General features: G+C 33.9%; 90 protein-coding genes and 1 other RNA gene (2 of these 91 running past the window's edge). 53 read left to right on the forward strand and 38 right to left on the reverse strand.

Translation table 11 applies throughout. From position 1 onward, the window contains the following. The 14 genes from OLM51_RS08480 to OLM51_RS08545 form a co-directional block, all read right to left on the reverse strand. Window positions 1-331: the 5' portion of an anthranilate synthase component II gene (locus OLM51_RS08480; protein ID WP_264553883.1), read on the reverse strand. Its footprint begins 236 nt before the window's first position; the window shows 331 of its 567 coding nt (coding positions 1-331); its start codon is at window positions 329-331; its stop codon lies beyond the left edge, outside the window. Between the two features lie 90 nt (window positions 332-421). Further along, the gene (locus tag OLM51_RS08485) at window positions 422-865 is read right to left on the reverse strand and encodes a hypothetical protein (protein ID WP_264553884.1); all 444 of its coding nucleotides are present in this window, start codon (window positions 863-865) and stop codon (window positions 422-424) included. Between the two features lie 142 nt (window positions 866-1,007). Beyond that, a complete protein-coding gene (locus OLM51_RS08490) occupies window positions 1,008-2,408 on the reverse strand; it encodes an anthranilate synthase component I family protein (protein ID WP_264553885.1) in 1,401 nt (466 codons plus the stop codon). A 297-nt stretch (window positions 2,409-2,705) separates the two neighbouring features. Next, on the reverse strand, window positions 2,706-3,980 hold the full coding sequence (locus tag OLM51_RS08495; protein WP_264553886.1) for a hypothetical protein: 1,275 nt from the start codon (window positions 3,978-3,980) through the stop codon (window positions 2,706-2,708). A gap of 201 nt (window positions 3,981-4,181) precedes the next feature. Continuing rightward, complete coding sequence (locus OLM51_RS08500; protein WP_264553887.1) at window positions 4,182-4,748, reverse strand: YceI family protein; 567 nt, start codon at window positions 4,746-4,748, stop codon at window positions 4,182-4,184. Window positions 4,749-4,780: 32 nt separating this feature from the next. Beyond that, on the reverse strand, window positions 4,781-5,413 hold the full coding sequence (locus tag OLM51_RS08505; RefSeq protein WP_264553888.1) for an NAD(P)H-dependent oxidoreductase: 633 nt from the start codon (window positions 5,411-5,413) through the stop codon (window positions 4,781-4,783). A 4-nt stretch (window positions 5,414-5,417) separates the two neighbouring features. Next, a complete protein-coding gene (locus tag OLM51_RS08510; RefSeq protein ID WP_264553889.1) occupies window positions 5,418-5,879 on the reverse strand; it encodes a MarR family winged helix-turn-helix transcriptional regulator in 462 nt (153 codons plus the stop codon). 308 nt (window positions 5,880-6,187) lie between these two features. After that, window positions 6,188-6,919, reverse strand: coding sequence for an MIP/aquaporin family protein (locus tag OLM51_RS08515; RefSeq protein ID WP_264553890.1), 732 nt, complete (start codon window positions 6,917-6,919; stop codon window positions 6,188-6,190). Between the two features lie 17 nt (window positions 6,920-6,936). Continuing rightward, on the reverse strand, window positions 6,937-8,433 hold the full coding sequence (gene glpK, locus OLM51_RS08520) for a glycerol kinase GlpK (protein ID WP_264553891.1): 1,497 nt from the start codon (window positions 8,431-8,433) through the stop codon (window positions 6,937-6,939). A gap of 29 nt (window positions 8,434-8,462) precedes the next feature. Then, entirely contained in the window at window positions 8,463-10,040 is a 1,578-nt protein-coding gene (locus OLM51_RS08525; protein WP_264553892.1) for a glycerol-3-phosphate dehydrogenase/oxidase, read from the reverse strand. A gap of 203 nt (window positions 10,041-10,243) precedes the next feature. Further along, the gene (locus tag OLM51_RS08530; protein ID WP_264553893.1) at window positions 10,244-10,765 is read right to left on the reverse strand and encodes a GNAT family N-acetyltransferase; all 522 of its coding nucleotides are present in this window, start codon (window positions 10,763-10,765) and stop codon (window positions 10,244-10,246) included. Between the two features lie 17 nt (window positions 10,766-10,782). Then, a complete protein-coding gene (locus OLM51_RS08535; RefSeq protein WP_264553894.1) occupies window positions 10,783-11,262 on the reverse strand; it encodes a YeeE/YedE family protein in 480 nt (159 codons plus the stop codon). A 10-nt stretch (window positions 11,263-11,272) separates the two neighbouring features. Continuing rightward, on the reverse strand, window positions 11,273-11,836 hold the full coding sequence (locus OLM51_RS08540; protein WP_264553895.1) for a YeeE/YedE family protein: 564 nt from the start codon (window positions 11,834-11,836) through the stop codon (window positions 11,273-11,275). Between the two features lie 100 nt (window positions 11,837-11,936). After that, window positions 11,937-13,352 (reverse strand): MBL fold metallo-hydrolase, encoded by a 1,416-nt coding sequence (locus OLM51_RS08545; protein ID WP_264553896.1) that lies wholly within the window; start codon window positions 13,350-13,352, stop codon window positions 11,937-11,939. A gap of 196 nt (window positions 13,353-13,548) precedes the next feature. Between OLM51_RS08545 and OLM51_RS08550 the strand changes: the two genes are divergently transcribed. From OLM51_RS08550 to OLM51_RS08565, 4 genes are all read left to right on the forward strand, one after another. After that, entirely contained in the window at window positions 13,549-14,139 is a 591-nt protein-coding gene (locus OLM51_RS08550; RefSeq protein ID WP_264553897.1) for an HD domain-containing protein, read from the forward strand. Between the two features lie 346 nt (window positions 14,140-14,485). Continuing rightward, window positions 14,486-15,832 carry a cytochrome ubiquinol oxidase subunit I gene (locus OLM51_RS08555; RefSeq protein WP_264553898.1) on the forward strand — a complete coding sequence of 449 codons (1,347 nt, stop codon included), beginning with the start codon at window positions 14,486-14,488 and terminating at the stop codon, window positions 15,830-15,832. Between the two features lie 2 nt (window positions 15,833-15,834). Beyond that, window positions 15,835-16,911 (forward strand): cytochrome d ubiquinol oxidase subunit II, encoded by a 1,077-nt coding sequence (cydB, locus tag OLM51_RS08560; RefSeq protein ID WP_264553899.1) that lies wholly within the window; start codon window positions 15,835-15,837, stop codon window positions 16,909-16,911. Between the two features lie 287 nt (window positions 16,912-17,198). Then, window positions 17,199-17,654: a GNAT family N-acetyltransferase gene (locus tag OLM51_RS08565; protein WP_264553900.1), complete on the forward strand. Its 456-nt coding sequence runs from the start codon at window positions 17,199-17,201 to the stop codon at window positions 17,652-17,654. Window positions 17,655-17,790: 136 nt separating this feature from the next. On the opposite strand, the gene OLM51_RS08570 is transcribed toward OLM51_RS08565, so the two are convergent. Next, window positions 17,791-18,576 (reverse strand): sulfite exporter TauE/SafE family protein, encoded by a 786-nt coding sequence (locus tag OLM51_RS08570; protein ID WP_264553901.1) that lies wholly within the window; start codon window positions 18,574-18,576, stop codon window positions 17,791-17,793. Between the two features lie 288 nt (window positions 18,577-18,864). Beyond that, window positions 18,865-19,491, reverse strand: a complete 627-nt coding sequence (locus OLM51_RS08575; RefSeq protein ID WP_264553902.1) for a Crp/Fnr family transcriptional regulator — start codon at window positions 19,489-19,491, stop codon at window positions 18,865-18,867. Between the two features lie 510 nt (window positions 19,492-20,001). Between OLM51_RS08575 and OLM51_RS08580 the strand changes: the two genes are divergently transcribed. The 5 genes from OLM51_RS08580 (at window position 20,002) to OLM51_RS08600 (ending at window position 26,192) form a co-directional block, all read left to right on the forward strand. Then, window positions 20,002-20,313: a rhodanese-like domain-containing protein gene (locus OLM51_RS08580; RefSeq protein WP_264553903.1), complete on the forward strand. Its 312-nt coding sequence runs from the start codon at window positions 20,002-20,004 to the stop codon at window positions 20,311-20,313. A 74-nt stretch (window positions 20,314-20,387) separates the two neighbouring features. After that, window positions 20,388-21,968: an NADP-dependent glyceraldehyde-3-phosphate dehydrogenase gene (locus tag OLM51_RS08585; RefSeq protein WP_264553904.1), complete on the forward strand. Its 1,581-nt coding sequence runs from the start codon at window positions 20,388-20,390 to the stop codon at window positions 21,966-21,968. Between the two features lie 193 nt (window positions 21,969-22,161). Continuing rightward, the gene (locus tag OLM51_RS08590) at window positions 22,162-24,033 is read left to right on the forward strand and encodes a M1 family metallopeptidase (RefSeq protein WP_264553905.1); all 1,872 of its coding nucleotides are present in this window, start codon (window positions 22,162-22,164) and stop codon (window positions 24,031-24,033) included. A gap of 86 nt (window positions 24,034-24,119) precedes the next feature. Continuing rightward, a complete protein-coding gene (locus tag OLM51_RS08595) occupies window positions 24,120-25,385 on the forward strand; it encodes an alpha/beta hydrolase-fold protein (protein WP_264553906.1) in 1,266 nt (421 codons plus the stop codon). 189 nt (window positions 25,386-25,574) lie between these two features. Beyond that, window positions 25,575-26,192, forward strand: coding sequence for a tetratricopeptide repeat protein (locus OLM51_RS08600; RefSeq protein ID WP_264553907.1), 618 nt, complete (start codon window positions 25,575-25,577; stop codon window positions 26,190-26,192). A gap of 52 nt (window positions 26,193-26,244) precedes the next feature. Here OLM51_RS08600 and OLM51_RS08605 read toward each other — a convergent pair whose 3' ends face one another. Continuing rightward, window positions 26,245-26,808, reverse strand: a complete 564-nt coding sequence (locus OLM51_RS08605; protein ID WP_264553908.1) for a porin family protein — start codon at window positions 26,806-26,808, stop codon at window positions 26,245-26,247. 178 nt (window positions 26,809-26,986) lie between these two features. Here OLM51_RS08605 and OLM51_RS08610 point away from each other — a divergent pair, with 178 nt between their 5' ends. The 6 genes from OLM51_RS08610 to OLM51_RS08635 all read left to right on the forward strand — a co-directional run bounded on the left by OLM51_RS08610 (window position 26,987) and on the right by OLM51_RS08635 (window position 35,638). Next, window positions 26,987-27,391: a GNAT family N-acetyltransferase gene (locus tag OLM51_RS08610; protein ID WP_264553909.1), complete on the forward strand. Its 405-nt coding sequence runs from the start codon at window positions 26,987-26,989 to the stop codon at window positions 27,389-27,391. A gap of 181 nt (window positions 27,392-27,572) precedes the next feature. Next, window positions 27,573-28,586: a hypothetical protein gene (locus OLM51_RS08615; protein ID WP_264553910.1), complete on the forward strand. Its 1,014-nt coding sequence runs from the start codon at window positions 27,573-27,575 to the stop codon at window positions 28,584-28,586. Window positions 28,587-29,286: 700 nt separating this feature from the next. Then, entirely contained in the window at window positions 29,287-29,670 is a 384-nt protein-coding gene (locus OLM51_RS08620) for a hypothetical protein (RefSeq protein WP_264553911.1), read from the forward strand. A 177-nt stretch (window positions 29,671-29,847) separates the two neighbouring features. Then, window positions 29,848-30,930, forward strand: a complete 1,083-nt coding sequence (locus OLM51_RS08625; protein ID WP_264553912.1) for an efflux RND transporter periplasmic adaptor subunit — start codon at window positions 29,848-29,850, stop codon at window positions 30,928-30,930. A 108-nt stretch (window positions 30,931-31,038) separates the two neighbouring features. Beyond that, window positions 31,039-34,206 carry an efflux RND transporter permease subunit gene (locus OLM51_RS08630; RefSeq protein ID WP_264553913.1) on the forward strand — a complete coding sequence of 1,056 codons (3,168 nt, stop codon included), beginning with the start codon at window positions 31,039-31,041 and terminating at the stop codon, window positions 34,204-34,206. Beyond that, the gene (locus OLM51_RS08635) at window positions 34,199-35,638 is read left to right on the forward strand and encodes a TolC family protein (protein ID WP_264553914.1); all 1,440 of its coding nucleotides are present in this window, start codon (window positions 34,199-34,201) and stop codon (window positions 35,636-35,638) included. The genes OLM51_RS08630 and OLM51_RS08635 overlap by 8 nt, the downstream gene beginning before the upstream one ends. A gap of 67 nt (window positions 35,639-35,705) precedes the next feature. Here the strand turns inward: OLM51_RS08635 and OLM51_RS08640 are convergent, their stop codons facing one another. Next, the gene (locus OLM51_RS08640; RefSeq protein ID WP_264553915.1) at window positions 35,706-36,455 is read right to left on the reverse strand and encodes a DeoR/GlpR family DNA-binding transcription regulator; all 750 of its coding nucleotides are present in this window, start codon (window positions 36,453-36,455) and stop codon (window positions 35,706-35,708) included. Window positions 36,456-36,540: 85 nt separating this feature from the next. Here OLM51_RS08640 and OLM51_RS08645 point away from each other — a divergent pair, with 85 nt between their 5' ends. Then, window positions 36,541-37,074 (forward strand): 5' nucleotidase, NT5C type, encoded by a 534-nt coding sequence (locus tag OLM51_RS08645; protein WP_264553916.1) that lies wholly within the window; start codon window positions 36,541-36,543, stop codon window positions 37,072-37,074. Window positions 37,075-37,154: 80 nt separating this feature from the next. Here OLM51_RS08645 and OLM51_RS08650 read toward each other — a convergent pair whose 3' ends face one another. Further along, complete coding sequence (locus OLM51_RS08650) at window positions 37,155-38,876, reverse strand: tetratricopeptide repeat-containing sensor histidine kinase (RefSeq protein WP_264553917.1); 1,722 nt, start codon at window positions 38,874-38,876, stop codon at window positions 37,155-37,157. 804 nt (window positions 38,877-39,680) lie between these two features. Between OLM51_RS08650 and OLM51_RS08655 the strand changes: the two genes are divergently transcribed. Further along, entirely contained in the window at window positions 39,681-40,304 is a 624-nt protein-coding gene (locus tag OLM51_RS08655; RefSeq protein WP_264553918.1) for a hypothetical protein, read from the forward strand. A 365-nt stretch (window positions 40,305-40,669) separates the two neighbouring features. Then, window positions 40,670-41,035 carry a hypothetical protein gene (locus tag OLM51_RS08660; RefSeq protein ID WP_264553919.1) on the forward strand — a complete coding sequence of 122 codons (366 nt, stop codon included), beginning with the start codon at window positions 40,670-40,672 and terminating at the stop codon, window positions 41,033-41,035. 132 nt (window positions 41,036-41,167) lie between these two features. On the opposite strand, the gene OLM51_RS08665 is transcribed toward OLM51_RS08660, so the two are convergent. The 6 genes from OLM51_RS08665 to OLM51_RS08690 form a co-directional block, all read right to left on the reverse strand. After that, the gene (locus OLM51_RS08665) at window positions 41,168-42,520 is read right to left on the reverse strand and encodes a GH1 family beta-glucosidase (protein WP_264553920.1); all 1,353 of its coding nucleotides are present in this window, start codon (window positions 42,518-42,520) and stop codon (window positions 41,168-41,170) included. A 428-nt stretch (window positions 42,521-42,948) separates the two neighbouring features. Further along, complete coding sequence (locus OLM51_RS08670) at window positions 42,949-43,359, reverse strand: hypothetical protein (RefSeq protein ID WP_264553921.1); 411 nt, start codon at window positions 43,357-43,359, stop codon at window positions 42,949-42,951. Between the two features lie 88 nt (window positions 43,360-43,447). Continuing rightward, complete coding sequence (locus OLM51_RS08675; protein WP_264554281.1) at window positions 43,448-44,503, reverse strand: type I restriction endonuclease; 1,056 nt, start codon at window positions 44,501-44,503, stop codon at window positions 43,448-43,450. 140 nt (window positions 44,504-44,643) lie between these two features. After that, a complete protein-coding gene (locus OLM51_RS08680) occupies window positions 44,644-45,312 on the reverse strand; it encodes a response regulator (protein ID WP_264553922.1) in 669 nt (222 codons plus the stop codon). A 6-nt stretch (window positions 45,313-45,318) separates the two neighbouring features. Next, complete coding sequence (locus tag OLM51_RS08685; RefSeq protein ID WP_264553923.1) at window positions 45,319-47,013, reverse strand: ATP-binding protein; 1,695 nt, start codon at window positions 47,011-47,013, stop codon at window positions 45,319-45,321. A 62-nt stretch (window positions 47,014-47,075) separates the two neighbouring features. Continuing rightward, a complete protein-coding gene (locus OLM51_RS08690) occupies window positions 47,076-47,267 on the reverse strand; it encodes a hypothetical protein (protein WP_264553924.1) in 192 nt (63 codons plus the stop codon). Window positions 47,268-47,614: 347 nt separating this feature from the next. On the opposite strand from OLM51_RS08690, the gene OLM51_RS08695 reads away from it, so the two are divergent. Beyond that, a complete protein-coding gene (locus OLM51_RS08695) occupies window positions 47,615-48,610 on the forward strand; it encodes a hypothetical protein (RefSeq protein WP_264553925.1) in 996 nt (331 codons plus the stop codon). Window positions 48,611-48,667: 57 nt separating this feature from the next. Here the strand turns inward: OLM51_RS08695 and OLM51_RS08700 are convergent, their stop codons facing one another. Then, window positions 48,668-50,284, reverse strand: a complete 1,617-nt coding sequence (locus OLM51_RS08700) for a L,D-transpeptidase family protein (RefSeq protein WP_264553926.1) — start codon at window positions 50,282-50,284, stop codon at window positions 48,668-48,670. 443 nt (window positions 50,285-50,727) lie between these two features. Here OLM51_RS08700 and OLM51_RS08705 point away from each other — a divergent pair, with 443 nt between their 5' ends. The 5 genes from OLM51_RS08705 to OLM51_RS08725 are packed head-to-tail and all read left to right on the forward strand — an operon-like array spanning window position 50,728 to window position 56,566. Continuing rightward, complete coding sequence (locus OLM51_RS08705; RefSeq protein WP_264553927.1) at window positions 50,728-52,068, forward strand: TolC family protein; 1,341 nt, start codon at window positions 50,728-50,730, stop codon at window positions 52,066-52,068. 11 nt (window positions 52,069-52,079) lie between these two features. Next, window positions 52,080-53,141 carry an HlyD family secretion protein gene (locus tag OLM51_RS08710; protein WP_264553928.1) on the forward strand — a complete coding sequence of 354 codons (1,062 nt, stop codon included), beginning with the start codon at window positions 52,080-52,082 and terminating at the stop codon, window positions 53,139-53,141. Window positions 53,142-53,143: 2 nt separating this feature from the next. Beyond that, window positions 53,144-54,712: an MFS transporter gene (locus OLM51_RS08715; RefSeq protein WP_264553929.1), complete on the forward strand. Its 1,569-nt coding sequence runs from the start codon at window positions 53,144-53,146 to the stop codon at window positions 54,710-54,712. A 55-nt stretch (window positions 54,713-54,767) separates the two neighbouring features. Then, entirely contained in the window at window positions 54,768-55,466 is a 699-nt protein-coding gene (locus OLM51_RS08720) for a potassium channel family protein (protein WP_264553930.1), read from the forward strand. Between the two features lie 44 nt (window positions 55,467-55,510). After that, a complete protein-coding gene (locus tag OLM51_RS08725) occupies window positions 55,511-56,566 on the forward strand; it encodes an AI-2E family transporter (RefSeq protein WP_264553931.1) in 1,056 nt (351 codons plus the stop codon). 60 nt (window positions 56,567-56,626) lie between these two features. On the opposite strand, the gene OLM51_RS08730 is transcribed toward OLM51_RS08725, so the two are convergent. Next, window positions 56,627-59,869: a PAS domain S-box protein gene (locus OLM51_RS08730; RefSeq protein WP_264553932.1), complete on the reverse strand. Its 3,243-nt coding sequence runs from the start codon at window positions 59,867-59,869 to the stop codon at window positions 56,627-56,629. Between the two features lie 13 nt (window positions 59,870-59,882). Continuing rightward, a complete protein-coding gene (locus OLM51_RS08735) occupies window positions 59,883-60,326 on the reverse strand; it encodes a response regulator (protein WP_264553933.1) in 444 nt (147 codons plus the stop codon). Window positions 60,327-60,710: 384 nt separating this feature from the next. On the opposite strand from OLM51_RS08735, the gene OLM51_RS08740 reads away from it, so the two are divergent. Continuing rightward, a complete protein-coding gene (locus OLM51_RS08740; RefSeq protein ID WP_264553934.1) occupies window positions 60,711-61,190 on the forward strand; it encodes a YybH family protein in 480 nt (159 codons plus the stop codon). 73 nt (window positions 61,191-61,263) lie between these two features. Here OLM51_RS08740 and OLM51_RS08745 read toward each other — a convergent pair whose 3' ends face one another. After that, a complete protein-coding gene (locus OLM51_RS08745; protein ID WP_264553935.1) occupies window positions 61,264-62,376 on the reverse strand; it encodes a hypothetical protein in 1,113 nt (370 codons plus the stop codon). Between the two features lie 360 nt (window positions 62,377-62,736). Here OLM51_RS08745 and OLM51_RS08750 point away from each other — a divergent pair, with 360 nt between their 5' ends. The 4 genes from OLM51_RS08750 (at window position 62,737) to OLM51_RS08765 (ending at window position 65,745) form a co-directional block, all read left to right on the forward strand. Further along, the gene (locus OLM51_RS08750; RefSeq protein ID WP_264553936.1) at window positions 62,737-63,336 is read left to right on the forward strand and encodes a murein L,D-transpeptidase catalytic domain family protein; all 600 of its coding nucleotides are present in this window, start codon (window positions 62,737-62,739) and stop codon (window positions 63,334-63,336) included. Between the two features lie 311 nt (window positions 63,337-63,647). After that, a complete protein-coding gene (locus OLM51_RS08755) occupies window positions 63,648-64,244 on the forward strand; it encodes a TetR/AcrR family transcriptional regulator (RefSeq protein WP_264553937.1) in 597 nt (198 codons plus the stop codon). A gap of 6 nt (window positions 64,245-64,250) precedes the next feature. Next, on the forward strand, window positions 64,251-64,478 hold the full coding sequence (locus OLM51_RS08760) for a hypothetical protein (protein ID WP_264553938.1): 228 nt from the start codon (window positions 64,251-64,253) through the stop codon (window positions 64,476-64,478). A 19-nt stretch (window positions 64,479-64,497) separates the two neighbouring features. Further along, window positions 64,498-65,745: an MFS transporter gene (locus tag OLM51_RS08765; protein WP_264553939.1), complete on the forward strand. Its 1,248-nt coding sequence runs from the start codon at window positions 64,498-64,500 to the stop codon at window positions 65,743-65,745. Between the two features lie 140 nt (window positions 65,746-65,885). Here OLM51_RS08765 and OLM51_RS08770 read toward each other — a convergent pair whose 3' ends face one another. After that, window positions 65,886-66,713: an NmrA family transcriptional regulator gene (locus tag OLM51_RS08770; RefSeq protein WP_264553940.1), complete on the reverse strand. Its 828-nt coding sequence runs from the start codon at window positions 66,711-66,713 to the stop codon at window positions 65,886-65,888. A gap of 72 nt (window positions 66,714-66,785) precedes the next feature. Further along, a complete protein-coding gene (locus OLM51_RS08775; protein ID WP_264553941.1) occupies window positions 66,786-67,664 on the reverse strand; it encodes a helix-turn-helix domain-containing protein in 879 nt (292 codons plus the stop codon). Window positions 67,665-68,213: 549 nt separating this feature from the next. On the opposite strand from OLM51_RS08775, the gene OLM51_RS08780 reads away from it, so the two are divergent. The 13 genes from OLM51_RS08780 to OLM51_RS08840 all read left to right on the forward strand — a co-directional run bounded on the left by OLM51_RS08780 (window position 68,214) and on the right by OLM51_RS08840 (window position 89,359). Continuing rightward, a complete protein-coding gene (locus tag OLM51_RS08780; protein WP_264553942.1) occupies window positions 68,214-69,188 on the forward strand; it encodes a ribonucleotide-diphosphate reductase subunit beta in 975 nt (324 codons plus the stop codon). Between the two features lie 12 nt (window positions 69,189-69,200). Next, window positions 69,201-70,898, forward strand: coding sequence for a ribonucleoside-diphosphate reductase subunit alpha (locus tag OLM51_RS08785; RefSeq protein ID WP_264553943.1), 1,698 nt, complete (start codon window positions 69,201-69,203; stop codon window positions 70,896-70,898). Window positions 70,899-71,347: 449 nt separating this feature from the next. Continuing rightward, window positions 71,348-71,929, forward strand: coding sequence for an RNA polymerase sigma factor (locus OLM51_RS08790; RefSeq protein ID WP_264553944.1), 582 nt, complete (start codon window positions 71,348-71,350; stop codon window positions 71,927-71,929). Between the two features lie 172 nt (window positions 71,930-72,101). Beyond that, complete coding sequence (locus OLM51_RS08795; RefSeq protein ID WP_264553945.1) at window positions 72,102-73,253, forward strand: FecR domain-containing protein; 1,152 nt, start codon at window positions 72,102-72,104, stop codon at window positions 73,251-73,253. 112 nt (window positions 73,254-73,365) lie between these two features. Beyond that, a complete protein-coding gene (locus OLM51_RS08800) occupies window positions 73,366-76,746 on the forward strand; it encodes a SusC/RagA family TonB-linked outer membrane protein (RefSeq protein WP_264553946.1) in 3,381 nt (1,126 codons plus the stop codon). Between the two features lie 10 nt (window positions 76,747-76,756). Beyond that, window positions 76,757-78,202, forward strand: coding sequence for a RagB/SusD family nutrient uptake outer membrane protein (locus OLM51_RS08805; RefSeq protein WP_264553947.1), 1,446 nt, complete (start codon window positions 76,757-76,759; stop codon window positions 78,200-78,202). A gap of 15 nt (window positions 78,203-78,217) precedes the next feature. Further along, window positions 78,218-78,991 carry a DUF4843 domain-containing protein gene (locus tag OLM51_RS08810; protein WP_264553948.1) on the forward strand — a complete coding sequence of 258 codons (774 nt, stop codon included), beginning with the start codon at window positions 78,218-78,220 and terminating at the stop codon, window positions 78,989-78,991. 34 nt (window positions 78,992-79,025) lie between these two features. Beyond that, on the forward strand, window positions 79,026-80,516 hold the full coding sequence (locus OLM51_RS08815; RefSeq protein WP_264553949.1) for a PKD-like family lipoprotein: 1,491 nt from the start codon (window positions 79,026-79,028) through the stop codon (window positions 80,514-80,516). A gap of 72 nt (window positions 80,517-80,588) precedes the next feature. Next, window positions 80,589-81,461, forward strand: coding sequence for a thioredoxin family protein (locus OLM51_RS08820; protein WP_264553950.1), 873 nt, complete (start codon window positions 80,589-80,591; stop codon window positions 81,459-81,461). A gap of 6 nt (window positions 81,462-81,467) precedes the next feature. Beyond that, window positions 81,468-82,940 (forward strand): retropepsin-like aspartic protease, encoded by a 1,473-nt coding sequence (locus OLM51_RS08825; RefSeq protein ID WP_264553951.1) that lies wholly within the window; start codon window positions 81,468-81,470, stop codon window positions 82,938-82,940. 25 nt (window positions 82,941-82,965) lie between these two features. Continuing rightward, complete coding sequence (locus OLM51_RS08830; RefSeq protein WP_264553952.1) at window positions 82,966-84,348, forward strand: TlpA family protein disulfide reductase; 1,383 nt, start codon at window positions 82,966-82,968, stop codon at window positions 84,346-84,348. A gap of 10 nt (window positions 84,349-84,358) precedes the next feature. Further along, window positions 84,359-87,169: a M16 family metallopeptidase gene (locus OLM51_RS08835; protein ID WP_264553953.1), complete on the forward strand. Its 2,811-nt coding sequence runs from the start codon at window positions 84,359-84,361 to the stop codon at window positions 87,167-87,169. Window positions 87,170-87,313: 144 nt separating this feature from the next. Then, the gene (locus OLM51_RS08840; protein ID WP_264553954.1) at window positions 87,314-89,359 is read left to right on the forward strand and encodes a protein-disulfide reductase DsbD family protein; all 2,046 of its coding nucleotides are present in this window, start codon (window positions 87,314-87,316) and stop codon (window positions 89,357-89,359) included. 206 nt (window positions 89,360-89,565) lie between these two features. Here the strand turns inward: OLM51_RS08840 and OLM51_RS08845 are convergent, their stop codons facing one another. After that, window positions 89,566-91,119: a PLP-dependent aminotransferase family protein gene (locus tag OLM51_RS08845; protein WP_264553955.1), complete on the reverse strand. Its 1,554-nt coding sequence runs from the start codon at window positions 91,117-91,119 to the stop codon at window positions 89,566-89,568. Window positions 91,120-91,134: 15 nt separating this feature from the next. On the opposite strand from OLM51_RS08845, the gene OLM51_RS08850 reads away from it, so the two are divergent. The 5 genes from OLM51_RS08850 (at window position 91,135) to OLM51_RS08870 (ending at window position 97,750) form a co-directional block, all read left to right on the forward strand. Beyond that, the gene (locus tag OLM51_RS08850) at window positions 91,135-93,000 is read left to right on the forward strand and encodes a TonB-dependent receptor plug domain-containing protein (protein WP_264553956.1); all 1,866 of its coding nucleotides are present in this window, start codon (window positions 91,135-91,137) and stop codon (window positions 92,998-93,000) included. Window positions 93,001-93,365: 365 nt separating this feature from the next. Further along, complete coding sequence (gene nagA, locus OLM51_RS08855) at window positions 93,366-94,484, forward strand: N-acetylglucosamine-6-phosphate deacetylase (protein ID WP_264553957.1); 1,119 nt, start codon at window positions 93,366-93,368, stop codon at window positions 94,482-94,484. Between the two features lie 366 nt (window positions 94,485-94,850). Continuing rightward, window positions 94,851-96,074, forward strand: coding sequence for a hypothetical protein (locus OLM51_RS08860; RefSeq protein WP_264553958.1), 1,224 nt, complete (start codon window positions 94,851-94,853; stop codon window positions 96,072-96,074). After that, window positions 96,065-97,099 carry a hypothetical protein gene (locus OLM51_RS08865; RefSeq protein WP_264553959.1) on the forward strand — a complete coding sequence of 345 codons (1,035 nt, stop codon included), beginning with the start codon at window positions 96,065-96,067 and terminating at the stop codon, window positions 97,097-97,099. Before OLM51_RS08860 ends, OLM51_RS08865 begins: the two co-directional genes overlap by 10 nt. Before the next feature lie 204 nt (window positions 97,100-97,303). Continuing rightward, window positions 97,304-97,750, forward strand: a complete 447-nt coding sequence (locus OLM51_RS08870; RefSeq protein WP_264553960.1) for a YybH family protein — start codon at window positions 97,304-97,306, stop codon at window positions 97,748-97,750. Between the two features lie 2 nt (window positions 97,751-97,752). On the opposite strand, the gene OLM51_RS08875 is transcribed toward OLM51_RS08870, so the two are convergent. Continuing rightward, window positions 97,753-98,571 (reverse strand): helix-turn-helix transcriptional regulator, encoded by an 819-nt coding sequence (locus OLM51_RS08875; RefSeq protein ID WP_319799981.1) that lies wholly within the window; start codon window positions 98,569-98,571, stop codon window positions 97,753-97,755. A 298-nt stretch (window positions 98,572-98,869) separates the two neighbouring features. Next, window positions 98,870-99,130, reverse strand: coding sequence for a hypothetical protein (locus OLM51_RS08880; RefSeq protein WP_264553962.1), 261 nt, complete (start codon window positions 99,128-99,130; stop codon window positions 98,870-98,872). Window positions 99,131-99,892: 762 nt separating this feature from the next. Here OLM51_RS08880 and OLM51_RS08885 point away from each other — a divergent pair. From OLM51_RS08885 to OLM51_RS08900, 4 genes are all read left to right on the forward strand, one after another. Continuing rightward, entirely contained in the window at window positions 99,893-103,930 is a 4,038-nt protein-coding gene (locus tag OLM51_RS08885) for a beta strand repeat-containing protein (RefSeq protein WP_264553963.1), read from the forward strand. 90 nt (window positions 103,931-104,020) lie between these two features. Beyond that, window positions 104,021-106,417, forward strand: coding sequence for a hypothetical protein (locus OLM51_RS08890; RefSeq protein WP_264553964.1), 2,397 nt, complete (start codon window positions 104,021-104,023; stop codon window positions 106,415-106,417). A gap of 102 nt (window positions 106,418-106,519) precedes the next feature. Further along, window positions 106,520-107,770 (forward strand): gliding motility-associated C-terminal domain-containing protein, encoded by a 1,251-nt coding sequence (locus OLM51_RS08895; protein WP_264553965.1) that lies wholly within the window; start codon window positions 106,520-106,522, stop codon window positions 107,768-107,770. A 351-nt stretch (window positions 107,771-108,121) separates the two neighbouring features. Next, on the forward strand, window positions 108,122-108,604 hold the full coding sequence (locus tag OLM51_RS08900) for a GNAT family N-acetyltransferase (RefSeq protein ID WP_264553966.1): 483 nt from the start codon (window positions 108,122-108,124) through the stop codon (window positions 108,602-108,604). A gap of 228 nt (window positions 108,605-108,832) precedes the next feature. Here the strand turns inward: OLM51_RS08900 and ssrA are convergent. Together ssrA and OLM51_RS08910 are read right to left on the reverse strand one after the other, a co-directional pair. Further along, window positions 108,833-109,230, reverse strand: a transfer-messenger RNA (tmRNA) gene (ssrA, locus tag OLM51_RS08905). A gap of 244 nt (window positions 109,231-109,474) precedes the next feature. Next, window positions 109,475-110,677, reverse strand: a complete 1,203-nt coding sequence (locus OLM51_RS08910) for a serine hydrolase domain-containing protein (RefSeq protein WP_264553967.1) — start codon at window positions 110,675-110,677, stop codon at window positions 109,475-109,477. A gap of 239 nt (window positions 110,678-110,916) precedes the next feature. Between OLM51_RS08910 and OLM51_RS08915 the strand changes: the two genes are divergently transcribed. Next, a complete protein-coding gene (locus OLM51_RS08915) occupies window positions 110,917-112,119 on the forward strand; it encodes an NAD(P)-dependent oxidoreductase (protein WP_264553968.1) in 1,203 nt (400 codons plus the stop codon). Between the two features lie 143 nt (window positions 112,120-112,262). Here the strand turns inward: OLM51_RS08915 and fumC are convergent, their stop codons facing one another. Then, the gene (gene fumC, locus OLM51_RS08920) at window positions 112,263-113,648 is read right to left on the reverse strand and encodes a class II fumarate hydratase (RefSeq protein WP_264553969.1); all 1,386 of its coding nucleotides are present in this window, start codon (window positions 113,646-113,648) and stop codon (window positions 112,263-112,265) included. Between the two features lie 329 nt (window positions 113,649-113,977). Here fumC and OLM51_RS08925 point away from each other — a divergent pair, with 329 nt between their 5' ends. Continuing rightward, window positions 113,978-114,151: a hypothetical protein gene (locus OLM51_RS08925; protein ID WP_026984685.1), complete on the forward strand. Its 174-nt coding sequence runs from the start codon at window positions 113,978-113,980 to the stop codon at window positions 114,149-114,151. Between the two features lie 173 nt (window positions 114,152-114,324). Here OLM51_RS08925 and OLM51_RS08930 read toward each other — a convergent pair whose 3' ends face one another. Next, on the reverse strand, window positions 114,325-115,343 hold the end of the coding sequence (locus tag OLM51_RS08930) for a TonB-dependent receptor domain-containing protein (RefSeq protein ID WP_264553970.1). Its footprint extends 1,441 nt past the window's final position; the window shows 1,019 of its 2,460 coding nt (coding positions 1,442-2,460); its start codon lies off the right edge, out of view; it ends in the stop codon at window positions 114,325-114,327.

Consider the following 115,343-nt stretch of genomic DNA (forward strand, 5'->3'; position numbering starts at 1 on the left):
CCACTGTTTTTACGTTTGTGGCAACGCCATGATATACTTTATCAAGATTTGAAAGTGTTCCTCCAAATACTTCTCCAATTGCCTGTTGACCTAAGCAAACTCCCAAAATACTTTTTGTTGGGCTGTATTTTTCTATTACCGCTTTCAATAAACCTGCTTCGTCTGGAACGCCTGGTCCCGGAGAAAGTAGTATTTTTTCGAAAGAAGCGATTTCGTCGATATCAAATTCGTCGTTTCTGTAAACCGTAACTTCGCAATTTAAATCTTCTAGATAGTGTACTAGGTTGTAAGTAAAACTATCGTAATTGTCTATAACTAATATCTTTTTCATTTTTTTAAGGTTCTAAGTTGCTAAGGTTCTGAGGTTCTAAGTTTCCTAACTTGAAACTTGAAACAAAGAAAACTTGAAACTAAATTTTGTTTATTTTTCTCGAACGTATTTTTCTATAATAACACGATCTACTCCTAATTTTTCTACTTTTTCTACTCCTTTTTGAATTAAAGTGTCGTTTTGAACTTTCACCACAAATTCAAATTTGTTGTCTTCCCAATCGCGGTTGTTGAAAAACTCTAAATGCTCGGTATAAATACTGTCTTTTAAAGTATATTTTCCGCCTCCGCCAAAGAACAATGCTGCTGTTGTGTCTTTTCCGTGTTTTAAATCGTGGTTAAAAAAGGCAAAATGTGTATCGTTAATAATCTTAATCATTTTTGTTTTAGAATTGAAAGTCGAGAACGTTGAATCTTTTTCTGTCGTTTCTGCTGATATAAGACGCCAGGTTCCTTCAATCGGGTTTTGTTTTTTTTCTGAATTACAAGATGTCATAGTAATGATTAAAACTAAAATTGATACTGCTTTTTTCATGGTTTTTAATTGTTTATAGTTTATGGTTTTGTCAATCTTTGTCTCCAGCGGTTGAAACCGCTGGCTATATTTACTTAGCATTTTTTTACGATCGTTTTTCAAATATAGCCCGAGGTTTCAACCTCGGGAAACGTATTATGAATTATATTTGTTCCGCCATTTCAAGAGCTGTATTCAATGCTCTTAATTTGTTATATACTTCCTGCATTTCGCTTTCTTCATCAGAACTTGCGACGATTCCGGCACCGGCCTGACAATGCAACTGATGATTCTTAGAAAGGAAAGTTCGAATCATAATCGCATGATTAAAGTTTCCGTCAAAATCCATTACACCAATTGCCCCACCATAGAAATTACGATTTGTTTTTTCGTAATCTTCAATTAATTGCATCGCTCTGTGTTTTGGTGCACCACTTAAAGTTCCTGCCGGGAAAGTATCTGCAACTACCTGCATGGTTGTTGCTTTATCATGTAATTGTCCGGTAACTTTTGAAACTAAGTGAATTACGTGAGAGAAAAACTGGACTTCTCTGTATTTTTCTACATTTACATCATGACCATTTCTGCTTAAATCATTTCTGGCTAAATCAACTAACATTACGTGCTCGCTGTTTTCTTTTTTATCTTCAGAAAGTTCTTTAGCTAAAAGTGCATCGCGTTCGTCATTTCCAGTTCTCTTGAAAGTTCCGGCAATGGGATGAATTTCGGCTTTTCTGTTTTTTACAATAATTTGTGCTTCTGGTGAAGAACCAAATATTTTGAAATCTCCATAATCAAAAAAGAATAGGTAAGGAGATGGGTTGATACTTCGTAAAGCACGATAAACGTTGAATTCATCACCTTTGAAACCTTGTGTGAAACGACGTGAAAGTACCAGTTGAAAAACATCGCCTCTAAAACAATGTTTCTTTGCCAAAGCTACATTGTGTTTAAATTCTTCATCGGTTAAATTTGAATAACCTTCGCCTTCTTTCGTAAATTTATATAAAGCAATATTTCTTGACTGCAATAATTGCTCGATTTCAGAAATATTGTTTCTGTCATCCACACTATGGCAAAAAATGTAAGCTTCATTTTTAAAGTGATTAATCGCAATAATGTTTTGATAAACGGCGTAAAACAAATCAGGAATTGAAGTTGCGGTATCTTTTTTTGAGATTGAAATTTTTTCAAAATAACGAACAGCATCATAAGAGATGTATCCAAATAATCCGTTATTGATGAATTTAAAATCATTTTTCTCTGATTTAAACTGATTTGAAAATTCCTGTATTACTTCGGGAATATTTGTCGAAGCATCTATAGAAATTGTTTCGGTTGTTCCGTCAGGAAATGATTTTGAGATTATCTCATTTTCAATTTTAATTGTTGCAATCGGATTACAGCAAACGTATGAGAAGCTATTGTCATTTCCATGATAATCACTACTTTCCAATAATAAGCTATTCGGGAACTTATCTCTTATTTTGAAATAGATACTTACCGGCGTAATAGTGTCAGCCAGAATTTGTTTGTAATGTGTGTTGAGTATAAAAGGTTTCAAAGTATGTTGTTTTTAGGTTTTAATATTTTTCGTTTAAGTTTTGACCAAAAAAAAAAGGCTTGTCGTGATGACAAGCCTTTTATATTTATAGTTTTTACAATACCATAGGAAGCTTAGTTCACGACGTTTGACGTAAATTCTTCCACCACCAAGTATTGTTCATTATTGTTCTCATATCTTATTTTGTTATGACAAAGATATAAATGTAATTTGAATTAGGAGACATAAAATTTCAAAAAAAACTTTTTAATTTTTTAAAATTTGTTAAATTTTGAGATCTAATACAAATACAAAGGCTTAGTTTCCAATAGCAAGCGTGTTGTTTATATTTATTCTGAAATCTGGATTTCCTTTGATATTTGGGGATGTAAAGAGCTCTGTATTTTTATTTTTGGTATATTCAATCCCGGTACTTACATTGTTGTAGTAACTTTGGATTGCGGTATTACTAGCCGATGATTCACTTGTGATTCCGCCATTACAATTGTTCACGATTACATTTTTAAAAGTAAGTTTGGCAAGATTAGCGTCTCCGTTTCCAATATTTCCTTCCAGTAATACAAATGGTGTAAAACCAGAGACAATACTGTTTGATAAATTAAAGAGTGTATTTTCTCTGACATATACAGATTCACGAACCAATCCCTGATTGTTTTCTTCAAGATTGATTAAAGTAATATTGCTGGCGTTTATTTTGGTTAATTTTTTGGTCATATCAGTATTACTGATTTTATCATATGAATCAACTTCAAAGCATCTTGAACCTGAAACATCTGATGAAAAAGGATGACGTATTGCAATGCTATTATTAATGTTGATTTGTGCGCCTTGTGTAAAATCAAAATCATCATCTGTGGTTCTGTACGATACTAAGTTGGTCATATTTAAATCACCACCATAACATTCGAATGAATCATCATTTGAATAACTAATTTGAATATTATTTAGAACGGTTTTGCGGCCAACTCCGGCCAAAGAAAGTCCGTTAAGTTCTTTAAGAGCACTTAATTTTCTGCCTGAATATTCTATTCGCACATATTTTAAAACTCCCGAATTATCGTCCGAATCTGCACCACCATAGTGATTTAACATTGGTTCAAGATCAAAGGGTAAAATATGTATGCCGCCAAGCGTATTTATTGGAGCTTTTCCGAGAATGATAATACCTCCCCAATCTCCCGGTTTTCTTTGAGAGACTTCTTTGTTTGAAGTAAAAATAATAGGATCCGTTTCTAAACCTTCGGCCATAATTTTCGCACCATTTGTAATTACAAGTGTTCCGCAGCTTTTATCGTCGCCTCGTATTACGGTTCCGGGTTCAATTGTTAAAGTGGCATTATTTGTTACATAGACAACACCAACTAATTGGTAGGTATTACGTTTTAATAATTTTGTGTCTTTGTCAATAGTTCCTGCGATTATATTAGTAGCTTCATTATATTCTGTATTTGCAGGTTTAAAGTTGGTCCAGTTAGTCATCCAGTTATTTGTACCAATAATTCCTTTTTGCTGAGCATTAAGAGAAAAACTGCTTAGGAGGGTAAAAACTGCAATAAGTATTTTTGTTTTCATAACTATAATTTTAATTTCTAGTTTTTGATTTTTAAGTTCCTCAAAATTAGAGGCCCAATGTTAATCAATACAGCTATAGTTATTATGAAAGCGTTATTTTAGTATTAAGAACGTTATGTTTTTGAAAAGAAAGTAAAATAAAAAATCCCAATAGATGATTCTATTGGGATTTTTCTTATATATCAATTAGTAAGCCTGAAATTAGAATTTTAAAGCTACTGTTAATTCGAAATCATCATTGATAGTTTTGTCTCCTAAGTTTTCGAAGAAGTTACCAGAGTTGTATTTGATATCGTATTTAGTTCTGTCAACTTTAAATGCTGTTGTAGCAGTGTTTCCAGCTACAGTAATATCAAAAGTTACTGGTTTAGTGATTCCTTTGATAGTTAAATCAGCAGTTACTGTGTAAACGTCAGTAGATTTAGCTCCGATAGTTTTGAAAACTAATTTTGCAGTTGGGAATTTGTCAGTTCCAAAGAAATCGTCAGCTTTTAAGTGACCATTTAATTTCCCTTGGTACTCTCCAGTTAAATCAGTTGCAGTTAATGAAGTCATATCAACAGTGAAAGAACCACCAGTTAATTTTTTTCCTTTGAAAACTACAGCACCTTCTTTGAAGTTTACAGTTCCAGAGTGTTCTCCAGTTACTTTTTTACCTACCCATTTGATAGTTGATGCTTTTACGTCGATTTTTTTAGTTTGAGCGTTTACTGATAATCCAGCTGCTACTACGAATAATGCTATTGCAATTGTTTTTAAATTTTTCATGTTGTTAAAATTGAAATTTGATTAATAAATAATTATAGAGTGATAAATAATTCTTCTTGTGATTTTCTAACTTTTTTGTAATGCTGAGTATCGTCCTCATCATGTCTGTAACCTACAGTTGCAATAACTGAAGCGCTTAAACCTAATTTATCGAAACCTAATATCTCGTTAAATTGAGCGGCATTGAAGCCCTCCATTGGTGTAGCGTCGATTTTTAATTCAGCAGCAGCGCCTAATAAATTTCCTAATGCAATATAAGTTTGTTTAGCAGTCCAGGTGTTTTTCGCATCGATTGATAAGTTCTCAACTACATTTTTCATCATGCCGCTAAAACCTTCCAAAGCATCAACAGGAACTCCTCTTGTCTCACTAATATTGGAAATATATTTGTCTACAGAAGCTCCATCAAGAGTAACATCGCTTGCAAAAATAAATAGGTGAGAAGCATCTGTAATTTGAGTTTGTCCCCAGGCTGCAGCTTTTAATTGTTCTCTTAATTCTGGATTTTCAACAAGTATTACTTTGTATGGTTGTAATCCGTATGAAGAAGCGCTTAGTCTAACTGCTTCTTTTAAAGTGTTTAAATCGGCACTAGAGATTTTTTTTGCTGCATCAAATTTTTTTGTTGCATATCTCCAATTTTGACTTTCTAAAAATGTGCTCATAATATTAATTTTGTTTAGTTCGGTACTTTTCTAATAACTGATTTAATAATTCTAATTCTTCCGGGCTTATATTCTCGGCAAATACGCGCTCGTGCTCATCTACCTTCGGATCTAATTCTTTTAATACGTCTAATCCTTTTTGTGTAATTAAAACTTCGATTTTACGTCGATTATTCGGACAGACATTTCTTGTTACGAATTCTTTCAATAATAATTTATCAACTAATCGGGTTGTGTTACTCGTTTTAGCTAACATACGCTCTTGTATCACACACATATTAGCAGGATTTCCTTTTTGTCCTCTTAATATACGTAGTACATTATATTGTTCTCCAGATAAATCATACGGTTTAATCAACTCGTTGAAATGATCCTGAATCACATTTTGTGTGTACATGATATTCAGAATAACTTTTTTCGCATTATCCATCTTAACTGTACTCTTAATAACCTCTTCAATTGTCATAGTTGTAAGTGTATAATTTGTATGTACAAATGTATAACTTTTAATAGTTGTATATACAAGTGTCGTGTTAATTTTTTGTTAATTGAATTAAAACGAAATAGTAAGTACATAAACCCGATGTAATTAGTATAAAAATAGAATAAAATTTTAATTTAAAATATTGCCTTTTTGATATTTAACGATTGTTTAAAATTAAAGGTGCGAGTAAGATTATTTTTTTTTTAAGTTTTTATGTTGTGACGCAAAATAAACCGACAGGTTTTTAAAACCTGTCAGGTTTGAATATCAAAGCAAACTAAAAAGAATAATTAATTAAGTGCCAGATATAAAGCAGCTGCTAAGCCAGAGCCGATTATTGGTCCTATAATTGGAATCCATGCATATCCCCAATTACTGCTTCCTTTTATAGGTAAAATAGCATGCATAATTCTAGGGCCTAAATCTCTCGCCGGATTTATGGCATAACCCGTAGTTCCTCCAAGAGCTAAACCAATTACCCAAACTAATATTGCTACCGGAAGTGCTCCAATGGTTCCTAAACCAATTGCAGCATTAGAATCGGCTGTGATTTTTAAACTTGGTCCGGCAATATAAAAGATGGTAAAAATTAAGACGAAAGTGGCAATTATCTCACTGATTAAGTTTGATACATTATTTTTGATTGCTGGTGACGTAGAAAAACAAGCCAGTTTTGTTCCTTCGTCTTCTGTTATTGCAAAATGATCTTTATGAGATAGCCAGACTAAAAAAGCACCTGACATTGCGCCAATCATTTGAGCCAGAACATAAGCAGGAACTAAATTCCATGCAAATTTGCCAATAAGTGCCAAACCAAGCGTAACAATAGGATTTAAATGTGCACCACTAATTGGTCCGGCAATAGTTACGCCCACAAAAACAGCAAATGCCCAGGCAGTTGTGATAACAATCCAACCCGAATTATTTCCTTTGGTGTCTTTAAGTACGACGTTTGCAACAACACCGTTTCCTAATAAAATCATGAACATTGTGCCTAAAATTTCTGCTATAAAAGGAGTCATATTTTTGTTTTTTAGTTTTATTCTTCAATCCAGTTTGATGCGCGGCCAACAGCTTTGTCCCAATTTTTTACAAGCATGTTTACTTCTGCTTTGTCCATTTTTGGAGAAAACACTTTATCTATAGACCACTGTTCTTGTAAATCATCTAAGCTTGACCAGTAACCTACGGCAAGCCCTGCGAGGTAAGCGGCACCTAATGCTGTTGTTTCCAATATTTTTGGTCTGGTAACTGTAGATCCAAATATATCGGACTGAAATTGCATTAATAAATTATTAGCTGCAGCTCCTCCGTCAACTCTTAATTCTATTCCTTTATATCCAAAATCAGCCTCCATAGCTTTAAGTAAGTCATTTACCTGATAAGCGATTCCTTCCAGGGTAGCTCTGGCAATATGCGCATTTGTTGTGCCTCGGGTTATTCCTACTATTGCGCCTCTTGCGTATTGATCCCAATAAGGAGCTCCTAATCCGGTTAAGGCAGGAACAAAATAAACACCTCCATTATCTGGTACACTGCTGGCTAAACTTTCGATTTCGTCTGATCTGCGAATCATTTTTGCTCCGTCTCGCAGCCATTGTACGGCAGCACCTCCCACAAAAACGCTGCCTTCTAAAGCATAAGTAGTTTTGCCGTTAATTCTCCAGGCAATCGTAGTCAGTAAGTTATTAGTTGAAAAAATAGGCTTTTCACCCGTATTCATTAACATAAAACAACCCGTTCCATAGGTGTTTTTTATCATTCCTGAATTGGTACATAACTGACCAAAAAGTGCCGCCTGCTGATCGCCGGCAACTCCGCTAATAGGAATTTTTGTTGAAAATAGAGTAGTGCTGGTTTCACCATAAATTTCACTGCTCTGTTTTACTTCAGGCAGCATCGCTCTCGGAATATCGAGTAATGCTAATAATTCGTCGTCCCAATCTAAGGTGTTGATATTGAATAATAAAGTTCTGCTGGCATTAGAAACGTCCGTCATAAATAATTTACTTCGGGTTAATTTCCATATTAGCCAGGTATCTACTGTTCCAAAACAAAGTTTCCCTTGTTCTGCTTTTTCCCTTGCTCCGGCAACATTATCTAAAATCCATTTTACTTTTGTTCCGGAAAAATAAGCATCCAGAATAAGTCCGGTTTTTTTCTGAATCATTTCGGTATGTCCTTGCGCTTTCAGTTCGTCACAATATTTTGCTGTCCTGCGATCTTGCCAAACAATGGCGTTGTAAACAGGTTCACTTGTTTCGCGATCCCAAACAATTGTAGTTTCTCGCTGATTAGTGATACCAATTGCGGCTATTTCTCTACCCGAAATCCCCACTTTTGCAATTACCTCCGCAGCTACACTAACTTGCGAAGACCAGATTTCATTTGGATCATGTTCTACCCATCCTGGTTTTGGAAAAATTTGTTCGAAAGGCTTTTGAGAAATACTAACGGTTTCTCCTTTATGATTGAAAACAATGGCTCTGGAAGAAGTCGTTCCCTGATCCAGTGCTAAAATTAATTTATCCTGCATGGTTTATATATTCTTAAGTTAGTTAAAGTCTATTGAAATTCTTTTAAAAGAAAGCCTTTCGAAATTCCTTTAAAATTTGCAATTTCTCTGTGTACCCAGGCTTCATCATGTCCGAGTTCTTTTGCCAGTAATCGTGCTGTTTTTTCTGAGGACTCAATTGCAGCTCTGGCATCTAAGAACAATAAACGTACACGTCTTGCCAAAATATCATCAACAGTTCTTGCCATTTCATATCGAATCGCCCAAACAACTTCGGCCATTGTAAATTCATGATCGGGATGAAGTTTCTCTTTTAATTCGGGTTCATTTTTCTGTAATTCCAGTATTTCAGGAACATCTGAGCCATAGATATACAAATGATTCATTCTGTCTAAAGTGGTAGTAGGTTTATTTCCATGAATAGAAAGATGTTCCGTAGCACAAGACTTATTAGGTAATTTGCCTTTTTTGATTGCTTTATTTATAATGTCTTCAGCAATTTTTCGGTACGTTGTCCATTTGCCGCCTGTAATGGTGATTAAGCCGGTTTCAGAAACAATGATTTTATGACTTCGGGAAACTTCTTTGGTGCTTTTTCCTTCCTCTTCCGGAGCAGCTAAAGGTCTTAATCCTGCAAAAACAGATAAAACGTCGGCTCTTGTTGGTTTTTTAGCCAGAAAACGTTGAGCAGTTTCCAAAACAAATTCAATTTCGCTTTCAAGAGCAATAGGTTCAAGGCTGTGTTTTCTAATTAAAGTATCAGTAGTTCCTACTACAATTCTATTGTGCCAGGGCACTGCAAATAAAACTCGTCCGTCACTTGTTTTAGGAATCATCAAGGCTTGATCCCCTGGCAAAAATGATTTGTCAAATACAAGATGAATTCCCTGACTCGGAACAATATATTTTTTGTAAACGGTATCGTTCAGTTTCATAATGGCATTTGTAAAAACTCCGGTAGCATTGATAATTGCCGAACCTTTTATTTCATACTTATCGCCAGTTTCGTGATCTATGGTTTCGACACCGATAATTTGGTTTTTATCATCTTTTAATAAGTTTACCACTTTAGTATAATTTAAAAGACAAGCTCCTTTTTCTACTGCGGTTTGAGCAATATTTATAGCCAATCGAGAATCATCAAATTGCCCGTCTTGATAAATAACGCCATTTACCAAACCTTTTTCTTCTACGGTAGGAAGCATTTCAATTGTTTTTTTCTTCGAAATATATTTTGAACGTCCTAAGCTTAAACGTCCAGCCAGTAAATCATAAACCGTCAATCCGATCGTATAAAATAATCCGCCCCACCAATTGTAATTCGGGATTACAAAAGATTGATTTTTAACCAGGTGACCAGCATTTTTTGCCAGTAATCCTCTTTCTTTTAAGGCTTCTATAACCAGGTGTATATTTCCTTGTTCTAAATAGCGAACTCCGCCGTGAACTAATTTGGTACTTCTGCTTGAAGTTCCTTTTGCAAAGTCTACAGCTTCAAGTAAAATCGTTTTATATCCTCTGCTTGCAGCATCCAGAGCAGTTCCAAGACCGCTTGCTCCACCACCAATTATAATGACATCCCACGTTTCGGTATTTTTTAATTTCGATAATTGTTCTGAGCGTTTCATATAGGATCGATTTATTGGCGTTTTTTGTAAGAGAAAATCTTGAATAGTAAACTTAATAAAACTTAATGAAACTAAAATGAAGAAATACTATTAATAAGAAAATTTGTCTTTAATGGAGTTGTATGCTAAATTTTATCCAAAAAGAAACCCGACAGATTTTTAAAATCTGTCGGGTTTGATTCCTGATCCTGAGATTGTATTTTTTAAACTAGCTTTTTTTCGAAAGCTTTTCGAGCTGCTCCTCTAAAATATACTTCACCACAATAGGTATAGTTTAATTTGTCTAAAATTTTCAGCATCGGAACGTTGTCAAAATTAGTGTCTACTTTTATGCTATATATATGTTTTTCGAGACATAAATCTTCTATATTTTTAAAAAGTTTTGTTGCTATGCCTTTACCTTTAGCCAATTTTGATACGGCTACGCGGTGTACAACACCATAATCTCCGTTGGTTAGCCACTTACCTTCAATATTTTCGTAAGCTGGTTCTTTGTCAAAGATAATAGCTGAATAGGATAAAATAGTTTCGTTTTCTGTAAGGACGTATCCATAACCATTTTTTATATCGTTACTGATTGTAAGTTCATTAGGATAACCATCTTGCCACTGCGAACTTCCATCTTGACGTCTTTGTTCGATAGCATCTTGTATGATAGTCCAGATAACAGAAACTTCAGAAATATCAGCTTTTCTTAATACTAGTTGTTCTGTTGTGCTGCTCATTTTTTATATATTAAATCTTAATGAGGTAATTTATCTTTAATTAAACCGTAAAACCAAGTTCCTGCAATGGCGCTTAATAAAGTTACAACAATTACAGTTGCACCAGTACCAATTTGAGCGAAAAGCGGTCCTGGACAAGCTCCGGTAATTGCCCAGCCAAAACCAAACATTAATCCGCCATAGATTTGTCCTTTACTGAACGTTTTGGGTTGAATTTCGATTTTCTCACCCTGAAGGGTTTTGATATTGAATTTTTTAATCAGAAATACAGAGATTACACCAACTGCAACTGCACTTCCAATTACGCCGTACATAAAGAAAGATTCTAAGTTAAACATTTCCTGAATGCGGAACCAGCTGATGATTTCGGCTTTTACAAATACAATTCCGAAAAAGATACCGACTAGTAAATATTTAAGATTTCCTAAGGCAGTTTCTTTTTTCTTGCTTGCGTTGATTCCTTCGCTATCTGTAGTTTTATTTTCTAAAGTATTCATTTTTGAAATTTTAAAGTGAAAGAATATATGGTAAAATCAAAAGTGCCATTACAAAACCGCCAATCATAAAACAGATTGTGGCTACTAATGATGGCCATTGTAAGTTTGATAATCCCATAATGGCATGTCCGCTTGTACAACCGCCAGCGTAACGCGTCCCGAAACCTACTAAAAATCCGCCTACAACAATCATAATAAATCCGCGAAGCGTTAATAGACTTTCCCATGAAAATAATTGTGCAGGAACCAAGCCTGTATGATCTGTAATTCCGTAAGTGGCTAATTTCTCTGATAATTCAGGAGTAATTACAACTGCATTAGGATTAGATAAAAAGTAAGAAGCGATGAATCCGCCCAAAAATATTCCGAAAACGAAGAATAAATTCCAGCTTTCTTTTTTCCAGTCGTATTTAAAAAATGAAATATTTGCCGGAATACAAGCCGCACAAATATGACGCAACGAAGAACTAATCCCGAAAGATTTGTTTCCGATAATTAATAAAATTGGAACAGTTAATCCAATTAACGGACCTGCAATATACCAAGGCCATGGTTCTTTGATGATTTCTAGCATTTTTTTTAAGATTCAAAGGTTCAAAGGAGCAGAGGTTCAAAGGTTAAGATTCAAAGAAATAACTTTGTTGCTTTGAACCTTTGCCTCTCTGTACCTTAAATTATTTTAATACTTTACTCTGGCAAACAAAATCTGATTTTGGAACATTGGTTTTTGAGATTGCTCCAAAACCCCCTTCAACTTCAGAGAAGTTTCTAAAACCTCTCGCTTGCAAAATTGAAGCTGCAATCATACTGCGATAACCGCCGGCGCAATGCAAATAAAAATGCTCATTTGGGTTAATGTCTTTTACCCAGTCATTAATATAAGCCAAAGGTTTGCTGTAAGCGTCTTCGATATGTTCTGCTTCGTATTCTGTTTCTTTGCGAATATCGATAATTTTATCTTCTTTTATATTTACTTCGTTTGCAAATTGGTCGGCTGTAATTCGGTTTACAGAATCTGTTTCGAAACCTGCTTTTTGCCAGGCTTCAAATCCGCCTTCCAAATGTCCGATTATGGTATCAAAACCTACGCGGCTTAAACGTGTTACCGTTTCTTCTTCAAGACCATTTTCTGTAACTAATATAATAGGTTGTTTTACATCGGCAATTAAAGTTCCAACCCACGGAGCAAAATCTCCATTAATTCCTATATTGATAGATTGCGGAATAAATCCTTTGCTAAAACTGGCTGCACTTCTTGTATCCAGAATTAATGCTCCGGTTTCTTCAGCAATAGCCTCAAAATCTTCTGCTTTTATGGCTTTCATTCCGTTGTTTAAAACGGTTTCAAAGCTTTCATAACCTTGTTTGTTCATCGCAACGTTCATGCTGAAATAGGCTGGAGGAGGCAATAAACCATCGGTCACTTCTTTGATAAATTCAGTTTCGGTCATATTGGCGCGCAAAGCATAATTAGTCGCTTTTTGATTCCCGATAGTCGAAACCGTTTCTTTGCTCATGTTTTTCCCGCAGGCACTTCCGGCACCGTGAGCAGGATAAACAATAACGTCATCAGCCAGAGTCATGATTTTATCTCTTAAGGAATGGAATAAAATTCCGGCCAATTGATCCTGCGTCATTCCCGCCGCTTTTTGGGCTAAATCAGGTCGGCCTACATCGCCAATAAATAATGTATCTCCAGAGAAAATGGCGTGATCTTTTCCGTTTTCGTCAATCAATAAAAAAGTAGCACTTTCCATTGTATGTCCCGGAGTGTGCAAAACTTTTATAGTAACTTTTCCAACTTTAAATTCCTGTCCGTCTTTTGCAGAAATGCAGTCAAATTCGCAGGTTGCATTTGGTCCGTAAATAATTGGTGCTCCGGTTTCTTTGCTTAAATCTACGTGTCCTGAAACAAAATCGGCGTGAAAATGCGTTTCAAAAATGTATTTTAATTTTACCTGATCACGTTCTAAACGATCCAGATAAGGCTGAATTTCTCTAAGCGGATCTATAATGGCCGCTTCGCCATCTGAAGTAATATAATAAGCACCTTGTGCTAAACATCCGGTGTAAATTTGTTCTATTTTCATGATATGAAATCTAAAATATTTGGGATACAAATGTAACGCTGTTTTATGGTAAAATAGGTGACTAATGTTACAGAAAATTGCTTTTTGTGAAAAATTTAAAGAAAAAATAAGATTGGCTAAAATGATAAATCTCCAAAGGACAATTTGATTAAGCTTTTGGCATTTTGTAATTTTACATTTTCCTAAAATTAATATCATGAACACGCAAGATTTATTAGATCAAATTGCTTTTATTAAAGAAATTGATAAAGTAAAATACATTCAGCGCAAGACAAAATTATTCAACAGTGACCGATGCGAAAATGACGCAGAGCATAGCTGGCATCTGGCTTTGATGGCAATTGTTTTGGCAGAACATTCAAATGAACCCATTGATGTTTTAAAAGTGGTAAAAATGGTTTTGATTCATGATATTGTCGAAATCGATGCGGGAGATGTTTTTATTTACGATACGATAAAAAATCATTCGAATACAGATGCAGAAAGATTAGCAGCAAATAGAATTTTTGGTTTATTACCAAAAAAGCAGGCAGAAGAAATGATTGCCATTTGGGAAGAGTTTGAAGCCGGAGAAACTAATGAAGCTAAATTTGCAAAATCAATGGATCGTTTAGAACCCTTATTGCAAAATACGTCTAACAATGGCGGTACATGGAAAGAGTTTGATGTTCCTTATAATAAAGTTTACGAAAAGAAAAGTGTCATTAAAGAAGGTTCAAAATCGATATGGAATTATGCCGAAGGTTTAATTAATGAAAGCGTAGAAAAAGGAATTCTAAAAAAATAATCAGCCATAGCCCGCGGTTTCAACCGCGGGAACTCAATGCATAATCCCGATACGTTTCCCGCGGTTGAAACCGCGGGCTATATTTAAGCACGTAAATCTATACGCAATCTTGTCGTTCGCAAGAAGCTCGACAAAGATTGGAGATATTCGTTACGGAGTTACTTGCGAAGATTTCTCCTTCGTCGAAATGACAAACTGTAAGTAACTCAAAAAAAGACAAGTGTTATTTCTACCCTTTAAATTGTTGAAAAGTTTAGTAAATATTGGGATATAAACTTTTCTTAAAGGACCTGATTTCGGGTTTTAATGGGTAAATTTGTGGAACTTCATAAAACAAATACCACTTATGGAAGAAATGCTCTTTTATGACCGAATGCAATTCGCCTTCACCATTACTTTTCATTATCTTTTTCCACAACTTACAATGGGTCTTTCGCTCATCATTGTTTACTTCAAGTGGAAATACTTAAAAACAAATAACGAACAATACAATCACGCCACTCATTTCTGGATGAAAATCTTTGCCCTGAATTTTGCGATGGGCGTTGTAACCGGAATCCCAATGGAGTTTCAGTTTGGAACCAACTGGGCGAAGTTCTCCGAATTAACCGGAGGAATTATCGGTCAGACCTTGGCCATGGAAGGAATGTTTTCTTTCTTTCTCGAATCTTCATTTCTAGGATTATTTTTATTTGGAGAAAAACTTCTCGGCCACAAATGGCATTTTGTAACCGGATTATTAATCATGATTGGTTCCTGGGCCAGCGGGTTTTTAATTATCGCAACGCATTCGTGGATGCAAAATCCGGTAGGTTATGAAATTCTCGAAAACGGAAAATTTGTACTCAACAATTTTCAGGCATTGTTTTTAAATCCCTGGCTTTGGCCATCATATTTGCACAATCAGGCAGCTTCTTTGGTGACGAGTTCTTTTGTAGTTGCCGGAATTGGTGCTTTCTATATTTTAAGCAAAAAGAATGTTTCTTTCGGTAAATTGTTTCTGAAAACGGGGGTGATCTTCGGATTAATTTCGAGTATAATCGTTGCAATGCCAACAGGAGATTTACTGGCTAAAAATGTGGTGAAATACCAACCCGTAACTTTTGCCGGAATGGAAGGGATTTTTCATACTGAAAAGAAAGGTTCCGAAATTGTTTTAATCGGTCAGCCCGATGTAAAAGACAAAAAACTGGATAATAAAATAGCGGTTCCTAATATTCTGAGTTTCCTGACTTATGGAAACTGGGATCAGGAAATAAAAGGTTTAGACCAGTTTGAAGAAGATTTGCACCCAACTAATATTTCAGGGTTGTATTATGCTTATCATATTATGGTGGGACTCGGAACTGTTTTTATTGGTTTAATGCTAATCTCACTTTTTCAGTTAATAAGAGGAAAATTATTTGAAACCAAATGGATTTTGTGGTCATTAATGTTCATGATGCCATTTCCATACATTGCTAATACTACAGGCTGGTACACGGCAGAATTAGGAAGACAGCCCTGGCTGGTTTATAATTTATTGCGAACAGCATCCGGAGCCTCTCCAACGGTTTCATCCGGAAATACCTTGTTTACATTATTAGGTTTTATTGGTTTATACCTTTTACTTGGAATGTTGTTTTTGCTTTTGATTGGAAAAATTATCAATAAAGGCCCGCATCATGTGGAACTTTCAACAGAAAAAATATAAGTATGGAATTTTTTTGGTACGTAGTTTTAATGGGAATTCTGGCCGTGTATCTGGTTTTAGACGGTTATGATTTTGGCGCAGGAATTATTCATTTATTTTTTGCCGATACAGAAAAAGATAAAAAAGCAATTACAAGTGCCATTGGTCCGTTTTGGGATGCTAATGAAGTTTGGCTGATTGCAGCCGGAGGTGTTTTGTTTTTTGCCTTTCCAACTTTGTATGCTTCTTCTTTTAGCGGATTTTACCTGCCTTTGATTATGATTTTATGGCTTTTGATTTTTCGTGCGATCGGACTTGAAATGCGTGGGCAGATTCATCATCCAATGTGGGAAACCATTTGGGATAAAGCTTTTGGGATTGCAAGTTTACTTTTGGCGCTTTTCTTTGGGATTGCTTTAGGAAATATTGTTCGCGGTGTAAATCTCGGAATGGTACAAAATGGAGTTTCTACACAAGAAGCGCATTATTTCTTTTTGCCTTTATGGAATCCTACTTTTAGTCCGCAGGCAGATGAATTGGGAATTATCGACTGGTTTACACTTTTTTTAGGAATTGTAAGTGTGGTGGCGCTAACAATTCATGGTGCAAACTGGATTATTTATAAAACCAATTCTTCTCTAAACCCGAAGCTAAAAAATGTAGTTTTTAAACTGAATATCGTTTTACTGATTCTGGTTTTTATTTCGCTTCAAATCTGGCATTTTATTGAGCCAAAACCGTTTCATAATTTTATAGAAAATCCGATTCTTTGGTTTTTTCCGTTGATGACTTTTGTTGGAATTGCAGGATTGTTTAAAGTGCGATCTTTTAAAAAAGACGGTCACGGATTTATATTTTCGACCTTGTTTTTAGTGGGTGGATTTGCATCAACAGCCGTTTCGATTTTTCCGAATGTATTACCATCGACAAATAAAGTAAATCCTTCGTTAACCATTTACAACACTGCCGCTCATGAATATGGTTTGAATGCCGGATTGAGCTGGTTTTTTATTGCTTTGTTTTTGGTGATTATTTATTTTATTATTCAGTATCGGGTTTTTAGCGGGAAGATGGATGATATTGGGTATGGAGAGCATTGAGTTTTTTTTCCACTCCCGATAGCTATCGGGATCATGAATTTTTGTGATTTTAACTATATGAATTGCCTCCAGTTTTAACTGTAGGTTTTTTTATCATATGCGACAGGCTTTAGCCAAAAACTATTTAAACTGAAAAAGATAATTAATTTTAAACATGAAGTTGTTTTGTCCTGAACGATACAAGAGATTCAATTAAATGCTGGATGACCATGTTTTAAATAAACTGGACTATAAAGTTGTTCGAGCTTTAAGATATTTTCGCTTTTTTAATTAAAACATTTATAAAAATGGATTACAAAATCAAAAAAGCAAGTCTTGAAGATCTCAATGAAGCAGCAGAACTTTTTAATCTTTATCGTGTTTTCTATCGCCAGAAATCTGATGTAGAAAAGGGAAAAGCATTTCTTAAAGAGCGGTTGTTAAATAATGAATCAGACATTTTTTTAGCGATCATAAACGAAAAAGCTGTTGGTTTTGTACAGCTTTACAAACTATTTCATTACACAAAATTGCAAAAGCAATGGTTGTTAAGTGATCTTTTCGTACATCCTGATTTCCGTGGTAAAGGATTATCTGTTGCATTAATTGACCGTAGTAAACAATGGTGCGAAGAAACAAATGCCTGCGGTTTGATGTTGGAAACAGAAAAAACAAATGATATAGGTAATCAATTGTATCCGCGCTGTGGGTTTGAATACGACGGTTTACATAATTATTATCATTGGTGGCGAGCAGAAAAATAAACGGCGATATTTAATCGTTTAATTTTGACAGCCGTATTGAATTAAAGATAAATACGATCAAGAATATAGTACCCAAAAAGAAATCCGTTTATTTTCCAAAATAAACGGATTTTTTAGTTTTCGTCTACAAGTAAAACTAAAATAAAACTTCTTTCGCAATAATATAAAATCCCATTACGAGAACAAACCAGCCAAAAAGCGGTTTAAGTTTTGCTCCGTCGATTTTTTTAGATAGACGGCTTCCAATGAACATTCCCAGAAGTGCCATTCCTGAAACGCCTAATAAAAAAGTATAATCGATTGGAGTTCCAATGTATAAATCACCCACAAAACCTATTGACGAATTGATTGTAATAATTAATAATGAAGTTCCAACGGCTTGTTTCATTGGTAGTTTGGCAAAAAATAATAGAGCAGGAATAATTAAAAAACCGCCGCCAGCTCCAAGAAATCCCGTTACAATTCCAACCAAAAAGCCAATTAAGCTTAATTGGGGATAATTGGTTTCAGAACTTTTAAGTTCAGGTTGAGGTTTTCGAATCATCGAAATTGCTGCCGTTATCATCAAGACAGAAAAGACAATCATAATCAGAAAATCTTTTGAAACCGAATATGAAGCTATTGAAAATAGGGTAGAAGCAATTTGAGGAAATATTACTTCACGAATAATTAAAATCGAAATCACAGAAGGAATCGCAAAATACAAGGCCGATTTAAGTTTAAGATTTCCCATTTTGTAATGGCTGTAGCTGCCTGAAAGTGCCGTTAATCCAACAATAAACAGGGAATATGAAGTAGCTTGTTCCGGATTGACTTTAAACAAGTAAACTAAAATTGGAATAGTCAGGATAGATCCGCCACCGCCAATTAAGCCTAACGAAATCCCGATAATGATTGAAGCAAAATAACCTAAATATTCCATTGCATTTATTTTAATGCAAAGTTGCTTCAGAAATTAGACTTCTACAGTAACATTTATCACAGAAGTTATTTTTTTGCCCACAGATTTTACGGATGGAACGGGTTGCCACAGATTATTATGATTAAAAGGATTTTTCTACGTGTTTAAAATTGAAGTTAAGTTTGTCACATTGAGCGAAGTCGAAATGTTTTGCGGGTTCTTTCCCGAAGTCTCGAGACGCTCAAACTGACATTCTTTTATAAATAACCAGTGAAAATCTGTTTAATCAGTGTAATCTGTGGCCAATAATTACTTTAAAAGCTCAATCTGGTTTCGGTTTAGTTTGACCAAACCTCGTTGTTCCATTTTTTTTAATAATCTGGAAACAACTTCTCGTGATGTATTTAATTCGGTTGCGATTTCCTGATGCGATAAATTCACCTCAGCGCAGCCGCAGGCATCCGAATGTCTTTTTAAATAAAATTCCAAACGCTCATCCATAGATCGGAAGGCGATGTTGTCAACCACTTCGAGAACTTCTTCAAAACGGCTTCGGTAAGTTTCGATCACAAATTCGTACCAGGATCGGTGTTCCATCATCCATTTGTCCATCAATTGCAGCGGAATCATCATAACGGTAACATCTTCGACCACTTTTGCCATAATCTGGCTTTTCTCGCTTTTAGCTGTGCAGATCATCGAAATGGCACAGGCTTGTCCGGGTTGTAAATAATACATCAAAAATTCACCGCCATCTTCACCTTCACGGTAAATCTTGATTTTTCCTTTGGTAATTAAAACGGTGTTTTTAATATATTGTCCGGTGCGCATTAAAATAGTTCCGGCTTCAAAATTTTGTAAGCTCCCGTTTTCCTCAATAGTTGCAATAAGGTCACTGGAGAAATTAGGAAAGATAGTTTTTAATGAATTTTGCATGTATTGTATTTTTAAACACATAGACATAGGATTTTGAAACTCAATAAAGGCGTTTCACTTTTATAAATGCATCCCGAAGTTTCGGGACTATGTGTTGATATTGTATTATCTGTTTTAAAATTTATTTAAAATTTAATCTGTGTTTCTGTGTGTTTAAAATTTTTTGCCACGAATTACACGAATTTACACAAATCAATTCGCGAAAATTCGTGTAATTGGTGGCAGAATATTTTATTAAAAAGAGATTAAAAATTATCATTTTTTACAAAGATAATAGATTCAGACGGTATTGATTGTGGTAAAACTATAATTAAGAGATGTTTTGGGCAAATGAAAAAATCCTATTTTCTATCGATTTTGTAGAGTGAATTTTTAAAAATAGTGAGTAAATTTGTATTTCACTGATTATAATACTTTCTCTAAAACGTTTTCTGAGAATAATAATCGAAATCGCATTTGGTACGTTTTTCATAGGTAGAAACGTCGTAATTTTACAAAAACACATTTATTATGAATTTATCACAAGAAGATTGGGTTAATCAATTAGCTGCTGACGAGAATGCAGTTATACTAGACGTAAGAACTGAAGACGAATTTAATGATGGCTATATTGAAAATGCTGTAAACATTGATATCAATAAAGGTCAGGGTTTTATTTATGAAATTGAAGAATTAGACAAAAATAAAAACTACTATGTGTATTGTCGTTCTGGAGCCAGAAGTGCAAAAGCTTGCCAGATTATGAACGAGTTAGGTATAGAGAATGCCTATAACCTACTTGGAGGTATACTAGACTGGGAAGGCGATACGATACAACCATAAAATAGAAGAAGAGGCATAAAAAGCCTCTTTTTTCATTATAATGCTATTAATAACCAAACATAAATTACCAGATTATGAGTTTAATACCCGAAGAATATCAGATTAAAAACCTGATAAATCAAGATACTTATCTTGTAAATGGAGAATTAAAACATTGGACAGGGCAAACCACGCCTGTGTTTTCAACTATTTCTTCTACAGAAAAATATACGCCAACTTTATTGGGATCTATTCCTTTTATGGCAGAAAAAGAAGCGGCAGAAGTTGTTGAAGCTGCCAATGCTGCTTATAATAAAGGGCAGGGTTTATGGCCAACCATGAAAGTGGCAGACCGCATTAAGTGCATGGAGAATTTCGTGAAACAAATGAAAGATACCCGTGAGGAAGTGGTTAAATATTTAATGTGGGAAATTGGTAAATCTTTGGGCGATTCGCAAAAAGAGTTTGACAGAACAGTTGAGTATATTTATGATACTATTGCCAGTTATAAGGAATTAAACGGACGTAGTTCGCACTTTGAAAAAGTACAAGGTGTAAACGCTATGATTCGACGTGGGCCTCTTGGAGTAGTATTATGTCTTGGACCTTATAATTATCCTTTAAATGAAACTTTTTCATTGTTGATTCCGGCTTTGATTATGGGAAATACAGTGATTTTTAAACCAGCAAAACATGGTGTTTTATGTATTTCGCCATTGTTGGAAGCGTTTAGAAGCAGTTTCCCAAAAGGGGTTATTAATATCGTTTACGGAAGAGGCCGAGAAGTGGCTTCTCCGATCATGAAATCTGGAAAAATTGATGTTTTGGCATTAATTGGAAACAGTAAATCTGCCATTGCTTTACAAGATCAGCATCCTAATAAAAACAGATTACGTTTGATTCTTGGTTTAGAAGCTAAGAATCCAGCTATTATTCTTCCCGATGCCGATTTGGATCTGGCTATTCAGGAATGTATTACCGGAACTTTATCTTTTAACGGGCAGCGCTGTACAGCATTAAAAGTGTTGTATGTTCATGAATCTATTGTAGAAGAGTTTAATAAAAGATTTTCTGAAAAAGTAGATGCTTTGCCTTTTGGAAATCCATGGGAAAAAGGAGTGGCTTTAACTCCGCTTCCGGAAACAGATAAGCCACATTATATTCAGGGATTAATTGACGATGCTGTTCATAAAGGAGCTAAAATCCTGAATGAAAAAGGAGGGAAACATACCGATAATTATATTTTTCCAGCCGTTTTATATCCGGTAAACAGTAAAATGCGTGTGTACCATGAAGAACAGTTTGGTCCTGTAGTTCCTATCATTTCTTTTAAGGATATTCAGGAACCACTAGAAGATATGGCCGAGTCAAATTATGGACAACAAGTAAGTTTGTTCGGGAAAGACATTAAAACCTTGGCACCGCTTATCGATGCTTTGGTAAATTTGGTATGTCGTGTAAACCTCAACAGTTCCTGTCAGCGTGGTCCGGATGCATTCCCGTTTACAGGTCGTAAAGATTCTGCTGTAGGAACCCTAAGTATCCCGGATGCTTTACGTTCTTTTTCAATTCGTACGTTCGTAGCCTCAAAAGATATCGCTTATAACAATGAAATTTTGCAGGAATTGCTCAACAGCAAAGAATCAAATTTCATTAATACCGATTATATTTTGTAGTTATAAAGGTTATATATTAATTGTAGATACCGTCTTTTTCTTTTTAGAACAAGACGGTTTTTTTGTGATAATGGAATATTCAGTTTTGGTGAGTTCCCGGAAAAAGGATATAATTTTCTAATGATTTGTAACATTATTTAAGAAAACATGTCATATATAAATCAATTAAAACTATCAAAATCCAAATTGGCTTATGAAAAAAACACCACATTATTTCTTATTTATTTCACTTTTGTTTCTGGCTCAGTATGGCTTTTCGCAAGAGCTTTATATGCCAAGAAATATAAAAGAAGCTTACGAAAAAGATACCCGTGCAATGGACGGGAAACCGGGAAAAAACTATTGGCAAAATCATGGTAAGTATACTATGGAAATTACAGTTGATGCTAAAACTAAAATAGTGAGTGGAACTGAAACCATTGTGTATGAAAATAATAGTAATGACACTTTACAAAATCTGCCTATCAGATTTGTAAATAATCTTCACAAACCATCGTCGCCAAGAAGTGGTTCTGTAAACGATGATTTTTTAAGTGCGGGATTGACCATTACATCTTTAAAAATTGAAGGTGAAGTGTATAAAGAAGATGGTAGAAAATGGGGAACGGTAGGAAATGTTAAATTAAATAAAGCATTGCTGCCTCATTCTAAAATTACAATTAATATCGACTGGAATTATCCTTTGTCTAAAGAAAGCGGAAGAGAGGGACAAATCGATGAGACTACTTTTTTTGTAGCTTACAGTTATCCAAGAGTTTCGGTTTTTGATGATTATAATTTTTGGGATAGACTACCACATACAGACCGTGCAGAATTTTATAATGATTTTAATGATTATTCCTACTCTGTAAAAGCACCAAAAAATTATGTAGTTTATGCAACAGGAGACCTGCTAAATCCGGATGAGGTTTTACAACCTGAATTTTCGGCGCGCTTAAAAAAATCGTATCTGACCGATGAGGTAATGCATATTGCTAACGAGCAGGAAATGAAAAGTGGCGTTGTAACAAAACAAAACGAATGGAATGTCTGGAAATTTGAAGCAAAGAATATCACTGATGTTTGTTTTGGACTAAGTGATCATTATCTATGGGATGCGAGTAGTGTTGTTGTGGATAAAAAAACAAATCGTCGTGCCAGTGTTCAGGCGGCTTATGATGTAAAAGGAACTGATTTTGTGGCTTCGGTAAAAAATAATCAATATGCACTGGATTATTTCTCAAATAACTGGCCGGGAGTTCCGTATCCGTTTTCTAAAATGACAGCTTTTCAGGGGTTTGCCGATATGGAATACCCAATGATGTGTAACGATTCGCAGATTGGTGACCCGAAATTTGCACAATTGGTTCAAGATCACGAAGTAGCACATACTTATTTCCCTTTTTATATGGGAATAAATGAAACGCGTTATGCTTTTATGGATGAAGGATGGGCAACTACTTTTGAATATTTGATTGGAATTGCTGAACATGGAAAAGAGGAAGCAGATAAATTTTATAAAACATTTAGAGTATCCAATTATATAAACGATCCGTCGACAGAAGAGGATCAGCCGATTATTTCAATGTCAACTCAGGTTTCAGATGCAGGTTATGGAAATAACTCTTACGGAAAAGCATCTCTTTCTTACCTGGCTCTGAAAGATATGCTGGGTGATGATTTATTCAAAAAAGCATTGCATTTTTATATGGATAACTGGAATGGTAAACATCCAATTCCGTGGGATTACTTTAATGCAATGAATACAGGTTCAGGAAAAAATCTGAACTGGTTCTTTAATAACTGGTTTTTTACCAATAATTATATTGATATTTCGGTTAAAAATGTTTCGAAGAATGTGATTTCTGTAGAAAATAAAGGAGGTTTTGCAATTCCGTTTGATGTAAATGTTGTCTATGCAGATAATACAACCGAAACTGTTCATCAGACGCCGGGTGTATGGCAGGCAAACCAAAAAACAGCCACCGTTATTTTAAAAGGAAAAAAAGAAATTAAACAGATAAATCTTGATGGTGGTATTTTTATGGATGCCACACCAGCAAACAACAGTTGGTCAGTTAAGTAAAAAAAAACAACTACAGAAAAACCGTCTTTCAATGTTGGAAGACGGTTTTTTATTATATTTAATATGACTAAAAAAATAAACCAATTATGATTAATTATAACCAGATTGTTTCCAGAAAAAAGATAGTAATATTTAGTTTTTTTCTAATATTAACCAGTTTTGGATTTGCTCAGAACAAAACCAGAATAGAAATAGGTACTATAGACAGTATATCGTCTAAAGTTTTAAATGAAGAAAGAAAAATATGGGTACATCTTCCAAGAAGTGCACAAAATAAAGGTTTTGCAAAGCAAAAATATCCGGTAGTTTATTTACTTGATGGAGATGCACATTTTAGTTCGGTTGTAGGGATAATTGAAGAGTTAAGCGAAATAAACGGAAACACAAATTGTCCTGAAATGATTATTGTTGGTATTACAAATACAAATCGCAACAGAGATTTGACCCCAACACATTCAGATATTGATTTGCCATTTGTAACTAAAAAATTAAGTGATCAGTCTGGTGGAGGAGAAAAATTTACTGAGTTTCTGGAGAAAGAATTAATTCCGTACATTGATTCCAAATATCCAACTGCTCCATACAAAACCTTGATAGGGCATTCTTTTGGAGGATTAACAGCCATTAATATTCTAACCAATCACACTAATTTATTCAATTCGTATGTTGCTATTGATCCTAGTATGTGGTGGGATCATCAGAAATTTTTAGCAGAGACAACCAAGAAACTCTCTTCTAAGAATTTGACTAATATTTCCTTATTTATGGCCGCTGCCAATACTATGGATGAAAATATGAATATTGTAAAGGTAAGGAGGGATACAACTGCTTTTACCAAACATATCAGATCAATTTTAGAACTGAATGATTTTTTGACTAAGAATAAAAAAAGTAATCTAAATTATCAGTACAAATATTATAACGATGATAATCATGGATCAGTGCCATTAATTGCTACTTATGATGCTATTCGTTTTATATTTAAATTCAATCAGCTTAAACTTTCTGTTTCAGATCAGGTTAATTTTAATAAAACGGTTTTTTCTAAAATCGAAAAGCATTTTGAAGAAGTTTCAAAACATTTAGGTTACACTGTAAATATACCCGAAAGTACTGTAAATGCTTATGGATATAGGTCACTGGAAAAAAAAGATATGGATTTTGCAGGTTTTTTATTTAAACTTAATGTTGCCAATTATCCACAAAGCCCTAACGTATATGATTCACTTGGAGATTTTTATCAGGCAAATGGCGATAAGAAAAATGCCATTTCATGTTATCAGAAAGCATTTATGTTAGATAAGAATTTCCTGGAAACGAAAGAAAAATTGGACATACTTTTGAAAAACTAGTTGTTTTAAGTAGTTAAATCCTTATACAAAGTTAATTTTTGTTAATAATTCAATATTAAGCCATCTTTTGTATTAAAAAAGATGGTTTTTATATTTTTTAGGTCAAAATAATGTAAATGTGGAAAACCGTAAAAAAAATTCGATTTAATAAACTACGTTTGCAAAAAAATAAAAACAATTAATCTATTAATGAAAAAATACTTTACTGTCTTAGTAATTCTACTATCTATTAAGACTTTCGCACAAAAAGACCCTAAAACTGCATTTCAACAAAGCAGATATGATTTGGCAGTGTCTTGCTATAAAAAAGATGATTTAAAAAAAGCTTTAGATTTATTTTCTGTTGCATCTAGAATTAAGCCCGAAAATGATTTAGGAAAAGAGTCTGTAAAACAAGTAGATGCTATAAAAACTATTTTAAGAAAGAATATGATGGAACAGGTTCTTGGTACCTGGAGAATGACAGGTGACAGTCCGGTTTGGTCACAAGCAGCAACTACAAGTGTTAATCAGTCTGAGGAAGAAGAAATAGTAGAAATAACGCCAGACAAAATTTTGTTTTATGAAGTAAATAAAAAGACAAAAGCAAAAAAAATGACTAGTTCTGAGGATTTAAAGTATTATAACAAAGAAGCTTCAGATGCATTATTTTCAGATATCATTCTTTCAGACGGAACGATTTGGAACTGTACATTAGATGAAAATGGAAATGTGTTGCGCGTTATAAATATTGCTAAAAAGACCGAAAATGGTCTTGAAACAATTGCTAGTAACAATACAGAACGATACTATGTAAAAGTAAAATAATAAAAAAGGGAATCAATTTTGATTCCCTTTTTTATTATATAATTAAGTTTTTTTATAAAAATTTAAAACCAAGTGAGAAGTTTGAAACTCCTGTTTTTACGCTTCTCGCAGAAGGATCAAGATCTGTAACACCGGCAAGATAGCGGTAGTCAAACGTTAATCTCCAAACATCAACCCCAACACCACCAAGGAAACTACTATTATTTCGTTCAAGTGCTATAAAATTAAGATTATTGTTTGCTTTTATACTAGAATAGTTTTTCCAATTGTATCCGGCAAAAATTCTGATGTTTCCAAGTTTTCCTAACGGAATTATTTTAAAACCGGCAATTAAGGTAGCGTCTGTTCCGCTTAAATCATATTCAGTTTCTCCAATTCCGGTTTGAGATACACTAAATTTTGATTCAGCATATCCAAATTCACCCTGACCATAAAAAAGAGCCAGATTCACTCTTGCGAATCCGGCGAAACCAACACCAGTACCGGAACTTTTAGAACTAAAATCATCCGTAATAACAGAAGTAATATTAGTAGAAAACTGTGGGCCAACTTGTATTAATTGCGCAAAACCATTTACACTAATACATAATAACGTTGCTAGAATGAATTTTTTCATAATGGAAATTATTTTTTTGATCCCATAAAAATAATTATTATTAATTACAATGGAATGATTTTTCTGATTTATTTTTTGTTATGTTTTTGATAATGAGGTATCTGTTGTTCTGGGTGCTAAAATGGAATATAATTGCAAAATGCCGTAAATTTGATTTAACAAGTTAAGATCAGTTAAAATGAAAATCATTGCAATTAACCCCTCGCAAACCTGGCAAATCAGACACGAAGTAATGTGGCCGGATCAGCCTTTTGAATTTGTACAACTGGAAGAAGATAATGACGGATTGCATTTTGGTGTTTTTGATCACGATAAGCTGGTTTCTATTGTTTCCTGTTTTATTGATGGTGATGAAATGCAGTTTAGAAAATTAGCCACATTAGAAGATTTTCAGGGAAAAGGAATTGCATCCGAACTTTTAAAACACATTCTGAAACTCGCAAAAGAAAAAGATTTAAGAAAAGTCTGGTGTAATGCCAGAAACAATAAAAAATCATTTTATGAAAAATTTGGAATGATCGATACCCATAAAATATTTACAAAAGCTGGACAGGAATTTACTATAATGGAAGTTTTATTGTAGACGTATAAGAATAAATTTTATTTATCCTGATCATCATAAATTAGTATAAGCGAAGTACTTACTTACGTATCATTTCGCTCCTTTTCTTATGTTAATATAAAATAAAACTTATAATAAATTATTTTTTTGTACAAAAAAGACTACATTTGCAAGATATAACAAAATTAAAATTTTTATAAGGATGGAAAAAAATAATCATTTATTCGGTATTATACGATTTTCTCAAAGAAATAGTCAAAATTCTCAAAGAGTAATATATTTATCCGTTTTTGCATTAATGACATTTTTATTAATGAGTAGTTGTGATAGAGATCCTATAGAGAATAAAGTCGCAGAACAAGAGAATGTTTTAATAGACAAAAATAACAGGTATCAGGAAGATAGTGAAGAGGTCCAAAAAATAAAAAGAGAATATCTTGATTCTATTACCCTATTGAGAGATAAAAATAATGTTGCATTATTTTCTAAATCAACAAATAATATTGAAGATTTTGTAAATGAAACTAGACAACTGATCATTTCTGCTAAACCGAATGTGAATAACTTATCTCAACAAATTAAGGATAAATATGCATATGTTTTAGATGGTCTTATTAGTCAGGGAACTGGCAGTTATACATCTGGAACAGATAAGACGGATTTATATAAAAATAATGCATTAAAAAATATTAGACTTCCTGAAACGATTTATTGGGAAACCAGAAAAGATAATACGTACCATTCTTACGATATAATTAGAAATTTAGGACCAGAAACTAATTACATGACTCTTGAACGTGCAAAAAACGTCTTGCTCAACTCATATTCTTATCCTGGTTATAAATTAGGATCAGTGAGTAATGCAATAAACGGAGGTACGAGATTGGTTTTTGGCTCATTAAAAAATGCTAACAATGCAGATACTTTTACTGTTCCAGGAGGAATCATAGAACAACAAGCTGTTTTGGATGGAATTTTAAATATTACCACAACAGAACATACATTTTATAAAGGGACTATTCGTAAAGTAGTTTTTAAATATAAAAATAATCTTTTTGTAGCCACTCATGGGGAGGGTATCAATCGATTTTGTAATTTTCCTGATAACATTTTCAATAAAGCACTTTTTAATAATTTCTCAAAAATGAATGATACAGAAGGGCCAATTAGTTTTATTACTTTAGATGAGCAATTTTTCGCAGCTCTTTACAAGTAATTATAAAGAAGGGAATTAAGTTTTCTTAAAAGGAGCCGTCTCAGAACAAAATTTTGAGACGGTTTTTTATTGGAATCATTTTGATTTTGATTACCTTAATTTTTATTCGAAGAAAAAATTGTCTCTATGCTGCAATTTTCTTTCTTAAGTTGTGCCCTAAAGCAACATCTTTGGGTGATAGCCGGGATTACCTTTTTTACTGTAAGCTTTAAAAAAGGCTGGATGTTTTTATGGAATTAAATCATCAAGGGAACGGTAAAAGTATCTTTTGTTGTTCGTTATAATGTTTGAATCTCATATATTTCAGCTATTAATCACTGATTAAATTTACAAAATTGCCAATGTAAAAATCATTTTACGAAAAATTCGGAATGATTGATAGCCATAAAATTTTCAACAAGGCAGGACAGGAATTTACCATAATGGAAGTTTTGCTATAGAAATAAGAATCAATTTTATCGAATAAAATGTACGGACTCAATTCTTTACGATTTTGATGGTTTTAGGTCTATTTCGACTTCAGTCATAATATGATTCTGATTTGTGGTTCTTTTTTTATGATTTTTTCGCATTAAAAAATAATATTTTAATAAAATTGGTGACTAAAAAAACAATTAAAACGTTTTCGTATTTTTTTTAATGTTAAAGCTTATAAAAAAATCTTTTTTTGTTTCGATACTTTCATTACTTTCGCACCCAAATGAGAAAGTTAATAGTATTTTTAGTATTCATGGGGTTCCTTCTGTTTGGCGGAGGGCAATATCTTAGTGCTAGTACGCAACAAAATTCTCATTTTCATAATCTTGAGAGAAAGCACAGGGTAAAATTCACTAATCAGGATCAGGGTTCTTCTATAATTGAAGACGCTGATTTGGATCTTGAGGAAGAGTATCTTGGAAGTGATGATCTCAAAGGTGGACTTACTAATAAATTTTACGCAACAAATTATAGTGTAATAGACACTTTATATCTGGCAATCTCAGGTCAGGCTGTTGCAAACGAAAACAATCGTTTTAAAATCTTTGTGCCATTTTGTGGCCTGTCAAATCCTATCTACATTACTCAGAGAGTATTAAGAATTTGATTTATTAATATACATCGGTTACCTGGGTTGTAATCCTGCATATCTTGTTGATGTATATTTTTTCTACTTCTTCTTATATGAAAGTTAAGTTATAACTATTTGGTGTCTGATGCATTTTTCCATCTAAAGGAATCACTGTATTCCAAGCATTCAATCGCTTAATTTCCAAACTAAATCATGAAAAGAATTATCTTGTTCACAGGCTTAATTGCCTTTGTGTGCCTTACTAGTTGTACAACTAAAAAAGAAGAAAAAGAAGAAGCTGAAAAATTCACGGTTACAAATCCCGTAAGAATTGACACTTCATTTACCAAAGAATATGTTTCGCAGATTAAATCTGTGAGAAATATTGAAATTCGTGCCCAGGAAAAAGGGTTCTTACAAAACATTTATGTTGATGAAGGACAGTTTGTAAAAGCAGGACAGTTGTTATTTAAGATTATGCCAAACATGTATCAGGCAGAATTACTTAAAGCACAGGCTGAGCAAAAATCAGTTGAAATTGAACTTCAAAATGCTAAACTGTTAGCAGATAAAAATATCGTTTCTAAAAACGAGTTAAGTGTTGCTCAGGCAAAACTTCAATCAGCAAAAGCCGAAGTTGCTTTAGCAAAACTTCATTTATCATTTACCGAAATCAGAGCTCCGTTTGACGGAACAATCGACCGTATTCCATTAAAGTTAGGAAGTCTTATTGATGAAGGCGAATTAATGACGAGTCTTTCAGACAACAGTCAGATGTTTGCTTATTTCAATCTTTCAGAGCCGGAATATCTTCAGTATGAAACCAATGTGAAAGATCGTGCTGATAATAAAGTAGCATTAGTTTTGGCCAATGGCGAAACTTTTAAAGACAAAGGAAATGTAGAAGTTATCGAAAGTGAATTTAATAATGAAACTGGAAATATTGCTTTTAGAGCAAGATTCCCAAATTCTGCTAAATTACTTAGAAATGGTGAGACAGGACAGATTCAAATGATTGTTCCGCTTAAAAATGCGATCGTAATTCCACAAAAAGCGACTTACGAAATTCAGGATAAGAAATATGTTTTTGTTGTAGATAAAAACAATAAAGTAAGTTCTAAAGAAATTATCATTACAGGAGAAATTCCGGATCTGTACGTGATCAAAAGCGGAGTGGATGAAAATGATAAGATTTTACTTGAAGGAGTTCAGAAAGTAAAAGAGAACGACAAAATTAAATATGAATACCAGGCGCCTCAAAAGGTAATAAACAATTTACGCGTAAAAGCAGAATAAATTTTGTTTAAAATGCTTCAAGTTTCGCACTGAACCTGAAACTTGAAACCTGAAACTTTGAACAATTGTAAATTATCGCTTTGGTTTAATCATTAAAAAAATAAAAAAATGTTTAATAAATTTATTCAAAGACCTGTACTGTCGATAGTAATATCGCTTATAATTGTCTTTTTAGGGGTTTTGTCGGTATTGAATTTACCTATTACACAGTTCCCTTCTATTTCGCCTCCAATGGTAAACGTTACTGCGGATTATCCTGGATCAAATGGAGAATTGATGATCAAGTCTGTTGTTATTCCGTTAGAAAGAGCCCTAAATGGAGTTCCGGGAATGAAATATATGACTTCTGATGCCGGAAACGATGGTGAAGCAAGTATTCAGGTTGTTTTTAACTTAGGTACAGATCCTAATCAGGCTGCGATTAACGTTCAAAACCGTGTCGCTTCTGTTACTAATAAACTTCCTCCTTTAGTAGTTAGAGAAGGGGTGAAAATTACACGTGAGGTTCCAAGTATGTTGATGTATGTGAATCTTTATAGTACGGATAAAAATACCGACATGAAGTTCCTTTACAACTATGCTGATATTAATGTACTTTCAGAATTAAAAAGGGTAAATGGTATCGGGTCAGGTGATATCCTTGGTACACGTGAATATGCAATGCGTATCTGGTTGAAACCGGATCGTATGCTGGCTTACAAAATTTCTGCCGATGAGGTAATGGAAGCATTATCAAGTCAGAGTTTGGAGGCTTCTCCGGGTAAAACTGGTGAAAGTTCAGGTAAACGTTCTCAGGCATTTGAATATGTATTGAAATATTCCGGGCGTTTTACTACTAAAGAACAATATGGAAACATCGTAATTCGATCAAATCCTAACGGTGAACTTTTACGTTTGAAAGATATTGCCACTGTAGAGTTTGGAAGTTCGATGTATGATATTTATTCTAACTTAAACGGAAGACCATCTGCGGCAATTGTATTAAAACAATCTTTTGGTAGTAATGCCAATCAGGTTATTGAAGATGTAAAAGCAAAGTTGGAAAAAATAAAGCAAAAATTCCCTAAAGGGATGGATTATGAAATTTCTTATGACGTTTCTAAATTCCTGGATGCTTCTATCGAAAAAGTAATTCATACCCTTGTTGAAGCTTTTATTCTGGTAGGATTGGTTGTGTTTCTTTTCTTAGGAGACTGGCGCTCTACTATTATTCCGGCTATTGCAGTTCCGGTATCGTTAGTTGGAACTTTTGTGTTCATGACATTTTTTGATATTTCATTGAACTTAATTACGTTGTTTGCTTTGGTTCTTGCAATTGGGGTCGTCGTCGATGATGCGATTGTGGTAATTGAAGCCGTTCACGCCAAAATGGAGGAGGAGCATCTATCGCCATTTAAAGCAACTAAAAAGGCGATGCATGAGATTGCAGGAGCAATTGTTGCTATTACCTTCCTGATGGCGGCAGTATTTATTCCGGTTGCTTTTATGTCAGGTCCAGTTGGGGTATTTTACAGACAGTTCTCTATTACAATGGCAACTGCGATTATTCTTTCTGGTATTGTGGCTTTGACTTTAACACCGGCACTTTGTGCAATGATGTTGAAAAACAATCATGGTACACCGAAAAAAAGAACACCAATAAATATATTTATTGATGGTTTTAACAACAAGTTTAACCTTGCACAAGGTAAATATCAAAATGTATTAGCAAAAATTGTAGACAGACGAGTAGTTACTTTTGTAGCTCTTATAGGTTTCTGTTTAGGAACATGGTTTGTTAGTAGTACAGTTCCTTCCGGATTTATCCCAAATGAGGATCAGGGGATGTTTTATGCTATTATTCAGACACCTCCGGGTTCATCATTAGAGCGTACAAATAACATTGCTGAGAAATTGCAAAAGATATCTGAAACGGTAGAAGGAGTAAAATCAGTTTCTTCATTGGCTGGTTATGAAATTTTAACTGAGGGTACAGGATCTAATGCAGGAACATGTTTGGTGAACTTAGAAGACTGGAACGACCGTAAACAATCGGTTCAGGAAATTATGACCGAACTGGAAGAAAAATCAAAAGATATTCCGGGTGCAAATATTGAGTTTTTCCAACCGCCGGCAGTACCGGGTTATGGTGCAGCAGGAGGATTTGAGCTTCGTTTATTAGATAAAACAGGTTCAGGAGATTTCAAAAAAATGGAAGCTGTAAATAAAGAATTTGTAGAAGAATTAAACAAACGTCCGGAATTATCTAACGTATTTAGTTTCTTTAGTGCGAGTTTCCCTCAGTACATGATGAAAGTTGATAATGACCTGGCACAGCAAAAAGGAGTTTCTATTGAGAATGCGATGAACACTTTATCAACTCTTGTAGGTAGTAACTACGAAATTAGTTTTATTAAATACGGAATCAACTATAAAGTAATCGTTCAGGCTTCTCCGGAATATCGTGCTCAGCCGGATGATATTTTAAAATTGTATGTAAAAAATAGTCGTGATGAAATGGTTCCTTTTTCTGCTTTTATGAAGTTAGAAAAAGTATATGGACTTTCAGAAATCACAAGACATAATATGTACAACTCTACAGAGATTAGTGGTGGTGCAGCTCCAGGATATAGTTCTGGTACAGCCATTAAAGTAATTCAGGAAGTTGCAGCTAAAAAACTGCCTAGAGGATACGATATTGACTGGGCAGGTATTTCTGCCGATGAGGTTGCACAAGGGAATCAGGCAATTTGGGTATTCCTTATTTGTTTAGGATTTGTTTACCTGGTATTAGCAGCTCAGTATGAAAGTTTCATTCTTCCGTTATCAGTAATTCTTTCTTTACCGGCAGGTATTTTTGGAGCATTCCTTTTATTGAAGTTTACTGGATTAGAGAATAATATCTACGCTCAGGTAGCCATGGTAATGCTTATTGGTTTACTAGGTAAAAATGCAGTACTGATTGTAGAGTTTGCGATTCAGAGACATGCTGCTGGGAAATCGGTGCTTGAGGCAGCAATGGAGGGAGCAAAAGCAAGGTTCCGTCCAATCTTGATGACTTCATTTGCATTTATCGCTGGTTTATTACCACTTGCTTTTGCAACTGGCCCGGGTAAAATTGGTAACAGAACTATTGGTACTGCGGCTGCAGGAGGTATGCTTATAGGAACCATTTGTGGGGTGTTTTTAATTCCGGGATTGTATTACATATTCGGACGAATTGCAGAGAAACATAAACTGGTTAAACATGAAGAAGAAAACCCATTAACTGAAGAAATTGACAACAATCATGTATAAATTTAAAATATATCAATATGGCGTTGCTTTAGGATTATGTCTTGCTGTAGTGAGCTGTAAAGCTCCTGTTGCAGAGACTGCAACTGCAAGTGCGCCGGTTCCTGAATCATTTGGTACTGCTGCCACTCAGGACACCACAAATACATCAACTGTAAAATGGAGAAGCTTCTTTAAGGATCAAAACCTTGTCGATTTAATTGATGTAGCCCTGAAAAACAATCAGGAGTTAAACATGACGCTGCAGGAAATCGAAATTGCAAAGAATGATGTTAGAGTTCGAAAGGGACTTTTATTACCGCAAGTTGGTATTCGTGCCGGAGCTGGAGTAGAAAAAGTAGGAAGGTATACCAGCCAGGGGGCTGGTGATGCCACTACAGAGATTAAACCTGGTGTTGAGACTCCGGATCCGCTTGGAGATTTTACCATAGCTGCTTATGCAAACTGGGAAGTGGATATCTGGAAAAAACTGCGTAACTCTAAGAAAGCTGCTTTAAACAGGTATTTAGCAACAGTTGAAGGAAAAAACTTTGTAGTAACAAATCTTATCGCCGAAATTGCTGATTCTTATTACGAATTATTGGCTTTAGACAGTCAGCTGGATATTGTAAAGCAAACTATTACATTGCAATCTAATGCATTAGAAATTGTAAAAATCCAGAAACAAGCGGCAAGAGCTACAGAACTTGGAGTACAGAAATTTCAGGCCGAGGTTTTGACTTCAAAAAGTATGGAGTTCGGTATTTTACAGCAAATTAAAGAAGCAGAGAATAAAATTAATTTCTTGCTAGGACGTTATCCGCAGGAAGTTAAAAGAACTAACAGTAACTTTTTGACTTTGTTGCCAGCTTCAGTAAGTGCAGGAATTCCGTCTCAAATGTTAATGAATCGTCCTGATGTAAAACAAGCTGAGTTAGAATTGATTGCAGCCAAACTTGATGTAAAAGTAGCTCGTGCCGAATTTTATCCTTCACTTGATATTTCTGCAGCTTTTGGAGTTCAGGCATTCAAACCATCTTATTTGTTTACGTTTCCGGAATCACTTTTGTATTCGTTAGCAGGAGACCTTGCTGCGCCATTGATTAACAGAAATGCTATTAAAGCGGAATTTTCGAGCGCAAATGCAAGACAACTTCAGGCATTATACAATTACGATAAAACTATTTTAAACGCTTATTTAGAAGTATCTAATCAGCTTTCTAAGATTGATAATCTGCAAAAAGGATATGATTTAAAATCACAACAAGTTGATGCATTAAACAAATCAATTGATGTCTCTAATGATTTATTTAAATCAGCAAGAGTAGATTATTTTGAAGTTTTAATGACTCAACGTGACGCATTAGAATCGAAATTAGAATTGATCGATACTAAAAAAGAACAACTCAATGCCGCAGTTCATGTTTACAGAGACTTAGGCGGGGGTTGGAAGTAGAATGCCCATTTTAATTAGTTATTAGTAGGGACCTTCCAGAAGTAAAATTCTGGAAGGTTTTTTGTTTTTAAACAATAGTAACCCCAGCTTTTTTGTATGCTTTTAGAGACTCTTCTTCAGGAGAAATATTGGTTACTAAAACATTAATATCTTTAATTGGACAGACAAAATAGGATTCTGCGGTTCCTACTTTTTCAATAGAGCTTAAAGCGATAATAAAATTTGAATTTTGAATCATGTTTCTTTTAATTTGTGAATCGTCATGCAAAATCCCCGTAACACCTCGTTCATGGTGTATACTGCAAATTCCCAGAATACAAATATCTGCTCTAAAATTTCTAAAGAAATCTATTGTCTCAATACTGGCAGTTGTAAAAGAGGTTTTGCACATTTTTCCTCCTGCAAAAATCAAATCAATATTGGGCAAATCTTCTATCAATGCTGCAACAGGAAAACTATTTGTTATAACGGTTAGTTTTAAATCATAGGGAAAACTGGCAACTAAAGCCAAAGAAGTAGTTCCTCCGTCAATAAACACAACTTGTCCGTCTTTTAGTAACGGAAGGGCTTTTTCTGCAATAATTTTTTTGTTTTCAAGATCGTGCTTTTCCCGGTTTCTAAAATGCAGTGGAATTGGTGATGGTGCAACCGCGCCACCTCTAACTGCTTTTAGCAAACCTTGATCTGAAAGTTCTTTTACGTCCCGTCTAATAGTGTCTTCAGAGACATTTAAATACTCACTAAGTTCCTGTAAAGTAACTCTGTGTTCTTTTGATAAGTATTCTAAAATTACTTTTTGACGTTCTTCTTTTTTCATTTCCTGCAAATTTATATTGCAAAAATAAATTAAAAATTGCAATATTTTGCAATTTTTGCGTAATTTTGTTGCAAAATAAAACACAATGAAAAAGAAAACTATTGCCGTTGACATGGATGGCGTACTTGCCGATATAGAATCACAATTAATTGAACATTATAATAAAGCAAACGGAACAAAACTGACGAAAGACAGTATTCAGGGTTTAAGCGAGGAGAATGCTTTTAAAGACAGAAGTTTATTATTTGAAATTTTAAATAAGGATAATTTTTTTAGAACCTTGCCCGTTATGCCCGATGCTGTTGAAAGTCTGCGTGAGTTACAAAAGAATTTTGAGATTTTTATTGTTTCTGCCGCAACAGAATTTCCGGTTTCTCTTGCTGAGAAAGTGGCCTGGCTTGGCGAACACTTCCCTTTTATTAAATGGGAAAATATTGTTTTATGTGGTAGCAAAAGAATCATCAATACCGATTATTTAATCGATGATCACTGTAAAAATTTAGACTACTGCATGGGTAAACCTATTATGTTTACAGCATTTCATAACGTAAACCAAACACATCATTTAAGAGTAAATAACTGGAAAGAAGCGGTTGCCGTTTTAAACGAAACATTATAAGCTCTAGAGATTATAATTTTATTGTTTTTTGAAGAAAAAAGCCTTTCGGGAATTTCCTGAAAGGTTTTTTATATTTTAATTTATTTAGGTATAGAAATCTTTGCTTTAAATCCTTTATCAGGTTCCGTGTCAAAAACAATAGTTCCTTTAACGGCCTGAATACGGTTTTCTATATTTTGGAGGCCATTTTTTGCAATCTCTGTTTTTTCACAACCTACTCCGTTATCGGTGTAGTTTATCAGGATTGATTTTTGATCAGTTTCAAATTTTATTCCAACAAGAGCTGCTTTACTGTGTTTCTTCATATTTACCATTAATTCTTGTAAAACCCTGCCAATGGTAATCTTTTTTATGTCGTCAATAATTTCCCAGTCTATACTTTCTAAATTAGTAACAATAATATTTCTTTTGCTGGTATTATAGGCAGAAAACATTTCTTTTATACTTTTTGTAAAAGCGATGCCAAGATCAACTTTATTATTTTCTTTAGAAATTCCTCTAACACGTTCGTAAATATCATCTAATTTTTGAAGAAGATTCTCCTTGCTGTTTTCTTTGGCCAATGGCTGAGATTCGGCAAAAGCTATTACTTGGAATACATCATTTGCCAGTTCATCATGTAATTTTTTGGCAATCCGGGTTTCGGTATCATACGAACTTTTAAATTCGATGGCCTTATTTTTATTTTTATAATAGCGTATTAAAACAACTATTAAAACGACAAAAAAAGCAAAAGCAATCACAAAGACAATTCGGAGATATTTGGCTCTTTGCAGTGATAAACGGTTTTCTGCTTTCTCTAAACGAAGCTTTACGTTCTCCTCTTTTTCCTTTTTAGAGTCGTATTTAATTTTGGCAAACTTGTTTTTAAAGTTATTTCTAACCTTAATAATACTGTCGTTAAGTGTAAAGTAATGCTGTGTATATTTGCTGGTATGAGGGTCGTTATTGTTTGAAATTAAAATTTGCAGTGCTTCCAGTCTTTCATCAACGCTATTTAGTTTTGTAGCTGCTTTGTAGGCCTCAAGAGCATTTTTATCTGATTTTTGAACATCTTTTTTAGCATAATAATCGGCAAGATGCAGATAGCTTTCAATACTTCCATAAGTATCATTAATTTCTTTTCTTGTCTGAAGACCTTCACTCATTAAATCAAATCCTTTTTGATCCAATCCTTTCTTAAAATAAGCATAACCTAAGTTATCTTGAAATCTGGATTTTTTAGCTGCTTTAGTTTTGTCTAATAATATTTTTTTACTTGCAGGAGATTCTAGAAGAAATTTTAAAAGAGTAATTGCTTCGTCATATTTTTTTTGTTGCATATAGACAGCCGCAATATTGTTTAAAGGGTACTGCTTTTCTTCAAGATTTCGAGATTGCTTAACGGATTCTTTATAGTAAAAAATGGCATCATTGTAAAGAGAAAGTTCTTTATCGGCAATACCTAATGTATTATTTATACAACTTAAATAATCTTTATCTTTTTTAGCATATGGTAATGCTTCAGTCACAGTCTCCTTACTGCCATAATAGTCACCACTGACTTGTTGAACTAATGCCATTTGAATAAGGCAGTACCCAATATTGATACTGTCTTTTAAAGTTTCATAAAGTTGTTTTGATTTGGTAAGTTCGTAAAATGCGGTGTTTAAGTTTTGTTTTTTATAATTTTCATCTCCTTTGTCTCGTAAACTAATTGCCTCTTTTCGTAAAGATTCAGTGTTAGTAGTAATGGCCTTTTTTTCTTTACAGGAAAAAAGAGAAAGAGCAATAATAAAATAAAAAAACGGGGACCGTAACATATAAGTTTACTTTCCCCGAAAATAGTAATTTATTAGATATTAAAAGTATATTTTTATTAAGGTTTTTTCGGAGGTATAGTAGGACCATCACCAGGACCATCAGGGGTATCCGAACCTGCGTGACCATCAGTTTTCTCTATTTTACTTTTTGGTTGTGTCTCGTACTCGTCCGGAGTACAAGAAAACAATGTGAACAATATCGTGAAACTTATGAATAGTAATATTTTTTTCATTTTAATTTAATTTAGAAATTAGACATAGGTATTGCTGTCCGGGATGATCCAGAGTTTATTTGTGACAATACCAAATTGATTTTGGGAAGTAAATTGTGTAGAACTGTAAGACGTAATTTATACTTCCCGATTAAACCCGGTCTTACGGTTTTCCACAATGATAATTAGAACTAGTTTTATATTTTTGTTTTAGTCTGCAGACAAAACTTGAACTAATTTCTGATGCAAAGAAAAGAAGCTTTTAAGCCTTTGTTGATAAGGGATTCCCGGAATTCCCGCGTTTTCCTGAGATTCCCGGGAATTCCCGAAAAATAAATTGAAAAGCGTAATTTGATCTATTAAATGTTATTTAATTCTAAACAAATCTCTATTATAATAGATGCAAAAAGTTCGACAAAAGTTGGTTATGAACTTTAAAAAAAATCGCAGAAATAATATCGAATTGGAACAATAATTGAAAGTACTGGTAAGGATTTAATTTTAGAGGCCGAAAATAAAGTCATAGAGAGGAAAGTTTTAGTGAAAAATGAAAATAAAAAGTCAATCAAAAGAAGTTCTTAATAATTAGTAGATGAATAATACATTAGAAGAATATAAAAAAGCGATTAAGATTAAATACGAGATCGAGAAAGAAGGAGAACACTTTGATTATTTGTATAATCCCTCACGCGGAAAACTTCGCGATTTGTGTTGGCTAATTTTCGAAAGTAACCCAACGCATGATGATTTGAATGTGTTTAAAAATTTATTCTGCTTAGATTTTGATCATTCCAAAAAAAATAAGTTTAAAGAACAAAAAGATAAATTCAGACCTATTGAAACTTTCTTTAAAAGTGAAACAGATCCATCAAATATTGATGCGATAAATCTTGCGGCAATTATGGTCGATTTTCAGCCACGCCCTTTTAAAAAGTTTAATGAAAAGTGCAGAATTGAAGAAGCAAAACAAATTGAAAGAGTCGGCAGGGGTGTAGTGATTGAAAAAGTTGGCATAGAGAAAAATGTTTTGGTGAATAATGAAAATGAAGAGTCGAAAGAGGTTCCTAAAAAAGGAAATCTTTTGATGAATTTTAAGGGTTTATTTTCTAAAAAAATGGCTCAGAAAATATATCCCCGTAAAATAATTACGATTGCAATAGGAGCTGTTGCTCTGGTGTCTTCTGCATGTTTATACTTTGTGCAGAAAAAAGATTAACCACAAAAATTTCGAAATGAAATCGGAAAGGGTTTTGAAAAATAAAAAGGGAGAAGCGATAAAAAGAATGATTTTTTGAAGTGTAATTCAGGCATTTAAAAAGTTTGTTTTTCGGCATATATTTACTGTTATTTACACTATAAAGATAAGAAAAAAAACTCGTTAAACCTAATGAATATCAATAAAATAAAGGTTTTTTGTGCTGAAATAGCGATTTTTTTTTGATAATTTTTGTATTGTTAAATAGTAATTTTGGGAGTAGTAAAATTTGTTTTTCTTATAGCTGAATTGTAGTAAATTTATATATTTATAAAACCTAAAAAATAGATTTTGATTTCCAGTAATTATCAGTTTAAAAACATCTTATGAAAAAGCTTCTACTATTATTAATTGTCTTATGCACTTTTGGTTGTAAAAAATATGTTGTATCGTTTGAACAGCCAACAAATATGAAACTTGATAACCTAAAACTGGAAGTATTTCTGGATAAAGAGAAAGTACAGGAAATTAACTTAAAAGCAACCAATGCAATGCCGACGTATGAAACTGTGGAATTTGCAACATCAGGCGAAGGAAAGCATCTGCTTCAGGTTAAAGTAAAAGATACGACCTTTAGTTTTGATGTAAAATATCCCGAAGAAAAATATATTAAAGTGGTAGCTCATTTAAAAAATGATGGCAAAATACATATCGGAATTTTAAAGCAGAACTATAAATATAGGTTTCGTTAAAAGTTTTTTAACCGCAAAGCACGCAAAGTTATTTTTGACCAGTGAAATAAAACGCAAAGTTCGCAAAGCTTTATCTTTAAATAGCTTTGCGAACTTTGCGTTTATTCTTTGTGTGCTTTACGGTTAAATAATCTAGGAAAGAAAATCTTTAAACCACAATCCTGAATTTTTAATGGTTCTTTTTTGTGTTTCGAAATCCACGTGAATTAATCCGAATCGGGCGTTGTAGCCTTCTGCCCATTCAAAATTATCCGTTAAACTCCAGACAAAGTAGCCGTCTACGTTAAGGCCTTCTTCCTTGGCTTTTAAAATTTGTTCCAAATGATCCTGAATAAAGTGAGTGCGCTTAATGTCATGTACTTTCCCATTTTTTACAGTATCAGGGAAAGCAGCACCATTTTCGGTAATTATAATTTTTTTGATGCCCTTGTAGCTGTTAAATCTTTTTAAGATATGATATAGAGCCGGAGGATAAACTTCCCAGCCCATTTCTGTAGAAATTACATTTCTTTTTTCGGCACTAATTAATTCGGCGCCAATATATGGAATCAGTATAGAGGATTTTACAACTTCTCTGGTGTAACACTGAAGGCCGATAAAATCAAAATCAAAAGACAGATTGTTGAGGTCGTCTTGTAAAATGTAGCTATTTAATTTTTTTAGAACCGACAAATCGTCCTGTGGATAACCCAGACCTAAAAGTGGTTCAATAAAAGTTCTGTTCAGCAAAGTATCAACACGTTTTGCGGCTTCAACATCTTTTTGACTTTGAGAGAAAGGTTCAATATGGGTACAGGAAAAAGTAGTTCCTATATTAGCATCCGGAATGTTGTTTCGAACTTTTTTTGCACCGGCAACTGTAGCCAAAGTTACATGATGCATCGCTTTTAGATAGTTTGTAATACCTTTTTTTCCCGGAGCATGAATACCTAAAAAATAACCTGCTCCTGTAAAAACAGAAGGTTCATTTATTACCATCCAGTTTTTTACACGATCGCCAAAGTGTTTTACACAAACGTCTACGTATTCTGAAAACCATGAAACCGATTCCCGATTGGTCCAACCGCCTTTTTCTTCGAGTGCATGCGGTAAATCCCAATGATAAAGGGTTACCCAGGGCTCGATACCTTGTGCCAGTAAAGAATCTATGATTTTATTGTAATAATCAATTCCCGCCTGATTTACAGGATGAATACCGGTTGGCATAATTCTGGTCCAGCTAATTGAAAATCGAAAATTCGGAATGTTTAATTCCCGAATCAAATCAATATCGGTTTGGTAAGAATTGTAGAAATCACAGGCAGTTATTGCATGATGACCATTTTTAATTTTTCCTTTTTGAGCTGTAAAAACATCCCAAATAGAAGAACCTTTTCCATCTGCATCATGAGCACCTTCAATTTGGAAAGCAGCGGTAGAAACACCCCACAAGAAATCTTCACCAAATTGGTTTTTGTTTAGAAATGACTTTTCAATTTTATTCATTCAAGTATACTTTCCTTTTAATAACTATGATTTATTAATGCAGGAAAGAAGATTGCATTGCTCTTAAAAAAAGCCACTCTTTGAATGAAACCAGAAAATTTAGATTAAAGAATTTCATAACTTTTAGTTTTATTCAAATTAATAAAACTAATGTGAATTAATTGTAAAGTGATTATTATCAAATGATTAAATGATTTTAAGAAAAGCTTTTTAATCCTCCCATCCGCAAAGAGTGAGACCGTAACCTTGTGCCTGTTTTAGCGATGTTTTTACAACTTCGTGCCGACAGGCGCTCAAACCCCTGCAGTTTTCGCTGTAATGGTATTTTTTTGCTCCGCTTGGTCCACAAATAAAAACATTAGTTTCGGGAGGGCTAAAAGACGTTAATAAAACAAATAAAAGAAGTAAAGTATATTTCATAGAGAGACTTATTTAACCATTAAGCTGTATTCATTCCCGTTATTGTCAATTGCTTTTAATTTTCCGTAGGAGATCCATTCTGTTTTAATTTCAATATCGGGAAGGCTGTCACTAATTAATACACCAGCACCGAGTTTATCCTGAACATTGATATTCCCAAAAACCGAATCGCCTTTGGTATTTACTCCTTTTACATCATAATTATACTCATAATGTCCTGGATTTCCGGTTCTGTATTCATAGTGATACTTTTTGTCCAGATGATACGTTTTAGCTTCTTCTGGAGTAATAGTTTTGCGATCATCAGTTGTAACTGCCGCTTTGTAAAATGTACTTATTTGCGTTGTTTGCGGTGCAGTGGCTCTTTTGCAGGAGAATAAAAATAGTAATGAAATTAAGATAAAGTAGTTTTTTTTCATAGGCGATTTAGATTAAGGTTTTTGGTTAGAAAGTCGGGATAAATCTAATTAGAATTAAGATCTTTAAAATAAGTAGTTATACGGGAATTTATTCCGTTTCGTAAAGAGCAACCGTTTCCAGCAATTCTTTCTCATATTGATAGATATCATCAATTGATGAAATTGCGATTTTAACTTCATTTTTGTTGTCATTAAATAGGCTAATGTGTTTTTTACTGCCATTTAAATGAAGTCGTGACAGCGGTTTTCTATTGTTGTCATCTAGTAAAATCCCGAAGTAAGATTGTGTATCACGATGAACAATTCTGCTTGTTGGCAATTTTCGGCGTAAGATGGCAACCACTATACGATAAGCCTCAAGTTCTTCTTCGGTTGTATTAATTTTATTATCATCTTCAACCGTTGTAATTTCTTCGTCCTGTTGTTTAATTGTTTCTTTGGTTAAAGCAGCATTTAATCGGTCGTTAATTTTATCATTGATAAACTGGCTGACTGATTTTTGAACTAAATCTTTAAATTCATCTACGACTTTTTCAGTTAATCTTCCTGCATATATTTTGTTTGCAAATAGTTTTGTAAAATCGTTAGAAGGATTTTCTAATTCGGCATTTATAAGCTTTTTAATTTCTTTAATGTATTTTAATGAACTTGCGTTACTTACAATATTATTTACATCAAAATTGGCTTTATGAAATTTTGCGATTTCGTTTATCGTATTTTCTTTTAGATTACAGATGTCAAATTCTAAAAATGGTTTTTCATCCATTTTATTCTGATCATCTAAATCAGTGAAAAACTGATAATTAATTCCATTCGTTAAAAGTGCAAACCTTGTTTTTGTAACATGGAAATAACGGAATAGCTGCGAGTTATGAACCGTTAATTTTTCTTTCCAGCTTTTACATTCCACAATCATTATGGGCTCACCATCCTGAAAGATCGCATAATCGACTTTTTCTCCTTTTTTTAAACCCAGATCTGCTGTAAATTCAGGAACTACTTCAAGAGGATTAAAAGCGTCATATCCCAAAATGTTTATAAAGGGCAAAACAAAGGCATGTTTTGTAGATTCCTCAGTTTCAATTTTACTTTTTAGCTGATTGATTTTGTCTGCTAATGATTTTAGTTGAATATTGATTTCCATTGGTTGTTGGTTTGAAATTAATAACCCAAAAGTAAAACCAATAAAAACCAGTGTATTACGGAAATCCATAATCCGTAGAATTAATTATAGAAATAAAAAAGCTCCCGAAGGAGCTTGACATAATTGTGAAATGGAAAATTCTAAACGATACCCATATCTTTGGCAATGGCTACCAAATGAACAGTATTGTTAGCTTTAAAAAAGTCTTTTAGTTTAGATAATCTTTTTTCTATGGCACTTTTGCTGTTGGGTTTTGTGTCAGTACTTTTAAAAATATCTATAATTTCATCCTGTGAAGTTCCGTCAGATAAGAACTTTAGAATTTTGATATCAACATCATCAATTTCGTAGTTGTTTTTTTCCTTTAAGGCCGATGCTACTTCCGTTGAAATAAATTTTTCATTCGAAGTTGATATTAAATGAATTGCTTTTTTTAGTTCTTCGATACTATTTAAACCTTTTATTACAAAGGCATCAATATCAGCATTCTCAAAAAGTGATTTAATACGATAACTTTTATCCTCAACAGAATAAGCCAGAATTTTAATATCAGGTTGAATTTCGCGCACTTTCTGAACTAGTTCATCACCACTGGCAATTTTTATTTCGCGATGATCAGCTTTAAACGAAAGGTCACTGATTAATAAATCATACGGTTCCTTTTGATTAATAGCTGCCCGTATTTTTAAAAATGCTTCATCACAATATTTTGAATGTTGGAAATCTGCAATATCCAAATCTTTAAGAACTTGTTGAATTCCTAAATTGATCGCATCAAGATCTTCTGCAATTAGTACTTTTTTAAACATAGATAATTATTTAGGCATGGAAATTTTTACTTTGAAACCTTTATCGGGTTCAGTGTCAAAAGTAATAGTTCCTTTTATGGCCAGAATACGGTTTTCCATATTTTGCAAACCATTTTTTACAATTTTATTTTTTTCGGTCCCTTTACCGTTATCAGTATAATCTATAAATACTGTTTTTCCGTTGCTTTCAAACTTTACCACAACTATTGATGCCTGACTGTGCTTTTTCATATTCACCATCAATTCCTGTAGAACTCTGTGAATCGTAACTTTTTTAAACTCATCAACTAAATCCCAATTTACTTTTTCGATATTATTAATAATAACATTGGTATGGTCACTATTGTAAGTAGAAAGCATTTCTTTTAAGTTAGAGGCAAAATTGGCTTTGGTATCGATAGTATTATTCTCTCTCGAAATACCGCGTACACGCGCATAAATATGATCCAGTTTTTGAATTAAAGTTTCTTTTGTGTTTTCAATTTCTAATGGTTGTGTCTGGGTAAAAGTAATGGTATTAAAAACATCATTGGCTAGTTCGTCATGAATGTCTTTGGCAATTCTGGTTTCAGTATCATAAGCTGTTTTTAGTTTTATAACTCTGGTTTTGTTTTGATGATTTTTCTTTACAAAAAAGAGAACAATACAAAGAATAATGAATCCGGAAAGAAATAAGATTTTTTGAATCCCGGCTTTTTGCAGGGCAACTTCATTCTCTGCATTCTCTAAACGAAGTTTTTGGTTTTCATCTTTTTCCTTCTTAGAATCGTATTTGATTTTGGCAAATTTGTTTTTATAGTTATTTCGGATTTTGATGATACTGTCATTCAGGAAAACAAATTTTTTGACATAAGTGTTTTGATTTTCGGAGTCATTTGAAATCAAAAACGATAATGCTTTTAAGCGTTCATCAATACTATGAAGTTTTGTTGCAATTTCATAAGCTTCTGTAGCATATTCATTTGATTTTTGGATATTAGTTTTAGAGAAAAATTCCGCCAGATGAAGATTACTTCCAATACATGCATACAGATCTTGAGATTGATTTCTAATTTTCAGACCTTCATTCATTAAAGTCAATCCCTTATCAGGATAACCAATTTTAAAATAGGCAAAACCAAGATTGTCTAAAACTCTTGCCTCACTGGATTTTGAAATTTGTTTTTCATCTAAAATAGATTCTAAAAGCTGGATTGCATTTTTATACTTTTTCTGCTCGATATATACAACTGCGATATTGTTTAAAGGAGAGAATTTTGATGCATTATTTTTAGCATCCTTAATCGCTTCATTATAATAAAAAATTGCATCATTATAAAAGGAAAGTTCTTTATCTGCAATTCCAAAAAAGTTATTAATAGAAACGGTATAAATATCTTTTTTTTTAACGTAGGGTAGTGCTTCGGTTAAGGTTTCTTTGCTACCATAATAATCACCATTTATCTGTTGAATAGAGGCCATTTGAATTAAGTTGTAAACAATATTGGCACTGTCTTTTGAAATTTCAAAATCTATTTTTGATTTATTAAAATTGTAAAAAGCACTATTGTAATTTTTATTTTGAAGGTCTGAAATACCCTGATCTCTTATCTTGTATGCTTTATCTCGGTTAAGATCAATTTTAGGAGAAACAATTGTTTCATCTTTACAAGAAAAGAAGAAGAGAACAATTAATATATAAAAAAACGGGGATCGTATCATAAATGGTACTTTCCCCGAAAATAGTAATTTATTATAAATTACCAGCTTTTATTCGTTTTAAATTATGGTTTTTTTGGTGGTGGCGGTACAATAACAGGATCGTCATCCGGGCCTGTTGCCTGCGTAGTGTTTATAGGAATTGGATCTTTTTTTATTTCAGTTTTAGTTTCCGCCGTTTCCAATTCATCAGCTGTACAAGAAAAAATTGTCAGACTCAATAGCGCGCACGCTCCCAATGTAAATAGTGTTTTCATTTTTTTTTATGATTTAAAATTTAGATAAAGGGCATTGCCGTTCAAAAAGGTTCTGAACTTTGTTAGGGCAGTGCCAACTTGCTTGGGAAGTGAAGTGCGTAGAACTATAAAACTTTATTTATACTTCCCGGATAAACTCCGTTTTACGGTTTTCCGCACTTGTTAATAGAACCAGTTTTGTACATTTGTTTTAATCGCGAATTAGAACAGTAACTGATTTTGTTATGGCAAAGTAAAGGCGGTTTTTTGCCAATGTTTATACGGAATTCCGGGATGTCCGAACTTTCCTGTCCAGTCCGGAAAATCCTGAAAAATCCGATAAGAAATCCTGAAAATCCTGAATGCTTATGGAAAAAATTACTCTGGAAAAAATTGAAAATGATTACAAAGAAGCTATTAGAAATAAATTTAGAATTGAAAGATCGGAAGGAAAACATTCGCATTATTTGAGTAATCCTTCGCAGGCACTTTTGAGGGATTTATGCTGGGAAATTTTTACTTCAAATCCAAAAAGTGATGATTTAAATGTGTATCGTAGTTTTTTCAGAACAGATTTTACTTCTGAGGAAAATACGTCAGAGAAGTACACAAATAAATTTAAAAAAGTGGGAGGTTTTTATCGAGGAGAAAAAGATCCGGCCAATATTAGCACTGTCGAATTGGCGGCTATTCTGGTAGATTTTCAGCCAAGGCCTTTTAATAAGTTTAAGAAGGAACTAGCCGAGGAGGATTTAAAATTGATAAATGAACTAAGAAACACTAATGTTCCGGAAAAAGAAGCTTCTGTTACTGAAGTGACAGAAAAAAAAGAGACAGTAAGTTTTATGGACTCAATTGCAAGTTTTCCTGAGGCAGAATCTGAACCAATAGAAATTGAGAAAATAGTACTAAAACCAACGCAAACAGGAATACAACCAATTGATGATATAATAGAAGAACCAAAAGCAAAATCAGGCAAATCAAGATTTATTGCAATTGCAGCTGGTTTATTTTTATTGTGCATAATAGTATATTTTGCATCATCGCAAAAACAATGTATGCAATGGTCTGGAGATCATTATGAAAAAGTAGATTGCGATTTGAAAATTGAAGGTTTGGGAACAGCAGCTCGTATTGAAATTTTAGATAAGAGCCTTGTTAATCTGCAGAAAGTAAATGTTTGCGATACCACAACTTTTTTTGATAAAAACGGAACGGCTATTATTTGGTATGGAAAAACAGCAAATGGCATTGACTTTTTTAATAGTCATGGAAGGCATCCTGAAAGTAGTAGTTCGCTTAAACCTGTTACAAGACATATTTTAGGGAAATATGTTTTCGGAAAAGGCCTTAAGTGTAAATAGAAAATAAAAAAACCTCCAAAAAATACTCTTTGGAGGTTTTAGTAACTTATTCTTTTATTATTCCTGATCAGATTTATAAGAGGTATCCTGAGGAAATAAAATACCATTTAATCTCGTGTCTCTGTTATAAACATCAGCATAGAAATTAATTTCTCCGTCACGGGTTACCCAGGCAGTAAAATAACCAATGTAGATGGGTACTTTTTTAGGCAGCATAAAAGGTAATTCTTTCTCCCCGCTCATGGCAGCATTAATTTTATCAAGCGTCCATTCCGGATAATCTTTTAGCATTGAAATTGCAAGATCTTTTGCTTTTTCAACATTTATGCAGCCATGGCTAAAAATACGTTTCTCAAACCCAAACAAAGTTTTAGAAGGCGAGTCATGCATGTAAATGTCGTTTGGATTAGGAAACATAAATTTTACCAATCCTAGAGCATTGTCAGGACCTGGTTTTTGTCTCACCCTTCCTTTGCTCATTTCCATATTATGGTCGGCTAAGTAGTTTTTGTCTTCGGCCATTTTAAGTTTTAACTCATTGTCAACAATACTTTGCGGAACTGTCCAGTACGGACTAAAAACAATGCGGTCTATTTGCCCGCTAAAAATAGTTGTTTTGGTTAATGGCGTGCCTATAAAAACTTTTGATACAATATCGAAATTTCCGTTTCTAACAAAATAGAGCATAAAAGACGGAATGTTTACCATAACGTATTCGTTCTGTTTTTCTAATTGCGGAGGAATCCATCGGCAACGCTCCATATTAAGCATCAATGTTTTAATACGATCAGAAATGGGTTCATTCATTTGATCGATATGCTCTTTTGCAATAATATAATTTGGTGTCAGTGCATGACGTAATTTATATTTCATGACACCATCCATTAATTCCTGATCGTAAAAATTGCTTTTTGAATCTTTAGCCAGATCGCCAATCAGCGCAAGACGCTCTCTAACCTGTGCTATGGTAGCAGAAGTATCGTCTGGTCTTAAATCTTTAAACGGAATATCCATGGTGATTTTCTTCCATCCATTAGTTTTCTGAATGGCAAGGTATTTTTTTAAAGCATCCTGAAGCTTGTAGTATTGGCTAAATAGTGCATTTTTATTTTTGTCCAGTAATTCGGGGTTATTAAAAATAGAGTCCAGTAAAGTGTCGTAAGATATTTTTTTCTTTGGCAAATACCATTCTATTTTTTTCTGCCCCTCGGCACTCATACCTTCAAATACGTTTTTTGCATACAGAATATACATCGAACTCAATAAAAATTCAGTGTCAGATTGCGAAAGTTTTTCTGTCCCCTCATCATTAAAAATAATGTCATATTTTTTCTTGTAAGGGATTTTAATCTCAACACCATCCTGATAACTCGCATTGAGTTTATTGTACAAGAGATAGGCGAACTCCGTTATATCGTCTCCATCGTACCAAATAGATTTGTATCCTTTGTCTTTATAAAGGACAGTAACATCATTTTGATAAGGTTTTAAATCAGAATATTTTTTAAAAAAGGCTACAAGAGCTGCATTGTCGATTGCAGGTCCGCCATAATTTAAAGGAATTTTTGTGTCTAAATAGCTAATGGCTTTTTTTAGATCATTGTTGGAATAGGCAAAAGAGGTAACAAAAAAAAGGCTCAGCAAAAGAATTGCTGCACGAGTAAAGTTTTTCATTTTTTTATGTTTTACGTTACTAAATCTTAGAAAAAAAACAAAACGAAATATAAAAAATGACTTGGGGGCAGGCTGATATTGTAAAGTAGGTTTTTCTAAATATCACTCAAATTTATAAAAAATATCTTAATATTTTAGTTTTTTATAGAGTGAAAATTAAAATAGAAAAAAACTGTTTTTTGAAAATTTTTTAAAAGAATAATTTTGATTTTTTTGAGGTCTTATTTAAGTATTTTAATTTTAATTTGTTCAATATTAATAATTTAGTAAAGTGTAATAAAATAATTGCTACATTTATATTAACTTAGTTTAACATAATTTTTAACAGTACTTTGAATTTGAAGTAGAAGCCCTTTAATTGTTAAAAAAGATTTTCCCAGACTTTCGTCTAAAGTTATTAGTGCCGCTTATCCAGTTGTTTAAATAAAAATAATGAAATGCCAATGAATTATTTTTTAGCGAAGAAAAAGCAATTTAGATGTATCATTTTGAGTTTGGTCATTTTTGGACCTGCGATTGGTTTTGCACAGCTGGAAAATGTAAAAGAAACAAGAGACATTACGCTTGAAGAAGCTATTTTATTAGGAATCCAGAATAACAGAAGATTAAAAATGGCAAACGTGGATGTTGCCATTGCCAATGAAAATGTTGATCAGGCCAAAATTGCAAAAGTTCCAAGAATAGGCTTAAACGCCGGATATAACTATATAGGAAATCCTGTCTTGTACGACGGATTTTATGAAAACAGGGTTGAGGTCGATTATTACAACCATCAGGGATTTGCAAATATTGTTTCATCAGTACCTATTTATGCCGGCGGAGCAATAAATGACAAAATTGAACAACAAAAACTGATTTCTCAAATGCAGGAAACAGTCGTTAAAATGACCGAGGCTGAGGTTAAAAATGCGATAGCAGAGTATTATTTTACACTCGAAAAATTATATCGACAGATTGAGGTTACAAAGCAAAATATTATTAATACAGATCTTCGTATAAGTCAGTTAAAGTCCAGAGTCGCAAACGGACAAAATCTTAAAAGTGATTTGTTGAGAACAGAATTGCAACAATCTAATTTTAAAGTTTCGGTTTTTAGAAGTACTAATAATGTTGAGCTTTTTAGTAATTATCTGGATATTTTAATTGGACTTCCAACGAATACAATTTTGAAACCTGAGGTCAACGAAAGCATGATTCCGACTGCAGATGTTGATTTGCAGAAAAGTCTTTCGGAAGCTTTTCAAAACCGAATGGAAATAAAAAGAGCGGAATTAAACGTCAAATTATCAGAATCATCCTTAAGCCTTACCAAAAGTGGTTTTAAGCCCAATATCAATGCCAGTCTTATTTTAAATTCTGAATACCCGGCACAATGGCCCAGTTATCTCAATATTGTTAATTTCTGGGCAGCAGGACTTTCTTTAAATTGGGATGTGTCCAGTTTTTATAATATAAAACATCGCATTAAAGCAGATAAGTTTCAAATCGATAAAAACAGTATCGCTTTAGAGGCGACAAAAGATCAGATTGACCGCGAAGTAAAAACCGCTTTTATACGATTTGCAGAAAGTAAAAAAAACATTACAACGTATCAAAAAGATGTTGAGTTGTCGCTAAGTAATTACAAGATTGTCAAAAGTCGTTACGATAATGATTTTGCTTTAATCAGTGATATGGTAGATGCTGAACTTCAATTAAATAATTCAAAAATATCATTGGTCAATGCCAATTTAGATTTAATAATTCAATATTATTCTTTGCAGTATGCAATGGGCAAACTCTAAATAAAAATAATATGAGCGAAGAAACTACGCCAAAAGAAATTCAGAAATCGGATAAAAAAAGAAATACAGTCTTAACCGTACTGTCTTTTATTTTTTTAATCGCAGGAGTTTTTTGGATTTTAAGTTTGTTTTTTGATTTCAATAACCACGAATCGACCAACAATGCACAGGTTGAGGCTTATATGAATAATGTGACTGCCAGAGCAACGGGACATATTAAAGAAATTAGGTTTGAGGCAAATCAGTTTGTTCATAAAGGAGATACATTGGTTGTTCTTGATGATTCAGAATATAGTATAAAAGTAAAACAGGCCGAAGCAGATTTGGCTGTCGCCGAAGGAAACCTTCATTCGCTGGAACAAACTATAATTACATCAATTTCGAATCAGGCAGCGAGTAAAGCAAAATTGGCAGGCGATCTGGCTAATTTACAAAAGGCAGAAAAAGATTATCAGCGATTTAAAAATATGTATGCAGACTCGGCTGTAACACGTAACCAGTACGATCAGGTAGTATCAAAAATGCACTCGGATGAAGCATATCTCAAAGCCGGTCAAAAAGAATTAGAAGCCAGCACTTCTATAACCAGGCAGAGTAATATTAATCTGGAGTCGGCAAGAGCAACGGTTGCCCGAAAAAAGGCAGATCTCGATGCGGCAAAGCTTCAGTTTTCGTATACCAGTATTATGGCACCAACAGATGGTTTTGTGGGCGAACGTAATTTGTCAATAGGCGAATTAATCAATGCAAATCAGATTGTTGCAACGATTGTGCTGAACCAAAAATTATGGGTTTCGGCCAATTTTAAAGAGACTCAGATTGAACGAATAAAACAAGGGCAACAGGTTATTATTACGATTGATGCTCTTGACGGTAAGGAGTTTAAAGGAAAAGTAGTTGATTTTTCGCCTGCAACCGGCGCAAAGTTTTCGATGGTAGAACCGGATAATTCAACTGGGAATTTCGTGAAAATTACCCAAAGAATTCCGGTAAAAATTGAATTTGAAGCTTCGGCTAAGGATTTACAGGAAGTAAAACCAGGAATGAATGTAACAGTTGATGTAAAAAAATAAAGATGATCGCAGGAAGAAAAGGAAGTTTGTTTACACTTATAGGATTGTATATCCTTACGATTCCTTTTTTTAATGGCATAAACGTAACCTCTTATGATAACTCGCAGATTCTTGGACATTTTGGAGAATCTACCACTGCATTTACATATTCGTTGTACATTCCCATTTTTGCCATGCTGGCTTTTCTGCCTTTGGGATTAAAACTGGGAAAACAAATTCCGGTGCGTACACTTATTTTATCGGCCAGTTTTTTATCGATAATATTCAACAGCGCAACATTGTTTGTAACATCGATAGGGTGGTTTACCTTTTTCAGATCCTTATTGGCTGTAGTTTCGGTTATTGGAATTTTTGCCTCAATGATTCCTATTTTATTAAAATACAATCCGGTTTTTAATATGGCTTTGCTGTATGGCATTCTTCAGTTTATTCAAAAAGGAAGCCAGCACGTTTATCAATTCTTGGGAGCACATTTCACCAGTTTTTACAATTGGACTTTTGGAATTTACTTTCTCAATATTAATTTTTTGATAGGAATTATTTTAGCCTGGTATTTTTATAAAGCCGATGTTGCGCCTATGAAAGGAAAGTTTCAGTTTGACTGGAGTGGCTGGCTGATTATGATCTTGTTTTTTACAGTGATTCTTTTTCTTTGTGCAGAAGGTCAAAGCCGAAACTGGTTAAGCGATCCTAAAATACAATTGGCATGTGCTTTTCTGTTTGTAATTGCAGGGATTTATCTGCTACATGTGCGTTATACCGAAGATCCTATAATTGATCCCGCTGTTTATCGTCATAAAAATGTAGTTATTGGCGCTTTTGTAATGTTTTATATTGGTGTAATGAATGGGACAGGAACTGTGGTAAAGGGTTATATGGATAACGTCCTGGGATTTGATTCTGTAACCAGCTCACAAACCCATTTAGCTTTATTAATAGGCATTTCGATTGCCATGCCCCTATCAACCTATCTGTTATATAAGCGCATTTATCTTGCGACTATTTTTATTACAGGTTTTGCCTGTTTTGGATTGTACCATATCATTCTTTTTTTTAGGTTTTATCCCGGAATAGATACAACAGATTTCTTTTTGCCGCTTATTTTCAAAGGATTAGGGACAGGTTTTCTTTTCCCGATTTCATTATTATATATTTCAGAAGGAGTTCCTCCAAAACTCAGTGGATCACGGATGATGAGCGGAGTTATTGCACAGGCAGTTATCGCATCTTTATTAGGGAGCGCCATTTTGGGAACCTACATTTCGAATCTCAATGTACAGCACAAAACCGGACTCAGCCAGCAACTTACAAATCTGAATCAGGAAGCGCAGAAGCAGTTAACAAGTACCAAAAATAAATTTTTATATATGGGATTGTCTGAGGCCGAAGCACAGAAAAAAGCAGAAAAAAGCTTGTCCAATCAAACGGCACAGGCTTCTGTATTACTGGCGTATAAAGACATTTATCTGGTAATGGCAGCAATATGTTTCCTGCCTGTTTTAATTATTTTGTTGTTTAGACTTTGGCGCAGACCAATTGGCAGGGTAGAGGTAGAGCCAATTCCGGTTTAAAAAGCTGAGGTAAAATAGATTTGAATTCTTTTTAATTTAAAATAGAGTTAGTGTTATGAAAGTAAAAAAAGATCGTTTTTTCTATCGTTTCTGGGATCGCGAAAGTGGTATGAATGGTATGTTGCTATTACTTGTTCTCATGCATTTTATTATCACTCCGTTATTTGGAAGTTACCTGTCTTTTATGGTAGTGCTAAGTATCTTTTGGATGCTGTTTCTTCTGGCCGGAATTATTTCTTTGGCAAAAGATAAAAAGCAGGCGATTCGCATTTCGGTTATTCCATTCTTATTTATTTTGTTTGAATGGATTAGCTTTTTTAAAAAAGACGACTTTATTCTTATAATAGATTTTTGTCTGTCTGTACTTTCGATATTGCTTTTGATTGCATTGGTTTTGGCTAAAGTTCTCGAATCTGGTCCGGTAAACGTGCATCGTATTGTGGGGTCGATTGTTGTTTATATGCTCTTAGTAAATCTATGGAGTGTAATGTATCTGTTTATTTTTAATAATATCGACGGAGCTTTTCAAATGCCCGAAATTAAGTTTGAAATAAACAGTAAACAGGCCAATTTTTTATATTTCAGTTATGTCACAATTACCTCTACAGGATTTGGAGACATACTTCCGCTTCATCCTTTAGCAAGATCTCTGGTTCAGTTAGAAGTCTTAACGGGCGTTTTATATCCCGTTGTTTTAATTGGAAGACTCGTTGCCGATGCGAATTTCTCCAGAGACAAAAAACGAAATACGTAAGAAACAAACAAATCGAATTATATATCTAATTAAAAAACACAAAAATGGAAAATTCTAGTCTTACCAAACAAAAAGAACTCTTCGGGACTATTTTGCAGTTGGTTTTTGTTTTGCTCATTGTGGGGTTTTGTCTGATGTTACTGCTGCCGTTTTTCATGCCGATACTTTGGGCAATAATACTGGCCGTAATATTTTATCCCTTTTTTAATTTTCTTCAGAGAAAATTAAAAGGCAGAAAATCCTTGGCGTCAGTACTGATTACGGTTACAATAGTGGCTTTGATGATTTTACCGGTTATTTATTTTCTAAGTTCAGCGATAAGTAATTTTGTAGAGTTAAAAAGCAGTCTCGATGCGGGAACGCTCAAAATTGCACCGCCGGGTCAAAATATAAAAGACTGGCCTGTTATTGGAAAACCGCTCTATGAGTTCCTGCATTTATTGTCTTCTGATTTGCAAAAGGGAATGATTAAATACGATGCGCAAATAAAAGAAATGGCCAAAAAAGTGATGGAAAGTGTACTTAGTTCCGGAATGGCTTTTCTGCAATTTATCCTTTCTGTAATTATTGCGGGAATTCTATTGGTTTCAACCGATGCTAAGAATTTAGTCACCAAGCTGATAAGAAAAATTGCCGGAAACAAGGCAGACGAAATTGAAGTTATTACAGTTTCAACTATCCATCAGGTAGTAAAAGGAATTCTTGGTGTGGCCGTTATCCAGACTATTATTCAGGCATTTGGGTTATACTTGGCAGACATTCCATATGCCGGATTATTAACGCTGATATGCCTTATTTTCTCCATTTTGCAAATAGGCCCGATCATTATAAATATTGGTGTAATTATTTATCTGTTTTCTTTGGGAGATTCAGGTCACGCCATTTTCTGGACGATATTCTTTATCATTAGCGGACTTTCGGATAATGTTCTAAAACCTCTTTTACTAGGTAAAGGTGCTTTGGTGCCCATGCTGATTATTTTTCTGGGCGTTATTGGAGGTTTTATAATGTCGGGATTCATAGGCTTGTTTGTAGGGCCAATCGTGTTTTCTATTGGTTACAAATTATTTATTGCCTGGCTTGATGACCAGCCTGTTTAAAACGAATTTTTAATAAATAAATGATTGGCAATTCAATTCAATTCAATTGCCAATCGTATTTTATTCTGTTGCTGGCAGATAAATGTCAAAAATAGCACCTTTGTTAAGCTCGCCTGTTGCGGTGATAATTCCGTTGTGATTTTCAACAATCTTTTTTACAATGGCCAGTCCGATTCCGGTTCCGGTATATTCGATTTTTCCATGTAGACGCTGAAATACTTCGAATATTTTGGAGCTGTATTGTTGTTCAAAACCAATTCCGTTATCAGATACTACAATGTGGCAATACATTTTTTCATTTTCCAGTGCATCATTATTTAGTGTTTTACCTTTTTCAATTTTACTGGTAATTTTGATTCGGGGCAAAATATCCGGATCTGAAAATTTAAGCGAGTTACTCACAAGATTATATAATAATTGTCTGAACTGAAACGGAATAATGTTTGCTTCGCAGTTTTCGCCAGAAATTATTGTAGCATTTTTTTGTTCCAGTTCTTCTTTTAAATCTTCTTTTACATCTTCAATTATTTTAGAAAGATTAGTTTTTACAAAGATTCTTTCCTGAATATTGGTGCGCGAATAGGATAAAAGATCATTAATCAGTGTTTGCATTCGTTGTGCTGCATTTTGCATTCGCTGAAATTTTTCTTTTCCGTTATCAGTTAGATTCTGATATTCTTTTGCTATAATTTGTGAGACAAAAGTCTGAATTTTTCGGAGTGGTTCCTGCAAATCGTGACTTGAAATGTAAGCAAAAGACTGAAGCTCCTGATTCATTTTTTCGAGTTCCGTATTTTTTTGTTCCAGTTCCAGTGCATTCAGTCTGATTTTATCGTCGGCCTTCTTTTTTTCGCTAAGATCATGGGTCACTTTAGAAAAACCAATAACCTGACTTTTTTTATTATGAATGGCTGTAATTACTACACTTGCCCAAAACAGACTTCCGTTTTTCCGTACACGCCAGCCTTCCTGTTTTGCTTTTCCCTGTTCGGTTGCACGATTTAACAGGGTTTGAGGAAGATTGATTTTTCGATCAGCTTCAGTGTAAAAAACAGCAAAATTCTGACCTATAATTTCTTCCGCTTTATAGCCTTTGATTTTTTCGGCTCCTAAATTCCAGTTTTCAATAATACCTTCCCGATTAAGATATAGAATCGCATAATCCTGTACTTCTTCAACCATTAAATGATAACGCTCTTCACTTTTTTGAAGCGATTCATTCATAACGATTAGTTCTCTGGTTCGCGCAGTTACTTGTTGTTCCAGCTCATGAGTAAATGCTTTTTCGGTATGAATATCAGTAAAAGCACCAACCCATTTTATAATTTTGTTACTTTCATTAAATACAGGTTCGCCAATTACGGTATGCCATCTGTAGTTGCCATCATATCTTTTAATGCGAACATCGCATTTGTAAAGTTCACCTGTTTTTAAGCTATGAGCCCATATTTTTGCATTTTCGTCATAATCGTCGGGATGAATCATGCTTTTCCATACTTCTTCTCCCGCAGGCTGAATTCCGGTATATTCAAACCATTTTCCGGAAGCAAAGAGAGAATTACCTTTATCATCAGTTTCCCAAATTAATTGTGGAATACTTTCTGTCAAAGAACGAAAACGTTTCTCGCTTTTTTCCAGTTCCTGTTGATGGTTTTTTTCTTCTGTAATATCTCTTACTGTACCCAGCAATTTCTCCGGATTCTTTTCAGTATCAAAATAAACTTTTCCTTTGGCCTCAATCCAGTGAATCGATTTATCGCCCCAGATTACTCTTAACTCATAATTAATCAAACCTGAAATAAGAGCATCATTGTAAGCCTGATTTCGTATAGCTAAATCATCAGGATGAATGTAGGTAAGTACTTGCTCGTGTTTTAGATCAATATGGTCTTTGCTGCCCGTAACAATTTCAACATATCGCTCAGAATAGTGAATTTTATTTTCTATTAAATTTAATTCCCATGTTCCAAGTTCGCTTGCATCAACGATAATTTTTAGCCTTTCTTCATTAAGTTCAATTTTTTTGCGTGCTTCAACTTTTTCACTGACTTCTGTAACGGTTACAATTATTCCTGAAATTTCTCCATTTTCTTCTTTCAGCGGATTATAAAGAAAATCAAAAAATGAAGTTTGTAGTTTTCCAAAACGGTTTAACGGAATTGGAACTTCGTTTCCGTGAAAGGGAATTCCGGTCGTGAGTACATTGCTCAGAAAAATATTTACGCTTTCTCTAACTTCGGGTAATGACTCAAATAAGGGTCTGCCTACAAAGGTTTCTTCTTCCCGGTCAACAAGTTTTAAATAAGCATCATTTGCCATTTCGACCATAAAATCAGGACCACGCAAAATGGTAATTCCTATAGGTGCCTGTTTTACAGTGTCTCTAAAACGTTTGTTGGCCTCTTCTATTTTTTTTCTGGCAAGATTTAAATCTGTCAGATCTACTCCGGTATTCATTACCCCAAATATTTTTCCATTCGTGTCAAATAGAGGAGTTAGGCTGTAATTAAAGTAATAGGTATCGAGTTTTCCGTCTACAACCAAATCTAAAGGAGTGTTTTTTGTGTGGAAAGACTGACCGGTTTCAAACACGGTATTAATTTGTTCAAAGACCAACTGGTTATCCAGCTCCGGAACCACATCTTTAAACGATTTCCCGATTACATCATTTCCTTTTCCCCAAATTTTAATTATAGATTCGTTTGCCAATTCTACAATCATTTCTTTTCCGGCATATAAGGCAATTGGAAAAGGGGCATTTTCTACTAGTTGTCTAATTTTTTGTTCACTTTCTTCAATCTTTTTTCGACCCAGAATTTGCGTAGTTTTTTCGGTGGTTTCAACTACAGTTACCAAAATACCACCAACTTTTCCGTCTACTTTTTTGATTGGTGTATAAGAGAAATTAAAATAACATTCTTCATCAAATCCGTTTCTGTTTAATATTAATTTTAAATCAGAAAAACCAACTGCTTTATCATTCATAACATCATCGAACATTGGACCTATTGTGTTCCAAATTTCTGAAAATGTTTCTCTTGAGCTGTTTCCTAATGCTTCCGGATGTTTGTTTAAACCTAAAATTGGACGAAACGCGTCATTGTAAATTTGTGTAAAATGATCTCCCCAGGCTATATACATTCCAATCGGGTTGTTAAGCACAACAGCCATCATGGTACAGAGACTTTGTGGCCAGCTATCAGGATTTCCTAAAGATGTTTTACTCCAGTCTTTAGCACGAATAAGTTCTCCCATTTCGCCACCGCCATTCAAAAAATAATATTTCTCATTTGTACGGCTCATTCTATAAAACTATTTAGGGTTGAAGAATAAAATGTTCACGGGCAGGTTGTTCTGAACTACTTGTTTCTGTAATAGCTTTGCCTATCACATTTTTTAATTTAGAAAAATCACCAGGTTTACGAATATAATGGGTAGCTCCTTTACCATACATCAAATCAACAATTTCTGTATCGAGAGAGGTAGAAAAAATTATTATGGGAAGTTTATTCAGGGCATCAATTTCTTTAATTTCTTTGAGACATTCATGGCCATTTTTGCGAGGCATATTTAAATCAAGAAAAAGAATATCAGGCAAATTACTTGTCGAATTTTCTGCTAAATAATCCATTAATTGCACACCATCATTTACAGTTACAAGAGTTACAGGAAGCGATAATTCGTCAAGTGCTTCTTTAAAAAAAGAGCAATCATCTTCGTCATCGTCTGCTAGTAAAAGATTATAATGCTGTTTGTTCATTAGATAGTAGGATAAAATTTAACTTAAAGGCGCATTTTATTGAAATAGAGCAATAATTATAAAATATTTCCCTTAATGTGGCTAGTTTATTTGCTTGGTTAATTGTCAATAATAAGCTTTTTTATCTGCTAATATAGTGCTAATTTTTTAAGAAATAATTAATTCCAAATAGCTAAATTATGCTATTAGATGCAAAATTCATAATTGAGAGCTTTTAGAGTTTGCAATTAAATTTAATTAAAAGAGAGAGGTAAGATTATTTTTAGGAATAAAGAAACACTTTTTTACTTTTCATTTTCATTTGCGAGTATTTTTTTATAGAAATAACGCGATATTTTAATTTTTATAAGTACTTTTAAGGTATAGTTTTAAAACCTTAAATATATGAAAAACAATCTCTTAAAAGGAATTTTATTGTTGGGTGCTTTAACTTCTATCGTTGCCTGCAATACAAAAAAGGATGAACCTGTTGTGGTTGATAAAGAAGCGATAAAAAAAGAAATTCAGGCTAAGGAAGATGAATTTGCGACTGTTTATAATTCCGGCGAAATAAAAAGTATCGGTTACTATGATGACAATGCGATAACTTTTTTCCAGAATCGTGCACCATTGGTTGGAAAAGCGGCGATTACAGAATTTTTAAAAAGTGATGTTGTAGCAAATTCAAATAAAATTTCATTTAAAACAACTGAAGTTTTTGTGTCGACCGACGGAAATCAGGTCGTTGAGACAGGTGCCTACAGCGTAGTCGATTCGACAAATACAACCGTTTCTACTGGAAATTACATGAGTTTGTTTGAAAAGAAAGATGGTAAATATGTATGTGTTAGAGATATGAGTGCTTCAGATATGCCGGCAAATTAAAACAAGATAACAATAAAATAAAAAGGGATTGAATAAATTTATTCAATCCCTTTTTATTTTATAGAGTTTCCTTCTAGCGTCTGCGACCACCGCCTCCGCCTCCGAAACCGCCACCTCCGCTAAAACCACCTCCTCCGCCTGATCTTGTGCGTCCTCCGGAATTAAAGTTAGATGAACTACGATTTGATGTTCCAGCTGACGGACGATCTATAGATGAGCTTCTATTTGATGCACCTCTGTCTGATGTTCCGGCTGAAGGACGATTAGAAGAGGATCTGTCTGATATTCCTGTTGAGGCTCTGTTTCCGGCTCCATTTGAAGCTCTGTCAGATACTCCGGTTGATGCCCTGTTTCCTGTACCATTTGACATTCGGTTAGAGACACCTGTATTGCCGGCACGATTACCGTAGTTTCCATTTCTATTATTGTTTGCCACTGTATTGGATCTGTTTCTACTGTTGTTATAATGATTAATGCTGTTTCTATTGTTGATAACTACAGTATTACGACTGTAATGTCCTCCATAATAACCTCCATGATACCAATTATTATGGCGATAAATACCTACCGCAAGAACTGTAAATGCAGCAAAATAAGGAGGGTAATAACCATAATAATAAGGCGGATAGTACGGCACATAAGCAGGTGAATATACATATTGTACTATTGGTGCAGATTCGACCACTACTGTTGTAGCAGGAACATTTACTGTGACAGGATTAGAACCCTGATAAGCAGGATTTGCAGTAACTGCTGCAGTACTTTTAGGTTCAATAACATAATTTTTGCCATAAAGATCTTCGTCTCCAACACATTGAATGCTTACTTTTCCATTTTTATCTTTATCGACTAAAATGACAGCTACATCCTGAGTTTCACTTTTACTGATGGCATCCTGAAGAACAAACGTAAAAGAATTATCTTTTTTCTTGGTAGTGACTTTTATAAAATCTACTTTTTTATCCAGATTCAGATCCAGATTATTAATTCCAGTTTCTTTTTTATTTAGCGCTGTTTCGAATTCTTCAATAGTTTTTGACTTTTGAAAGAGTGTCAATACAGCATATAGATCCAGATTATCTCCAGGAAGATTCAAAGGAGGTACACTGTCATCTGATTGAGAAAAAATAGATTGGCTTGATAAACTAATCACAACTGCTAAAAAAAAGAATAGAAATTTTTTCATAATGTGTTGATTTTTATTTTGCTATATGCAAGTTAGATAATATTAATCAGATAAAAAAGGATTAGTGTTAAAATTAGTATTGTAAAATTCTTCTAATCAATGTGTTAGTTTTGTTTCGAAACAGAAACAAAAGAGTAGTATAAGTAAAAATGAACCAGAAGTAAAAATGTGGTTTTTAACCTTTATTTTAAAGACTTTCTTCAAATTATCAGGATGAAAAAGCACTGTTATAAAAGTCTTATTGTGTTGTTTTTAAGCTTTTTACGGGAAGTTTTTTAAGGAGCATCACGATAAATTTGCATAAAAATAAAACAGTCTTTCTAAAAAGCTGTTTGGTGTAAGTTTTAAAATACCACTATTATGAAAATTCTTAATTTAATTTTATTCTTTTCGATATCATTTTTTGCTATTCCAAAAGTAACAGACAGCAATAAAGATATAACTGCTACTGAAGCAGAACGATTTAATAATCAGTTGGATGAAGTTAAAAAAGTTATTAATTTAAATCCCTCTTGCAATACTAAAATTGCTTTTCTTGTTGATATGAAAATCAAATCGGGCAAGAACCGCTTTTTTGTTTATGATTTGGCAAATGATAAAATTATAGACGAAGGACTTGTAGCCCACGGCAGTGGTTCAGAAACCGGGATTAAAGGAGAATTAAAATTTAGTAATGAACCCAATTCAAATGCTACTTCTCTGGGGCGCTATATCATCGGAAAATCTTATAAAGGAATATTTGGAAAAGCGTACAAATTAGCCGGACTGGATGAATCAAATAATAACGCTTTTAAACGAGCCGTAGTTTTACATTCTTATTCGGCAGTTCCGGAAGAGGAGCAAGATTATTATATCTCTCGCAGTAAAGGTTGTCCAATGGTGAGCGAAGTTTTTTTTAAAAGACTCGAAAAAATTATAGACAGTTCAAAATCTAATATTGTTTTAAGTATATATTATTAAGTAACTGATTTTTAATGGTTACTAAAGAGTTGGGTGCGAATTTATATTGCTGACAATGTTTTGTTAGTGAAAAAGTGATAAGTGTAATCTAAAAGAAAGTGTATGTAGTGTAGAAAGTTGTTTGTGTTTTTGTAGAGCCTGTAGAATCATATTTTGCAGGCTTTTTTTATGGATTGAATTAACTGAAAAGTATTTTAAACGAGCTATTCAAAAAAAGAATTTGCTCTTTCTTTGGAAAAAAAGTTTAAAAAAAATAATTAATAAAAGAATGTTCATTCATTTATTCGTTTATCTTTGTCAAAAAATAAGCTATGAGAGTAAGAGATATCGACAAAGAAAAACTGGTAATTGAAATGGCGATCGATCAGATCGTTCAGGAAGGATTTCAAGGATTTAGTATGAATAAGCTAGCGAAGGCTTGTTCGATTTCTGTTGGGACACTCTACATTTATTATGCTGATAAAGATGATTTAATTCAGAAAATAGGAGCCAGCATGGCGTTGAAGTTTTTTAAAAGTACCATAAAAGACTTTTCGCCCGAAATGTCATTTGAAGATGGTTTGTGGAAACAATGGGAAAACCGCGCCAACTTTGCAATGAAGCATCCTAAAGAAGTTGCCTTTTTTGAGATCATCAAACATTCGCCGCATGGAGAAATTATTTTAGATTCTATCAAAGAGTTTTCTGATTTCAGAGCTATAATGAACCAATTTACCGATAATGCATTACGAAACAAAGAACTTCTCCCAATGAGTTTTGAGGCATTTTGGTGTGTGGCTTACGGACCATTATATACTTTGCTAAACATGCACGCCGAGAAAAAAAGTATGGGCGGGAAACCTTTTGTACTTACTAAAGAAATTATGAAAGAAGCTTTTACAGCTACAATTAAAGGACTTAAACCATGAGAAACTATGGAAACAGATTTAAATACAATACATATATTTAAAACCAATATTAGTGCAATTGACTCCAATTGTGCAGCGCATTACGCATTAAACAATCATGAAGATATACAACAATGGAGTATCGATTGTGAAGATATAGACTGCGTTCTTCGTGTGGTTTCAGAACAATTAAAACCGGAAGAAATTATAACCATAATAAGTAGTTTAGGCTTTGAATGCCAGGAATTATCTTAAATAAAATCAATATTAAAAAGTGGAAAAAACTACTATAGAAAGCACGGCTTTCACCTTACATCAAAAAATAATTATTGCCATACTGGCGCTTTTACAATTTACTGTCATACTTGATTTTGTTGTTATTTCCCCTTTGGGAGATATATTAATGAAAAAATTAGATATGACCACCTCAGATTTTGGTTTTGCAGTTTCTGCTTACGCCTTTAGTGCGGGGATTTCCGGACTTTTAGCAGCAGGTTTCGCAGACAAATTCGATAGAAAAAAACTATTGATTTTCTTTTATATCGGATTTATTATTGGTACCGTTTTCTGTGCACTTTCAACTAATTACCATATGCTGCTTATGGCGCGAATTTTTACCGGACTTTTCGGAGGCGTTATTGGTTCTGTTTCATTGGCAATCGTAACCGATTTATTTATGATTCAGCAACGAGGACGTGTTATGGGATTTATTCAGATGGCCTATGCATCTAGCCAGATTCTTGGTGTACCAATGGGATTGTATTTTGCCAATCATTGGGGCTGGCATTCTACTTTTATCATGATTGCCGTTTTAGGTTTATTGATTCTGGCTGCAATTTTAACACAATTACCGGCCATTACAAAACACCTGGAATTACAGTCAGATAAAAACCCGTTTTTGCATCTTTGGCATACGTTAAGCAATAAACAATATCAGGTTGGTTTTGCTGCGATTGCCTTTCTTTCTATTGGAGGGTTTATGCTTCAGCCATTTGGAAGTGCTTTTTTAGTCAACAATATTCACATCAGTCAGGAAGAACTTCCAATGGTATTTTTCTTTACCGGGCTTTCCGTTCTTTTTATCATGCCACTTATTGGGAAACTAAGTGATAAAATAAGCAAGTTTAAATTGTTTGCAGCAGGATCTGTACTTTCGATAATTATGATTTTAATTTATACCAATCTTAGTCCGATTCCGCTTTGGCAGGTGGTAGCTCTAAACATGATTTTGTTTATGGGAATCATGAGTCGTATGATTCCTGCTACAACTCTAAATACTGCAATTCCGGATATGAAAGACCGTGGTGCTTATATGTCAATAACCTCTTCATTACAGCAAATTGCAGGAGGAATAGGAGCTGTTAGTGCCGGATTTATTGTACATCAGCAAACCAAAACAGCACCATTAGAACATTATGATATGTTGGGTTATGTAGTAGCGATTGTAACCTCATTGAGTATATTTCTTATCTGGAGAGTTAGTAAACTTGCCAGTGCAAAAGCTAAAGAAGAAAAGATTTAATTTTAATTAAAAAAATAAAACAAAAGCTTGTCTGTAACAGACAAGCTTTTGTTTTTTGAGACCAAAGTAAAATATCACAGATTTAGTAATGCAGATATATTAATACTATAATTATTTATAGCATTTAGATCTCAAAAAAGTTAAGAATTCCAAATTCCGGTTTTGGCTGTTTCAATTGCATATGAGCTAAAATCTTTAGCTTTTCTACCTAATACCTGCTCAATATCAGAAGTTATATATGAATTTCTTCCATCCAAAACCTGTTCAAAAAGATAATTTACCAGCCAGATATGATCTTCGGGAACCTCATATTCTCTGAGCATTTGTGTGTATTCTTCTAAACTTAATCCCTGAAAAGCTATGTTTTTGCCGCTTGCTTCAGCAATTTCATTTACAGCATCTTTAAACGTCAATAATCTCGGACCTGTTAATTCATAAGTTTTGGTATTATGTTTATTGTCTAAAATCGCTTCTACAACCACATCTGCAATATCATCTGCATCTGTAAAAGGTTCCAGTGCCTCAGCTCTGGGCAAAGCAACAATTCCGGCCAGAATAGGATCCAGAAATATACTTTCGCTAAAGTTTTGATTGAACCAGCTTGCACGAATGATAGTCCAGTTTTTGGCATTTTGTTTTACAACTTCTTCACATAACTGCGCTTCTTTTTCTCCTCTTCCGGATAATAAAATCATTTTTTGTACGCCAGTTTGTGTGGCTAAACGAGTAAAATTTTCCAGTGTTTCCTCTGCAGATGGAATGGCTAAATCGGGCTGAAAAGTAATATAAACTACTTCAATATCTTTTAAGACATTTTCCCAGGTTTCCGGTTTTTCCCAATCAAAAGGAATAGTTTCGGTTCTGGAACCCAAACGAATTTCTACAGTAGCATTTGCTCCTAATCTTTCTGCAACTCTGCGTCCGGTTTTCCCATTGGAACCCAGGACTAAAATTTTGGTATTTTTCATATCAATAGTTTTTTAAATGATTACTGATACAAAGTTGGTTAGATTAAAAAAAAATCATTTGTCGCAAAAGAATTAAGATTTGTTTGAAAGGAATTGAAGTCTGACCTCATTAGGCCGCATTCCGAATTTTTTATGAAAGGCATTAGAAAACGAACTCAGACTTTCGTAACCCACATCCCAGGCCGCTTCCTGAACTGTTTTTTCGCTTTCGCGGAGCAATTCATATGCTTTATGAAGCCTTTCTTCCTGAACAAATTTAAAAACCGGAATACCAAAAAGTTCTTTAAAATTCTTTTTCAGTTTATTACTGTTCAGACCAACCATCTGCGATAATTGAGTGATTGATGGGGGTTTAGAATAATGTGTAGTAACAATTTCCTTTGCTTTAAATAATTTGTTTTTGTCAATTTCAGAGAAATCAATTTTGCTTTCTGTAGACAAAAGTGCAAAGAAATGTGCCAGAAGTTCATTGACCTGACTTTTTAAAAACAATAATCTCGTATTGCCGGTATAAGTGGTATTAAAGATTTTTTGTACCGCCAATTGCATGTCAAGTGTCATATAATAGGACGGACCTTGTACAAAATGCTCTTTCGGATTTAATAATTCCGGAAGCTGATTTTCAAAAATCTCTTTTTCGGCCGGAGGCAAAGAATTAAGATGTTTTAGTTTGGTAAAAATACTAATAGACTGTAAAGGCTTGTCGGGTTCAATTTTATGAGAGAATTCAACTTTTTGATTTCCAAAAAAACAAATTGCCAAACCTGTTGTGTTGGTCAGATATTTGGTTTGATTGTTATGCTTTATTTCCAATTCGACATTGCCCGATCCATAAAAAGCAAATCCAACAGCATCACCGTCGATTTCGCATTTTTGAACAAAAGGTTTTGTCGTGTTAGACTGTTCTATTAAAACAATAGAATCATTCAATTCAATAATATCTGTTGTCATATTGTTTTTGGAATATTTGAAAAAGGATGAAAAGTTAAGTTTTATTTTTTAATCCTAATCAAGATTAAGAAATAATAACTTAAACAATTCTTAAATAGTGTAAAGTATTTAAAATTAAATAATTATGATTAATTTCTGTGGTAAAGATTTTAGTAATGAATCTTTTCTCAGAGGCATATTTTTAAGCTTTTTTATTCTTTTTAAAAGTAGCTTTTGGTCAAAAAACAGCTCATTTTAGAAAAGTACTGTTGATAACTGTTTTTTGAAAATGACAAATAAAGTAGAGTTCTACTGTTGATAACTTTATTTAGAATTGTTTTAAATAGCTGTATAATTGGAGGTTATGATGACTTTCTTTCCTGTTGATAAGATGTATTTTTTGAGAGATTTTGGTGACTTTTTAACTGTTGATAATTGTCCGGATTTTTAACATCAAATTCTGGACAAAGAAAGATGTCTGGCTTAAATTTGTAAAAATACAGATGTAAAAATACCTCCCCAAGTCGGCATTTTGTATTCTCAAACAGTCACCATTAAATATTATATATCATGTCTATTTTCGATAAAAGAGTCAATTATAAACCATTTGAATACCCAGAGGTATTGCAATTTACTGAAGCCATAAATAAAGCTTATTGGGTACATACAGAAGTTGATTTTACTGCTGATACTCAGGATTTTCATGCGCATTTAACGCTGGCGGAAAAAACAGCTGTAAAAAACAGTTTATTGGCAATCGCACAGATAGAAGTTGCTGTAAAAAGTTTTTGGGGAAACATTTATGAGCATTTTCCAAAGCCTGAATTCAATGGTTTGGGAAGCACTTTTGCCGAGTGTGAGTTTAGACATTCTGAGGCTTATTCGCGTTTGCTGGAGGTATTGGGGTATAATGATGAATTTGAAAAATTACTTGACGTTCCTGTGATTCGCCGACGTGTAGAATATCTTTCGGATGTTTTAAAAGATACGCGTTCTCAGGACAACAGAAAATACATGGTTTCGCTGATTTTGTTTAGTATTCTGATCGAAAATGTATCACTTTTCAGTCAGTTTGCCATTTTGTTGTCTTTTACAAGATTTAAAGGCTACATGAAAAATGTAAGTAACATAATCGCCTGGACATCAATAGATGAACAAATACATGCTAATGGTGGAATCTATATTATAAATAAGATTAGAGAAGAATTTCCGGATTATTTTGACGAAGAAACTTTAACACTTGTTAGAGAAACAGTAAAAGATTCGATAAAGGTTGAAGCAGATATTCTGGACTGGATATTTGAAGCAGGTGAAATAGAAAGTATTAAAAAAGAAGATCTCGTTAATTTTATGAAATTTAGAATTGATGAAAGTCTGAAGCAGATTAATATTCCAACCATTTTTGATGTTAGAGTAGAAGATTATAATGCTTTGGCCTGGTTTGAAGAAGAAGTTTTTGCAAACAGTCTGGATGATTTTTTTGCAAAACGTCCTGTAGAATATACAAAACATGATAAAAGTATTACGGCAAACGATCTTTTCTAAAAAGCAAAAAATATGAATACAATGGATATAAATGAAGCAAATGATCTTCCGCAGCATGAAAATGGAAGCAAAATGTGGTGGAAAAACTCTGAAAGTGAACAAATTTTAAATCGTGGTTATCTCTTAAAAGGTGAAACTGTTGAAGGTGCAATAGACAGAATCTGTACCGCAGCTGCAAGGAGATTATACAAACCCGAATTGAAAGAATCTTTTGTAGAAATGATCGAACGCGGATGGATGAGCATCAGTTCACCGGTTTGGGCCAATATGGGAACAGAAAGAGGTTTGCCAATCTCTTGTTTTAATGTTCACGTTCCGGACAAAATTGAGGGAATTACACATAAGCTGGGCGAGGTAATTATGCAGACCAAAATAGGCGGAGGAACTTCGGGGTATTTTGGAGAATTGCGCGAACGCGGAAGTGCTGTAACTGATAACGGGAAGAGTAGTGGAGCAGTAAGTTTTATGAAACTTTTTGATACCGCTATGGATACGATTTCGCAAGGTGGTGTACGTCGTGGCGCATTTGCATCGTATCTGGATATTGACCATCCGGATATTGAAGAGTTCCTGAAAATAAAAAGCATCGGAAATCCGATTCAGAATTTATTTACCGGAATTTGTGTTCCTGATTACTGGATGCAGGAAATGATTGATGGGGATCAGGATAAAAGACAAATCTGGGCAAAAGTTTTAGAAAGCCGTCAGCAAAAAGGACTTCCGTATATATTTTTTAGTGATAATGTCAATAAAAATAAACCACAAGTATATAAAGATAGAAATCTTAGAATTAACGCCAGCAATTTGTGTAGTGAGATTATGTTGCCATCAACAGAGGATGAATCGTTTATTTGTTGTTTGTCATCAATGAATCTGGAACTTTATGAAGAATGGAAAGATACTGAAGCAGTAAAACTGGCTATCTTTTTTCTTGATGCCGTATTACAGGAGTTTATTGAAAAAACGGAGGGTGATTATTACCTTTCGAGTGCAAACAGATTTGCCAAAAGACACCGTGCTTTGGGCTTAGGCGTTTTAGGATGGCATTCTTATTTGCAGAAAAATATGATTCCGTTTGAAGGAATGGAATCCAAAATGAAAACAACAGAAATATTTAAACATATTAGCGACAAAGCTGATAAAGCAACGCAGGAACTGGCGCGAATTTATGGAGAGCCGGAATTGTTAAAAGGTTACGGAAAACGCAATACGACCACAATGGCCATTGCGCCTACAACTTCATCATCGGCAATTTTAGGACAAACGTCTCCGGGTATCGAACCTTTTAGCAGTAACTACTATAAAGCAGGTTTAAGTAAAGGAAATTTTATGCGTAAGAATAAATACCTTAAAAAATTGCTGGAAGAAAAAGGACTGGATAATGAGGAAGTTTGGCGCGAAATTATGCTAAACGGAGGAAGTGTACAACATATGTCGCAGCTATCTCAAATAGAAAAAGATGTCTTTAAAACCTTTAAAGAAATCAGTCAGCTTGAAATTGTTCAGCAAGCCTCGATTCGTCAGAAATATGTAGATCAGGGGCAAAGTCTGAATCTTAATATTCCTGCAGAATTGCCTATTAAGGAAGTAAATCGCTTAATGATCGAAGCCTGGCAATTGGGGATTAAAAGCTTGTATTATCAACGAAGTCAGAGTGTTTCAAAAGAACTTGTTACAAGTTTAGTTTCCTGCAGCAGTTGTGAATCATAAAAATAAAAACCGGATCGTTTCCGGTTTTTTTTTGTTTAAGAAAGAAACTAAAAAGTAAAACACATTTTAATGAATTGCGGATTCATTTTTATATTGCAGATTTTTTTTGTTAAATCAAATACACTAAATTTTCCGAAATTCTCCGTTTTAAGAAATTGGCTACGGCATTTTTATTCGAATTAAAAAAAATACAATTTTAACTTCACAAAAATTGTAAAATAGGCTATTGAAAAATCTGTTTTTAAGAAGCCAAATATTAATTATAGTATAATTTTTCAGCATTATCATTTTGTTAAATTATCAAATTTTTAAGAAATTCTGTTTTAAGAAGAATAATTTTAAAAATATCATCGAGATTTTGTGTACGAGAACAAATTAGGATTATTCGATAATATTAGTAAGTTTGTTGAGAATAATTCAATTCCTCAAAAGCCAAAAATTTGTTGTCATTGTCCCTTAATCAAGATAAAATTTTAATTGATCGTCTTCGTAATGGAGATGAATCGGCTTTGACAGAATTGTACAATACATTTTGGCAGGCGCTTTTTATGTCGGCGTACAATGTGATTAAAGACAAAGAATTGTGCGAAGATATTATTCAGGATATATTTCTTAATATCTGGACCAATCGCGAAAAACTCGAAATTCATATTTCTTTAAAAGGCTATATGTATGCCTGCGCCCGATATCAGGTTTTTAATCATTTAAGAAAGAATAAAGACAAAATTCATGTCGAACTTTTTGATGATTTAGAAAAACGTTTTCAATACACCACGCCCGAAACCCAATTGATGCATGAAGAATTGGTGCAACAACTTCATTTAATTGTTGAAACCCTTCCGGAGAAATGCCAGGCTGTATATAAACTTAGCAGAGAAGAACAGCTAAGTCATAAAGAAATTGCCGAACGCCTGAATATTTCCACCAAAACGGTCGAAAATCATATTACAAAGGCACTTCAGACCATTCGCTTGTCAATGGGCAGTACTCTTAGTATGACAATGATTTTGTGGCTTTCTGAAAACCTTTAGGAGAAAGTTAAAATGGTTACCAATTATAAGTCTAAACCGTTGTATTTCCTTATTTCCGACGAGACTTTTCTTAAAAAGATAAAAAAAATTAAAAAAAAATACGATTTGGACTAGGGGGTAAATATCTTTTTAGATACTTACTTAATATACTCCTGCATTAATAATAAAAAAAATGAAAAAAGAAGAATTCTTAACGTTATTAAACAGATATCTTTCTGGCGATACTAGTCGGGAGGAGAGTAAACAATTACTACATTTTTACGAAAGTTTCCAGACTTCAGAAGAATGGGATGATGCTTTGGGTTCTAAAGAAGAACTGGAACACAAAATGAGAATGCGTCTTCAAAAAGCAATTCAGTCTGACGAAACAAAAGCAGTCCCGCTTAAACCATTTTATACTACGACCCGATTTAAGTTTATAGCCATGGCAGCATCATTGCTATTGCTAATTTCGATTTCGATAATTGTCAATAAAACCAATCCGCTTAAAATTGAAACTCCGGTTGTTGCTCACAAAGAAATTTTGATAGGAAGTGATAAAGCAACTTTGACATTAGAAGATGGTTCTGTAATTACTTTAGAAAAAGGTAAAGCTTACAATAAAGGAAATGCTTCCAGTAATGGAGAAAAATTGGTTTACAATTCAAAAGAGAATAAACCGGCAGGAATTAGAAATAACTTTTTAACAATTCCAAGAGGAGGACAGTTTTTTGTGCAGCTGGCAGACAGCACAAGAGTCTGGTTAAACTCAGAATCGCAATTAAAATATCCGGTGGCTTTTGTTGATGGACAAACCAGACAAGTAGAACTGGTTTACGGAGAAGCCTATTTTGAAGTGTCGCCAAGTACAAAACATAAAGGTTCCAGATTTAAAGTAAAAACTCAAATGCAAAATGTTGAGGTTATTGGTACCGAGTTTAATATTAAAGCGTACAAAGACGAAACAGCAATTTATACCACATTGGTAAAAGGTAAGGTTGCCGTAAGCAATTCAAACAATAAAGAAACTTTAACGCCAAACGAGCAATCGACAATCAGTAATAACAACGATCATATTGCTATCGCTCAGGTCGATGTATATAATGAAATTTCCTGGAGAAAAGGATTGTTTGTTTTTAAAGGAATGCCGCTTAAGGAGATTGCAAAGGTACTGTCGAGATGGTATGATGTAGATATTGTGTTTGCAGATCCGGCACTTGGAAACGTGAAATTTAACGGTGTTTTGAATAAAAATCAGAAACTGGAAGACATATTAACCACGATTAAGAATATTAATTTTATTAATGCCTATGAGAAAAAAGACGATAAGATTATTATCAAGTAAAAAGAAAAGGGATTAAAGTTCAGACCTCTCACCGTACCGCACTTTATCCCTTTCTGTGTATTAATCCATTAATCAGTTTTAACAACCAACCAACCAATTAACATGTAAATTTATGAAATTTAAATTAACCAGTGCCTATTTCTATCTTAGAAAAGGGCTAATTATTAACATTATGAGAACTTTTGTATTCTTGTTTTGTACTACAATTTTTGGTTTTTCTCCCGTAAATCTATTTTCACAAAACACAAAAGTTGTAATTGCCGCTGATAAAACGGTGTCTGTAGATGAAGTTTTTGAAATCATTAAAAAGCAGACAGATTATACTTTTATTTATCAGGAAGATTTATTTAAAAAATTGCCTAAAGTACATCTTAAAAAAGGGAAAATTCGTGTGAATGACCTTTTAGAAGCCACCTTTTCCAGTAAAGATTTTGATTTTAGTTTTTCAAATGGAAATACCATTTTAGTTCGAAAAGTACCAAAAGAAAATGTAGTGGTCTTGCAGTCAAAACTAATTGAAATTAAAGGTATTGTTACCAATGATAAAGGAGATCCGATTCCCGGTGTAAATGTCAAAGTAAAAGGTACAGGCGCAGCCGCTCAGACCGATTTTGACGGAAAGTACACTATTATGGCTCCGGAAGACGGACAAATTTTGTTTACTTATATCGGACATCGCGCCCAAGTTGTTGAGGTTAATAAAAGAAAAGTAATTAACATTAAACTGGCAGAAGAAAGAAACGAATTGGAAGGTGTTGTTGTCAATACAGGAGTTACCGTACGTAAAAAAGAATTGATTACGGGAGCAGTTTCAACTTTTAGAGGCGAAGAATTAAGACAGATTTCTACACAAAATGTGGTTCAGGCTTTAAAAACTTTAGACCCTTCTTTTATTGTTTTGAATAACAATATTGCAGGTTCTAATCCAAATGTATTGCCTGTAATTGAGGTGAGGGGGCAAACGAGTTTATCTGTTAATCAGGTAGACGATCAATTTAAAGAAGATCCAAACCAGCCGTTGTTTATTTTGGACGGATTTCCAACTACTTTACAACAGATTGTTGATTTAGATATTAATAGAATTGCCAGTGTTACTTTGCTTAAAGATGCGGCTTCTACAGCACTGTACGGTTCACGCTCAGCAAATGGAGTTGTTGTTGTTGAGACGATTAAACCAGTTCCGGGAAAACTACAGCTTTCTTATGTTTATAATTCCTCTTACGAATTTGCAGATTTGAGTGTTTATAATTTAATGAATGCAGAGCAAAAACTGGAATTTGAAAGAATTTCTAAAGCTTATATCCCAAATCCGGGAACTCCTTTGCCAACTGTTTATAAATGGAACGAAGTTTATAACCAGCGTTTGGCAGCAGTACGTCGAGGTGTTAATACTTATTGGCTTAACGAACCCATTCAGATGGGATTAACATCCGGACATAGTTTGACCATTGGCGGAGGATCAGAAGAACTTCGATTTAATTTGGCCGGAAATTATAAAACTGTTGCAGGAACTATGAAAGGTACTGAACATAATACCTGGGGGTATAGTGCCAATATAACATACAAACGAAAAAAATTAAGTATCAATAATAATCTATTGGTTTCAGGAGCTGACAATCAGGAATCTCCTTATGGTGATTTTGCTACTTGGGCAAGGGTGAGTCCATACTATGAAAAATATAATGAAAATGGTGTGGCAACCCGATATTTAGACGGATCTTCAATACCATTGCCACCGAATGAATTGGTTATTAATCAGCCGGAAAACCCTTTGTACAATGTTAGATTGAATAGTTTTAACAAAAGCGGCGAATTTAATTTTACGAACAACTTTGCGCTTAATTACGATTTCAATCCGCATATAAAAACAACTGCCGCAATTTCTGTTACAAGACTTGACAAACAGAAAACAGAATTTGTTTCGCCGGATGATACACGATATATATTAGATATTCCATCGGAGAAAGGAAAATATAGAAGAAGGGATTATTTGACTAATAAATGGAATGCCAACATTGGAGGGACCTATTCAAATGTGTTCAATAATGTTCATTCTCTAAATTATACCATGCGAGCTTCGGCATACGAAACAGATTACAATGCTTACGGTTCTATCTTAAGAGGATTTCCTTTAGGAGTTCCCGGAAATCCGTCTTTTGCTTTTGGATTTGAAAAAAACTCACAGCCCTTTGTCGATAATGAATTAGTTAGAAGTATTGATTTGACCAACCAGGTCAATTATGCTTATGACAGAAGATATTTGTTTGATTTTACACAGACAATTTCAGGAGCGACAAACTTTGGAACCAATAAAAAATATTCTCCGTATTGGGGTGTTGGGGTAGGATGGAACATCAACAACGAGTTTAAGATGGATCAGAATATTGTCAACATTTTTAAAGTTCGTGCCAATTTTGGACAAACAGGAAATCAAAATTTAGTAGGATATGCATCTCATGATGTTTATGCATACGATCCTAACACTAATATTTTTGGGGCAGGATTAAATATTACTCAATTATCAAATGCTGATTTGGAGCCTCAGAAAACAGAAGATTTATCTTTAGGATTAGATCTGGCAATGTTTAGAAACAGGCTTACAGTGACTTTGGGAGCTTATAAGCGTCAGACTTCACCACAAATTGTTGCTATAGATCTTGCTGCTTCTACCGGAGTAACGGCTTATCCGTTAAATGTAGGTTATATCACGACCCGCGGATTAGAACTAAAAGCAAATTATAATATCATCAACAACTTAAGAGAGAGTATTATTTGGGGTATCGGATTAACAGCAACCACAAATGAAAATGAATTAGGAGGTTTTAATAATGCACTGGCTTCTTTAAATGATGCTGCTAAAAAAACAACCAGTCTTACCAGATATTATGATGGAGCAAGTACAAATGATCTTTGGGCGGTACCTTCATTAGGAATTGATCCCGGAACAGGACGAGAAATTTTCTTAAAGAAAAACGGAGAAACCACTTTTGTATTAGATAAAAAAGATGAGGTTGTAATGGGGAATTCCAGAGAAATAGCTACAGGGGTTGTTTCTACAACTTTTAATTATAAGAATTTTAATATCGGAGTTTTCATCCGTTATAGTTTTGGTGCAGATAGATTTAATTCTGCATTGTACAGCAAAGTAGAAAATATCGATTCAGATAATGTTTTTGAAAATCAGGATGCAAGAGCACTTTTGGATCGTTGGACTACGCCGGGTCAAATGGCTCAGTTCAAGGCAATTGATTTGACGGTTGTAACTCCTATTTCTTCCCGTTTTATTCAAAAAGATAATTATATAGCCGGAGAAGCTCTTCGTATAGGATACAGAGTAACCAACAGAGAGTGGCTGAAGAAATCAGGGATGGCCGGATTAGGATTTAATGCATATGCCAATGATTTTTTTAAAGTTTCGACTATGAAAGTCGAACGAGGGATTAGCTATCCTTTTTCAAGAATTTTTTCTTTAAGTCTAAGCGTAACATTTTAATACCATTATTATGAATCAGTATTTAAATAAAATTGCATTATCAATCCTGATAGCGTTTTCGGCAGTAAGCTGCAGTAATTTTCTGGATGTGGTGCCTCAGGATAAAATTTTAGAGTCTCAAATATTTAAAGATGAAGCCGGAATGCAGAATGTGCATAACGGACTTTATATGATGCTTGCATCTGATGAGCTTTATGGCAGACAGCTTACAATGGATGCGGTAGATATTTTAGGGCAGCAGTACAATATGCCGGCTTCGCATACAAAAACTAAAATGGCTATATACGCTTATGCGGAAGCCAATCCAAAAAAAGTTTTCACAGACATTTGGCAAAAAGCTTTTACTACAATTCTGTCTGCCAATAAATTTCTGGAAAGTCTGGAAGAACATGGTGGAATTGTTTCTCAGGAAAAAACAGATCTTTTAAGAGGTGAAGCAATTGCAATACGAGCCATGCTGCATTTTGATATGCTGAGATTATATGGGCCAATTTACAAAGTAGATCCTTCTATGCCTGCAATACCTTATTATGATGCACCTGTGACTTCAAATAATCCAATTTTATCAGCAAAAGATGCAATGAGTAAGATATTGGCAGATATTGATATGGCATTGACACTGTTAGGAAAAGATCCAATCCTGACAACAGGAAAATACAAAGCTACCAGCGACTATGATGCAAATCCTTATTATTCTCAAAACAGAGGTATGAGAATGAATTATCTTGCCGTAAAATGTTTAAAAGCACGTGTACTTTTATATGCCGGAGATAAAGGGGGAGCATCGACAGTAGCAAACGAAGTAATTACGTTTACAAAATCGACGACGTTTTTTCCGTGGACTACCTTTTTAGATGCTACGAATCCTGCAACTCCTGACAAAATTTTTTCTTCAGAGAACTTCTTTGCTTTAAGTGATTACACTTTGTATAAAACGCAAGAAGATTTGTTTGATTCTAAGTTAGGAGATGCCATGATTTATGCTCCATTATTAAACAGATTAAATACAGTTTTTGAGTCGAATGATAATGATTACCGAAGCCTGCCGAGTTGGAAGATTCCTGTTGTGGGCGGAAAAACGCAAAAAACATTTTTTAAATATGCAGATGTGCCAGACAGCAGAATGGTTTTTCGCTTGCAGATCCCAATGTTCAAGCTTTCAGAAATGTATCTAATTGCAGCAGAAACGGCAACAGTACCCGCAGATGGTATTGCTTTACTAAATACGCTTCGTTATAACAGAGGATTAACAAATCTGGCCGCTACTGCAGTTTTGGCAACAGAAGTGACAAAGGAATACAGGAAAGAATTTATGGGTGAGGGACAGTTGTTCTTTTATTACAAAAGAAATAATACCACTGCAATACCAAATGGCTCAGCAGCTTCCGGAAATATTGCAATGGGAGCGCTTCAATATGTTGTGCCTTTGCCGGATGCCGAAATCAACTTTCAATAATTTAAAAAGATAAACATGAAAAAAATATTGATTTTAAGCTTTGCATTTTTATTCTTTTTAGGATTTACTTCATGCAATCAGGAAGAAATAGAAACCTATCACAATACAGATAACATTTATTTTTCGCCATCTGTTTTTGCAATTCCTGTAAATGGGATGGTAATTATGACAGATAGTACAGGATTTAGTTTTGCACTGGATAAAGCAGCAGTAGTAGAGCGTATTTACAAAATTCCCATTAGAGTACAAGGAAAGGTAAGTGATGTAGACAGAAAAATAAAAGTTGCAATCGATTCAAAAAGTACAGCCATAGAAGGAACTCATTTTAAGCTTCCGGATAATATTGTTATGCATGCCGGTAAAGAACTTGACTCACTTGAGGTGAAAGTGTTTAGAACTGCTGATATGAAAACGAATAGCTTTTTGCTAATCTTAAATTTAGAAGAAAACGAATCGTTTACTACTAATATGAAAAGCAAGGTAATCAACCCGCTTACCAACAAAACCATGAGTCATATTTCATACAAATTAACATTTGATGATAAGTTATCGCAGCCGCCAGGATGGTTTGCAGGCTTTTTAGGTGTTTTTACAGCAAAGAAATTTTTCTTAATGTGCGATTTAATGCATTTAGAACCAAGTATGTTTAATCAGAAGTTGGGATCATTGGGATTGACAATTCCCGATATTCAGTATTATCAAAACTATATGAAACGCTATCTGGCAGATCAAAAAGCAGCGGGAAATATTATTTATGAAGATGATGGAAAAGAAATGATCTTTCCTTAAAACGCATTTATTTTAAACTAAAAAATATAACAAGATGTTAAAAAATATAAAAATTCATTTAGCTCTTTCGGCATTGCTTGTTTTGGTTTGCAGTTGTGCCGATGATGAAGGAAATTACAATTATAACCCAATCAACGAGATCAACGCAACCGGAATAGAAGCATCGTATACCGCTTATACAGGTGAAAAACTTAAAATTACACCAAATTTAAATGCGACCTTAGACGATAGTACCGATCCTGACCGCTATACTTATGAATGGGTAGCTATCAATCCGGTAAAACTTGTAATGGATTCTAAAACTGTGATAGGTACAAATAAAAATTTTGATGCCGAATTAAAGTTACCACCTGCAAAATATACCGTTTATTATTTTGTAAAAGACAAAGTGACCGGAATAACCTGGAAGCATGAGCCTTTTACTTTAAATGTTGTTTCTTCCATTTATGAAGGTTGGATGATTATTGGTGATGTTGACGGAAAACCACGTCTGGATATGATATCAATTCTTCCTGGCGTAGCAACGCCGCGTATTATTACAGATGTATTAGATGCTACAGGTTCAGCTCTTAAGTTAACAGGAAAAGCAGTAGATGTAGAATGTTTTAATCAACCCATATCTTCACCACTAATTTATGGAATTTACGTAACTACAACAGAAAACGGAACAGCAAGATTAGATCCGGATTCTTTTGGATGGACACTAGCGCAAAATTTAGCGTATGAAACCGTAGGAGGATCGCTGCCTACCAATTTTGGAGTCGATTTTATGAAATCTAATGGAAGCGGAGAAAATTTGATTTATAGTAAAGGAGATATTTACTACTATTACAGGGTATTGCAAATCAAATACGGTCTGCCCCAAAACAAATTAGAATCTGAAACTAAAACTTTTTATGCAGCGCCATTTATTGCAGAGAACGGAGGTACGTTTGGAACGCCGGTTTTTTATGATCAGACCGCCAGACGTTTTGTAAGATATTCGACTTCAAAAGGAACATGTGCGCCAATGCCACCTGTTACGGGATCAGACACCGCTTTAGATTGGAATAATACCAATTCTGATTTGATTTATATGACCACTTCTGCCTTCAATCAAGATGAGAACTTTGCAATTCTGAAAAATCTGACTTCTGGAAAATTCAATTTGCTTCGTTTCAACAGAGCTTTGGCACAAGTGTATTACAAAGAAATTTTGAACGCACCAGATTTTGATAAAGCCACAAAATTTGCTGTAAGTCCCGATTCAGGATATTTGTTTTATGCTGTTGGAGGCAAATTATATGAGTATGATAACGGAACCCAAACGGCTAAATTGATGTTGGATAAAGGAGCTGAAGAAATCACCTATATTAATTTCAATCCAAGAGCTACAAATAAAAACAAATATTTGATTGTTGGAAGTTATGGAACTACCGGAAAGTTAGAACTCTATCAGGTTCCTCCGGTAAATGGTAATTTAATTTTATTAAACAAATACGAAGGTTTATGCAAAATTGTTGATGTTGCATACCGCGGTAGATAACTAAAAACCTTAAACAAAGCCGAATGAAGAGCGAAATTCATTCTTCATTCGGTTTCTTAAAAACCACATTTTATGAAACGTTTTTTTAAAATCGCAAGTGCAGTTTTGCTGCTTGCCTGTCCTTCTATTGTCTTAAAAGCACAGACACAATCAACTGATGAAAGTTGGGAATTGGCCAAAAAACAAGCCCAAACGGAGAAAAAATTAATCTTTGTCGATTTGTATTTTACGGGTTGTATGCCGTGTGCACAAATGGACAAAGAGGTATTTCCGGATCCTAAAGTGGCCACTGTTTTAAGTGCTGATTTTGTCACTTTCAAATCTGATATTCTTAAAGAAGAAATCGGTAAAAAATTATGTATGAAGTATGGCGTTACCGGATTTCCGACTTTTTTATTTATGAGTGCAGATGGAAAAGTAATTGATACTGAAGGCGGTTTTCAAAACGCAGCGCAATTTACAGCCTTACTGCAAAATGCAAAAGAAGCAGCTAAAAAAGGGCTTTTCAAAAAGTATAGTACGAAAATTGAGGAAAAAGAGTATCCCGATTTTTACAAAGAGGCTTATCTGAACGGAAAAAGGAATGTTTCTTTTGAAACTGCCGATGCCTATTTAAAAGCACAGCCTTCACTAACTGCCGAAGTTCCATTCGTTATCATAAGTGGTTTAAGAATCGGACGTCAATACGATGATTTTTATTTAAAGAATGCAAAACAACTTTATAAAGACTACGGTTCCGGAAGCGTTTCTAATCATGTGTTTACCATTTTACAGCGCAAGAAAAAAGACTTTGAAAAAACGAAGGATTTAGCGGGTTTCAAAAAATTACTTGAAGAAATGAAACCGCTTTATTCTGCAGAAGACTGGACAAAATTTGAGGGTATTTTATTGAAAGATTTTGGCGTAGAAAAAGTGGTAACTAATCCCTATACTTTACAAAAGTAATCTGAAATGAAAAAGATATTCTTATTTTCAATAATGATTTTTGGATATTCAGTTTGCGCTCAAAACGGCGTTCAAAAATCTATTGAATCTTTCGAAAAAGCCTTTCAAAATAAAAATTATAATGATATAAAAAATCTTCTGGCGCCAGAATTTAATGTTGGAGCCGGAGATTCTTCTTCAAATGAATTTTACTTAAACGCTATTTTTAATGCTTTTCCGGTTTTAGATTCTATCCAAATGGGAAAATCAGTGACTATTAAAAATGAAACTTTTGTTTCGGCTGATTTTTGTTTCAAAGGAAAAGAAAAGAAACCCACTCAAATAGTCTTCAATAAAGAAAACAAAATACGCTATGTTACTTTTTTTGACGGATTATACAGAGTAGATCGAAATGCTGAGGTAAAAAAAATGGCCAGCATTCCGTTTGAAATTGTAGAGAACGGAATCGCCATCAAAATAAAATTAAACAAAGCAAACAGAGAATTTTTAATGCTTTTTGATACGGGCGCAGACGGAATGGCTCTAAATCCGGACAGTGCTTATAAAGCAGGAGTTGTGGTTACTAAAAGTAAATCGGCATCTGTGGTTGGCGGAAGTCAGCAAGTGCAGTATTCGGCAGATAATACGATTTATATTGGCGATCAGGTTTTAAAAAATCAAGGCTTGGTCATTTTTCCAAAACATGGCGTTTATGACGGATTATTTGGCGCCAATTTGCTGCGTAATTATATCACGTCTGTCAATTTTGACACCATGACAATTGACTTGTACAATTTTGGAAATTTCAATTATTGGGGAAAAGCAAAACCATTAGTTTTTGATTATAAATCGGGACTTCCGGTAGTACAAATGAATCTGACTTTTGAAGATAAAAAAACAGTCGAAGGCAATTTTACTTTTGATACCGGCGCTGGTTATGATCTAATTGCTTACGGCCCTTTTAATCACAAAAATAATCTGGAAACCAGTTTAAAAAACGAATATACATCTGTCAATTACAGCTTAGGAAAACAAACTAAAATTGTGGGAGGCGCAATACCAAATGTTGCTATTAACGGAAATAATTTTCCAGATGTAACAATTGCGGTTCAGGAATATGACGAAGCCAATAAAAACTGGGCTTTTGCAGATGGATCTTTGGGAATTGATTTAATAAAACGCTTCAATTTTACAATAGATGTACTCCATAAGACCGTTTATTTGGAACCCAATAAAAACTTTAAAAAGAGATCTTCATTTTATATCGCCGGACTTAATTTGGATTTTGATGAAAACCAGAATCTTATAGTAAAACGAATTTTAGATCAGGAAAACGAAGATTTGAAGAAAGTCAAAACCGGTGCAAAAGTTACACAGATTAATGATTTTGAAGCCAAAGATTTATTGAAACCGGAAAATCTTAAAAAACTAAAAGAGAATAAAGAAAGTAAAGACCTGATTATTGAACAAGAGGATCAGTCAATGCGCATTACAATTTAAAACAATCAAAAAACAAATAACTATTATGAAAAAACACATTTTTTATTTCATTTTGACCTTTATTGCGGTTCAAATGAGTTTTGCTTCCAGCATTTCAGAATATGCAGTAATTAAAGGAACAGTTTCGATTCCGGATTTTATAGCAAAAGAAGTTACACTTTATAATGTTGAAGAGGGAAAGCCAGCGGTTGCTGCAACTGCTAAAGTCAATACTCTGGGGGAATTTGGCTTTATGATACCAGTTTCAGCGTCTGGCTTCTATTATGTAGATTACGGACAATTTAAGGGAAGAACTCAGTTAATTCGTTTGTATTTAGAACCAAAATTGGATATCAATTTGGTTATCAACAAAGAACATTATGTTTTGAGCGGAAAAAATGTGGGTCAGAATGTTCTGGTTCAGAAAGCAAACGAAATTTACAATGAATTTGCACCATTTGCAAGACTTGGAGGAAATGTAACTTATGTACAATTTTATCCTTGGCTTGATAAAGGTGTAGCAAAAGCAAATGAATTTTCAAAATCAATAAATACAAAAGATGCTAATTTCAATAAGTTATTAAAATTGGCAGTAGCAACAGATGTTGAAGAATCGACTTATACTTTTTTTAGATTACCTAGAACTGCATTTCCGGATAAAGACGATCGTCCTGCAGTTATAAAAACGTGGCAGACAGATAAAAAGTTTACAGATCCGGATTTGTTAAAATTACATAACGGTGTCACTTTAATGTCAAATTATTTCTTTTATATAAGTGTAAGCGGAGCCGCAGTTCCAAAGCGTTTAGATATTGTTGAAACATTAAATCATATTACTGATCCAGCTTTAAAGGATGTGTACCTTCGTGAAGAAGTTGCAACGTCAAGAATGAAAATTGAAGAATATGAAAAAGTAGCACCAAGTATAAAACCTTATATGATTTCTGATGCCAGTAAAACATTTTTAGTTGAATACGAAAAAGTATTGCATAAAAACGTAGGTCAGAAAGGATTAAATTTTTCATATAATGACATAAATGATAAACCGGTTTCATTTTCTGATTTCAAAGGAAAATTTGTTTACATTGATTTATGGGCAACCTGGTGTGGACCTTGTAAAGCTGAAATTCCTCACATGAAAAAAATTGAAGAAGATTATCACGGAAAAAATATTGTATTCGTAAGTCTTTCGTTAGATAAATCAAAAGATGCACAAAAATGGAAAGATTTTGTTACTAAAGAGCAATTAAAAGGAATTCAGTTAATGGCCGATAAAGATTTCAATTCTGATGTCGCTAAAAATTATGAAGTAAATGCGATTCCGAGATTTTTATTGTTCGATACTAAAGGTAACATTATCAACACCGATGCTTTGCGTCCATCTAATCCTGAGTTGAGAGAACAACTGGATAAATTATTGAAAGGTTAATATAAGTTTTATGAAATACAGCAAAAAAATATCAGTTTTACTGCTTTTTATCGGAAGCTTGACATTCGCACAGAATTACAAGACAAATGACCCAATTGCAGTCAATCAGAAAATAAAAAAAGGCGTTTTGCCAAACGGTATGACGTATTATATTTACCCGACAGATGTAAATAAAAATACGGCAAGTTATTACATCATTCAAAATGTAGGTTCGATTTTAGAAAACGATCAGCAGAAAGGTTTAGCGCATTTTCTGGAACATATGGCGTTTAACGGAACCAAAAATTTTGAAGGAAAAGGCATTCTGAATACGCTTCAGAAACAAGGAGCCGTTTTCGGAAAAAATATTAATGCTTACACTAGCACAGACGAAACGGTTTACAATTTAGACAATATTCCGTCAAAAGATGGCGGAGTAGTAGATACTTGTTTGCTTGTTTTGCACGACTGGTCTAACTTTTTGTCTCTGACAAATGAAGAAATCGATGCCGAACGCGGTGTAATTACCGAAGAATGGCGTACCAGACAAAATGCAAGAGCAAGAATTTACAATCAGTTAGCGCCGTATTATTACAACAATTCGCTGTATGCAGACCGTATGCCAATTGGAGATATGGATATTGTTAAGAATTTTAAATATCAGGTTTTAAAAGATTTTTATAAAGATTGGTACCGTCCCGATTTACAGGCAATCGCAATTGTTGGAGATATCAATGCGGACGAAATTGAGGCAAAAATCAAAAAGCTTTTTGCTGATATTCCAGCACCTCAAAATCCTAAAAAACGTTTTGAAATTGCTATTCCAGAAAGAGCAGAACCAACTTTTAAACTGGCTTTAGACAAGGAAATTTCAGCTTCGGGAATTAGTTATATGATTCGTCATGTTTCTGAAAAACCAACCGGAACTTATGCCGATTTAGAAAAATCTACACAACGTAGCATAGCTTTTTCTATTTTGAATAATCGTCTGGGAGAAATGGCGCAAAAACAAGAATGCCCGTTTAAAGGCGCACAAATTGGGTATCAGAGTTATTCTCGTCTTAACGATATCTGGGTTTTATCTGTTTCACCAAAACCGGGAAAACAAGAAGAAGCGTTTGCAATGGTAATGAAAGAATGGGTTCGTGCTTATAAATTTGGTTTTTCAAAAGGAGAAATCGAAAGAGCAGTAACTGAAACCATTTCGGGCTACGAAAATTATTTAGAAAAAATAAATGAGATTTCACATAAGGATGTCATCGGAATGGTAAAAGATGATTACCTAAATCACGAAGTTATTGCCGATCCTAATGCAGAATTTGAAATAACAAAAAGCATTTTAAAAAATATTGACACCAAAATTCTTCAGGAACAAATTAGTAAATTATACACCTCGCAAAACCGTGTTGTAACAGTTACTGGTGTAGAGGGTGAAGAAAATTTAACGCAGGAAAAAGCATTTGCTGCTATTCAGAAAGCAGAGAACGATGCGTCGTTGCAGCCTTATGTGGACACTTTTGAAGGAAAAACACTTTTAGGAAATCTGAAAATCAATTCTGGAAAAATTGTTTCGGAGAAAAAAGAAACGGCGATCGATGCTACCACTTTTGTATTGAGCAATGGTGTAAAAGTACATTACAAATTTGCCGATAAAAATAAAAAAGAAGTAGAGCTTAAAGCCGAAAGTTTTGGCGGAACTTCATTGTATGAGCCGCAAGATCTTCCATCAATCGGGCGCACTACAGCTTTGGCAATGATGTCTGGTGTTGGAGAACTTTCAAATGTTGATTTAGACAAAGTTTTAAAAGGAAAAATTGCCAATTCTTCTGTAAGCATCAGTTCACTTAAAGAAACCGTTTCGGGTTCGGCAAATGTAAAAGATATCGAAACGATGATGCAATTGATTCATTTGCGTTTTGTACAGCCAAGATTTGATAATCAGATGTATGCGCTATTAAAACAAAGATTAGAAAATTCGCTTAAAAACAGAGCAAATGATATCAATGCAAAAATGGAAGACAGTTTATCTGTGGTAGTTTATGGAAAAAACAACCCGAGAGTACAGCTGTTTAATCAAAAATATATCGACGATTTATCTTTTGATAAAATGAAAGCGTTCTATCTGGATCGTTTTGCAGATGTATCTAATTTTGAGTTTTACATTGTAGGAGATGTTTCACCAGAAGTTTTAAAACCCTTGCTGGAAAAATATATTGCCAGTATAAACGGGATTAAACGTAAAGAGAAATTTAAAAGCGATGTTCCAAAATGGGTTTCAAACAAAATAGATCAAGATGTTTTTATTAAAATGCAAACACCAAAAAGCTCGGTTCGTATTGCATTTGTAAAAGATTGTGCGTTTACACAAAAAAACAGAATCTTAGTTTCTTTCTTGTCTGATGTTCTTACGTTGCGCTATACAGAAAGTCTGCGTGAGAAAGAGGGCGGAACTTATGGTGCACAGGTAAAAGCCAGTATTGATAAATTGCCGGTTTCAAAAGCAAACCTTCAGATTTTATTTGATTGTGATGCAGAAAAAGTAGAACACTTACTGCCAATTGTGTATCAGGAAATTGATAAAATCAAAAAAGGTGAAATCGCGGCAGAAGATGTAGAAAAAACGAGAACGAATTACCTTAAATCCAAAGAAGACAGCAAAAACTTCAATTCTTACAGTATGAATTTGATTTATAATTATTTTGAAAATGATTATAATATGAATGATCCTGCTACTTACGAAAATATTGTAAAAAGCGTTACCGCAAAAGATATTCAGGAATTTGCCACTTCACTTTTAAGTAAAGCCGACGCTATGGAGGTTGTTTTCAAGCCATTAAAATAAATTTTATCAGTTTTTTTTATAATAGAGTTTAATTGTTTTCCCTATCAATTATTATTTTGAGTTAGTAAGCAAATTAGTTGTTATAGCGGATTATCAGGAGGGTTGTTTTTTGCTATTCAGCCCTCTTTTTTTTAAATTTAACCCATGAACAAGAACATATTTTTAGGGAGTCTTTTGTTGTTGTTTTCAGTAATAACACAGGCTCAAATTTATAATCCGTTAAAATGGAAAACCAGTATCGAGAAAATTTCCGATACAGAATACGAGTTGCAGGCAAAAGCCATAATCGAATCGGGCTGGCATTTATACAGTCAGGAAGTTTCAGATGGAGGTCCGATTCCTACCCGTTTTACCTTTACAAAAACGCCCGAATTTCAGTTAATTGGGGAGGTAAAAGAAGAAAAAGGAAAAACGATCAACGATCCGGTTTTTAAAATGCAGATTAAGTTCTTTGAGAAGGAAACTACTTTTTCACAACGCATAAAAATACTTTCAGCTAAGCCTTTCAAAATCAAAACAGAAGTAGAGTTTATGGTTTGCAATGATGAAAACTGTCTTCCGCCAAGTTCAGATGAACTGGAGTTTGCTGTTAGCCCATCCGCCAAAGCGATAACTTTAATTGAAAGTAATGTAAAGAAAGAAATTAAAGCAACAGAAATCGATTCTTCGATTTCTGATGTTAAAGAAAAAACAGAGGAAATAATCCAGACAGAAATTGTAAAAACGCGCAAGAAAGAGCTGAAAAAACAGCAACCGGAAACGGAATCAAGAAGTTTGTGGGCGATTTTTTTACTGTCTTTTTTCTCCGGATTTGCAGCCTTGTTAACGCCTTGTGTTTTTCCGATGATTCCAATGACGGTAAGTTTTTTTACCAAGCAAAGTAAAACCAAATCACAAGGGATTAGAAAAGCTGTTTTTTACGGAATTTCGATTATCGCTATTTATATCTTTTTGGGTGCGATTGTAACCTGGGTTTTTGGTGCAGATTCTCTAAACGCACTTTCAACGAATGTTTGGTTTAACCTTGTATTTTTTGTGCTTTTAATGTTTTTTGCCTTTTCTTTTTTAGGAGCATTCGAAATTATGCTTCCAAATGCGTGGGCAAACAAAGTAGATTCGCAGGCAGATAAAGGCGGAATTGTTGGAATATTATTCATGGCTTTGGCTTTGGCGATTGTCTCATTTTCTTGTACGGGACCAATTGTTGGGACTTTACTTGTTGAAGCTGCTTCGCGTGGAGGAATTGCACCTTTTGTCGGAATGTTTGGTTTTTCTCTGGCTCTGGCATTGCCTTTTACCTTATTTGCGGCATTTCCGGGTTGGTTAAATTCACTGCCAAAATCGGGTGGCTGGCTGAATTCGGTTAAAGTATTTTTAGGGTTTCTGGAAATGGCTTTGGCTTTTAAATTTTTATCCAATGCCGATTTGGTTTTGCAATTACACTGGCTGGAAAGAGAAACTTTTTTGGCTATTTGGATTGCGATTTTCGGGACATTGACTTTTTATTTATTTGGGAAAATTCAGTTGCCTCATGATAGTCCGGTTTCCAATATTAGTGTTGGAAGATTAGGACTTGGTGTTTTGGTTTTGTCTTTTACCATTTATCTCATTCCCGGAATTTGGGGCGCACCATTGAAAATGATTAGCGGTTTTCCGCCGCCAATGCATTATAGCGAAATTCCGAATGGATTAAGTAATTCAGCATCACGTGAAATAACAGAAAATCTGCCGGAAGGAGCAGAGCTTGGCCCTCACGATATTATGGCCTTTACCGATTATGATTTAGGAATGCAATATGCCAAAAAAATTGGGAAACCGGTTATGATTGACTTTACAGGACATGCCTGTGTAAATTGTCGCAAGATGGAAGACAATGTTTGGTCTGACGATAAGGTGCAGAAAATTCTAAAAGGCGAAGTAGTTTTGATTTCTTTGTATGTTGACGATAAAAGAGAATTGGCTTCACATGAACAAAAAGTTTCTGAATTAACAGGTAAAAAAATAAAATATATTGGGCAGAAATGGAGTGAATTTCAAACCATAAAATATAAAACAAATGCACAGCCTTTTTATGTATTAGTTGATCACAATGGAGAACCACTAAACGAAACTTCAGCCTATAATCCTGATGTTACAGAATATCTGGATTGGTTAAAAAATGGAATTTCTAATTTTAAAGCAGATATTTAAAGATCAATAATTTTTAAAAATTCAGGAGAAATTGAATGTCCTTCATAAAAAAAGGATTTAATACACAAAAGCATAGCCTGTGTTTGAAATGTTTTTCAGGATCAAAAAGCGATGTCTCTATGTGCTTAAATTAATTGAAATAAGAAAAGCGGAACAATCGAAGAAGTTGTTTCGCTTTTTTTATTGGAAAAAATCAGAATCAAAAATTAGATTTTATCTTTATTGATGTTCATCGCATCAATAGACTGACATAAAATTGATACCGCTTTTTCCATTTCTTCTTTCTCCAGATGTCCAAATCCAAGTCGGGTCGCTGTGAGATCTTTTGTTTGGTATAAAATAGTTTTAGGCAGGAATAATCCGTTTGCGGCACATTCTTTCTGCAGGGTTATAAGATTAAAGTTTTCCAGCCATTCAATCCAGATAGCCAATCCGCGCAACGGAACTTTAAATTTAATTCGGCTCCCTAATTTTTCATTCAGTAAACCAACAAAATAATCCCTGCGCTCTTTATATATTTTTTTATTCTTTTTTGAAAGTCGGTGTACTTCACCTTCGTTAATCCATTCTGTCAGAACTTGTTCCTTTAGAACATCAATTCCCGGTTCCAGAATATTTTGGTGTTTTTCTAATTCTTTTATAAAGTCCGGTGGAGCGGTAACAAAACCATAGCTAAATCCCAATGGAAGCGATTTTCCAAATGAGCCAATATAAACCACTTTCTGATTCGTATCGAAAGCTGCCAAAGGTAAAACCGGGTTATTATCAAAATGGAAATCAAAATCATAATCATCTTCCAGAATCACAAAACCGTATTGATTAGCGAGTTCCAGAACTTCCATTCTTCTTTTGGCACTTAAACCAATTGTTGTTGGATAATGAAAATTGGAAGTAAGATATAAAACCCTGATTTCAGATTCTTCGCAAATTTTTTTCAGTCTGTTAGTATCAATTCCGTTCTGGTCTACAGGTATCGTAATAATCTGCGCGCCAGTGCTCGTTAACGTCATATTGGATATAAAATAACCCGGAGAAGCTACCACAACTTTATCTCCCGGAGCAATTAATACTTTGGTAACCAGATAAAGACTGATTTCATGACTGCTTGTAGTGAGAAGGTTCGAAGTCGAAATTCGAATACCTCGCGTAAGATTCAGATAATTGGAGAAATGCGTTTTAAAATTCAAATGAGACTGCATCTGAATTTGTTCGTAGGTTTTAGAAGTTTTCTGCCGTTTAAGTTTAGAAACATACAATCTGGCCAAAATATCATTCTGAATCAATCTCAAATCAGGCATTCCGTCATTGAATTGATAAGGAAGTTCGCTGTTTTCGAAAGGATTTTCGAGAATTGTAGATTGTTTAAAACTAAAACCTTTGCTTTCTATTGACAAACTGGATTCTCTGATTGGAGTAAATTCTGATTTGCCTTTCTTTTTATTTTGCGATAAAATAAAAGTGCCTTTATTAGGTAATGTTTCAATCCAGCCCTGAGCTTCCAGATCCTGAAAGGCCTTGATAAGCGTGTTTCTGTTAACAGACAATAGTTTACATAATATGCGGGTACCCGGTAGTTTTGTTCCTTCAGGAAGAAATCCGGTCTGAATCGCTTTAATAAATTCAAAAACGATCTGAAGATAAATTGCAGTGTTTTCTTCAGGTTTTAACTGAATAAAGCTTTTAAAAGGAATTTCAACCGGACCACTCATAATTATAAAACTGGTATACTTTATTAGTACGGCAAGATAGTACTTTTGCAAAAATTTTAAACCAGAATGAAAAAAATCTATTTTGCTGTCTTAATATTAATTTGTTTTAATATGTATTCTCAAACCAAAAAGGATACTATTATTGAGTTTGATGAAGTAATAATTAATGAAAACAGACTAAGCACTCCAATTTCTAAACAAAACAGAAATGTTTATGTGATCAATAGTGAAACTATAAAAAAGCTACCGGGAAAAACGCTTCAGGAAGTATTACAATACGCAAATGGTGTTGATATCAGGCAAAGAGGACCGTTTGGTGGACAAGTCGATATAAGTGTAGACGGCGGAAGTTTTGAACAAACCGTTGTTTTGCTTAACGGCGCAAAAATTATTGACTCTCAAACTGCTCACAATATGCTTAATCTGCCACTTCCGGTAGAAGCAATCGAAAGAATTGAGGTTTTGCGTGGTCCGGCTGCCAGAATTTTTGGAATTAACAGTTTAACCGGAGCAATTAATATTGTGACTAAAAAACCTAAAGATTCGGGAGTATTAGTGAGTACTTATGCCGGTTCTAATTTTGAGAAAGATACGCAAGACACGGGAGATACTTTTTATGCAGGCGGTGTTCAGGTTGGAGCTGTTTTAGGAAAAGAAAAACAGCAACATTCGATTTTTGCTTCGCATGATAAAAGTAATGGGTATCGTTATAATACCGGATTTGAAAACAATAAAATATTGTATCAGGGAAATGTACAAATCAACGATTCAAATGAAATTTTAGGAGCTGTTGGTTATGTAAATAATGATTTTGGTGCAAATGGTTTTTATGCAGCTCCGGGCGATAAGAATTCTACAGAAATTGTGCAGACAACATTTGCCAACATTCAGTCTAAGCATCATATTACCGAAAGATGGAAAATAATGCCGAGAGTTACATACAGATATAATTATGATGATTACAGATACTTAGGAGATAATAATCTAAAAGTTGGAAGAAGTCAGCATTATACTAATTCGATTGCAGCAGAACTTAATTCATCGATAAAAACTGAAAAAGGTGAAATTGGTTTTGGAGCAGAATTTAGAAATGAAAACATTCATTCATCAAATATTGGAGATCATGATCGTGATAATGTTGGACTTTATGCAGAATACAGAACCTATTTGTTCGAAAAGCTTAATGTAAATTTAGGAACATATCTGAACTATAATTCGGATTATAAATGGCAGATTTATCCGGGATTAGATGCTAGTTACGAATTGACAAATAGTTTGAAGATTGTTGGAAATTTAGGAACAAGTCAACGAATTCCTTCTTTTACAGATTTATATCTGAATCAGCGCCCGGGAAATATTGGTAATCCGGATTTAACTTCAGAAAATGCTTTCCAGAGCGAAATAGGATTTAAATACACAAAAAAAGCACTGAACTTAAATGTAAATTATTTCTACAGAGAAATCAATAATTACATTGACTGGACACGTATGGTAACTACGGTGCCGTGGCAAAGTCAAAACTATGGTGATTTGATTACAAACGGAATCAATATGCGCGGAACATACAGAATCGATTTATCAAAAGATTCTAAACTGAGTTTCTATCTTGGATATTCTTATCTGGATTCGAGGTTTAAAGATACACGTCCGGAGCCTTATTCAAAATATTTAATTTCATCATTAAAACATCAGATAACCAATACGATCGATTACCAACATAAAGATTTTTCTGTTTTGTTGGCGACTCGTTTTAACGAAAGAGTTACAGGAGCTTCGTACTGGATTAATGATTTTAGAATCAGTCAGGGACTTAAAAAATTCACTGTATTTGTAGATGCTCAAAATATATTTAATACAACTTATTACGAAGTTGGGGCTTTCCCTTTACCGGCAAGATGGTTTAGCGCTGGTGTAAAATTTGTTACTTTTTAATTGAAAAAATAATAATAGATTTCAAAAGCCTTTAAATAGTGATATTTAAAGGCTTTTTGTTTTTTCAGAATTTTACTGAAGTTTAAAAAATCGTTTAATTGCAGAGTGATATTATCCGTTTTTAAATCCCTTTTTGGCTGTATTGCGATATAGAGATGTTTTTTTATTTAAAGAGCAATATAGTTTTAGTAAAAAGAGCTTACGCTATCAAATTATTTGATCTGTAAGGAAAATTAATTGAAACTTCCTCTTTACATTTGACTGAAAAAGAGATTTTGCTAGTCTCTATAAATTTATCTTTTGCACATAAAGAATTCAAATACTGGATATAGCAGAAAAAAAATATAAAGAAATAAAACTCAAACATGAAACAAGCAATTATCAATGCTATTGTGCATACGGGAGATGACATAATTGAAAATGGAGTCGTAATAATTGAAAACGGAGTCATTATTTCGATACAAAAAGAAATTCCAAATGATATTAAGCAAATTGATTTGAGAGGAAAGCATCTTGCAGCAGGATTTATAGATATTCAGATTAATGGAGGAGAAAAGTATTATTTTAGTCAGACTCCAAACGAAGAAACTATTCAGGATATTTATGATGCCAGCTTGAAATATGGTACAACGCATGTTTTACCGTGTTTAATTTCATCTTCAAGAGAAACCATTTTAAAAGGTATTGAAGCGGTTCGTGATTATATGAAAAAGCATCAAAATGGTGTTATCGGAATGCATTTGGAAGGACCATTTTTAAATCCCCTAAGACGTGGTGCGCATAGCATTGATCAGGTTAGAAAGCCAACCAACGAAGAGCTTGAAGAAATAATCAGAAAAGGAAAAGATGTTATAAAAGTTATTACGATCGCTCCGGAATGTTTTACAGAAGAACAGTTAAATATGTTGCTTGAAAGCGGAATTACTATTTCTATTGGACATTCAACGGTTACACATAAAGATGCACAGTTTTATTTTTCAAAGGGAATTAATCTTGTTACGCATTTGTTTAATGCCATGACACAATTTGGTCATCGTGAACCTGGATTAGTAGGAGCTGTTTTTGAAAATGAAGATGTTTATGCACCCGTTATTTTAGATGGTGCCCATTGTGATTATGCGGCTGCAAGAGTGGCGTATAAGTTGAAACAGGAGAAATTCTTTTTGATTAGCGATGCTACATTTTTAGGTAGAAAAGTAACCAATTTTAGATGGGATAATTTTGATGCTCATTTAGAAAACGGATTTTATAGAAATGAAGATGGAAATCTGGCTGGAGCTACAATATCAATGTTAGAGGCAGTACAAAATGCCTATAATAATCTAAATGTTTCAGCCGATGAAGCAGTAAAGATGGCTACCACAAGAGTTGCTTCGGCAATTGGGATGCAAAATAAAGTAGGGAAAATTAAATCTGGTTTTCCGGCCAGTTTTGTTCAGTTCAATGCCAATTTATCTGAAATTGAAACATTAAATTTTTCTTGAGCCTATTTGTAAAATGATTAATAAAAAATTGTCCAGTCTGTAGATAAATCAAAGACTGGATTTTTTTTGCTTAATATTTAGCTTTTTGATCGCTTATTTTATTGTCACGGAGGCTTTGACTTTGTATACTTTTTTTGGAGCACTCTTCGTAATAACAGAATCATATATGAGACTGATTTTTAAAGGACTAAAATAATAAAGACAAAAATGAGTTAATTATAACTACATCGTTTTAAAATGAAATGGTTTAAAAAGCCTGTTTTGAATAGCATCCAAATTAAAACTTTTCTGTCAATAGACTTGCATTTTGCAGGCTTATTGATAGTTTTGTACTAAATATTCCCAAATTTTTTACCTACTTAACCTATGAAAAAAAACACGCATTATTTTTTACTTGCCTTGTTTTCAAGTATTTTTTTTAGCTGTAGTGATCACGACATCGATGGTGATTTGTATCAGCCCAATTATTTGCCCAGCATAGATGCTACAAACCTGCCAAAGGAGAATCGGCCAATGACGATGTTTGAAGATGCTGAAAGTCCTTCAAAAATGTATGACAATGCAGACCGTTGGTTTAGAGTTAATCAGCCCCTTCAAATTATTCAAAAAGGAAAAGATTCTGTACAAGTATCACTTTACTCTCCAGTTGGACTTTCAGATGTCAAGATTTATGCAAAATTGCCTAATTACGAGAAGCGATTTTTAATTTACAACTTTACAAAAATCCCTGCCTTTCACAGATCGTTTCATAAAATTCCAATGACAACCGGAAAAAATGACTATTTGTTAGAAACAGGAAACACCGTTACAATTGATAAAATTGATGGTTTTTCTTCTGGAGCTGTTGAATTTTCAGTTGAATCTGAAGATCCGTTATTTCAGAAATTCAAAAAAATAAAATCATCACATTTAGTTCGTTTCAGCGACTCTTATCATACGAATGAATTAGGGAAATATCTGCCGATGAATCCTGTATTGGCCAAAGAAGCGATCACGATGATTATTAATTATTCTTATGCATTAAGTCATCCTTTGTACTACAGTACTTTTGTCAATTTTGATAAATACAAGCAAGAACAGGCAGCAACGGCAGGAACAGCTGTAAATGGTGCTTTAAATTGGCATGGAAATGCAGAAGATACAAATGGAGTTTACGATTATCTGACTAAAGAGGAAATTGAAAAAATATATCTGAATTATCTGGATGGCCGTAACCTGAATATGGCAATGGTTGGTGGTGATTCTGCCTGGGGTGGAGGAGCTTTGGCCTCACAATGGGAATCTGGTTATGTAACCGGACATTGGTTAGGCGAAATGTCGGTTTGGTCACATGAATATTCACATCATATTGGTTTTAGCCATTCGAGCAATTTAGCAAATAGTGGCGAAGGAGGAGGGCAGCAGGAAATGTTGACTCATTTTTATAAATATTTAATTTATTTAAATGACCTTCCTTTTACAGATCCGGAGGTTTTAAAAGGATGGACAAAAACAGCTTATTTAACCGGAACGTACAAGAAACCAGTATTTACTATTAATCCAAAAAATCCGTTTTTACTGAAATATAAAGGTGAAGGAAAATGGAAATAAAATATAAAATCAAGATGAAGAATATTTTGCCCTTAATTCTAATGCTTTGTTTTTTTACCAATTGCAGTAAAGATTCTTTGAGCATGGAACCTACAAACTACGATTATTATTATCCAAGTGATGAAGCCTCTATAACAGAAAAACAAATTGGTGATGGCAAAGGAACGCTGGACCCAAGAGGAATTGCAGTTTCTAATGATAAGTTATATGTATGTAATGGCGATGTACTGGAGGTTTTTAACGCTGTTACTTTAGCACATCTAAAAACAATTACCAATTATATAAAAGGAACTACCACAATCCCGCTTACCAATCTTACGTCTATTAGTATTGATAACGGACGTATTTATCTTGGAAGTACTGATTCAAGATTATTTGTAATGGATGAAGCAACCACACTTGGAATTAGTACAGTAGGAAACGGACAATGGTGGCAGACTTTTGTGCACGTTTTTGGTGTTGTTGTTAAAGACGGATTGGTATTTGTAAAAGAAAAAGAAAAATCAATTAAAGTATTTGAAACATCACAAATTACCGATACAAGCAATTGGAATATTGTGCCAATTGCAAAATTAAATACTTTAAACGGCTACACCGAAATTTATTCTATGGGTGTTATCTCCGGGAATTTGGTTGTAGCGGGAAGAGATGCAAAAAGCTATTTGTATTATGATATCGCAAATATTAAAGCTAACGCAGCAAACTCGCTTACAACACCAATAGAACCTGTAAAAGCACCATTTTCAGACATAAAACCAGTTTCGGTTCTTTTTAATGCGGATTGGGCAATTACTTCAGAAAATGAAGGAAGTGTTTCTTATTTAAGAATTTATCCAAAAGACGAATTCAATAATAAAAACTACAAAGCCATTATTAATGCTTCAGATGTTATGGGACAAAACTCATTTGGTACTATTGTAGGTACTGCACAATTAAACGATCGTATTTTTCTGTCGGACAATACGAATAAAAAAATCAGAGTTATTAAACTGAATAAATCTACCATTGCTGAGCAGAAGAATTAGATAAATCTTATATAGATTTTGATTTTAAAAAAGCCTGTAAACTTATTGTTTACAGGCTTTTTTTATGGGCTTGTTGGACTAGGGGGATCGCGTTTTTGCTGCACTAATATTTGCAATTCTAAATTTTTAAAAACAATAGTTGTTCGTTATTTTACAATTTTCTGCTTTTTGGAATGAGTTACTTTGTTTAAAAATAGTATAAAAATGAAAAGAAAACTTATTTTAAGCGGAATGTTGATGCTTACCTTTTGGTGTAATGCACAAACTACAGAACCAGATTTGAAAGCTGTTCGAAAAGCGATAGAAGCAAGCAATGCTATCTATGCCGATTTAGCGAACAAAAATGACGGATCTATTCTTACGAGGTATACAGATGATGCCTGTCTTTACCCTCCCAATGCTGCACCACTTTGCGGAAAGGCACAAATAGTCTCATTTTTTAAAGGCGGACCTCAGGTACATGTTAAATTTACGATCCAACACCTGTATGGAGATGGAAAAACATCTGTAACAGAGGAAAGTTATTATGAAATGACAGATATGGAAGGAAAAAAACTAGATGATGGAAAAGTAATTGTAATTTGGAAAAACACAAAAAACGGTTGGAAAATGCATCGTGATATGTTCAGTAGTAACCATCCTGCGAAGTAATTTTAGAAACCAATATTAACAGCCTGTTGAAAATCGGTATCATTTTTTATCAGCGATTGTCTACAGGCTGATGGTGTTATCCCTGTAAATTTTCTGAATTCTTTTATAAAATGTGCCTGGTCATAATATCCACAGTCGTAAGCTATTGTAGTTAATGATTCAGTCGTATTAAGCACCAGTTGCAGGCTTTTATTAAATCGTGTTACAGAAGTTAACGCTCCCGGGCTAATCCCAATATTTGACAGATAAAGTTTTTGGATATACCTTTCTGATAGTCCTGAATGTTCAGACAGGGAAGATAAATCTAATGACTGATGATTAGAATATAGTTCCTGACTAAGATTTAGAATTGTAGAGACTTTCTTTAATCGTGTTTCATTTTTTTTGAGCTGCTGGAGTAAATAGTTTTCTAAGATTTTGATTTTGGAGTCAAGTTTAGGTGTCTCCATGATACGATCATATAGGTCTCTGTTTTCAGCCAATGCTACGTCGTACATATCAGTAGCGTAATTTGTGAATTCAGACAATGGATCAGAGAAAAATAGAGCACTGGCATGCGGATAAATACGTGCTATAAGTACCGATGTTCCCTGTGATACTGTAAGACGTGTTGGTAAAGTTAGATGGCCTAATAATTCTATGGCCGGAGTATCTTTTCGTTTGCCATTGATAATTGTTGCTGCCGCTCCTCCAGATATGTTTATAACCAAGTCAACATAACCACTTGGATAAAACACCTCGTTAACAAGATTCTTGTCAATAGTAACGAGGGTATAGTTTTTTATATACGGTGCTAAACTGGTGCAAGGTAAAATTTGCATAGGATTGTTCGTCGTATTTTAAATAGTAGTCTGTTGATTTTTAGCCAGTTCTAAATTAAGAATAAATATAATATACTCTGTTGTAAATGATTAAAAAATGTATTTTTTCTGACAAGCTACTTGATTAAACTGTTGAACACAGAAATTACATTATCCGGACAGCAATTAGATTAGATGGAAGAACAACAAAAAGGGACAAAAAAACAAAAAGCCTGTAAACAAATAGTTTACAGGCTTTTTTGAATTGAGTTGCGTTTTAATTAAATATTTTTTTCCTAGATATTCTTCGTTTAATTTTTTATTTTTCCACTTTTAGACCTGTGATATTATATTTTGCAATTAGTCCGAAAACAATTCTTTTGCCTAAAGTACTATCTTCTTTAGAATGTACTCCAAAAGCATCATTTGTTTGAACAAAAATTCCTCCCATGATTCTATTGTCATTGCTGTTATAAGCATGAAGACCCAATCCTAATACAGTATTGTTTTTTAAAGAATCACTATGATCATAAATTCTGTGACGGATGTATGGGTTGATATTTATGTATATATTGGACAATGTTGAGTCGGTAGTATTTGGACTTTCTTTTAGAGACAATAGATAAACATAATCACAATTTATATCATATCTAATAAAGGAATCAAACGTTCCTGATAGCGCCTTTACTTCTGATACTGCTGTAAATTGACCTTCTGTTATGGTAGAATCTAATTTCTGAAATTTAAAAGTTGTAGGAATCCATCCATTTTATTTGAAATAGCTACTTCAAGGTTCGATAAATAATTAGAATATAGAATAAAAGTAAGCTGTCGTTTACAGTTGGAGTCCATATTTTATGATGAATTTTTTAGTTGTTTTTAAGTAAAAGATTAACTGCATTGACTTATTTGAAATGAAAATTTGGTATGCATATAAATGAATTGTAGCTCTGATTTTTCATGTTAAAAAAAAAGTAATGTTTTGATTGTTAGTATTTTGTAATTTACTATTTTTACAGTAAATCAATTAAAAGTAGGATTTTTATTAAAATAATTTATTACGTATAAGAACTCTTCTTTTAAACTTTTACATCTTAAATAACTTGTTTCTTTAAGAGATATAATATGGACTGAGCTTTAAAAACATGTTGTTTTAAAGTGATTTGTAATTACCTATTTTTTTACGATATCGATTTGTTAGTTAAAGCCATTTATTTATCATTTCCCTGATAAATTTAAAAGATGTTAAAAGAAACATTTGATTATTTGCCTCATTTTTTGCCTCTATTTTTTTGTTTCCGATTAGTTAAATTGTTCAATAATCATAAAATAATTGAGACTTATGAAGAATAAATTACTTTCATTGTTTTTACTTTTTGGTATTTATACGGCTTACGCTCAGGTTGGTATTGGAACACCAATGCCTAATGCTTCAGCTCAGTTAGAAGTTGTAGCAACTGATAAAGGGGTATTAATTCCCAGGATTAATTTGACAGGTTCGACGGATATTACTACAATTAAGAATGGCAATGCAAATAGCCTATTAATATTCAATATAGCTAATACATCAGATGTAAAACCAGGATATTATTATTGGTATGACAACAAATGGAACAGAGTTGTTATATCAGATGAAATTACAGCAAGCCCGGGAACTGTTATTTACAACCCGGTTAATCAGCAGTTTAGTTATGTTGATGCTTCAGGAAACATGCAATCGCTCGATTTTAATGCGATTGTAAAAGCTAATGAAACTATAACAACCCAATCTCAGAATTTGACTTCGGGAGCAATAACCTATACGAATGAAGCAGGTACAGTAGTTACTTCACAAGTTGTAAGTACAGATCCCAATAATATTTTGACAGCTGGAATAGACGGAGGAGCTTTATTGACGCCATCTGTACTTTCAACAATAACAACAGTTTCTAATACAAGTTTAGGAAATGATTTAAGTACTACCGTAAACGGGGTAGCGGGAGCAGCAGTTCCAATTATTAATACAAATGCTACATCATTAACAGGAGCGAGTTTGCTTACCACAGTAAATGGTGTTGCAAGTACAGCATTGGACTTAACACCGGCAATTGCAGCGGGTACAACAAATGCTTTATCTGCTACTAATGGTAGTTTAATATCAACGGTAAACGGAGTAGCTACAACACCAGGTGTGCCAGTTTTAATATCGGCAGAGAATGCTTTAACGGTTATAGACGGAAATACCCGTTTAGGAGGAACACTCATCATTCCCACATCCATAAATACAGATGCAGCCAATACTTTAGCTGTTACTGGTTTGCAAACAGGAGCTTTAACAGATAATATAGTTGTAGCAGATGCTACTACGGGGGTTTTAAAAACAATAGTACCAAGTTCCATAATTCCGGTAACAACAGTTTCTAATACAAGTTTAGGAAATGATTTAAGCACTATCGTAAACGGAGTAGCCGGAGCTGCAGTTCCAATTATTAATACAAATGCTACATCATTAACAGGAGTGAGTTTGCTTACCACAGTAAATGGTGTTGCAAGTACGGCATTAGATTTAACTCCAGCCATCGCAGCGGGACAAACCATTACTAATTTAGCACAAGATCCTGCCAGTGGTCTGATAACTTATACAAATGAAAATGCTGTTAATCAAACCGCAGTTGTAACAAGTGCTGATGCTACAAATATTTTAGAAGTTGGAACAGACGGAGGAAGTTTATTGACTCCGGCAGCTATTACGAGTGCTACAACAGTTTCAAATGCTAGTTTAGCTAATAATTCAACCGTAACAGTAAATGGAGTAACTAGTACAGGAGCTCCAATTGTGAACAGCAATGCGACTTCACTAACCGGAACAAGTTTAACTACGACAGTAAACGGAGTTGCAAGTACAGCATTAGATTTAACTCCAGCCATTGCAAGTGCTACAACAGTTTCAAATGCTAGTTTGGCTAATAATTCAACCGTAACAGTAAATGGGGTAACTAGCACGGGAGCTCCAATTGTGAATAGCAATGCGACTTCGCTAAGCGGGACAAGTTTAATTACTACTGTGAACGGAGTTGCAAGTACGGCATTGGACTTAACTCCAGCCATCGCAGCGGGACAAACCCTTACTAATTTAACACAAGATCCTGCCAGTGGTCTGATAACTTATACAAATGAAAATGCTGTTGATCAAACCGCAGTTGTAACAAGTGCTGATGCTACAAATATTTTAGAAGTTGGAACAGACGGAGGAAGTTTATTGACTCCGGCAGCTATTGCAAGTGCTACAACAGTTTCAAATGCAAGTTTGGCTAATAATTCAACCGTAACGGTAAATGGAGTAACTAGCACGGGAGCTGCAATTGTGAACAGCAATGCGACTTCATTAAGTGGAACAAGTTTAATTACTACTGTGAACGGAATTGCAAGTACGGCATTGGACTTAACTCCTGCAATTGCAGCGGGACAAACCCTTACTAATTTAGCACAAGATCCTGCCAGTGGTCTGATAACTTATACAAATGAAAATGCTGTTGATCAAACCGCAGTTGTAACAAGTACTGATGCTACAAATATTTTAGAAGTTGGAACAGACGGAGGAAGTTTATTGACTCCGGCAGCTATTACAAGTGCTACAACAGTTTCAAATGCAAGTTTAGCTAATAATTCAACCGTAACGGTAAATGGAGTAACTAGCACGGGAGCTCCAATTGTGAATAGCAATGCGACTTCACTAACCGGAACAAGCTTAATTACGACAGTAAATGGAGTTGCAAGTACGGCATTAGATTTAACACCTGCAATTGCAGCGGGTACAACAAATACTTTATCTGCTACTAATGGTAGTTTAATATCAACGGTAAACGGAGTAGCTACAACACCAGGTGTGCCAGTTTTAATATCGGCAGAGAATGCTTTAACGGTTATAGACGGAAATACCCGCTTAGGAGGAACACTCATCATTCCAACATCCATAAATACAGATGCCGCCAATACTTTAGCTGTTACTGGTTTACAAACAGGAGCTTTAACAGATAATATAGTTGTAGCGGATGTTACTACGGGGGTTTTAAAAACAATAGTACCAGGTTCCATAATTCCGGCAACAACAGTTTCTAATACAAGTTTAGGAAATGATTTAAGCACTACCGTAAACGGAGTAGCCGGAGCAGCAGTTCCAATTATTAATACAAATGCTACATCATTAACAGGAGCAAGTTTGCTTACCACAGTAAATGGCGTTTCAAGTACTGCATTGGACTTAACACCGGCAATTGCAGCGGGAGAAACTACTACTGATTTGGTTCAGAATACCGCTACAGGAAGTATCACATATACAAATGAGGATGCTGTTGCTCAGACCGCTGTTATAAGAAGTTCAGATTCAGGTAATATTATTACTGTTGGAACTGATGGAGGAAGTTTTATAGATTCAGCAACTATTAAAGCGAATGAAACCATAACAACGATAACTCCGATAGTAACAACCGGAAGCACCATTGCAACCTATACTAATGAATCAGGAGGAACTCCGGTAGATATTAAACAGACTCTTACATCTTTAACAGATGTTGTGACACAAGTTACAGATCCGTCAGGAAGCATCAAAGATGTGCACACATTGACTTATACAGACGAATCAAATACTTCTTTTCCAATTGATTTATCAATTCTGGTAAAAGGGGTTGAAACATTAACATCATTAAATTATGATGGGACTGCTCATTCCTTAATTTACAATGATGAAGCCGGAAATGCAACAGAGTTTAAAATGGTCGATTTAATAGGGGATTCTGAAACATTGACCACTCTGGCAGTAAATTCTACTACCGGTACATTAGATTATACTGATGAGGATAAAGTTTTAACTCCATTAGATTTAAGTGCAGCAGTAAAAGAACCTTGGTATAGTGCAACAACTCATATTGGAGCAACATTAAATGCTGAAGATATTTATACCGGTGGCTGGGTAGGGATTGGGTTTACTGCTCCATCAACAGCTCTTAACGAAAAACTGAGAGTAAATGGCGCAATAACAACAGTTAACAGTTATTATGCTGATTATGTTTTTGAAGACTATTTTAATGGATTCTCTAAAATTAAAACAGATTATAAATTCAAACGCTTGTCTGAGATAGAGGAATTTATTAAAATAAACAGACATCTTCCGGGTATAACTTCTATAAATGAACTAGTCAAAACAAAAGAAGGTTATTCCTTTAATATGTCAGAATTATCAGTTCAGTTATTAGAAAAAACAGAAGAAATTTATCTTCATATTATAGAACAGAATAAAGAAATTGAAGCCAAAGACAAAGAAATAAAAGAATTAAAAGAAGCTTCAAGATTGATGAATCTACGTTTAGAAAAATTGGAAAAGCTTATAGTGGATAAAAAATAATAATAAAAGTCAATTATTAGTGTTCGACATTGAGAGTTTAATATCAACTAAAAAATAATAAATATTATTTTAGATTTAAATGCTAAGATTATGAAAATAACAATATCTAAAAAGCAAAAAAAAGGTTTTGCACTACTCTTCAGTTTGTTCTGTTTCTGTTCTGTTATTGCTCAGGGAAATAATGCAAAAATAAAAGACGGAACAATAAGTACCGGAGCAGAACAAGCTAAACCTGGAGCTATTTTTGAATTAGAAAGTAATAATAAAGGAATGTTAACTTCACGATTAACAACTGCACAGCGAGATGCGATACCGGTTGCTAACTTAACAGATGGGTTGTTGATTTATAATGTAACTACCGGATGTTTTGATTATTGGAGTCAAATACAAAACATTTGGTTAAGTATGTGTGGTACGCTACCTCCGGCAGTATTTAATATTACTTCTGCACAATGTAGTCTGGTACAGGCTTGGGGATCATACAAGCAAGGAGAAATGTTGATAGCATCTAATTATTTAACAATTCCTGTTACAGTGACACAGCCCGGGGTTTATTCAGTTTCGGCAACTACAACTAATGGATATTATTTTGGTGCAAGCGGAACCTTTCCTACTGCAGGAACCTATACCTTAAATTTACCGGGTACAGGTACACCTAATAATGGATATGTTATACCAGATCCCGGAGATGCAGTTAATATTGCTTTAAATGGAAAAACGAGTTCTTGTATTCCTCATATTTTTGTTGAAAATGCCAATGTTGATTATGTTGTAAACTGTGGTGTTATAAATTCGTTGGGGAATTATAATGTTGGTATTCCTTTAACAGAATCAAATAAATTAACAGTAAGCGTAAATCCCACAGTTCTTGGGTTTTGGAGTATGAACACCAATGTCGTAAACGGGTATTCTTTTAGTGGAACAGGGACATTTACAAGTTTAACACCTAATCAAACCATTGAGTTGTTAGGAACAGGAACCCCTATTGCATCTGGGATAAATAATTTTAATCTTGTTTCTAATGCTACAACTCAGGCTACAGCATCATGTACTGGTATTCCGGTTACAGTTCAAACAATTGCCTATACTATGAATTGTTTAAGCGCAACACAAAATGGCACCTATTTACAGGATGTTGCATTAAGTACTTCTAACACAATAACACTGCCAATAACTGTTACAGCAACAGGGCAAACTACAATTTCAACCACTACTGCTAACGGAATTACATTTACTTCCGGCTTGATAAATTTATCAACTTTAGGGGTACAAAATGTAACATTAACAGGTTCAGGAACACCTGTAGCTTCAGGAACAACATCTCTAACAGTTTCGGGAAGCCCGGGCGCTGTTGCAACATGTTCATTAAGTGTAACCATAGCGGCTCAACCTGTAACATATACTACAAACTGTGCAGGAATTACAACTAGCGGTAGTTATTCACCGGGAATAGCAATGACTGCAACAAATACGATGACCGTTCCGGTAAATGTAACCTATGTGGGAGCGTACACCATTACAACAAATACTGTAAATGGAATTAGTTTCTCAGGAACAGGAACATTTGCAACAACAGGAGCACAAAATGTAGTGATGACGGCAACGGGAACTCCTACTGATGGTGGTACTTTTTCTTACGCAATTAGTGCTAATAGTACCAATGGAAGTATTACTTGTTCTAAATCAGTTTTATGTGCATTTAGAGCAATGAAAATATTAGGATTGGGAGAAGGAATTTACCAGCCGGCAAGTACTACTACAACTTATACTGCAAGATCAGTATTAGCATCTTCTGCCAATTTTGGTCCCACAGGTACAGTTCAGATAGAGCAGGCACTTACTTTTGTAAATGGGGCATATTCTGTAGGAACAGCCCTAAAAAATCTTATTAATACCAATAATATTGATATTATTTATGTTGGATACAACTGGTATTATTATACAGATGCACCTACAATACAGGTTTTAAACGATTTTGTTAAAGTGAAAAAAGGGGTGTTAATTTTTGCTAACGAAAGGCTGCAGGCAAAAGATGTAATCGATGGTATTTGTGGGTCTAATATTACTATTTCTACAACCAATAGTGGTTATATTTATAATGTTACAACTACGCCCGATCCTATTTTAAGTGGTCCTTTTGGGGATCTTACAGGTAAACTTTTAGGAGGCGATGGTACTAATTCTGTTTTTATCAGTAACGGAGTTCCGGCAAATACAACATCATTGGCAACGCAGGGTACAAATATCTTTGGAATTAAACATAATACGTTAGGTTTTGTATTTTTAGGTGATGGAGGTTTTAATGCAGGTTATTCAGGAAATACTAGTACAGGATCATATCCTGCAGCTGTTTCTGCAACAGGTTTGCCGCTAACCAAAGCGTATTCAGGTGGTACAATATACAACAGTATTTTGTATGCCAATACGATGGCATGGGCAATTAAATATGCGCAGCAAAATACGAATAGTACATATGTCCTTCCTTAATGACAATTGAAACATAAAATACCTCTCTTGTAGATTTATAATAGAGGTGTTTATAATATCATATTTTTTATGTGCATTAGACATCATTTTAAATAAAGTAATATGAACAAGATTTATATAAAGATTAGCATTGTATTAATACTTTTTATTGATCATCTTTCAGCGCAAACAGTCAATTTAGGCGATTTGTCAATTGCGCCAAATGCACAGTTTGCCACGTTATTTGATTTTGATAATAAGTCAAGCGGAGATTTTTTAATCGATGGAGATTTTATTACTTATGCAGATTTTAATAATGACGGATTAGTTACTTATAGTACAATTAGTAACGGAAAATCATTTTTTGTCGGAACACAGGAACAGCTTATCAAGGGGCTGCAAATTGCACATTTTCAAAATATTATTTTTGATAATGTATCATCATTAGTACCTTTTCATTTAAGTACATCAATCGAAATTGGCAATAATGCAGCATTTAAAAACGGAATAATAGATGCTGATAGTTATAATGGAAAAATGATTTTCGATGAAAATGCCTTTCACTCGAATGCCAGCAACCTGAGTTTTGTTGATGGTGAAGTAGAAAATTTAGGAAATCTGGAATTTGAATTTCCTATTGGAGATGATGTATATTTTAGACCTTCTTATCACAATAAAGCGGTAAATGAAAGTAATATTTATACCACTCAATATCTTTTTGAAACTGCAGGAATCCTTTATCCTTATACAAGTAAAGAAGAGTCGATACTATCTATTGATGAAGTAGAGTATTGGAATGTGATTCAGGATCAGGGGAGTGAAAAAATTGTTTTAAGTCTTACCTTAGATACTCGTACAACTCCCGCTTCTTTTTTTGAAGAAAATGCTGATACAGAATTGGCGATAGTACGCTGGGATGATACTGCTTCAAAATGGATCAATGAAAAAGGAGTAACTACGGATCTTCTGACCGGTGCAGACTATACTAAAATGATTACCACACAAGTTACCGGATATGGTCTTTTTGCAATTGCAATTGTCAAAAAAAAGCATATTGTTCCTGATCATGATATTACTGTTTTTAATGCAATATCTCCAAATGGAGATGGTATTAATGACAGTTTTTATATAAAAGGAATTGATAAATATCCTGAAAACAGGGTCGAAATATACAACCGTTGGGGAGTAAAAGTTTATGATGCTGATTCGTACAATGAGAGCGATGTTATGTTCAAAGGATATTCTGACGGACGTGATACAGTTAATAGAAATGCCGGACTTCCGTCAGGTACCTATTTTTATATCCTAAAATATAAGAAAGGAAACGAAACAATTAGTAAAACAGGATATTTATATATTAGTAGTGATAAATAAGATGTTGGAAAAATATGTGAAAAAAGCCCCCGATGATTAATTAGATAATAGATTGAAAAAATGCATCAACCCAAAAACAAAAAGCCTGTAAACATTAAGTTTACAGGCTTTTTTTGTGGATTTATCAGGAATTATTCTTATTAAATACTGTTTCAATTATTGATAAGTAAATATTCAAGACTTTATATTTGTAATGTATTTCTTATATTTGTTATTACTGTGTTTTTTATGACTAACTAAAAAAGTGTTGTCAACTGAATGAAATGCACTTTCAATCTTAAAGAGCCAGATTTTTAGGTGAGTAACCTAGTGATATGGATAAATAGTATTTTTTAATTGAGGTAGTTTTTTATGAAAATAGCAAAAATAAAATCTTCGGATTACAAAGACATTCAGAGAATATACAATTATTATGTACAAAAAACACCCTTTACTTTTTCTGATGAGTTAATGAAAGATAGTGAGGCCATTCAATTAACAAACGATGGAATAAAATATGCAGGATACATTGCTTTGAAAGATGAGATAGTTATAGGTTTTGGTATTGCCTATCCTTTTCGAGTAGAAAACATTTTTAATAAGACAATAAAATTGACATACTTTTTAAATCCTACTTATTTAAGAAAAGGTATAGGAACTAAAATTTTAAATCACCTTTTTGCAGAATTAAAAGAAAAAGGATTTAAAGAAATAATAGTTAATATATCTTCTTTAAATAAACCAAGTATTGAATTTCATAAAAAAATTGGGTTTGTGGAGTGTGGTTTTTTTCAAAATATTGGCACAATTAAGGAACAGGAAGTTAGTATGGTATGGATGCAAAAGAAAATATAGAAATGATACAAAAATTAGCTGATAGTTTCATTAAAAGTCTATTTCATGATATGAACAAAAGCTAATTAAAAGATTAGAAGAATTGGAATTTACTCAAAAACGTTATTTAAACGATGGAAAACTGGTCAATTTTGAGAATAAATATTTTCCAGTATGATAAAAATTTATTAACACTTAATTATCAACCTAAAAACAAAAAGCCTGTAAACATTGAGTTTACAGGCTTTTTTGTGGAGTCGCCGGGAATCGAACCCGGGTCCAAACAAGCAACTAAAGAGCTTTCTACACGCTTATTTCCTGATTAGATTTTCGTTGTTAAGCTAGGCCAGAAACAGCCACCGAACACTTATCTTCTTAATTTTCGAAACCCACCCGAAGCTCATAGATATCTAGGTTTATTTTTACGGTTCCCCTTGACGGAACGCCACAAACCAAGGCTTTCCAGGAGAATCCAGCTTCTCTACCTTGTAGAGACGTGGCGCAATCTTACTATGATTCGGATTATGCAGCTAAAGCGTAATTATTTTCGCCGTGTAAAATTTTGAGATCTTATATTTACGAGCAAGGTCTCAATGCTCGACGTGCTTACTGTTCAATTCGACTTGCTGTCAAAACCAGTCGACCCCAAAAATAAGTTTGCAAATTTATGCTATTTGAAATTACTTTCTATTAAAAATTTCAGAAAAAATAGTCAAAAGTTGTAAAGTCAAAAGTCGAAACTCCAAGAGCGAAAGTAAAAAGTTATAAAGTTTTTAAAGTCAAAAGATTACTTTCTGTTGCTTCTCTTTATTTTTCCATAATTGGTATGTTTAAAAAAGAACAAAATTAATATTGTCAACTGCTTTACGACTTTACGACTTTATGACTATGTTACTCTTCGTCTTTAAAATTAAAAGGATAATCTCCAAATATTGGTGCCAATTTACGCACTGCATAAGTATTTCTGGTCATTTTATTAGAAAGGGCAATAATCGTAACGCCTTCTTTCTTTAAAGTAATGTAAGATGAAGTATTACCGTGCCACCAGCCATTATGAAAATAAAAGTTTTGTCCTGTTTCCCAGTTAATCATTCTAATTCCTAAACCATAATTTTTAGTTCCTTTACGCTCATTGCTATAACCGGTGTAAACTTGTTTTAGTAAAGCAGGTTTTAAGAAATCCGGTGATTGTCTTGCGCGATCAAATTTTAAAAGATCTCTGACAGTAGAAAAAACGTTCTTATCTCCGTAAACATTATCTAAATAGTCGAAACCAATTTCTGCGCCATTTCCTTTATATGATGGAACAATTTTTTTTCTGTCTTTATCGTCATCAAAAACATAAGTATGAGTCATACCTAAAGGTTTGAAAATCATTTGAGACATTGCTTCTTTAAATTTTAAACCAGTTATTTTTTCAACAATTAAGGCTAGCATGGCATAATTGGTATTGCAATAGCTAAAACGTGTTCCCGTTTTAGACTCCAAGCCAATATCTTTTGTTGCCAAAATATTTAATATATCCTGATTAGTAAGTTGGTTATGTCTGTCCCAAACCGATTTATCATGATCTGTAAAATAGGCATAATTGCGCATTCCGGTACGATGACTTAGAAGCATTCTTATCGTGCAGTCTTCGTATGGAAATGTTTTTAAAATAGTATTTACTTTCTGGTCTAGATCAATTTTTCCAGCATTTACAAGTTTTAAAATTGCGGTAGCTGTTAAAACTTTGCTCACAGAAGCAATTTGCACCGGTGTATCGGCGGTTATTTTGGTACCTTCATTTTTATTAGCAAAACCATTGTATCGTTCAAAAATTATTTGTCCGTTTCTGGCAACCAAAAAACTACCGTTCATGCTATTATTTGGCCAGTTTTTGTTGTAAAAATGATTAATTCTGCCTGTTACTGAATTTTTATAAGCCTGTGATATTTTCTTTTCGGGACCTAAAGGCTTCATTTTAGGTAATGTATCTTCAACTGTGGGAGTAGTGGCTGAGTCTGTTTTTTTGTCTTTACCACACGAACTCAAAACTAGTATTGAGAAAAGTATTTGTGGTATCTTTGTTTTTTTAAGGAAAATCATTTGCATCGTTCTTTAAAAACAAATATATCGAATTCAATTTTGATGTTTTCGCATTTTAGGCACTTAAAAACACCTCTTTAACATAGTTTTAACTATTCTGTCATATAGTAGTTTGTTTTTCAGTATCTAATGGTTTTGAAACATTCTAAATAATAAATTAAAGATAAAACTTTAACTAAATTTGTTATATTTGAAACAAAAACTACCAAAAAAGTTATATTATTAAAAGTAAAAAGACCTTATAAATGAAATTTGGAATAATAAAAGAAAGAAAAAACCCGCCAGATCGTCGTGTGGTATTTGCTCCGGATGAGCTTGCGAAATTAAAACAACAATATCACAATGCAACTGTTGAAGTAGAAAGCTCTGATATCAGAATATTTTCTGATGATGATTATAAAAACATGGGAATTACAATTACAGATGATGTTTCTGATGCTGATGTTTTATTTGGCGTAAAAGAAGTTCCGGTTGAAAATTTGATTCCAAATAAAGCATATTTCTTTTTTTCCCATACCATCAAAAAACAGCCGCACAATAGAAAATTATTGCAAGCGATTCTGGAAAAAAACATTGATTTGTATGATCATGAAACCATTGTTAATGAACATGATCATCGTTTAATTGGTTTCGGAAAATATGCCGGAATGGTTGGTGTTTACAACGGAATTCGTGCTTTCGGTTTAAAATTTGAATTGTTTAAACTTCCAAAAGCAGAAACACTTTCTGGAAAAGAGGCTTTGATTATGCATTTAAAGCGTATCACAATGCCAGCCTTAAAATTTGTTGTTACCGGAACTGGAAAAGTTGGTAGCGGAGCAAAAGAAATTCTGGATGCTATAAAAGTAAAAGAAATCACGGTTGATAATTATTTAAACAAAAAATACACACAGGCTGTTTATGTTCAGCTAGATGTTTTAGAGTATAACAAGCGTAAAGATGGACAAGTTCTGGATTTTAAGGATTTTGTAGCGCATCCTGAAGAATATGTTTCAGATTTTGAAAGATTTACGAAGGTTTCGGATATCTATTTTGCCGGACATTTTCATGCGAGTAATGCACCAATGATTTTAACTCGTGAAATGCTCAATGCAAGTGATTGTAAATTGAAAGTTGTGGCAGATATTTCCTGTGATGTAAATGGACCAATTGCCTGTACAATTCGTTCTTCGACTATTGCAGAACCTATTTATGGATACTTTCCTCTTGAAGATAAAGAGGTAGATGTGTTTCATCCGGCAGCTGTGGCTGTAATGGCAGTAGATAATTTACCTTGTGAAATTCCGAAAGATGCGAGTGAAGGTTTTGGTGAGCAATTTATGGAATTTGTTATTCCGGCTTTCTTTAACGGAGATAAAGATGGAATCTTAAAGCGTGCTAAAATCACAGAAAAAGGAAAACTTACTCCAAGATTCAGCTATTTGCAGGATTATGTAGACGGTAAATGAGTTATGAATTATTAGTTATGAGTTTTGCTCATTGTTAAATTATAAAAAAGGTAAAAACATTATGTTTTTACCTTTTTGTTTTAAGAGAATTATGATTTTGTAAGTTAACTCATAACTCAAAATTCAAAATTCATAACTTGAAATTAAACCATCTCCTCAGGTTTTACCCAGGCATCAAAGTCTTCTGCAGTTACGTAGCCTAAACGTACTGCTTCTTCTTTTAAAGTTGTTCCGTTTTTATGAGCGGTTTGAGCAATTTCGGCGGCTTTGTAATAGCCTATTTTAGTGTTTAAAGCGGTAACAAGCATTAGAGAGTTGTCTACTAACTCTTTGATGCGTTTATAATTTGGTTCGATTCCCTGAGCACAATGTTCGTCAAATGAAATGCAGGCATCACCTAATAAATGAGCAGATTGTAAAAAGTTTGCGGCCATAACAGGTTTGAAAACATTTAGTTCATAATGTCCCTGCATTCCACCAACAGCAATTGCCATATCATTTCCAATTACCTGGGCACAAACCATTGTTAAGGCTTCGCATTGTGTTGGATTTACTTTTCCGGGCATAATTGAAGATCCAGGCTCATTTTCCGGAATATGAATTTCCCCAATGCCTGAACGTGGTCCCGAGGCCAACATTCTTACATCATTTGCAATTTTATTTAAAGAAACCGCCAATTGTTTTAGTGCTCCGTGTGTTTCAACAATTGCATCGTGTGCTGCAAGCGCTTCAAATTTATTCTCTGCGGTTACAAAAGGATGATTGGTAAATTTTGCAATATATTCGGCAACTTTTACATCATATCCTTTTGGAGTGTTAAGACCGGTTCCAACTGCAGTTCCGCCCAAAGCGATTTCAGATAAATGTGTCAGTGTATTTTTTAAAGCTTTTAATCCGAAGGCTAATTGAGTAGCATAACCGGAAATTTCCTGTCCTAAAGTGAGCGGTGTTGCATCCATAAGGTGTGTACGGCCAATTTTGACAACATCCTTGAATTCTATCGCTTTTTTGACAAGAGTTGTATGTAGTTTTTCTACTCCTGGAATTGTGGTTTCTACAACCATTTTGTAGGCTGCAATATGCATTCCGGTCGGGAAGGTGTCATTTGATGACTGTGATTTATTGACATCATCGTTGGCTTTGATGAATTGTTCGCCTTCGCCAATTTCAAAACCTTTAAGAACCTGAGCACGGTTAGCAATTACTTCATTAACATTCATGTTACTTTGCGTTCCCGAACCTGTTTGCCAGATTACCAATGGAAATTGATCGTCTAGTTTTCCTTCGAGAATTTCGTCACACACTGCTGCGATGGCATCTCTTTTTTCGATTGGTAAAACGCCTAAATCGTAATTAGCATAAGCGGCTGCTTTTTTTAAGTAAGCAAAACCTTCTATAATTTCTTTTGGCATAGATGCCGATGGTCCTATTTTAAAATTATTTCTGGAACGTTCTGTTTGTGCTCCCCAATACTTATCGGCAGGGACCTGAACTTCGCCCATGGTGTCTTTTTCTATACGGTATTTCATTTTGTTGTTTGTAAAATGTTATTTAAAAAATGTAAAGTGTATTTGTCTTATCTTTTGAAAACGAGTTCTATAGCCCTGATGGAAGCGGCATCCTTTTATGGTGGCGTTCACCATAAAAGATATAGCGGACAGCAGGAAGCAGCTCCCGAAAATTAGTATAATTTTTAATAAACTCTTTGTTTAAAAGGCCTCGCAATCAAAAAAAAGCTTATTTAAAATGAGTATAAATATACGCATAAATGTTATTTCATGAAAATTGATTTAGATTTTATTGCTGAAAAACAATATATAACCTACATTTGTCGTAACATTCAAAAATTCCGGAAAACATGTTTGAATTTTCACAGTACTTAGGCTTTTTACTTTTCTTAACCATTCTTACTATAGGATTTTGGTTAATGTTTTTCTTAGTTGGTTTCGTATCTTATTGGGTTACGGGAGCAAGCTGGGAAATGTTCAAAGAAAAGAGAGCTAAAAAAAGACAAGAAGAGCAATCTATTTAATTTTAGATTGATGTCATAAAAAAAGAACCCTTTTGGGTTCTTTTTTTTGTTTAAAAGAGAAATTCCAAATTCCAATCTTTCATTGGTAAATTCTAAAAAAGAAATTCCAAATCCCAATTGGTAAAGTTGGAATTTGGAATTTGAGATTTTTAGTATTGGAATTTTAGTTAATGTTAACCTGGAAAGTCTCCGCCGCCATCACCTTCTTTAGGCTGTCCGCCTTTTTCTCTTTCACTTTTTGGTTTGTTGAAACGATAAGTGAATGATAAGTTGAACTGACGTTTACGAAATTGCATTTCGCTATAAGATGTCTGGCTTTCAAGAGTTGTAGCATTTTGAAGGTACGTATAGGATCTCATAATTCTTGAGTTGAAAATATCGCTGATGTTGAAAGCAATTGTTCCTTTGTCTTTTAGAACATCTTTGCTAAATGCAGTATTCATCCCAAATTGATCTAAGTTTTTTCCCTGAGCTGTTTTTTGTTCACCATTGTATGTGGCGTTTAATTGCCAGTCTATTTTGTAAGGTAAAGTTAATTTTGAGTTGATTCTGGCAAACCAGGTGTTGGCTTGATTGTCAAGATTTTGTACAACTGTATTGCCATTGAAATCAACATAAGTGTTTTCTCCCGTTGTTTTTACATTGTAAAGGTTGAAGTTACTGTTAATTCTCCACCATTTGAAAGGAGTATAATTGAATGTGAATTCGAAACCAAATTTTTGCTCTTTTCCTAGGTTAATAGGTCGGTTTAGAATAACCGGAATACCATCAACTAATTTACCATTTGGAGTTCTCACAAAGCTGAAAACATCTTTTGTATCTTCAAAATAAGCAGATGAACTGAAAGTTACTTTATCCCAACGCTTGATGTAGCCAATATCGTACTTGTCAGTTAAAGACGGATCTAAATCCGGATTTCCCTGAAAAATATTGATGTTACTTGAATAGTTAACCGCAGGATTCATAAAACGTCCTCTTGGTCTTGTTAAGCGTTTACTGTAACTTGCTGTAAAATTACTCTGATCTGAAATTTCGTAGCTAATAAATGCGCTAGGAAAGAGGTTGTTGTATTTTTTTGTATTGAAATCATTCGTGTCTAATAAGTTGACATGAATGTTGGTGTCTTCCCAGCGTAAACCAAATAAATAAGAGAATTTATTTACTTTAAGACCATATTGCGTGTAAATCGCGT

The sequence above is a fragment of the Flavobacterium sp. N2038 genome (genome assembly GCF_025947185.1).
Classification (GTDB): Bacteria; Bacteroidota; Bacteroidia; order Flavobacteriales; family Flavobacteriaceae; genus Flavobacterium.

Bases quoted from the DNA above. Each gene is read 5' to 3' on its own strand.
- OLM51_RS08485 (WP_264553884.1), bottom strand. From the start codon at position 865: ATGAAAAAAGCAGTATCAATTTTAGTTTTAATCATTACTATGACATCT.
- OLM51_RS08495 (WP_264553886.1), bottom strand. From the start codon at position 3,980: ATGAAAACAAAAATACTTATTGCAGTTTTTACCCTCCTAAGCAGTTTT.
- OLM51_RS08500 (WP_264553887.1), bottom strand. From the start codon at position 4,748: ATGAAAAATTTAAAAACAATTGCAATAGCATTATTCGTAGTAGCAGCT.
- OLM51_RS08505 (WP_264553888.1), bottom strand. From the start codon at position 5,413: ATGAGCACATTTTTAGAAAGTCAAAATTGGAGATATGCAACAAAAAAA.
- OLM51_RS08510 (WP_264553889.1), bottom strand. From the start codon at position 5,879: ATGACAATTGAAGAGGTTATTAAGAGTACAGTTAAGATGGATAATGCG.
- OLM51_RS08515 (WP_264553890.1), bottom strand. From the start codon at position 6,919: ATGACTCCTTTTATAGCAGAAATTTTAGGCACAATGTTCATGATTTTA.
- glpK (WP_264553891.1), bottom strand. From the start codon at position 8,433: ATGCAGGATAAATTAATTTTAGCACTGGATCAGGGAACGACTTCTTCC.
- OLM51_RS08525 (WP_264553892.1), bottom strand. From the start codon at position 10,040: ATGAAACGCTCAGAACAATTATCGAAATTAAAAAATACCGAAACGTGG.
- OLM51_RS08530 (WP_264553893.1), bottom strand. From the start codon at position 10,765: ATGAGCAGCACAACAGAACAACTAGTATTAAGAAAAGCTGATATTTCT.
- OLM51_RS08535 (WP_264553894.1), bottom strand. From the start codon at position 11,262: ATGAATACTTTAGAAAATAAAACTACAGATAGCGAAGGAATCAACGCA.
- OLM51_RS08540 (WP_264553895.1), bottom strand. From the start codon at position 11,836: ATGCTAGAAATCATCAAAGAACCATGGCCTTGGTATATTGCAGGTCCG.
- OLM51_RS08545 (WP_264553896.1), bottom strand. From the start codon at position 13,352: ATGAAAATAGAACAAATTTACACCGGATGTTTAGCACAAGGTGCTTAT.
- OLM51_RS08550 (WP_264553897.1), top strand. From the start codon at position 13,549: ATGAACACGCAAGATTTATTAGATCAAATTGCTTTTATTAAAGAAATT.
- OLM51_RS08555 (WP_264553898.1), top strand. From the start codon at position 14,486: ATGGAAGAAATGCTCTTTTATGACCGAATGCAATTCGCCTTCACCATT.
- cydB (WP_264553899.1), top strand. From the start codon at position 15,835: ATGGAATTTTTTTGGTACGTAGTTTTAATGGGAATTCTGGCCGTGTAT.
- OLM51_RS08565 (WP_264553900.1), top strand. From the start codon at position 17,199: ATGGATTACAAAATCAAAAAAGCAAGTCTTGAAGATCTCAATGAAGCA.
- OLM51_RS08570 (WP_264553901.1), bottom strand. From the start codon at position 18,576: ATGGAATATTTAGGTTATTTTGCTTCAATCATTATCGGGATTTCGTTA.
- OLM51_RS08575 (WP_264553902.1), bottom strand. From the start codon at position 19,491: ATGCAAAATTCATTAAAAACTATCTTTCCTAATTTCTCCAGTGACCTT.
- OLM51_RS08580 (WP_264553903.1), top strand. From the start codon at position 20,002: ATGAATTTATCACAAGAAGATTGGGTTAATCAATTAGCTGCTGACGAG.
- OLM51_RS08585 (WP_264553904.1), top strand. From the start codon at position 20,388: ATGAGTTTAATACCCGAAGAATATCAGATTAAAAACCTGATAAATCAA.
- OLM51_RS08590 (WP_264553905.1), top strand. From the start codon at position 22,162: ATGAAAAAAACACCACATTATTTCTTATTTATTTCACTTTTGTTTCTG.
- OLM51_RS08595 (WP_264553906.1), top strand. From the start codon at position 24,120: ATGATTAATTATAACCAGATTGTTTCCAGAAAAAAGATAGTAATATTT.
- OLM51_RS08600 (WP_264553907.1), top strand. From the start codon at position 25,575: ATGAAAAAATACTTTACTGTCTTAGTAATTCTACTATCTATTAAGACT.
- OLM51_RS08605 (WP_264553908.1), bottom strand. From the start codon at position 26,808: ATGAAAAAATTCATTCTAGCAACGTTATTATGTATTAGTGTAAATGGT.
- OLM51_RS08610 (WP_264553909.1), top strand. From the start codon at position 26,987: ATGAAAATCATTGCAATTAACCCCTCGCAAACCTGGCAAATCAGACAC.
- OLM51_RS08615 (WP_264553910.1), top strand. From the start codon at position 27,573: ATGGAAAAAAATAATCATTTATTCGGTATTATACGATTTTCTCAAAGA.
- OLM51_RS08620 (WP_264553911.1), top strand. From the start codon at position 29,287: ATGAGAAAGTTAATAGTATTTTTAGTATTCATGGGGTTCCTTCTGTTT.
- OLM51_RS08625 (WP_264553912.1), top strand. From the start codon at position 29,848: ATGAAAAGAATTATCTTGTTCACAGGCTTAATTGCCTTTGTGTGCCTT.
- OLM51_RS08630 (WP_264553913.1), top strand. From the start codon at position 31,039: ATGTTTAATAAATTTATTCAAAGACCTGTACTGTCGATAGTAATATCG.
- OLM51_RS08635 (WP_264553914.1), top strand. From the start codon at position 34,199: ATGTATAAATTTAAAATATATCAATATGGCGTTGCTTTAGGATTATGT.
- OLM51_RS08640 (WP_264553915.1), bottom strand. From the start codon at position 36,455: ATGAAAAAAGAAGAACGTCAAAAAGTAATTTTAGAATACTTATCAAAA.
- OLM51_RS08645 (WP_264553916.1), top strand. From the start codon at position 36,541: ATGAAAAAGAAAACTATTGCCGTTGACATGGATGGCGTACTTGCCGAT.
- OLM51_RS08650 (WP_264553917.1), bottom strand. From the start codon at position 38,876: ATGTTACGGTCCCCGTTTTTTTATTTTATTATTGCTCTTTCTCTTTTT.
- OLM51_RS08655 (WP_264553918.1), top strand. From the start codon at position 39,681: ATGAATAATACATTAGAAGAATATAAAAAAGCGATTAAGATTAAATAC.
- OLM51_RS08660 (WP_264553919.1), top strand. From the start codon at position 40,670: ATGAAAAAGCTTCTACTATTATTAATTGTCTTATGCACTTTTGGTTGT.
- OLM51_RS08665 (WP_264553920.1), bottom strand. From the start codon at position 42,520: ATGAATAAAATTGAAAAGTCATTTCTAAACAAAAACCAATTTGGTGAA.
- OLM51_RS08670 (WP_264553921.1), bottom strand. From the start codon at position 43,359: ATGAAAAAAAACTACTTTATCTTAATTTCATTACTATTTTTATTCTCC.
- OLM51_RS08675 (WP_264554281.1), bottom strand. From the start codon at position 44,503: ATGGAAATCAATATTCAACTAAAATCATTAGCAGACAAAATCAATCAG.
- OLM51_RS08680 (WP_264553922.1), bottom strand. From the start codon at position 45,312: ATGTTTAAAAAAGTACTAATTGCAGAAGATCTTGATGCGATCAATTTA.
- OLM51_RS08685 (WP_264553923.1), bottom strand. From the start codon at position 47,013: ATGATACGATCCCCGTTTTTTTATATATTAATTGTTCTCTTCTTCTTT.
- OLM51_RS08690 (WP_264553924.1), bottom strand. From the start codon at position 47,267: ATGAAAACACTATTTACATTGGGAGCGTGCGCGCTATTGAGTCTGACA.
- OLM51_RS08695 (WP_264553925.1), top strand. From the start codon at position 47,615: ATGGAAAAAATTACTCTGGAAAAAATTGAAAATGATTACAAAGAAGCT.
- OLM51_RS08700 (WP_264553926.1), bottom strand. From the start codon at position 50,284: ATGAAAAACTTTACTCGTGCAGCAATTCTTTTGCTGAGCCTTTTTTTT.
- OLM51_RS08705 (WP_264553927.1), top strand. From the start codon at position 50,728: ATGAATTATTTTTTAGCGAAGAAAAAGCAATTTAGATGTATCATTTTG.
- OLM51_RS08710 (WP_264553928.1), top strand. From the start codon at position 52,080: ATGAGCGAAGAAACTACGCCAAAAGAAATTCAGAAATCGGATAAAAAA.
- OLM51_RS08715 (WP_264553929.1), top strand. From the start codon at position 53,144: ATGATCGCAGGAAGAAAAGGAAGTTTGTTTACACTTATAGGATTGTAT.
- OLM51_RS08720 (WP_264553930.1), top strand. From the start codon at position 54,768: ATGAAAGTAAAAAAAGATCGTTTTTTCTATCGTTTCTGGGATCGCGAA.
- OLM51_RS08725 (WP_264553931.1), top strand. From the start codon at position 55,511: ATGGAAAATTCTAGTCTTACCAAACAAAAAGAACTCTTCGGGACTATT.
- OLM51_RS08730 (WP_264553932.1), bottom strand. From the start codon at position 59,869: ATGAGCCGTACAAATGAGAAATATTATTTTTTGAATGGCGGTGGCGAA.
- OLM51_RS08735 (WP_264553933.1), bottom strand. From the start codon at position 60,326: ATGAACAAACAGCATTATAATCTTTTACTAGCAGACGATGACGAAGAT.
- OLM51_RS08740 (WP_264553934.1), top strand. From the start codon at position 60,711: ATGAAAAACAATCTCTTAAAAGGAATTTTATTGTTGGGTGCTTTAACT.
- OLM51_RS08745 (WP_264553935.1), bottom strand. From the start codon at position 62,376: ATGAAAAAATTTCTATTCTTTTTTTTAGCAGTTGTGATTAGTTTATCA.
- OLM51_RS08750 (WP_264553936.1), top strand. From the start codon at position 62,737: ATGAAAATTCTTAATTTAATTTTATTCTTTTCGATATCATTTTTTGCT.
- OLM51_RS08755 (WP_264553937.1), top strand. From the start codon at position 63,648: ATGAGAGTAAGAGATATCGACAAAGAAAAACTGGTAATTGAAATGGCG.
- OLM51_RS08760 (WP_264553938.1), top strand. From the start codon at position 64,251: ATGGAAACAGATTTAAATACAATACATATATTTAAAACCAATATTAGT.
- OLM51_RS08770 (WP_264553940.1), bottom strand. From the start codon at position 66,713: ATGAAAAATACCAAAATTTTAGTCCTGGGTTCCAATGGGAAAACCGGA.
- OLM51_RS08775 (WP_264553941.1), bottom strand. From the start codon at position 67,664: ATGACAACAGATATTATTGAATTGAATGATTCTATTGTTTTAATAGAA.
- OLM51_RS08780 (WP_264553942.1), top strand. From the start codon at position 68,214: ATGTCTATTTTCGATAAAAGAGTCAATTATAAACCATTTGAATACCCA.
- OLM51_RS08785 (WP_264553943.1), top strand. From the start codon at position 69,201: ATGAATACAATGGATATAAATGAAGCAAATGATCTTCCGCAGCATGAA.
- OLM51_RS08795 (WP_264553945.1), top strand. From the start codon at position 72,102: ATGAAAAAAGAAGAATTCTTAACGTTATTAAACAGATATCTTTCTGGC.
- OLM51_RS08800 (WP_264553946.1), top strand. From the start codon at position 73,366: ATGAAATTTAAATTAACCAGTGCCTATTTCTATCTTAGAAAAGGGCTA.
- OLM51_RS08805 (WP_264553947.1), top strand. From the start codon at position 76,757: ATGAATCAGTATTTAAATAAAATTGCATTATCAATCCTGATAGCGTTT.
- OLM51_RS08810 (WP_264553948.1), top strand. From the start codon at position 78,218: ATGAAAAAAATATTGATTTTAAGCTTTGCATTTTTATTCTTTTTAGGA.
- OLM51_RS08815 (WP_264553949.1), top strand. From the start codon at position 79,026: ATGTTAAAAAATATAAAAATTCATTTAGCTCTTTCGGCATTGCTTGTT.
- OLM51_RS08820 (WP_264553950.1), top strand. From the start codon at position 80,589: ATGAAACGTTTTTTTAAAATCGCAAGTGCAGTTTTGCTGCTTGCCTGT.
- OLM51_RS08825 (WP_264553951.1), top strand. From the start codon at position 81,468: ATGAAAAAGATATTCTTATTTTCAATAATGATTTTTGGATATTCAGTT.
- OLM51_RS08830 (WP_264553952.1), top strand. From the start codon at position 82,966: ATGAAAAAACACATTTTTTATTTCATTTTGACCTTTATTGCGGTTCAA.
- OLM51_RS08835 (WP_264553953.1), top strand. From the start codon at position 84,359: ATGAAATACAGCAAAAAAATATCAGTTTTACTGCTTTTTATCGGAAGC.
- OLM51_RS08840 (WP_264553954.1), top strand. From the start codon at position 87,314: ATGAACAAGAACATATTTTTAGGGAGTCTTTTGTTGTTGTTTTCAGTA.
- OLM51_RS08850 (WP_264553956.1), top strand. From the start codon at position 91,135: ATGAAAAAAATCTATTTTGCTGTCTTAATATTAATTTGTTTTAATATG.
- nagA (WP_264553957.1), top strand. From the start codon at position 93,366: ATGAAACAAGCAATTATCAATGCTATTGTGCATACGGGAGATGACATA.
- OLM51_RS08860 (WP_264553958.1), top strand. From the start codon at position 94,851: ATGAAAAAAAACACGCATTATTTTTTACTTGCCTTGTTTTCAAGTATT.
- OLM51_RS08865 (WP_264553959.1), top strand. From the start codon at position 96,065: ATGGAAATAAAATATAAAATCAAGATGAAGAATATTTTGCCCTTAATT.
- OLM51_RS08870 (WP_264553960.1), top strand. From the start codon at position 97,304: ATGAAAAGAAAACTTATTTTAAGCGGAATGTTGATGCTTACCTTTTGG.
- OLM51_RS08875 (WP_319799981.1), bottom strand. From the start codon at position 98,571: ATGCAAATTTTACCTTGCACCAGTTTAGCACCGTATATAAAAAACTAT.
- OLM51_RS08885 (WP_264553963.1), top strand. From the start codon at position 99,893: ATGAAGAATAAATTACTTTCATTGTTTTTACTTTTTGGTATTTATACG.
- OLM51_RS08890 (WP_264553964.1), top strand. From the start codon at position 104,021: ATGAAAATAACAATATCTAAAAAGCAAAAAAAAGGTTTTGCACTACTC.
- OLM51_RS08895 (WP_264553965.1), top strand. From the start codon at position 106,520: ATGAACAAGATTTATATAAAGATTAGCATTGTATTAATACTTTTTATT.
- OLM51_RS08900 (WP_264553966.1), top strand. From the start codon at position 108,122: ATGAAAATAGCAAAAATAAAATCTTCGGATTACAAAGACATTCAGAGA.
- OLM51_RS08910 (WP_264553967.1), bottom strand. From the start codon at position 110,677: ATGCAAATGATTTTCCTTAAAAAAACAAAGATACCACAAATACTTTTC.
- OLM51_RS08915 (WP_264553968.1), top strand. From the start codon at position 110,917: ATGAAATTTGGAATAATAAAAGAAAGAAAAAACCCGCCAGATCGTCGT.
- fumC (WP_264553969.1), bottom strand. From the start codon at position 113,648: ATGAAATACCGTATAGAAAAAGACACCATGGGCGAAGTTCAGGTCCCT.
- OLM51_RS08925 (WP_026984685.1), top strand. From the start codon at position 113,978: ATGTTTGAATTTTCACAGTACTTAGGCTTTTTACTTTTCTTAACCATT.